This is a genomic window from Klebsiella sp. 7-CIP_Kleb. (assembly GCF_050378655.1).
In the GTDB taxonomy this organism is placed as follows: Bacteria; Pseudomonadota; Gammaproteobacteria; order Enterobacterales; family Enterobacteriaceae; genus Klebsiella; species Klebsiella quasipneumoniae.
In genome coordinates, this window is the sequence record NZ_JBNRLJ010000001.1 from 55,648 (window position 1) to 169,229 (window position 113,582).

General features: G+C 60.2%; 103 protein-coding genes and 1 pseudogene (1 of these 104 running past the window's edge). 57 read left to right on the forward strand and 47 right to left on the reverse strand.

The annotated features are described in order from the left end of the window. Positions 1–404: 404 nt before the first annotated feature. Positions 405–677 carry a hypothetical protein gene (locus tag ACQUTI_RS00280; protein WP_167878809.1) on the forward strand — a complete coding sequence of 91 codons (273 nt, stop codon included), beginning with the start codon at positions 405–407 and terminating at the stop codon, positions 675–677. 417 nt (positions 678–1,094) lie between these two features. Here ACQUTI_RS00280 and paaZ read toward each other — a convergent pair whose 3' ends face one another. After that, on the reverse strand, positions 1,095–3,140 hold the full coding sequence (gene paaZ, locus ACQUTI_RS00285) for a phenylacetic acid degradation bifunctional protein PaaZ (protein WP_062913883.1): 2,046 nt from the start codon (positions 3,138–3,140) through the stop codon (positions 1,095–1,097). A 286-nt stretch (positions 3,141–3,426) separates the two neighbouring features. On the opposite strand from paaZ, the gene paaA reads away from it, so the two are divergent. The 14 genes from paaA (at position 3,427) to ACQUTI_RS00355 (ending at position 15,060) form a co-directional block, all read left to right on the forward strand. Continuing rightward, a complete protein-coding gene (paaA, locus tag ACQUTI_RS00290) occupies positions 3,427–4,356 on the forward strand; it encodes a 1,2-phenylacetyl-CoA epoxidase subunit PaaA (protein ID WP_017898733.1) in 930 nt (309 codons plus the stop codon). A gap of 11 nt (positions 4,357–4,367) precedes the next feature. Continuing rightward, positions 4,368–4,655 (forward strand): 1,2-phenylacetyl-CoA epoxidase subunit PaaB, encoded by a 288-nt coding sequence (gene paaB / locus ACQUTI_RS00295; protein WP_004224492.1) that lies wholly within the window; start codon positions 4,368–4,370, stop codon positions 4,653–4,655. A 7-nt stretch (positions 4,656–4,662) separates the two neighbouring features. Then, a complete protein-coding gene (gene paaC / locus ACQUTI_RS00300; protein ID WP_057214834.1) occupies positions 4,663–5,418 on the forward strand; it encodes a 1,2-phenylacetyl-CoA epoxidase subunit PaaC in 756 nt (251 codons plus the stop codon). 11 nt (positions 5,419–5,429) lie between these two features. Continuing rightward, on the forward strand, positions 5,430–5,927 hold the full coding sequence (gene paaD, locus ACQUTI_RS00305) for a 1,2-phenylacetyl-CoA epoxidase subunit PaaD (protein WP_064177895.1): 498 nt from the start codon (positions 5,430–5,432) through the stop codon (positions 5,925–5,927). Between the two features lie 7 nt (positions 5,928–5,934). After that, positions 5,935–7,005, forward strand: coding sequence for a 1,2-phenylacetyl-CoA epoxidase subunit PaaE (paaE, locus tag ACQUTI_RS00310; protein ID WP_004204038.1), 1,071 nt, complete (start codon positions 5,935–5,937; stop codon positions 7,003–7,005). Then, positions 7,002–7,769 carry a 2,3-dehydroadipyl-CoA hydratase PaaF gene (paaF, locus tag ACQUTI_RS00315; RefSeq protein WP_049092121.1) on the forward strand — a complete coding sequence of 256 codons (768 nt, stop codon included), beginning with the start codon at positions 7,002–7,004 and terminating at the stop codon, positions 7,767–7,769. Before paaE ends, paaF begins: the two co-directional genes overlap by 4 nt. Before the next feature lie 2 nt (positions 7,770–7,771). After that, the gene (gene paaG, locus ACQUTI_RS00320) at positions 7,772–8,560 is read left to right on the forward strand and encodes a 2-(1,2-epoxy-1,2-dihydrophenyl)acetyl-CoA isomerase PaaG (RefSeq protein ID WP_004204040.1); all 789 of its coding nucleotides are present in this window, start codon (positions 7,772–7,774) and stop codon (positions 8,558–8,560) included. Continuing rightward, complete coding sequence (locus ACQUTI_RS00325) at positions 8,561–9,985, forward strand: 3-hydroxyacyl-CoA dehydrogenase (protein WP_074194082.1); 1,425 nt, start codon at positions 8,561–8,563, stop codon at positions 9,983–9,985. Further along, a complete protein-coding gene (gene paaI / locus ACQUTI_RS00330; RefSeq protein ID WP_004204043.1) occupies positions 9,975–10,397 on the forward strand; it encodes a hydroxyphenylacetyl-CoA thioesterase PaaI in 423 nt (140 codons plus the stop codon). Before ACQUTI_RS00325 ends, paaI begins: the two co-directional genes overlap by 11 nt. Then, a complete protein-coding gene (pcaF, locus tag ACQUTI_RS00335) occupies positions 10,397–11,602 on the forward strand; it encodes a 3-oxoadipyl-CoA thiolase (RefSeq protein ID WP_017898728.1) in 1,206 nt (401 codons plus the stop codon). Before paaI ends, pcaF (ACQUTI_RS00335) begins: the two co-directional genes overlap by 1 nt. Positions 11,603–11,628: 26 nt before the next feature. Then, positions 11,629–12,945, forward strand: coding sequence for a phenylacetate--CoA ligase PaaK (gene paaK, locus ACQUTI_RS00340; RefSeq protein WP_023318113.1), 1,317 nt, complete (start codon positions 11,629–11,631; stop codon positions 12,943–12,945). Between the two features lie 129 nt (positions 12,946–13,074). After that, complete coding sequence (gene paaX / locus ACQUTI_RS00345; protein ID WP_025999095.1) at positions 13,075–14,001, forward strand: phenylacetic acid degradation operon negative regulatory protein PaaX; 927 nt, start codon at positions 13,075–13,077, stop codon at positions 13,999–14,001. Positions 14,002–14,010: 9 nt separating this feature from the next. Further along, complete coding sequence (paaY, locus tag ACQUTI_RS00350; protein ID WP_109882664.1) at positions 14,011–14,607, forward strand: phenylacetic acid degradation protein PaaY; 597 nt, start codon at positions 14,011–14,013, stop codon at positions 14,605–14,607. A gap of 9 nt (positions 14,608–14,616) precedes the next feature. Then, entirely contained in the window at positions 14,617–15,060 is a 444-nt protein-coding gene (locus tag ACQUTI_RS00355; protein ID WP_025999094.1) for a GFA family protein, read from the forward strand. 3 nt (positions 15,061–15,063) lie between these two features. On the opposite strand, the gene azoR is transcribed toward ACQUTI_RS00355, so the two are convergent. Continuing rightward, entirely contained in the window at positions 15,064–15,669 is a 606-nt protein-coding gene (gene azoR, locus ACQUTI_RS00360; protein WP_002902889.1) for an FMN-dependent NADH-azoreductase, read from the reverse strand. Between the two features lie 203 nt (positions 15,670–15,872). On the opposite strand from azoR, the gene hrpA reads away from it, so the two are divergent. Together hrpA and ACQUTI_RS00370 are read left to right on the forward strand one after the other, a co-directional pair. Beyond that, on the forward strand, positions 15,873–19,775 hold the full coding sequence (gene hrpA, locus ACQUTI_RS00365) for an ATP-dependent RNA helicase HrpA (protein WP_032455938.1): 3,903 nt from the start codon (positions 15,873–15,875) through the stop codon (positions 19,773–19,775). A 148-nt stretch (positions 19,776–19,923) separates the two neighbouring features. Beyond that, on the forward strand, positions 19,924–20,799 hold the full coding sequence (locus tag ACQUTI_RS00370; protein ID WP_227544980.1) for a hypothetical protein: 876 nt from the start codon (positions 19,924–19,926) through the stop codon (positions 20,797–20,799). A 133-nt stretch (positions 20,800–20,932) separates the two neighbouring features. On the opposite strand, the gene ACQUTI_RS00375 is transcribed toward ACQUTI_RS00370, so the two are convergent. From ACQUTI_RS00375 to ACQUTI_RS00400, 6 genes are all read right to left on the reverse strand, one after another. Further along, complete coding sequence (locus ACQUTI_RS00375; RefSeq protein WP_017898725.1) at positions 20,933–21,592, reverse strand: O-methyltransferase; 660 nt, start codon at positions 21,590–21,592, stop codon at positions 20,933–20,935. Positions 21,593–21,698: 106 nt separating this feature from the next. Continuing rightward, on the reverse strand, positions 21,699–23,069 hold the full coding sequence (locus tag ACQUTI_RS00380) for an efflux transporter outer membrane subunit (protein WP_428923164.1): 1,371 nt from the start codon (positions 23,067–23,069) through the stop codon (positions 21,699–21,701). After that, a complete protein-coding gene (locus ACQUTI_RS00385; protein WP_004204059.1) occupies positions 23,066–24,151 on the reverse strand; it encodes an HlyD family secretion protein in 1,086 nt (361 codons plus the stop codon). Before ACQUTI_RS00385 ends, ACQUTI_RS00380 begins: the two co-directional genes overlap by 4 nt. A 28-nt stretch (positions 24,152–24,179) precedes the next feature. Further along, complete coding sequence (locus ACQUTI_RS00390; RefSeq protein ID WP_017898724.1) at positions 24,180–25,832, reverse strand: MFS transporter; 1,653 nt, start codon at positions 25,830–25,832, stop codon at positions 24,180–24,182. Beyond that, positions 25,832–26,263 (reverse strand): MarR family winged helix-turn-helix transcriptional regulator, encoded by a 432-nt coding sequence (locus ACQUTI_RS00395; protein WP_004204063.1) that lies wholly within the window; start codon positions 26,261–26,263, stop codon positions 25,832–25,834. Before ACQUTI_RS00395 ends, ACQUTI_RS00390 begins: the two co-directional genes overlap by 1 nt. A 135-nt stretch (positions 26,264–26,398) precedes the next feature. Further along, positions 26,399–27,313 (reverse strand): LysR family transcriptional regulator, encoded by a 915-nt coding sequence (locus tag ACQUTI_RS00400; protein WP_017898723.1) that lies wholly within the window; start codon positions 27,311–27,313, stop codon positions 26,399–26,401. A gap of 100 nt (positions 27,314–27,413) precedes the next feature. Here ACQUTI_RS00400 and ACQUTI_RS00405 point away from each other — a divergent pair, with 100 nt between their 5' ends. From ACQUTI_RS00405 to ACQUTI_RS00435, 7 genes are read left to right on the forward strand one after another with little or no spacing between them, the layout of a single operon-like run. Continuing rightward, complete coding sequence (locus ACQUTI_RS00405) at positions 27,414–28,412, forward strand: aldo/keto reductase (RefSeq protein WP_064150154.1); 999 nt, start codon at positions 27,414–27,416, stop codon at positions 28,410–28,412. A gap of 49 nt (positions 28,413–28,461) precedes the next feature. Further along, entirely contained in the window at positions 28,462–29,649 is a 1,188-nt protein-coding gene (locus ACQUTI_RS00410; protein ID WP_017898721.1) for an MFS transporter, read from the forward strand. Further along, on the forward strand, positions 29,646–30,710 hold the full coding sequence (locus ACQUTI_RS00415) for an aldo/keto reductase (protein ID WP_023289473.1): 1,065 nt from the start codon (positions 29,646–29,648) through the stop codon (positions 30,708–30,710). The genes ACQUTI_RS00410 and ACQUTI_RS00415 overlap by 4 nt, the downstream gene beginning before the upstream one ends. Positions 30,711–30,770: 60 nt before the next feature. Continuing rightward, complete coding sequence (locus ACQUTI_RS00420; protein WP_017898719.1) at positions 30,771–32,255, forward strand: FAD-dependent oxidoreductase; 1,485 nt, start codon at positions 30,771–30,773, stop codon at positions 32,253–32,255. A 2-nt stretch (positions 32,256–32,257) separates the two neighbouring features. Next, on the forward strand, positions 32,258–33,463 hold the full coding sequence (locus tag ACQUTI_RS00425) for an acetyl-CoA C-acyltransferase (protein ID WP_186602369.1): 1,206 nt from the start codon (positions 32,258–32,260) through the stop codon (positions 33,461–33,463). Positions 33,464–33,476: 13 nt separating this feature from the next. Then, on the forward strand, positions 33,477–34,262 hold the full coding sequence (locus ACQUTI_RS00430; protein WP_023318124.1) for an AfsA-related hotdog domain-containing protein: 786 nt from the start codon (positions 33,477–33,479) through the stop codon (positions 34,260–34,262). Beyond that, on the forward strand, positions 34,243–34,896 hold the full coding sequence (locus ACQUTI_RS00435; RefSeq protein WP_053810446.1) for an HAD family hydrolase: 654 nt from the start codon (positions 34,243–34,245) through the stop codon (positions 34,894–34,896). Before ACQUTI_RS00430 ends, ACQUTI_RS00435 begins: the two co-directional genes overlap by 20 nt. Before the next feature lie 61 nt (positions 34,897–34,957). Here ACQUTI_RS00435 and ACQUTI_RS00440 read toward each other — a convergent pair whose 3' ends face one another. Further along, on the reverse strand, positions 34,958–36,232 hold the full coding sequence (locus ACQUTI_RS00440; RefSeq protein WP_004204074.1) for a Glu/Leu/Phe/Val family dehydrogenase: 1,275 nt from the start codon (positions 36,230–36,232) through the stop codon (positions 34,958–34,960). Between the two features lie 212 nt (positions 36,233–36,444). After that, a pseudogene (locus ACQUTI_RS00445) lies at positions 36,445–36,591 on the reverse strand (hypothetical protein). A 169-nt stretch (positions 36,592–36,760) separates the two neighbouring features. Here ACQUTI_RS00445 and ACQUTI_RS00450 point away from each other — a divergent pair. From ACQUTI_RS00450 to ACQUTI_RS00475, 6 genes are read left to right on the forward strand one after another with little or no spacing between them, the layout of a single operon-like run. Further along, entirely contained in the window at positions 36,761–37,966 is a 1,206-nt protein-coding gene (locus tag ACQUTI_RS00450; protein ID WP_004204075.1) for a bifunctional succinylornithine transaminase/acetylornithine transaminase, read from the forward strand. Positions 37,967–37,984: 18 nt separating this feature from the next. After that, on the forward strand, positions 37,985–39,007 hold the full coding sequence (gene astA, locus ACQUTI_RS00455; protein WP_017898716.1) for an arginine N-succinyltransferase: 1,023 nt from the start codon (positions 37,985–37,987) through the stop codon (positions 39,005–39,007). Beyond that, on the forward strand, positions 38,998–40,464 hold the full coding sequence (astD, locus tag ACQUTI_RS00460) for a succinylglutamate-semialdehyde dehydrogenase (RefSeq protein WP_004204079.1): 1,467 nt from the start codon (positions 38,998–39,000) through the stop codon (positions 40,462–40,464). Before astA ends, astD begins: the two co-directional genes overlap by 10 nt. 21 nt (positions 40,465–40,485) lie before the next feature. After that, entirely contained in the window at positions 40,486–41,826 is a 1,341-nt protein-coding gene (gene astB / locus ACQUTI_RS00465; protein WP_004204080.1) for an N-succinylarginine dihydrolase, read from the forward strand. A gap of 10 nt (positions 41,827–41,836) precedes the next feature. Continuing rightward, positions 41,837–42,832: a succinylglutamate desuccinylase gene (gene astE / locus ACQUTI_RS00470; protein ID WP_004204082.1), complete on the forward strand. Its 996-nt coding sequence runs from the start codon at positions 41,837–41,839 to the stop codon at positions 42,830–42,832. Between the two features lie 9 nt (positions 42,833–42,841). Then, the gene (locus ACQUTI_RS00475) at positions 42,842–44,272 is read left to right on the forward strand and encodes an amino acid permease (RefSeq protein ID WP_004204083.1); all 1,431 of its coding nucleotides are present in this window, start codon (positions 42,842–42,844) and stop codon (positions 44,270–44,272) included. Between the two features lie 204 nt (positions 44,273–44,476). Here ACQUTI_RS00475 and ACQUTI_RS00480 read toward each other — a convergent pair whose 3' ends face one another. Continuing rightward, positions 44,477–45,802 carry an MFS transporter gene (locus ACQUTI_RS00480; RefSeq protein WP_004204084.1) on the reverse strand — a complete coding sequence of 442 codons (1,326 nt, stop codon included), beginning with the start codon at positions 45,800–45,802 and terminating at the stop codon, positions 44,477–44,479. A gap of 381 nt (positions 45,803–46,183) precedes the next feature. Here ACQUTI_RS00480 and ACQUTI_RS00485 point away from each other — a divergent pair, with 381 nt between their 5' ends. Next, positions 46,184–46,984, forward strand: coding sequence for a YdcF family protein (locus ACQUTI_RS00485; RefSeq protein ID WP_004204086.1), 801 nt, complete (start codon positions 46,184–46,186; stop codon positions 46,982–46,984). A gap of 61 nt (positions 46,985–47,045) precedes the next feature. Here ACQUTI_RS00485 and ACQUTI_RS00490 read toward each other — a convergent pair whose 3' ends face one another. Beyond that, positions 47,046–47,183, reverse strand: coding sequence for a hypothetical protein (locus tag ACQUTI_RS00490; protein ID WP_032425978.1), 138 nt, complete (start codon positions 47,181–47,183; stop codon positions 47,046–47,048). Between ACQUTI_RS00490 and aldA the strand changes: the two genes are divergently transcribed. Further along, the gene (gene aldA, locus ACQUTI_RS00495; RefSeq protein ID WP_048294704.1) at positions 47,182–48,621 is read left to right on the forward strand and encodes an aldehyde dehydrogenase; all 1,440 of its coding nucleotides are present in this window, start codon (positions 47,182–47,184) and stop codon (positions 48,619–48,621) included. The genes ACQUTI_RS00490 and aldA overlap by 2 nt on opposite strands. 48 nt (positions 48,622–48,669) lie before the next feature. Here the strand turns inward: aldA and gap are convergent, their stop codons facing one another. Further along, the gene (gene gap, locus ACQUTI_RS00500) at positions 48,670–49,668 is read right to left on the reverse strand and encodes a type I glyceraldehyde-3-phosphate dehydrogenase (protein WP_004204090.1); all 999 of its coding nucleotides are present in this window, start codon (positions 49,666–49,668) and stop codon (positions 48,670–48,672) included. A gap of 282 nt (positions 49,669–49,950) precedes the next feature. Here gap and ACQUTI_RS00505 point away from each other — a divergent pair, with 282 nt between their 5' ends. Continuing rightward, positions 49,951–50,109, forward strand: coding sequence for a YqaE/Pmp3 family membrane protein (locus ACQUTI_RS00505; RefSeq protein ID WP_002903230.1), 159 nt, complete (start codon positions 49,951–49,953; stop codon positions 50,107–50,109). 39 nt (positions 50,110–50,148) lie between these two features. Here the strand turns inward: ACQUTI_RS00505 and ACQUTI_RS00510 are convergent, their stop codons facing one another. From ACQUTI_RS00510 to ACQUTI_RS00525, 4 genes are all read right to left on the reverse strand, one after another. Next, entirely contained in the window at positions 50,149–50,541 is a 393-nt protein-coding gene (locus ACQUTI_RS00510; RefSeq protein WP_004204091.1) for a DUF1398 domain-containing protein, read from the reverse strand. A gap of 245 nt (positions 50,542–50,786) precedes the next feature. After that, positions 50,787–51,020, reverse strand: a complete 234-nt coding sequence (gene yedF / locus ACQUTI_RS00515) for a sulfurtransferase-like selenium metabolism protein YedF (RefSeq protein ID WP_004204092.1) — start codon at positions 51,018–51,020, stop codon at positions 50,787–50,789. Continuing rightward, positions 51,017–52,228, reverse strand: a complete 1,212-nt coding sequence (yedE, locus tag ACQUTI_RS00520; protein WP_004204094.1) for a selenium metabolism membrane protein YedE/FdhT — start codon at positions 52,226–52,228, stop codon at positions 51,017–51,019. The genes yedF and yedE overlap by 4 nt, the downstream gene beginning before the upstream one ends. Before the next feature lie 103 nt (positions 52,229–52,331). Then, a complete protein-coding gene (locus ACQUTI_RS00525) occupies positions 52,332–52,685 on the reverse strand; it encodes a DUF1304 domain-containing protein (RefSeq protein ID WP_017898710.1) in 354 nt (117 codons plus the stop codon). A gap of 239 nt (positions 52,686–52,924) precedes the next feature. Between ACQUTI_RS00525 and ACQUTI_RS00530 the strand changes: the two genes are divergently transcribed. Next, positions 52,925–53,404 carry a hypothetical protein gene (locus ACQUTI_RS00530; protein WP_075201775.1) on the forward strand — a complete coding sequence of 160 codons (480 nt, stop codon included), beginning with the start codon at positions 52,925–52,927 and terminating at the stop codon, positions 53,402–53,404. Between the two features lie 70 nt (positions 53,405–53,474). On the opposite strand, the gene ydfZ is transcribed toward ACQUTI_RS00530, so the two are convergent. After that, the gene (gene ydfZ, locus ACQUTI_RS00535; RefSeq protein ID WP_004151566.1) at positions 53,475–53,678 is read right to left on the reverse strand and encodes a putative selenium delivery protein YdfZ; all 204 of its coding nucleotides are present in this window, start codon (positions 53,676–53,678) and stop codon (positions 53,475–53,477) included. A 308-nt stretch (positions 53,679–53,986) separates the two neighbouring features. Here ydfZ and ACQUTI_RS00540 point away from each other — a divergent pair, with 308 nt between their 5' ends. After that, on the forward strand, positions 53,987–55,015 hold the full coding sequence (locus tag ACQUTI_RS00540) for a CorA family divalent cation transporter (protein ID WP_032455948.1): 1,029 nt from the start codon (positions 53,987–53,989) through the stop codon (positions 55,013–55,015). A gap of 13 nt (positions 55,016–55,028) precedes the next feature. Here ACQUTI_RS00540 and ACQUTI_RS00545 read toward each other — a convergent pair whose 3' ends face one another. After that, positions 55,029–56,201, reverse strand: coding sequence for a MalY/PatB family protein (locus tag ACQUTI_RS00545; protein ID WP_043522936.1), 1,173 nt, complete (start codon positions 56,199–56,201; stop codon positions 55,029–55,031). Between the two features lie 52 nt (positions 56,202–56,253). Further along, the gene (malX, locus tag ACQUTI_RS00550) at positions 56,254–57,846 is read right to left on the reverse strand and encodes a maltose/glucose-specific PTS transporter subunit IIBC (protein WP_053810439.1); all 1,593 of its coding nucleotides are present in this window, start codon (positions 57,844–57,846) and stop codon (positions 56,254–56,256) included. A gap of 173 nt (positions 57,847–58,019) precedes the next feature. Here malX and ACQUTI_RS00555 point away from each other — a divergent pair, with 173 nt between their 5' ends. Beyond that, entirely contained in the window at positions 58,020–59,048 is a 1,029-nt protein-coding gene (locus ACQUTI_RS00555; RefSeq protein WP_032455951.1) for a Mal regulon transcriptional regulator MalI, read from the forward strand. 39 nt (positions 59,049–59,087) lie between these two features. Here ACQUTI_RS00555 and ACQUTI_RS00560 read toward each other — a convergent pair whose 3' ends face one another. Then, positions 59,088–60,647: a YdgA family protein gene (locus tag ACQUTI_RS00560; RefSeq protein WP_122543392.1), complete on the reverse strand. Its 1,560-nt coding sequence runs from the start codon at positions 60,645–60,647 to the stop codon at positions 59,088–59,090. Between the two features lie 86 nt (positions 60,648–60,733). Then, a complete protein-coding gene (gene manA / locus ACQUTI_RS00565; protein WP_004204108.1) occupies positions 60,734–61,912 on the reverse strand; it encodes a mannose-6-phosphate isomerase in 1,179 nt (392 codons plus the stop codon). Between the two features lie 200 nt (positions 61,913–62,112). Between manA and fumA (ACQUTI_RS00570) the strand changes: the two genes are divergently transcribed. Next, positions 62,113–63,759, forward strand: a complete 1,647-nt coding sequence (fumA, locus tag ACQUTI_RS00570) for a class I fumarate hydratase FumA (protein ID WP_023318141.1) — start codon at positions 62,113–62,115, stop codon at positions 63,757–63,759. Between the two features lie 338 nt (positions 63,760–64,097). After that, positions 64,098–65,498, forward strand: coding sequence for a class II fumarate hydratase (gene fumC, locus ACQUTI_RS00575; RefSeq protein ID WP_122542072.1), 1,401 nt, complete (start codon positions 64,098–64,100; stop codon positions 65,496–65,498). Here the strand turns inward: fumC and tus are convergent. The 4 genes from tus to rstA all read right to left on the reverse strand — a co-directional run bounded on the left by tus (position 65,488) and on the right by rstA (position 69,372). Next, the gene (tus, locus tag ACQUTI_RS00580; protein WP_428923165.1) at positions 65,488–66,420 is read right to left on the reverse strand and encodes a DNA replication terminus site-binding protein; all 933 of its coding nucleotides are present in this window, start codon (positions 66,418–66,420) and stop codon (positions 65,488–65,490) included. The two genes, fumC and tus, sit on opposite strands and share 11 nt — an antisense overlap. Positions 66,421–66,495: 75 nt before the next feature. Continuing rightward, entirely contained in the window at positions 66,496–67,797 is a 1,302-nt protein-coding gene (gene rstB / locus ACQUTI_RS00585; protein ID WP_004887061.1) for a two-component system sensor histidine kinase RstB, read from the reverse strand. A gap of 263 nt (positions 67,798–68,060) precedes the next feature. Further along, positions 68,061–68,423 carry a hypothetical protein gene (locus tag ACQUTI_RS00590; protein ID WP_122542069.1) on the reverse strand — a complete coding sequence of 121 codons (363 nt, stop codon included), beginning with the start codon at positions 68,421–68,423 and terminating at the stop codon, positions 68,061–68,063. Positions 68,424–68,655: 232 nt separating this feature from the next. Further along, a complete protein-coding gene (gene rstA / locus ACQUTI_RS00595) occupies positions 68,656–69,372 on the reverse strand; it encodes a two-component system response regulator RstA (protein ID WP_017898700.1) in 717 nt (238 codons plus the stop codon). Between the two features lie 128 nt (positions 69,373–69,500). Between rstA and ACQUTI_RS00600 the strand changes: the two genes are divergently transcribed. Then, positions 69,501–69,836, forward strand: a complete 336-nt coding sequence (locus ACQUTI_RS00600; protein WP_004887053.1) for a GlpM family protein — start codon at positions 69,501–69,503, stop codon at positions 69,834–69,836. Here ACQUTI_RS00600 and folM read toward each other — a convergent pair. The 3 genes from folM to ydgH form a co-directional block, all read right to left on the reverse strand. After that, the gene (folM, locus tag ACQUTI_RS00605; RefSeq protein WP_043523132.1) at positions 69,833–70,555 is read right to left on the reverse strand and encodes a dihydromonapterin reductase; all 723 of its coding nucleotides are present in this window, start codon (positions 70,553–70,555) and stop codon (positions 69,833–69,835) included. The genes ACQUTI_RS00600 and folM overlap by 4 nt on opposite strands. A 36-nt stretch (positions 70,556–70,591) precedes the next feature. Further along, positions 70,592–71,974, reverse strand: a complete 1,383-nt coding sequence (locus tag ACQUTI_RS00610) for an amino acid permease (RefSeq protein ID WP_428923166.1) — start codon at positions 71,972–71,974, stop codon at positions 70,592–70,594. Between the two features lie 177 nt (positions 71,975–72,151). Beyond that, entirely contained in the window at positions 72,152–73,102 is a 951-nt protein-coding gene (gene ydgH / locus ACQUTI_RS00615) for a DUF1471 family protein YdgH (protein WP_004887044.1), read from the reverse strand. A 521-nt stretch (positions 73,103–73,623) separates the two neighbouring features. Between ydgH and pntA the strand changes: the two genes are divergently transcribed. From pntA to ACQUTI_RS00630, 3 genes are all read left to right on the forward strand, one after another. Continuing rightward, on the forward strand, positions 73,624–75,153 hold the full coding sequence (gene pntA / locus ACQUTI_RS00620; protein ID WP_017898698.1) for a Re/Si-specific NAD(P)(+) transhydrogenase subunit alpha: 1,530 nt from the start codon (positions 73,624–73,626) through the stop codon (positions 75,151–75,153). Between the two features lie 10 nt (positions 75,154–75,163). Then, entirely contained in the window at positions 75,164–76,552 is a 1,389-nt protein-coding gene (pntB, locus tag ACQUTI_RS00625; RefSeq protein ID WP_004887040.1) for a Re/Si-specific NAD(P)(+) transhydrogenase subunit beta, read from the forward strand. 148 nt (positions 76,553–76,700) lie between these two features. Next, positions 76,701–76,889 (forward strand): YdiH family protein, encoded by a 189-nt coding sequence (locus ACQUTI_RS00630; RefSeq protein WP_004887037.1) that lies wholly within the window; start codon positions 76,701–76,703, stop codon positions 76,887–76,889. Between the two features lie 119 nt (positions 76,890–77,008). Here the strand turns inward: ACQUTI_RS00630 and uspE are convergent, their stop codons facing one another. The 3 genes from uspE to ogt form a co-directional block, all read right to left on the reverse strand. Next, positions 77,009–77,959 carry a universal stress protein UspE gene (uspE, locus tag ACQUTI_RS00635; protein WP_004887033.1) on the reverse strand — a complete coding sequence of 317 codons (951 nt, stop codon included), beginning with the start codon at positions 77,957–77,959 and terminating at the stop codon, positions 77,009–77,011. 138 nt (positions 77,960–78,097) lie between these two features. Next, entirely contained in the window at positions 78,098–78,850 is a 753-nt protein-coding gene (fnr, locus tag ACQUTI_RS00640; RefSeq protein WP_004887031.1) for a fumarate/nitrate reduction transcriptional regulator Fnr, read from the reverse strand. A gap of 194 nt (positions 78,851–79,044) precedes the next feature. Further along, positions 79,045–79,560, reverse strand: coding sequence for a methylated-DNA--[protein]-cysteine S-methyltransferase (gene ogt / locus ACQUTI_RS00645; protein ID WP_004887029.1), 516 nt, complete (start codon positions 79,558–79,560; stop codon positions 79,045–79,047). Between the two features lie 267 nt (positions 79,561–79,827). On the opposite strand from ogt, the gene ACQUTI_RS00650 reads away from it, so the two are divergent. Beyond that, entirely contained in the window at positions 79,828–79,986 is a 159-nt protein-coding gene (locus ACQUTI_RS00650) for a hypothetical protein (protein ID WP_032455956.1), read from the forward strand. Between the two features lie 32 nt (positions 79,987–80,018). Here the strand turns inward: ACQUTI_RS00650 and abgT are convergent, their stop codons facing one another. From abgT to ACQUTI_RS00665, 3 genes are all read right to left on the reverse strand, one after another. Then, the gene (abgT, locus tag ACQUTI_RS00655; RefSeq protein WP_023318148.1) at positions 80,019–81,545 is read right to left on the reverse strand and encodes a p-aminobenzoyl-glutamate transporter; all 1,527 of its coding nucleotides are present in this window, start codon (positions 81,543–81,545) and stop codon (positions 80,019–80,021) included. Positions 81,546–81,667: 122 nt separating this feature from the next. Then, a complete protein-coding gene (locus tag ACQUTI_RS00660; RefSeq protein WP_053810437.1) occupies positions 81,668–83,113 on the reverse strand; it encodes a M20 family metallopeptidase in 1,446 nt (481 codons plus the stop codon). Further along, complete coding sequence (locus ACQUTI_RS00665; RefSeq protein ID WP_043523124.1) at positions 83,113–84,423, reverse strand: M20 family metallo-hydrolase; 1,311 nt, start codon at positions 84,421–84,423, stop codon at positions 83,113–83,115. The genes ACQUTI_RS00660 and ACQUTI_RS00665 overlap by 1 nt, the downstream gene beginning before the upstream one ends. 166 nt (positions 84,424–84,589) lie before the next feature. Between ACQUTI_RS00665 and ACQUTI_RS00670 the strand changes: the two genes are divergently transcribed. After that, positions 84,590–85,498 carry a LysR family transcriptional regulator gene (locus tag ACQUTI_RS00670; protein WP_043523122.1) on the forward strand — a complete coding sequence of 303 codons (909 nt, stop codon included), beginning with the start codon at positions 84,590–84,592 and terminating at the stop codon, positions 85,496–85,498. 101 nt (positions 85,499–85,599) lie between these two features. Continuing rightward, the gene (smrA, locus tag ACQUTI_RS00675; protein WP_004887017.1) at positions 85,600–86,163 is read left to right on the forward strand and encodes a DNA endonuclease SmrA; all 564 of its coding nucleotides are present in this window, start codon (positions 85,600–85,602) and stop codon (positions 86,161–86,163) included. On the opposite strand, the gene ACQUTI_RS00680 is transcribed toward smrA, so the two are convergent. Further along, the gene (locus tag ACQUTI_RS00680; RefSeq protein WP_004887014.1) at positions 86,160–86,966 is read right to left on the reverse strand and encodes an IclR family transcriptional regulator domain-containing protein; all 807 of its coding nucleotides are present in this window, start codon (positions 86,964–86,966) and stop codon (positions 86,160–86,162) included. The genes smrA and ACQUTI_RS00680 overlap by 4 nt on opposite strands. Positions 86,967–87,135: 169 nt before the next feature. Here ACQUTI_RS00680 and ACQUTI_RS00685 point away from each other — a divergent pair, with 169 nt between their 5' ends. From ACQUTI_RS00685 to pcaC, 6 genes are read left to right on the forward strand one after another with little or no spacing between them, the layout of a single operon-like run. After that, positions 87,136–87,822: a 3-oxoacid CoA-transferase subunit A gene (locus ACQUTI_RS00685; RefSeq protein ID WP_004887011.1), complete on the forward strand. Its 687-nt coding sequence runs from the start codon at positions 87,136–87,138 to the stop codon at positions 87,820–87,822. 10 nt (positions 87,823–87,832) lie between these two features. After that, entirely contained in the window at positions 87,833–88,489 is a 657-nt protein-coding gene (locus ACQUTI_RS00690) for a 3-oxoacid CoA-transferase subunit B (protein WP_004887008.1), read from the forward strand. 10 nt (positions 88,490–88,499) lie between these two features. Then, on the forward strand, positions 88,500–89,702 hold the full coding sequence (gene pcaF / locus ACQUTI_RS00695) for a 3-oxoadipyl-CoA thiolase (RefSeq protein WP_004887005.1): 1,203 nt from the start codon (positions 88,500–88,502) through the stop codon (positions 89,700–89,702). A gap of 9 nt (positions 89,703–89,711) precedes the next feature. After that, complete coding sequence (locus ACQUTI_RS00700) at positions 89,712–91,064, forward strand: 3-carboxy-cis,cis-muconate cycloisomerase (protein ID WP_131076479.1); 1,353 nt, start codon at positions 89,712–89,714, stop codon at positions 91,062–91,064. Then, the gene (gene pcaD / locus ACQUTI_RS00705; RefSeq protein ID WP_048294806.1) at positions 91,054–91,821 is read left to right on the forward strand and encodes a 3-oxoadipate enol-lactonase; all 768 of its coding nucleotides are present in this window, start codon (positions 91,054–91,056) and stop codon (positions 91,819–91,821) included. Before ACQUTI_RS00700 ends, pcaD begins: the two co-directional genes overlap by 11 nt. Further along, the gene (gene pcaC / locus ACQUTI_RS00710) at positions 91,811–92,200 is read left to right on the forward strand and encodes a 4-carboxymuconolactone decarboxylase (RefSeq protein WP_004886998.1); all 390 of its coding nucleotides are present in this window, start codon (positions 91,811–91,813) and stop codon (positions 92,198–92,200) included. The genes pcaD and pcaC overlap by 11 nt, the downstream gene beginning before the upstream one ends. A gap of 756 nt (positions 92,201–92,956) precedes the next feature. On the opposite strand, the gene ACQUTI_RS00715 is transcribed toward pcaC, so the two are convergent. From ACQUTI_RS00715 to ACQUTI_RS00725, 3 genes are all read right to left on the reverse strand, one after another. Then, complete coding sequence (locus ACQUTI_RS00715; RefSeq protein ID WP_119621024.1) at positions 92,957–94,573, reverse strand: mechanosensitive ion channel family protein; 1,617 nt, start codon at positions 94,571–94,573, stop codon at positions 92,957–92,959. A gap of 164 nt (positions 94,574–94,737) precedes the next feature. Beyond that, a complete protein-coding gene (gene fumA, locus ACQUTI_RS00720; protein WP_428923167.1) occupies positions 94,738–96,390 on the reverse strand; it encodes a class I fumarate hydratase FumA in 1,653 nt (550 codons plus the stop codon). Between the two features lie 54 nt (positions 96,391–96,444). Next, on the reverse strand, positions 96,445–97,956 hold the full coding sequence (locus ACQUTI_RS00725) for an anion permease (RefSeq protein ID WP_049092623.1): 1,512 nt from the start codon (positions 97,954–97,956) through the stop codon (positions 96,445–96,447). Positions 97,957–98,596: 640 nt separating this feature from the next. On the opposite strand from ACQUTI_RS00725, the gene ACQUTI_RS00730 reads away from it, so the two are divergent. Beyond that, positions 98,597–101,374: a flavocytochrome c gene (locus ACQUTI_RS00730; protein WP_032455986.1), complete on the forward strand. Its 2,778-nt coding sequence runs from the start codon at positions 98,597–98,599 to the stop codon at positions 101,372–101,374. Positions 101,375–101,439: 65 nt separating this feature from the next. After that, on the forward strand, positions 101,440–102,390 hold the full coding sequence (locus tag ACQUTI_RS00735; protein ID WP_109938939.1) for an FAD:protein FMN transferase: 951 nt from the start codon (positions 101,440–101,442) through the stop codon (positions 102,388–102,390). Here the strand turns inward: ACQUTI_RS00735 and dcuR are convergent. Together dcuR and ACQUTI_RS00745 are read right to left on the reverse strand one after the other, a co-directional pair. After that, a complete protein-coding gene (dcuR, locus tag ACQUTI_RS00740; RefSeq protein ID WP_017900307.1) occupies positions 102,371–103,090 on the reverse strand; it encodes a two-component system response regulator DcuR in 720 nt (239 codons plus the stop codon). The two genes, ACQUTI_RS00735 and dcuR, sit on opposite strands and share 20 nt — an antisense overlap. After that, on the reverse strand, positions 103,087–104,703 hold the full coding sequence (locus ACQUTI_RS00745; protein ID WP_428923168.1) for a sensor histidine kinase: 1,617 nt from the start codon (positions 104,701–104,703) through the stop codon (positions 103,087–103,089). Before ACQUTI_RS00745 ends, dcuR begins: the two co-directional genes overlap by 4 nt. Positions 104,704–104,855: 152 nt before the next feature. Between ACQUTI_RS00745 and ACQUTI_RS00750 the strand changes: the two genes are divergently transcribed. From ACQUTI_RS00750 to ACQUTI_RS00765, 4 genes are all read left to right on the forward strand, one after another. Continuing rightward, the gene (locus tag ACQUTI_RS00750) at positions 104,856–105,179 is read left to right on the forward strand and encodes a hypothetical protein (RefSeq protein WP_186334902.1); all 324 of its coding nucleotides are present in this window, start codon (positions 104,856–104,858) and stop codon (positions 105,177–105,179) included. 199 nt (positions 105,180–105,378) lie between these two features. After that, a complete protein-coding gene (locus tag ACQUTI_RS00755; protein WP_017900310.1) occupies positions 105,379–106,299 on the forward strand; it encodes an N-acetylmuramic acid 6-phosphate etherase in 921 nt (306 codons plus the stop codon). Between the two features lie 307 nt (positions 106,300–106,606). Next, a complete protein-coding gene (mqo, locus tag ACQUTI_RS00760) occupies positions 106,607–108,217 on the forward strand; it encodes a malate dehydrogenase (quinone) (RefSeq protein WP_231787065.1) in 1,611 nt (536 codons plus the stop codon). A 156-nt stretch (positions 108,218–108,373) separates the two neighbouring features. Beyond that, positions 108,374–109,300, forward strand: a complete 927-nt coding sequence (locus tag ACQUTI_RS00765) for a LysR family transcriptional regulator (RefSeq protein ID WP_004206070.1) — start codon at positions 108,374–108,376, stop codon at positions 109,298–109,300. On the opposite strand, the gene mdcH is transcribed toward ACQUTI_RS00765, so the two are convergent. The 6 genes from mdcH to mdcC form a co-directional block, all read right to left on the reverse strand. Beyond that, the gene (gene mdcH, locus ACQUTI_RS00770; RefSeq protein ID WP_156235028.1) at positions 109,290–110,192 is read right to left on the reverse strand and encodes a malonate decarboxylase subunit epsilon; all 903 of its coding nucleotides are present in this window, start codon (positions 110,190–110,192) and stop codon (positions 109,290–109,292) included. The two genes, ACQUTI_RS00765 and mdcH, sit on opposite strands and share 11 nt — an antisense overlap. Then, entirely contained in the window at positions 110,192–110,809 is a 618-nt protein-coding gene (locus ACQUTI_RS00775; protein ID WP_017900313.1) for a malonate decarboxylase holo-ACP synthase, read from the reverse strand. The genes mdcH and ACQUTI_RS00775 overlap by 1 nt, the downstream gene beginning before the upstream one ends. A 3-nt stretch (positions 110,810–110,812) precedes the next feature. Then, positions 110,813–111,772: an AEC family transporter gene (locus ACQUTI_RS00780; protein ID WP_004206065.1), complete on the reverse strand. Its 960-nt coding sequence runs from the start codon at positions 111,770–111,772 to the stop codon at positions 110,813–110,815. Positions 111,773–111,912: 140 nt separating this feature from the next. Beyond that, positions 111,913–112,713 (reverse strand): biotin-independent malonate decarboxylase subunit gamma, encoded by an 801-nt coding sequence (gene mdcE, locus ACQUTI_RS00785; protein WP_254465517.1) that lies wholly within the window; start codon positions 112,711–112,713, stop codon positions 111,913–111,915. Continuing rightward, positions 112,713–113,546: a biotin-independent malonate decarboxylase subunit beta gene (locus tag ACQUTI_RS00790; protein ID WP_062913915.1), complete on the reverse strand. Its 834-nt coding sequence runs from the start codon at positions 113,544–113,546 to the stop codon at positions 112,713–112,715. Before ACQUTI_RS00790 ends, mdcE begins: the two co-directional genes overlap by 1 nt. Continuing rightward, positions 113,539–113,582: the 3' end of a malonate decarboxylase acyl carrier protein gene (mdcC, locus tag ACQUTI_RS00795; protein ID WP_428923169.1), read on the reverse strand. The gene runs 256 nt beyond the window's last position; only the last 44 of its 300 coding nucleotides appear in the window; its start codon lies beyond the right edge, outside the window; it ends in the stop codon at positions 113,539–113,541. The genes ACQUTI_RS00790 and mdcC overlap by 8 nt, the downstream gene beginning before the upstream one ends.

Sequence of the window (113,582 nt, forward strand, 5' to 3'; positions counted from 1 at the left end):
CGTAGGCCCGCGCAAGCGCAGCGCCGCCGGGCAAGATGTCAGGCACGGTACCCGTGATGTCGCCGGGTGGCGGCTGCGCCTTACCCGGCCTACAGGATCCACTCACAGGCTCACACCCCGTAGGCCCGCGCAAGCGCAGCGCCGCCGGGCAAGATACCAGGCACGGTAGCCGTGATTTCGCCGGGTGGCGGCTGCGCCTTACCCGGCCTACAGGATCCACTCACAGGCTCACACCCCGTAGGCCCGCGCAAGCGCAGCGCCGCCGGGCAAGATACCAGGCGCGGTACCCGTGATGTTGCCGGGTGGCGGCTGCGCCTTACCCGGCCTACCTGTCCGGGTCTGACTGTCCGTAGGCCCGCGCAAGCGCAGCGCCGCCGGGCAAGATATCAGGCACGGAACCCGTGATGTCGCCGGGTGGCGGCTGCGCCTTACCCGGCCTACAGGATCCACTCACAGGCTCACACCCCGTAGGCCCGCGCCAGCGCAGCGCCGCCGGGCAAGATATCAGGCACGGTAGCCGTAATGTCGCCGGGTGGCGGCTAACGCCTTACCCGGCCTACAGTTCCAAATCACTGCTGGCGCTAGCGCTGGGGCCGCTGAAACTGCCGGTGCTGGCGGCCTCAAAATCGCTGAGACGTTCCCGGCAGGCCGGGGCAGCCCGCATGGATGCGGGCTGAGGGCCGTGTTTTGCATGGACGCTACCTCGGCCCGACCCGAAGCCTGCAGGGATAAGTCGAAGGGACCGCGCAGCGGCGATTTTGCTGGCCGGAGCCCGGGGGTACAGGGGGCGGCGGCGACTGGCCGCCCCCTGTGCGCTCCCTGCGCCACGGAAAACAGAATGAAGAAAAATTAACCGGGAGCGCAATGTGCGCTGAAGCCACAGATAACATAAAGAACCACACTTCAGTACTTCCCCTCACCCTGACCCTCTACCGGAGGGAGAAGGAACTGTCCGGTAGCTGTTTTCGTCCCCTGCGCCTTGAGATAAATCACACAGAACAAACGTTTTCCCGGGGCGAAACCGTTGCAAACCGATTGCAGAAGCAATAGCTCAAGGACCGGCCAACAGCGCGCCAGCGGGCTATTTTCCGCCATTACGCCGGGAAATCCCCCTGCTGGCGCGCCACCAGGGTGAGAATGGAATACAGCGCCACCGCCTGCTGGTGCTGGTTGAAAATCTCCACCGCCCATTCCACCACGCCGGTGGCTTTCTCCTCAGCGCTGCGCTGCCGCTTGACCGTTTTCCGCTTACAGGTCAGACGCACCTGGATGGTGTCTCCCGGCTTGACCGGTTCAATAAAGCGCAGGTTTTCCATCCCGTAGTTGGCGATAACTGGCCCGACGCCGGCATCGACGAACAGACCGGCCGCCGCGGAGATCAGGAAATAACCGTGAACCACCCGCTCGCCGAAAATCGACTCGGCGGCGGCGATTTTGTCCATGTGGGCGTAGAAATGGTCGCCGCTCAGGCAGGCGAAGTTAACGATATCCGCTTCGGTCAGTGTCCGGCGCGGGGTCAGCAAACTGTCGCCGGGCTGGATCTCTTCGAAATATTTGCGAAACGGGTGAATGCGATCTTCGCTCACCTGGGCGCCGCGTACCCACTGCTGGCCGATGGTCGCCAGCATCGTTGGGCTGCCCTGGACGGCGGTGCGCTGCATATAGTGTTTCACCGAACGCAGTCCGCCGAGCTCCTCTCCGCCGCCGGCGCGGCCGGGGCCGCCGTGCACCAGCTGCGGCAGCGGCGAACCGTGGCCGGTTGATTCTGCGGAGGATGCTTCGTTCAGGATCTGAATACGGCCATGCGCGCGGGCGGCGCCGAGGATAAACTCCCGCGCCAGTTCGCCGCTGGCGGTAACCAGCGTCCCCGCCAGGCTGCCGCCGCCGGCGCGTGCCAGCGTCAGCGCATGCTGGCGGTCCTGGTAGGGCATCAGGGTCGCCACCGGGCCAAAGGCTTCAATGGCGTGAACCGCCGGGGTTTCATCCGGCTGCGCGCAGTAGAGCAGCGTCGGCGGGAAAAAGGCTCCGGCCGCGCTGAGGTCCGCCTGTCCGCCAAGCAGCGCTTCGCAGCCGGCGGCAATCAGTTTATTGACGCTCTCCTGTACGTCCCGACGCTGCTCGTGATTAACCAGCGCCCCCATCTTAATCCCTTCCTGCGCCGGGTCGCCGACGGTCACTTTATGCAGGCGGGCGATCAGCGCATCGCTAACCGCATTGATCTGCGCCAGCGGGACGATGATGCGGCGGATAGCGGTACATTTTTGTCCGGCTTTCGCCGTCATCTCGCGGACCACTTCCCGGATAAACAGCGCGAACTCCGGTTGCTCCGGCGTGACGTCTTCGCCTAAGACACAGCAGTTGAGCGAATCCGCTTCCATGGTAAAAGGAATCGATTTGGCCACCAGGTTGGGGTGCGACCGCAGCTGCTGGCCGGTGGCGGCAGAGCCGGTAAAGGTCACCACGTCCTGGCTATCGAGGTGGTCGAGCAGATCGCCCGCGCCGCCGCAAATCAGGCTGATGGCGCCCTCCGGAACCAGGCCGCTGTCGACAATCGCTTTCACCATTGCCTGGGTGAGCTGGGCGGTAGCGGTTGCCGGTTTAATGATAGCTGGCATACCGGCCAGCCACGTGGGGGCCAGTTTTTCCAGCATTCCCCAGCAGGGAAAGTTGAAGGCGTTGATATGGACGGCGACGCCTGATTTTGAGGTCAGCACGTGACGGGCGGCAAAACCGCCCTGTTTTGAGAGCGGGATCAGCTCGTCTTCCGGCCACAGGATATCGTCCGGCAGTTCGCGACTGCCCAGCCCGGCATAGGTGAAAAGGGTACCGATACCGCCTTCAATATCCACCCAACTGTCGGCGCGGGTGGCGCCGGTTTGCGCCGAGATGGCGTAGAACTGGTCTTTCTGCTCCAGCAAGTGTTTCGCCACCGCTTTTAACATCGCGCTGCGTTCAATAAAGGTCATGGCTTGCAGCGCCTTACCGCCGCGCTCAATCGCGAAGCGGCGCGCCTGCGCCATATCCAGACCTTCACTGGTCACCTCCCACAGCGCCGTGCCGGTGATGGCGTGATGAATAGTACGGGCGCGGCCCCGGCCGGTCTGCCAGGCGCCGGATAAGTAGCTGGCTAACTGCTGCATCGCAAATCTCCAAATGTGTTACGTGTGATATCTATAAATAGTTCTTTTATGAATCATAAAATGCAAGCCAGTATTTAATAAATTATTAACATTGTGATCGCGATGGCGTTACGCCTTATGCTTAACTTACTGTATTTATTGTGGTTTACAAAAGGTTTTGCGGAGATCATCACAAAAAGAGCAAACAAAATTTGTGGTTTTATTTAACCAATATGTAACCTTCAATAAACAAAGTGATTCACATAAATGTTTTTGTTGTGAATATCGGAATCATAAAGGTGATGACGTGACAGAAGAACAACGCTTTGACCAGCGCATCGCGCAGGAAACGGCCATCGAACCGCAGGACTGGATGCCGGATGCCTACCGTAAGACCTTGATTCGGCAGATAGGCCAGCACGCGCACTCGGAGATCGTCGGCATGCTGCCGGAAGGCAACTGGATCACCCGCGCGCCGACGCTGCGCCGCAAAGCGATCCTGTTGGCTAAGGTACAGGATGAGGCTGGACACGGGCTCTATCTCTATAGCGCCGCGGAAACCCTTGGCTGCGCCCGGGAAGACCTGTATCAGAAGATGCTCGACGGGCAGATGAAATACTCCTCCATTTTTAACTACCCGACGCTGAGCTGGGCGGATATCGGCGTGATCGGCTGGCTGGTGGATGGCGCGGCTATCGTCAACCAGGTGGCGCTGTGCCGGACCTCCTACGGGCCCTATGCCCGGGCGATGGTCAAAATCTGCAAAGAAGAGAGCTTTCACCAGCGCCAGGGATTCGAAGCCTGCATGGCGCTGGCGCAGGGCAATGACGCGCAGCGGCAAATGCTGCAGGACGCCATTAACCGCTTCTGGTGGCCAGCGCTGATGATGTTTGGCCCCAACGACGACAACTCGCCAAACAGCGCCCGCAGCATGGCGTGGAAAATCAAACTGCACTCCAACGACGAGCTGCGTCAACGCTTCGTCGACAACACCGTGCCGCAGGTGGAGATCCTCGGCATGACCGTCCCGGACCCGGATTTGCAGTTTGATGCAGCCAGCGGGCACTACCGCTTCGGCGAAATCGACTGGCAGGAATTTAACGAGGTGATTAGCGGCCGTGGCATTTGCAATCACGAGCGGTTGGCCGCCAAGCGTAAGGCCTGGGAAGAGGGCGAATGGGTGCGCGAAGCCGCGCTGGCCCATGCGCAAAAACAGCAGGCCCGCAGCGCGGCATAAGGAGAGACAACATGAGCAAAGTTTACTGGCCGTTATATGAAGTGTTCGTTCGCAGCAAACAGGGGCTTTCCCATCGTCACGTCGGCAGCCTGCATGCCGCCGACGATCAAATGGCGCTGGAAAACGCCCGCGACGCCTACACCCGCCGCAGCGAAGGCTGCTCAATTTGGGTGGTGAAGGCCAGCGAAATCGTTGCCTCGCAGCCGGAAGAGCGCGGCGAATTCTTCGACCCGGCGGAAAGCAAAGTCTACCGCCATCCGACTTTCTATACCGTGCCGGACGGCATGGAACATATGTGAGGCGGCGATGAATAACCCGAATCCCATCGCCACCTATGCCCTGCGGCTTGGCGACAACGGCCTGGTGCTGGCCCAGCGTTTAGGCGCCTGGTGCGGCCATGCCCCGGAGCTGGAGATCGATCTGGCATTGGCCAACATCGGCCTCGACCTGCTTGGCCAGGCGCGCAACTTTTTAAGCTATGCCGCCGAGCTTAACGGCTGCGGCGACGAAGATACCCTGGCCTTCGGCCGCGATGAGCGCCAGTTCAGCAACCTGCTGCTGGTGGAGCAGCCCAACGGCAATTTTGCCGACACCATCGCCCGCCAGTTCTTTATCGACGTCTGGCACGTCGCCCTGTACAGCCGGCTGGTGAACAGCCGCGATGCGCAGCTGGCGGCAATTGCCGCTAAAGGGCTGAAAGAAGTGCGTTACCACCAGCGCTTCAGCCGTGGCTGGCTGGAGCGTCTTGGCAACGGCACCGAATTATCAAATCGCAAAATGCAGCAGGCGGTCGACAATCTGTGGCGCTTCACCGGCGAACTGTTCCTTGCCGATGACCTGGAGCTCAGCCTGGCCGGGCAGGGCATTGCGGTTGATCCGCGCGAGCTTCAGGCCGAATGGCAAAGCACCGTGCATACCGCGCTGCTTGACTCAGGCTTATCGATCCCGCAGGAAGCGGCCTTCCGCAGCGGCGGCAAACAGGGGCTGCACAGTGAACATCTCGGCCCGCTACTGGCGGAGATGCAATATCTGCAGCGTTCGCATCCCGGCCTGCAGTGGTAAGGGAGGAGAAGATGCAACGTTTAGATGACATCGCTCCCGCCGAGGTGCGTGCTATCTGGGGATTGTTAAGCGCGATCCCGGACCCGGAAGTACCGGTGCTGACCATCACCGATCTCGGCATGGTGCGCAGCGTCGCGCGCCACGGCGACGGCTGGGTGATTGGCTTTACCCCGACTTATTCGGGCTGTCCGGCGACGGAGCATCTGCTGGGGGAGATCCGCGCAGTGATGAGCGAGCATGGTTATCTGCCGGTCCACATCGTCCTGCAGCTGGATCCGCCGTGGACCACCGACTGGATGAGTCAGGATGCCCGCGAGCGCCTGCGCCAGTACGGCATCAGCCCGCCGCAGGGGCACGCCTGCCATGCGGATATGCCCGCCGAGGTGAGTTGTCCACGCTGCGGCAGAACCCATACCTCGCTGCTTAGCGAATTCGGTTCCACGGCCTGCAAAGCGCTCTATCGCTGCGACAGCTGCCGGGAACCTTTTGATTACTTTAAATGTATTTGAGGTTGCCATGACGACGTTCCATTCGCTTAAGGTGGCGAGAGTCGAGCCGGAAACCCGCGATGCGGTGACCATCACTTTTGCGATCCCGCAAGCCCTGCAGGCGGAATACTGTTTTCGCCCGGGCCAGCATCTGACGCTAAAAGCCCGTCTGGGCGGTGAAGAGCTGCGCCGCTGTTACTCCATCTGCCGCAGCCGCACGCCGGGAGAGATCAGCGTCGCGATCAAAGCCATCGACGGCGGGCGCTTCTCGCGCTACGCCCAGCACGATATCCAGCAGGGGATGGAGCTGGAGGTGATGGTGCCGCAGGGGCATTTCGGCTATCAGCCTCAGGCCGAACGGCAGGGCGACTATCTGGCGATTGCCGCCGGCTCCGGGATCACGCCGATGATGGCGATCGTTAGCGCCACCCTGGCCACCGAGCCGTACAGTCGCTTCACGCTGATCTACGGTAACCGCAACAGCCACAGCATGATGTTCCGCCAGGCGCTAGCCGATTTAAAAGACCGCTATCCGCAGCGCCTGCAGGTGATACATCTGTTCAGCCAGGAGTCGATGGACAGCGATCTTTTACAGGGGCGCATTGACGGCGACAAACTGCGCCAGCTCGCTGACCATCTGCTGGATTTCAGCCGTTTCGACGAGGCCTTTATCTGCGGTCCGGCGACGATGATGGACGAGGCGGAAGCAACGTTACGTGAACTTGGCGTAGCGGAGAAATCGATTCATCTCGAACGCTTCAATACGCCGGGCGGCAGCGTTAAGCGCGCCGCCGGGGTGCAGGCGGAGGGACGCACGGTCACCATCCGCCAGGACGGGCGCGATCGGCTGATCGCCCTCAGCGCCGAAGACGACAGCATCCTGGATGCCGCATTGCGTCAGGGGGCAGACCTGCCGTTTGCCTGCAAGGGCGGGGTGTGCGCCACCTGTAAATGCAAAGTGCTGCGCGGCGAAGTGGCGATGGCCGCCAACTATAGCCTCGAAGCGGATGAGCTGGCGGCGGGTTATGTGCTGAGCTGCCAGGCGCTGCCCACCAGCGGCGACGTAGTTGTCGACTTTGACGCGCGGGGGATGGCATGAGCGAGCTGCTGATCCACCGCCATGGCCGGGTGCTGCAGCTGACGCTCAACCGTCCGCAGGCCCGCAATGCACTGAACAATGCCTTATTAACCCAGATTGCCGAGGCGCTGGAGGTCGCGGCCGCTGATAACCGCGTCAGCGTCTGCGTCATCAGCGGTAACCCGCGCTTCTTTGCCGCCGGGGCCGACCTGAATGAGATGGCGGAGAAAGATCTCCCGGCGACCCTGGACGATATCCGCCCGCGGCTGTGGGCGCGTATCGATGCCTTCCCCAAACCGCTGATCGCCTCGGTCAACGGCTACGCCCTCGGCGCCGGCTGCGAGCTGGCCCTGCTGTGCGATCTGATTGTCGCCGGGGACAACGCCCGCTTTGGCCTGCCGGAAATTACCCTCGGCATAATGCCGGGCGCTGGCGGCACCCAGCGGCTGATCCGCAGCGTTGGCAAGGCGCTGGCCAGCCGGATGGTGCTGAGCGGCGAGAGTATTGACGCCCGTCAGGCGCAGCAGGCCGGGCTGGTGAGCGATGTCCATCCGGCGGCGTTAACCGATGAGTATGCCCTGCAACTGGCGACCACCATCGCCCGCCATGCGCCGCTGGCGCTGCGGGCGGCGAAACAGTCGCTGCGCCTGTCGCAGGAAGTGAGCCTGCAGGCCGGTCTCCAGCAGGAGCGCCAGCTGTTCAGCCTGCTGAGCGCCACCGAAGACCGCCGCGAAGGCATCGACGCCTTCTTACAAAAACGTAACCCGGAATTTAAAGGACGCTAATCGTGGAAGCTTTCATTCTCAGCGCAGTGGAACAGGGCGTCATGACCATCACTCTCAATCGCCCGGACCGCCTCAACAGTTTTAACGATCGGATGCATCAGCAGCTGGCGGAATGTCTGAAGCAGGCCGAGCGCGACGACGGCGTACGTTGCCTGCTGATCACCGGCGCCGGCCGCGGCTTTTGCGCCGGCCAGGATCTGAATGACCGCAACGTCGACCCCAGTGGTCCGCCGCCGGATCTCGGCCTGTCGGTGGAACGCTTTTACAACCCGTTAGTGCGCCGTCTGGCGGCGCTGCCGAAACCGGTTATCTGCGCGGTCAACGGCGTAGCCGCTGGCGCAGGCGCCACCCTGGCGCTGGGCTGCGATATCGTGCTGGCCGCGCGTTCGGCCAAGTTTGTGATGGCGTTCAGCAAGCTCGGGCTGGTGCCGGACTGCGGCGGCAGCTGGTTCCTGCCGCGGGTGGCTGGCCGCGCGCGCGCGATGGGGCTGGCGCTGCTGGGCGACAGCCTCAGCGCGGAACAGGCCGCGCAGTGGGGGATTATCTGGCAACTGGTGGACGATGCCGAACTGGCGGATACCAGTCTGCAGCTGGCGCGCCATCTGGCGGCCCAGCCGACGTTTGGTCTTGGGCTGATTAAAAAGGCGCTGCTGGCGGCGGAAACCAACAGTCTCGACGCGCAGCTGGATCTGGAGCGCGATTATCAGCGCCTCGCCGGGCGCAGCGATGATTACCGCGAAGGGGTCAGCGCGTTTCTGGCCAAACGGCCACCACAGTTCAGCGGGAAATAGATGATGACGACATCCTTAGCCAACGTGGCGGTGATCGGCAGCGGCACCATGGGGGCCGGCATCGCCGAAGTGGCTGCTGCCGCAGGACATCCGGTGCGTATTTTTGATATTAACCCTAAGGCTGTAGGCCAGGCGATTGAGGGCATCGCCGGGCGTCTGGCGTCGCGCGTTGCGCGCGGCAAACTGGTCCCTGAGCAAGCTGATGCGCTGCTGGCGCGGCTGCATCCGGCCCACGATTTAGCCGCGCTGGCCGACGCAGATTTAGTGATCGAAGCGGCCTCTGAACGCCTGGAGGTGAAAGCGGCGCTGTTCGCGCAGCTGGCGGCGATCTGCTCGCCGTCAACATTGCTGACCAGCAACACCTCGTCGATTTCGATTACCGCCATCGCCGCCGGGGTCAAAAACCCGGAGCGGGTGGCCGGGCTGCACTTTTTTAATCCGGCGCCGGTGATGAAGCTGGTCGAGGTGGTGAGCGGCCTGGCGACGTCTGCGGAAGTGGTGGAGCAGTTGTGCCAGTGCGTGAGCGGCTGGGGGAAACGGCCGGTTCGCTGCCGCTCGACGCCCGGCTTTATCGTTAACCGCGTGGCGCGTCCGTTCTATGCTGAAGCCTGGCGGGCGCTGGAGGAGCAGGTGGCCGCCCCGGAAGTTATCGATGCCGCTTTGCGTGACGGCGGCGGCTTCCCGATGGGGCCCCTGGCGCTGACGGACCTGATTGGCCAGGACGTCAACTTCGCCGTGACCTGCTCGGTATTTAACGCCTTCTGGCAGGACCGGCGTTACCTGCCATCGCTCCTGCAGCAGGAGCTGGCGCAGGCCGGGCGATTGGGGAAAAAGAGCGGTCACGGCGTCTATCGCTGGCCTGCGGAGACGCAGCCGGAGGTGACGCTGCCGCCGGTCGCCACTGGCGCGCAATCCGTGATGACGGTAAGTGACAGTGTCACCGAGCTGGACGAGCTTTTGTTGCTGGAGACCGAAGGCGAAACCGCCCTGGCGCTGAGCGTTAAGCATCGTCGTCCGGTGGTGGTGTATGACCTGTGCGCCAGCGATACGGTGGTGCTGGCCGCCGCGGCGACCAACGCGCCGGCGGCGACGGACAAAGCGGTGCACTATTTCCAGCAGCAGGGCAAGAAAGTGCTGCGCATCGCCGATTATCCCGGCCTGCTGGTGTGGCGCACGGTGGCGATGCTGGTTAACGAAGCGCTGGACGCACTGCAGAAAGGGGTGGCCAGCGCGCAGGATATCGATACCGCCATGCGTCTTGGCGTCAACTACCCGCAGGGCCCGCTGGCGTGGGGGGAAAGCCTCGGCTGGCGCCGCGTGCTGCGCCTGCTGGAGAACCTGCACCACCATTATGGCGAGGAGCGCTATCGCCCCGGTTCCCTGTTGCGCCAGAAGGCGCTGATGGAGAAGCACCATGAGCAATGATCCGTGGCGCAACGCGCGCGTGATGTACGAAAAAGATACCTGCGCCAGAAAGATGGGGATCGAACTTATCGAAATGGACGATGGTTTTGCGCAGATGACCATGACCGTCTCGCCGGACATGCTTAACGGCCATCAAACCTGTCACGGCGGTCAGCTATTTACCCTTGCCGATACCGCTTTCGCCTACGCCTGTAACAGCCAGGGGCTGGCGGCGGTGGCTTCGGCGGCCAGCATTGATTTCCTTCGCCCGGCGTTTGCCGGGGACCGGCTGGTCGCCACCGCCCGAGTCAAACAGCAGGGCAAGCTGACCGGGGTCTACGACATTGAAATTGTTAATCAACAGCAAAAAATTGTGGCCCTGTTTCGCGGCAAATCGCACCGCATCGGCGGCACAATCACAGGAGAAGTCTAATGCGCGAGGCCTTTATTTGTGACGGGATCCGCACGCCGATTGGCCGCTACGGCGGCGCGCTGGCCAGCGTGCGCGCCGACGACCTGGCGGCGATCCCGCTGCGGGCGCTGCTGAGCCGCAACCCCAGGCTTGACCCGACCGCGATCGATGACGTGATTTACGGCTGCGCGAATCAGGCGGGCGAAGATAACCGCAATGTGGCGCATATGGCGACGCTGTTGGCCGGTTTCCCGCATACCGTACCGGGCACCACGATTAACCGTCTATGTGGGTCTGGTCTGGATGCGATCGGCTTTGCCGCCAGAGCGATCAAAGCCGGCGATGCCGATCTGCTGATTGCCGGCGGCGTGGAGTCGATGTCGCGCGCGCCGTTTGTGATGGGGAAGGCCAGCGCGCCGTATCAGCGTCAGGCGGAGCTGTTTGACACCACCATTGGCTGGCGTTTTGTGAACCCGCTCATGGCGCAACACTTTGGAACTGACAGCATGCCGGAAACGGCCGAGAATGTAGCTGAATTGTTAAATATTAGCCGCGCCGATCAGGATGCTTTCGCCTGGCGCAGCCAGCAGCGCACGGCGCAGGCCCAGCGCGATGGCATTCTGGCGCAGGAGATCGTGCCGGTGCAGATTGTCGGCCGGAAAGGGGCGGTCAGCGATGTGCGCGAGGACGAGCATCCGCGCCCGGAAACCACGCTTGAGCAGCTGGCGCAACTGAAAGCGCCGTTCCGTCAGGGCGGCGTCATTACCGCGGGCAATGCTTCCGGCGTCAACGATGGCGCCGCGGCGCTGATCGTCGCCAGCGAACAGCAGGCCGCTATCCAGGGGCTCACTCCGCGCGCGCGTATCGTGGCGATGGCGACGGCAGGGGTCGAACCGCGGCTGATGGGGCTGGGGCCGGTACCGGCGGTGCGTAAAGTGCTGGAGCGGGCGGGACTCAATATCCACGATATGGATCTGATTGAGCTGAATGAGGCCTTCGCCGCTCAGGCGCTGGGCGTGCTCAGACAGCTTGGCGTGCCGGACGATGCGGCGCATGTGAATCCCAACGGCGGCGCCATCGCGTTAGGCCATCCGCTGGGCATGAGCGGCGCGCGTCTGGCGCTGAGCGCCAGCCTTGAGCTGCAGCGCCGCGGCGGGCGCTATGCGTTGTGTACGATGTGTATTGGCGTGGGTCAGGGCATCGCCATGATCCTCGAGCGAGTGTGAGCTAATTTACCTGCGAGTACCCTACAATGATAACTACTACAAAATTAGATCCGATTGAAACCGCCTCGCGTGATGAGCTGCAGGCCCTGCAAACCCAACGGCTGAAGTGGACCCTGAATCATGCGTATAACAATGTGCCGATGTATCGTCGCAAATTCGACGCCGCCGGCGTGCACCCTGACGACTTTCGCGAACTGAGCGACCTGACCAAATTCCCGTGCACCACCAAACAGGATCTGCGCGACAACTATCCCTTCGATACCTTCGCGGTGCCGATGGAGCAGGTGGTGCGCATTCACGCCTCTTCCGGGACCACCGGCAAACCGACGGTGGTGGGCTACACGCAGAACGATATTGATAACTGGGCCAATATCGTCGCCCGTTCGCTGCGCGCCGCCGGCGGCACGGCGAAAGATAAAATTCACGTCGCCTACGGCTATGGCCTGTTCACCGGCGGCCTTGGCGCGCACTACGGCGCAGAACGCTTAGGCGCGACGGTGATCCCGATGTCCGGCGGACAGACCGAAAAACAGGCGCAGCTGATCCGTGATTTCAAGCCGGATATGATCATGGTGACGCCGTCCTACTGTCTGAATCTGATTGAAGAGCTGGAGCGCCAGATGGGCGGCGATGCCCGCGGCTGTTCATTACGCGTCGGCGTCTTTGGCGCCGAGCCGTGGACCCTGGCGATGCGCGCGGAGATCGAGCGCCGGCTGGGGATCACCGCCCTGGACATATACGGTCTGTCGGAGGTGATGGGCCCGGGGGTGGCGATGGAGTGTCTGGAGACTGTTGACGGCCCGACCATCTGGGAAGACCACTTCTTCCCGGAAATCGTTAACCCGGACGACGGCACGCCGCTGGCCGATGGCGAACACGGCGAACTGCTGTTCACCACGTTGACCAAAGAGGCGCTGCCGGTGATCCGCTATCGTACCCGCGATCTGACGCGCCTGCTGCCGGGCACCGCCCGCACCATGCGCCGTATGGACCGCATCAGCGGACGCAGCGACGATATGCTGATCATCCGCGGGGTTAACGTCTTCCCGTCGCAGCTGGAAGAGGAGATCCTTAAGTTTGAACATCTGGCGCCGCACTACCAGCTGGAGGTCAATCGCCGCGGCCATCTTGATTCGCTGGCGGTGCGCGTGGAGCTGAAAGAGAGCGGGCTGGCGCTGAGTCACGAGCAGCGCTGCCAGATTTGTCACCAGTTGCGCCACCGCATCAAGTCGATGGTCGGGATCTCCACCGATATCACTATCGTCAACTGCGGCAGCATTCCGCGCTCTGAAGGCAAAGCCTGTCGGGTATTTGATCTGCGTAAAGCGGTGGTCAGCGGTTAAACCTCTCCCCGGTGGCGCTGCGCTGACCGGGGCTACGCGGTTAGCCCGGCTGAGGCCTTTACGCCCTCAGCCGGGGAAATTCCTGTGCTATGATTCATAAAGGAAAAATATAACAACAGCATGAATCAGATGAGTAAACTCGACGCCTTTATTCAACAAGCCGTGACGGCGACGCCGATCAGCGGCACGTCATTGATCGCCTCGCTGTATGGCGACGCCTTATTACAACGCGGTGGGGAAGTGTGGCTGGGCAGCGTCGCGGCGCTGCTGGAAGGATTAGGCTTCGGCGAGCGCTTCGTCCGCACCGCGCTGTTTCGCCTCAATAAAGAAGAGTGGCTTGATGTCGTCCGTATCGGCCGCCGCAGCTTCTATCGTCTGAGTGACAAAGGACTGCGCCTGACCCGTCGTGCGGAACATAAAATTTATCGGGCGAACGCCCCGGAATGGGATGGTACCTGGCTGCTGTTGCTTTCAGAAGGCCTGGAAAAAAATGTGCTGGCCGACGTCAAAAAGCAGCTGCTGTGGCAGGGATTTGGCGCGCTGGCGCCGAGCCTGTTAGCCTCGCCGTCGCAAAAGCTGGCGGATGTCCAGTCGCTGCTCCACGAAGCAGGCGTCGCCGAAAACGTCATCTGTTTTGAAGCCCACTCGCCGCTGGCGCTCTCCCGGGCGGCGCTGCGCAGCCGGGTAGAGGAGTGCTGGCATCTCACCGAACAAAACGAGATGTATGAATCGTTCATCTCGCTATTCCGGCCGATACTGCCGCTGCTCCGTGACTGCGACCCCGCGGAGTTAACGCCGGAGCGCAGCTTTCAGATCCAGCTCCTGCTGATTCATTTCTATCGCCGAGTGGTGCTCAAAGATCCGCTGCTGCCGGAAGAGCTGCTGCCGGCGCACTGGGCGGGGCAAACCGCCCGCCAGCTATGTATCAATATTTACCAACGGGTGAGTCCCGGCGCGCTGGCGTTCGTCAGCGAGAAAGGTGAAAGCTCGGTCGGCGAGCTTCCCGCGCCGGGCCCGCTCTATTATCAGCGCTTTGGCGGTTTGCCGGGCGCATAAGGAGGTTGCATGCCGATTTATCAGATTGATGGACTGACCCCTGTGGTGCCGGAGGAGAGTTACGTCCACCCGACCGCGGTGTTGATTGGCGACGTGATCCTCGGCAAAGGGGTCTATGTTGGGCCCAACGCCAGCCTGCGCGGCGATTTTGGCCGCATCGTGGTCAAAGACGGGGCCAATATACAGGACAACTGCGTGATGCACGGCTTCCCAGGCCAGGATACGGTGGTGGAAGAGGAGGGCCATATCGGCCACGGCGCTATTCTGCACGGCTGCGTAATTGGCCGCAATGCGCTGGTGGGGATGAGCGCGGTGATTATCGACGGGGCGACTATCGGCGAAAACAGCTTTGTCGGCGCCTCGGCCTTCGTCAAAGCCAACGCCGAGATGCCCGCCAACCATCTGATTATCGGAAGCCCGGCAAAAGCGATTCGCGTCCTGAGCGAACAGGAGCTGGCGTGGAAAAAGCACGGTACCCGTGAATACCAGGTGCTGGTGGAACGCTGTAAGCAGACGCTGCACCAGGTTGAGCCATTACGGGAAGTGGAAGACGGGCGTAAGCGGCTGGAGTTTGATGAAAACCTGCGGCCAAAATCCTCCACCTGAGGGGTAAATATAATGGCAGAGAAATTATCCGCTCACTGTCACTGCGGTGCGGTGGCCTTTACCGTTGAGCTCAGCGACGGCTTCAACACCGTTCGGCGCTGTAACTGTTCATATTGTCGAATGCGTGGGGCGGTCGCGGTCTCTTCGCCGCGTTCAGGAATCGATGTGGTACGCGGCAGGGATAAGCTCACAGAGTATCGCTTTAATACAGGGGAAGCCGTGCACTTTTTCTGCTCGGTATGCGGGATCTACACCTTTCATCAACGGCGATCAAACCCACAGCAGTATGGGGTGAATGTGGCCTGCATTGACGGCGTTTCACCTTTCGATTTTCCTTGCGTGGAAGTCAACGACGGCGTGAATCATCCAAAAGATGGCGGCGGAGGCGTGGTGGGGTATTTGCGCTACGAGAAAAAGCAAAAATCTCCTCCCGCCGGCAGCGAGAGGAGTTAACTATTAGGCTGCAACCACGCTGTCGATGGCCGCTTTCGCGTCAGACTGCGCTTTGGCCGCGACTTCCGGGCCGTAAGCGATACCTTCGGCGAACACGAAGTTCACGTCGGTGATGCCGATGAAGCCGAGGAAGGTGGACAGGTACGGGGTGACCAGGTCGGTCGGGGTATCTTTATGGATACCGCCGCGGCTGGTCACGACGACTGCGCGTTTACCGGTCACCAGACCTTCCGGCCCTTTTTCGGTGTAGCGGAAGGTCACGCCGGCGCGAGCCACCAGGTCGAAATAGTTTTTCAACTGCGTCGGGATGTTGAAGTTGTACATCGGCGCAGCGATAACAATCACATCGTTGCCTTTCAGTTCAGCGATCAGCTCGTCGGAAAGGGCCAGCGCTTCCTGCTGACGCGGAGTCAGCGGCGCGTCGCTCGGACGCAGGGCGCCAACCAGTTCACCATCCAGAACCGGGATCGGATTAGCGGCCAGGTCACGCACGGTGATCTCGTCGCCCGGGTGTTTTTCCTGCCATTGTTCAACAAAATAGTCGGAAAGCTGACCAGATTGTGAGTACCCTGCCAGAATACTGGATTTCAGAACTAATACTTTGCTCATGGGTGTTTCCTTTTTTAATGTGATTGACGGGTCAGTGCCCTGGTGCTTGATGACACTGTATTCACAATCGCGCCACAGAGATAGCGCAATATATCGAATCCTATGTTCAGATTTTTTGAACAAGGCATGAGTGGCGCAGATGTGGTACTCTAAGGCAATACTTCAAAAGAGATTTTCCCGGCAGAGCTCTGCCCGATAACGCTATGACAGAACAACAAAAAATCACCTTCCCCCAGCTTTATCAACAGCTCGACGGCCTGATGCTGCGCGACAAAACGCGCTTTGCCCGCCGTCTGCACGGCGTGAAGAAGGTTAAAAATCCTGAATCGCAACAGGCCATCCTTCAGGAGATGGCGCAGGAGATAAGCCAGGCAGCCAGTAAAGTCCTGCTGCGCGAAGCGGCGCGTCCGGCCATCACCTATCCGGAAAATCTGCCGGTTAGCCAGAAAAAACAAGAAATTCTCGAGGCGGTACGCGATCACCAGGTGGTGATTGTCGCCGGGGAGACCGGTTCGGGTAAAACCACCCAGCTGCCAAAAATCTGCATGGAGCTGGGCCGCGGGCTGAAAGGGCTAATCGGCCATACCCAGCCGCGCCGTCTGGCCGCGCGAACCGTGGCCAACCGTATCGCCGAGGAGCTGCAAACGGAGCCGGGCGGCTGTATCGGCTATAAGGTCCGCTTTAGCGATCACGTCAGCGACAACACCATGGTCAAGCTGATGACCGACGGTATTCTGCTGGCGGAGATCCAGCAGGATCGCCTGCTGATGCAGTACGACACCATCATTATCGATGAAGCGCACGAGCGCAGCCTGAACATTGACTTCCTGCTCGGCTATCTGAAAGAGCTGCTGCCGCGCCGTCCTGACCTGAAAATCATCATCACCTCGGCGACCATCGACCCGGAACGTTTCTCAAAGCATTTCAATAATGCGCCGATTATCGAAGTCTCCGGGCGGACTTACCCGGTGGAAGTGCGCTATCGGCCGATAGTGGAAGAGGCGGACGATACCGAGCGCGATCAGCTGCAGGCGATCTTTGATGCCGTCGATGAGCTCGGGCGCGAAGGGCCCGGCGATATTCTGATCTTTATGAGCGGCGAGCGGGAGATTCGCGATACCGCCGATGCGCTGAATAAGCTGGATCTGCGCCATACCGAAGTGCTGCCGCTGTACGCTCGCTTGTCCAACAGCGAGCAGAACCGCGTCTTCCAGCCGCACAGTGGACGACGCATCGTGCTGGCGACCAACGTGGCGGAAACCTCGCTGACCGTACCGGGCATTAAGTACGTTATCGATCCCGGTACCGCGCGTATCAGCCGCTACAGCTACCGCACCAAGGTGCAGCGCCTGCCGATCGAGCCAGTTTCCCAGGCGTCCGCCAACCAGCGTAAAGGCCGCTGCGGTCGCGTCTCGGAAGGGATCTGTATTCGTCTTTATTCAGAAGACGATTTCCTGTCGCGACCGGAATTTACCGATCCGGAAATTCTGCGCACCAACCTGGCGTCGGTCATCCTGCAGATGACCGCCCTGGGCTTAGGCGATATCGCCGCCTTCCCGTTCGTTGAAGCGCCGGATAAGCGCAACATTCAGGACGGCGTGCGCCTGCTGGAAGAGCTGGGCGCCATCACCACCGATGAGCAGGCCACCGCCTACAAGCTGACCCCGATGGGCCGTCAGCTTAGCCAGTTGCCGGTAGACCCGCGTCTGGCGCGGATGGTGCTGGAGGCGCAGAAGCACGGCTGCGTGCGAGAAGCGATGATCATCACCTCCGCGCTGTCGATTCAGGATCCGCGCGAGCGGCCGATGGACAAACAGCAGGCCTCTGACGAAAAACACCGCCGCTTTCACGATAAAGAGTCTGACTTCCTTGCCTTTGTGAACCTGTGGAACTATCTCGGCGAACAGCAGAAAGCCCTGTCGTCGAATCAGTTCCGCCGTCAGTGCCGGGTCGATTTTCTGAACTATCTGCGCGTGCGCGAGTGGCAGGATATCTATACCCAGCTGCGCCAGGTGGTGAAGGAGCTTGGCCTGCCGATCAACAGCGAGCCAGCGGAATATCGCGAGATCCATACCGCGCTGCTGACCGGTCTGCTGTCGCACATCGGCATGAAGGATGCCGATAAACAGGAGTTTACCGGGGCGCGCAACGCCCGCTTTTCCATTTTCCCGGGGTCCGGTCTGTTTAAAAAGCCGCCGAAGTGGACGATGGTGGCGGAACTGGTGGAGACCAGCCGGCTGTGGGGCCGCATTGCCGCCCGCATTGAGCCGGAGTGGGTGGAGCCGGTAGCGCAGCACCTGATCAAACGCTCATACAGCGAGCCGCACTGGGAGCGGGCGCAGGGCGCGGTGATGGCGACGGAAAAGGTCACCGTCTACGGCCTGCCGATCGTGGGCGCGCGTAAGGTCAACTACAGCCAGATCGATCCGGCGCTGTGCCGCGAGCTGTTTATCCGCCACGCGCTGGTGGAGGGCGACTGGCAAACGCGCCACGCCTTCTTCCGGGAGAACCTGAAGCTGCGGGCGGAAATCGAAGAGCTGGAGCATAAGTCGCGCCGCCGCGACATTCTGGTGGACGACGAGACCCTGTTCGAATTCTACGACCAGCGCATCAGCCACGACGTCATCTCCGCCCGCCACTTCGACAGCTGGTGGAAGCAGGCCAGCAAAGAGACGCCGGATCTGCTCAACTTTGAGAAGAGCATGCTGATTAAGGAAGGGGCGGAGCAGGTTAGCAAGCTGGACTATCCGAACTTCTGGCATCAGGGCAACCTTAAGCTGCGGCTTAGCTATCAGTTTGAGCCGGGCGCCGACGCCGACGGCGTGACGGTGCATATTCCGCTGCCGCTGCTGAACCAGGTGGAGGAGGCCGGGTTTGAATGGCAGATCCCCGGCCTGCGTCGCGAGCTGATTATCGCGCTGATAAAATCGCTGCCGAAGCCGGTGCGGCGCAATTTTGTCCCGGCTCCCAACTATGCGGAAGCGTTTCTTGGCCGGGCGACGCCGCTTGAGCTGCCGTTGCTCGATTCCCTGGAGCGCGAGCTGCGTAAGATGACCGGCGTGACCATCGACCGCGAAGCCTGGCAGTGGGATCAGGTGCCCGATCACCTGAAAATCACTTTCCGGGTGGTGGATGATAAAAACAAGAAGCTGCAGGAAGGGCGCTCGCTGCAGGCGCTGAAAGAGGCGCTGAAGGGCAAAGTTCAGGAGACGCTGTCGGCGGTTGCTGATGATGGCATCGAGCAGAGCGGGCTGCATATCTGGAGCTTTGGCACCCTGGCGGAAAGCTATGAACAGAAGCGCGGCAACTATAAGGTGAAAGCCTGGCCGGCGCTGGTGGACGAGCGCGACAGCGTGGCCATCAAGCTGTTTGATAATCCACAGGAACAGCAGCAGGCCATGTGGCGCGGTCTGCGTCGCCTGCTGCTGCTTAACATTCCGTCGCCCATTAAGTATCTGCACGAGAAACTGCCGAACAAAGCCAAGCTCGGGCTCTATTTCAACCCGTACGGCAAAGTGCTGGATCTGATTGACGACTGCATCTCCTGCGGCGTGGATAAGCTTATCGACGAGGCGGGCGGTCCGGTATGGACGGAAGAGGGCTTCAACCAGCTGCACGATAAAGTTCGCGCCGAGCTCAACGAGACGGTGGTGGAGATCGCCAAACAGGTCGAGCAGATCCTCACTGCGGTGTTCAATATCAACAAACGGCTGAAAGGCCGGGTGGATATGACCATGGCGCTGGGGCTGTCGGACATCAAAGCGCAGATGGCGGGGCTGGTTTACCGCGGCTTTGTCACCGGCAACGGCTTCCGTCGTCTTGGCGATACGCTGCGCTACCTACAGGCGATTGAAAAGCGCCTGGAGAAGATGGCTATCGATCCGCACCGCGACCGCGCGCAGATGCTGAAAATTGAGAGCGTGCAGCAGGCGTGGCAGCAGTGGCTGAATAAGCTACCGCCGAACCGCCGTGAGGACGACGATGTCCGGGAGATCCGCTGGATGATCGAGGAGCTGCGGGTGAGCTTCTTCGCCCAGCAGCTGGGGACCCCGTACCCCATCTCGGACAAACGTGTCCTGCAGGCGATGGAGCAGGTGACGCCGTAATCCCACCCTTTTCCCTGCCCGGCGGCGCAGTGCTTGCCGGGCAGGGGAAACCCGGGGGCGGTCGCGAAGCCGTACCCGGTTATCTCCCCGCCCTGATGCTTCCCCGCCGAATGAAAAATGAACGGAATCTGAAAATCGACCTGCCGGCTTGGGTCATCGGCTGTCTTCGCGTATTTTTAGCCTTGTTTCGCAGGAAAACCAGAACACGGAGTCTATTTTTACCCTTCTTGATATGGACAAATTCCTCATGCTGGCGCTGGCTATCCTTGTGATGGCCGCGTGTAAACCCTTCGTTGACGCTTCCTCCTGCGATGAAACACAGGGGGCGATCAACGATGCGAACTTTTTTATTTTGACCTCCCTTCCGCCGCTGAACGGCGAAGTGCAGAGCGTGCAAATCGTCGGCAGCCAGAATAACGAATATGGCGCCCTTCGTTTCGCGCGTTGCCGCCAGCTGGCAAGCTATGAGCGGGCAAAAACCCTTAACACCGCACATGGCGCAACGATCGTCAGAGATAATGTTCGCTGGCGAAATGATAAAGGATGGATGCGGGAATATATCCGGCAGACCCGGAGCGCGACGGGAAATATCAGCAAGATGGTGATGCGCGAACAGTTTTATACCGATTCTCTCGGGCGGATTGTGCGCGCCGAAAACGTGTCCGCGACGCAGCAACCGCCCAAAGTCCTGCATACGACCACCTATCAGTATGACGACCGGAACCGCCTGGTCCGTAAAACGGTCAACGGCGGTATGATGGTCATGCTTGCTGTCGATTACCGCTATACGGATGGGCGCCTTAGCCGAATGGCTGACTCGGACTCCACCTCGACGCTGCGTAGGGATGAAAAAGGGCGCTGGATATCCCGGGAAACGACCTCAACGTATAGTGGAGCACGCCAGGCCCGTTGTTTAGGGTGGGATCCCGAGGGGAACTGTACCGCGGAGTATGCCGAGCAGCCTGCTGCAGGGGCAATGAAAGATCAGTCTCTGCACTACCAGTATACCTATTATCCTCGATGATCCTCCGCGGCAGAAAGCCCCGCGGGCCCGGCAGCATAGGTTCATGCAGGCTGGTGCTGCCGGGCAGGAGAGCGGGGTTTCTCCCTCTCTCTGGGGGAGAGGGCCGGGGTGAGGGCATCAGGCCGCCCGGATCTCAGCCATTCACCAGCGCCAGCGTAAAGCCATCCCATCCCTTAATGCCCACCGTCTGCAGCGCGGTGGCGGTGAGCCGCGGGTTATCGCCGATCATCTCGATAAACCGACGCACGCCCTGCACACGCGCGTCATCGCTTTGCCCATTAATCACCTCGCCATCGCGCACCACGTTATCGCCCACGATCAGCGTCCCGGGGCGGGAATAGTGCAGCGCCCACTCCAGATAGTGAGGATTATTAGGTTTATCGGCATCAATAAAGATCAGGTCGAATGGCGGCGTGTTCGCCAAATTTTCCAGCGTGTTCAGCGCGGGTCCTTCAATAAGCTCAATGCGCTCGTTTAGCCCGGCGAGGCGGATATTCTGGCGCGCCACCCCCGCATGCGTCGGGTCGGCCTCGAGGGTAATCAGCTTTCCGTCGGCGGGCAGCGCACGCGCCATCCAGATGGCGCTATAGGCGCCGAGCGTGCCAATTTCAAGGATCCGCCGCGCCTGGGTCATGCGCACCAACAGCGCCAGAAATTGCCCCTGATTGGCCGCAACATCATGTTCAGGTAGCCCGGCGCGTTTGTTGTTTTCCAGAACCTGTCTCAGCACGTCATCATCAGGAATAAGCGAAGAAATCATGTAATTATCGACAGCAGACCACTGTTGTTGCATAGATTAACTCCCTGGTGGTAGTAGTGGCCGGGTGGCGCAACGCTATCCCGGCCTGAATACTGGCTTCCGCGCTCTGGACGGTGGCGGACCGACGCGAGCAGGCTTTTCACGCGTTCATCCAGCCGCCTCCCAGCGCCCGGTACAGATCGATCTGCGCCAGCAGCAGGTTATTCTTCACCTGGACCACGCTAAGCTGGGTGGAGAACAGCGTTCGCTGGGCATCAAGCACATCCAGATACGAAGAGTAGCCGTTACGGTAGCGATTCTGCGCAATGCGCAATGTTTCCTCCGCTACCGCCACCTGTCCCTGCAGCTCGGTCAACTGTTCGCCGTAGCGGCTAATGGCGTCAAGGCTGTCATTGACCTCTTTGAACGCGCCGCGCACCGTTTTCTCATAGCTGTACAGCGCCTGGTTGCGCTGGGCCATGGAGACATCCACCTGGGCGTTTAACGCCTGGCGGTTAAGCAGCGGCGCCAGGATGCTACCGCCAATGCTCCACAGTCGCAGCGGATCGTCGAGCAGATCCGGCAGCGTCCGGTCCTGCAGGCTGCCGGTGGCGGTCAGGTTGATAGACGGCAGCAGCTGCGCCTGCGACGAGGCCAGGGTGGCATCGGCGGCTACCAGCTGACGCTGGGCCTGTACGATATCCGGGCGGCGGTTGAGTAGGGTGGACGACAACTGCGAGGGCAGACGCAGCGGGGTGAGCCCGGCGAATTCGCCACGTTTGACCGCGCCGGGGTTATCCCCCAGCAGCACGCTGAGGGCGTTTTCCTGCTGCGCAATCTGGTGCTGCAGCGGCGGGATCTGCGCCCGCGTTGAGCGCAGCTCCGAATCCGCCTGCATCAGCTCAAGGCGCGAGGTATACCCGGTTTCAAACTGACGTTTGGCCAGCCGCCAGGCGTCTTCCCGTGATTGGACCGTCTGCTGCGTGACCCGCAGCTGCTCATCCAGCGACAGCAGCGTCACGTAGCCCACGGCCACCGAGGCGGCGACGCTCAAATTGGCCGCGGCGGCAGCGGCTTTCTGCGCCTCGAGGCTGGCCCAGGCGGCGCTGGCCGCGCTGCGGTTCGCGCCCCAGATATCGACATCATAGCTGGCGGTCAGGCCGCCTTTGTACAGCGTGCTGTGGATCGGCAGGCCGGTGGCGGCGGACTGCGCGCGGGCGCGGGTGCCGGTCAGGCTGGCATCCAGCGAGGGAAAAAGGCTGCTGTCGGCGGCATACGCCCGCGCCTGATACTCATTGACCCGCTCGCGGGCGATCAGCACATCGCTGTTATAGCGCAGCGCCCGGTCGACATACTGATTCAGCGCACTGTCATGAAAATTGCGCCACCATACGCCTTCCACCGGGCTGGCAGGGCCAACGTCGGCCCGCCAGGCGGCAGGGATGGTCAGGGTCGGCTGCGCGCGCTGGACATCGGCGGACTGACAGCCGACCAGCGCCAGGACGATGACAAGGGTGACCGGGCGGATCATGGCTGCTTCTCCGCGCGGGTATCAATGGTCACCTGCACCGACATGCCGGGGCGCAGGCGCTCGCTGTTGCGCTGCCCCTCGTTAACCGTGATGCGCACCGGGATGCGCTGGGCGATCTTGACGAAGTTGCCGGTAGCGTTGTCCGGCGAAATAGCGCTGAACTCCACCCCGGTCGCCGGGGAGATACTCTGCACCTTGCCGTGGAAGGTCTCGCCGTTGAGCGCGTCAACGGTGAAGGTAACCGGCTGGCCGATACGCACATCGGCCAGCTGGGTCTCTTTCAGGTTGGCGATCACCCAGTGCTGCGGCGGGACCAGCGAAGTCAGATGGGTTCCGGCGCTGACGTAAGCGCCAAGACGCACCGAAATCTGCCCCAGCTGGCCGCCGGTGGGGGCGATGATCTGCGTATTCTGCAGGTCAATCTGCGCCAGTTCGAGGGCGGCTTTGGCGCTGGCCACGTCGGCCTCCAGCGAATCGCGATTGACGATGGTCGATTCGAGATCCTGGCGCGACATCTCCAGCGCCGCTTTCGCCTGTTCAATATCCGCTGCCCCCTGGGCGGCGCTGGCGCGGGCGGAATCACGCTCGCGGATCGACAGCGAGCCATCGGCGGTCAGTTCCTGCACCCTTTTTAAATCGGCCTGGATTTTCAGATTCTGCGCGCGGGCGTTTTGCAGCGCGGCTTCGTTTTTGGCGATCGTCGCCTCGGCGCTTTTGCGCTGCTGCAGGTTGTTGCGCAGCGCCGCCTCCTTCATCGCCAGGGTGGCCTGGGCCTGGTGCACCCGCTGTTTATAGATGCGATCGTCTATCTGGAACAGTACCTCGCCCGGCTGAACGATGGCGAAATCCTTGACGTTGACGGCAGTGATGTAGCCGTTGACCTGTGGGCTGATAAAGGTGGTCTGCCCGCGCACGTAGGCGTTGTCGGTAAACTGGCTATGCCGGGTGAACGGCGGTAGCTGCCAGGCATAGAGGATCACCAGTACGCCGACGAGGCCTATCGCCGCGGCGGTAAAAATGGAGACCACGCGAATGTTGTTTCGGGTATTGGCCTGTTGTTTGGCCGCATCCTGCTGACTCATAACGACTCCAGAGATGAAATGATGATAATTATTTGCTGCCAGTGGCGCGTTTTAAAGCGATACGGGCGGTCAGTCGTAAGCGAATTAAGCGCCAGAAAACCCACACTAACGTCCCGGCGGAGATCGCCGCCGTCAGCAGATAGGTATCATTCCAGGCGAGAATATTGGCCTGCAGCGTCGCGGCGTTTTGCAGGAGCGTCGTGGCCTGGACGTTAAGCAGCGTGCTGTCGCCGATCTGGCTCTGGTACATCTGGCTGTACTGCTGCAGGCGCTCGACGATCAGCGGGTTGAGGGTGGTGATCTGATCCGCCAGCTGACTGGAGTGAAATTTCTCCCGCCAGGTCTGGAAAGTACCGAGGATCGCCGATCCCAGCAGGCCGCCGATGTTCTGGCTCATGCCGAACAGCACCGAGAAGCTGACCAGGTTGCGCGGATCGGCGAATACCCCGCCAATACCGGCGAGCATCGCCGGCGCCAGAAAAAAGGCGCTGCCGAAGCCAAGCAAAAACTGGCTGAACATCAGTTGTTCCGGGCGGGTGAGGGCGTTGGACTGACTGTCGAGCAGCGAGGCCACCATGATCAGGGCCAGGGCGGTGGCGGTCGGCCAGTAGAGCTTCTGCGGGTTAAGCGTCAGGCAGCTGGCAATGATCCCGCACAGAATGCCGGCGAAAATTGACCACGCAAGGTTGGTCATCTGTTCGTTTTGCAGGCCAACGTACTGCAGCCAGCCGATCACCCCGGTATTCTGCTCCGCCAGCACGATGCGGATCAGCAGCATAATCAGACCGAGGCGCAGGATACTGCCGCTGGAGAGCCATTTGGTATTGAGCAGGGGATTGCTGCGGTTATGCTCGAAGGCGATGGCAGCGACGATCAGCACCACCGCCGCCGCCAGCGACCAGCCGATCCACGGCGCTTCGAACCACCACTCGAGCCGCCCCAGCGACAGCACCGCGCACACCAGCGCCATGCCGGGGGCCAGCAGGAAGAAGGTGATAAAATCCTTCTTCTCGAACACCTTTTTACGATCGCTCGGCGGCAGCTTCAGCGCGATGACGCAGGCCAGCGACACCAGCGCCAGCCCCAGTTCAAAGAAGTAGAGCCCGCGCCATTCGTCGGTCTGCAGCAGCTCGGTGGAAAAGAGGCGCGCCAGCGGAATGGCCAGCGACGAGCCAGTGATACCGATGGTCAGCCCTTTAAGGCGGTGGCGTGCGGGCCAGGCTTGCACCTGATAGTAGATCCCCAGCGAGCTGAGCGCCGCGGCCACCATGCCGTGGGCGGCGCGGACCATCATCGCCGAGCTGAGATCGTTGACGAACAGGTGGAAGAAGGTGACCAGCACATAGAGCACCAGAAAGCCTTCGGTAAAGGCGCGCAGCCCGAACTGTTGACGAAATTTCACCAGCAGCAGGTTGATGGAGACGTTGGTCATGACATACACCGCCGGCAGCCAGGCGATCTCCGTCGACCAGGCGGCGAAGGTGCCCTGCAGCAGCTGCAGATTGGCGGTGACTACCGCGTTGCCCAGCGCGCCGGTGAGGCACACCAGCAGCCCGACCACCCCGTAGGCCAGGCGCTTCGCCGGGCTGTGCAGCGGCGTCGATGGCGAGCCGAGCAGGGCCGGTTTTTCATGCGGCGCCCAGTCATGGGGGGCGTAAGGGTTACTCTGACGACGGGGCATTATTTCTTCTCCACTTCGCGCAACAGCTTTTCCAGCACCCGCTGAGTTTGTTCCCGCTCCTGTGGAGTAATCGCCGTCAGGATCTCTTCACGCAGATCGTCCGCCACCGTTTTGACCTGCTCGAAGAGGGCCTGCCCCTGGTCGGTGACCACCAGCAGCCGCTTGCGTTTATCGCGGTCGGTGGTGACGCGCTCCACCAGGCCGAGGGTCACCAGGCGGTTGATCAGCGGCACAATGGTCGCGCTCTCCACTCCCAGCTCCTGCGCCAGTTCGCTTTGCGACAGCGGCTGGTGATGGCGGGCGATAGCGGCGACCGCTACCCAGCTGGCCTGGCTGAGGCCGAGGTTTTTCAGCCGACGATTAACCGCCAGCCGCCAGTGATGGGCGGTCAGATATAAAAGATGGGAGAAGTTTAGCTGTCGATGGTCCATAGGTCGTCTGCCAAAATCGTTAGAGCTCTAACGAGTTTATGCCTGACGACCGACGAAATTCAAGGGAAAGGATAAATAAGGGTTAACGGTGTGTGCGTTTATTGTAGCGAACAGGAGGATACCCCCTCAGGCCATTTACTCATGGAGGATGCTCTTATTCTGCGCCATCACCCAGGTGATAAAAGCGCGCAGGGGCGCGGGAATATGTTTGCGACTCGGATAGTAGACGCAGAAATGATCCGCCGGGTAGCGGTAGCTGGGCAATAAGCGGATCAGGCTGCCGGCGTTCAGTTGCGCGGAGACCAGCGACTGATAGACAAAGGCGATCCCCAGTCCGCTCTCCGCCGCCTGGATCATCGCCGTATCGGAATCGACGACCAGATCGCCTTTGACTGCGACTTCGCCTGGCTCGCCGTCGGGGCTGATAAACTCCCACCGATACTTTTCGCCGCTGGGAAAACATCGGTTGATACAGCGAAAATTGATCAGCGACTGCGGGGTGTCGGGCGCTCCGGCCTGGCGGAGATAGTCCGGGCTGGCTACCGGGATCAGCGACAGTTTCTCGCCAAAGGGGATGGCAATCATATCTTTGGGCACATCCCGGGAATAACGAATGCCAGCGTCAAAACCGGACTCGATAATATTCACTTTCCGATCGGTGGTAAACAGCTCCAGCGTCACGTCAGGATAGGCGGTTTTAAAAGCAATAAAATAGCGCTGAAAGAAAAGGTCGAGAACAATGCGCGGTAAATTGACTTTCACCACCCCTTCCGGGGTCAGACGGTGATAATTCAGACTGTCGACTACCCGGCGATAATCATTAACCACCGGCGTCATATTATTAAGAAATTCCTCACCCACGGCGGTTAAAGACAAACTGCGCGTCGAGCGATTGAGCAGGCGCACGCCTAATTTTTCTTCCAGATGATTAATAGCGCTGGTGAGGGCCGGCGGTGAAAGATTTAATGCTCTGGCAGCTTGTCGAAAACTACCATGTTTCACTATGAGTATTAATATTTCAATTTGTTGCAAATCAGGCAACGTTTTCATTGTTAATTTCCAGCTAACACCGCGTTCGGAATAGATTAATTGTTATCAATGTAAAAGGGAAGTATATATTTAATAACATTCAGCACGTAAGGAAAATAAGGTGAAAACACGTTATCTCGGAAAAGAGAAGTTCCAGGTTTCCGCATTGGGTCTCGGGTGTATGGGAATGAGTTTTGCCTATGGCGGCGCTGAGGAGTCGCAGGCGATAAATACCATCCATGCCGCAGTGGACATGGGCGTGACCTTCCTCGATTCCGCCGAAGTGTATGGGCCATTTGACAATGAAGTCCTTGTCGGGAAAGCGATTAAAGGCATCCGCGATAAGGTGCAGATTGCCACCAAATTTGGCTTTCGTATTCTGCCGACCGGCCAGGGGCTGGAGCGGATGGCCGGCGTCGACAGCCGTCCGGAACATATTCGTGAGGCGGTGGAAGGGTCGCTGAAGCGGCTGAATATCGAGACCATCGATCTGCTCTATCAGCACCGCGTCGATCCCGCGGTGCCGGTGGAAGAGGTGGTGGGCACCATGGCCGACCTGGTTAAAGAGGGTAAAATTCGCCACATCGGGCTGTCGGAAGTGTCAGCCCAGACGCTGCGCCGGGCCTGCAAGGTGCATCCGATTACCGCGGTGCAGACGGAATACTCGCTGTGGACCCGTGAGCCGGAAGACGGCATCCTCAAGGCCTGCCGCGAGCTGGGGGTGGGCTTTGTCCCTTACAGCCCGCTGGGGCGCGGCTTCCTGACGGGCAAAATCACCGACCCCAGCCTCTTCGCTGCCGATGATTTTCGTCGCAATCTGCCGCGCTTCCAGGCCGAAACCATGCGCAAAAACCAGCAGTTGCTCGACCGTCTGCAGCAGGTCGCCGGCCGCTACGATGCCACCCTGGCGCAGATGGCTCTCGCCTGGGTGATGAGCAAAGGCGAAGATATCGTGCCGATCCCCGGGGCACGAAAAATCAATCACCTGCGCGATAATGCCGCTGCGGCCGATATTATGCTCTCGCCTGAAGATATTCTCACCATCGATCATATTTTCGCTGCCGAAAACGTCGCCGGCTTACGCTATAACCAGGGCGACTTTAATTTAATCGATAAATAATCTCCTGAATACGTTCCTCCCGCCGTTCTGGCGGGAGATAAGGTAACTTATGACTATTGCTGTTTCCCGTCCGGCGGGATTGCCTGCGGCGGTGTATGCGCTTTCCGTGGGTTCATTTGGTATTGGCACCACCGAATTTGTGATTATGGGTTTATTACTCGATGTGGCCCATGATTTTCATATATCCATTACTCTTGCCGCCTGGTCTATTACCGCTTATGCCTGTGGGGTGGTGATTGGCGCGCCGCTGCTTACGCCGCTATTAAGCCGTTATCGCAAAAAACCGGCGCTGTTATTTTTGATGATCTTATTTTCCATTGGAAATTTAGGCTGCGCGATCGCCGGTAATATGACCATGCTAATTATTGCCAGGGTAATAACCGCTTTCGCTCACGCTTCGTTTTTCGGAATAAGCTCAGTCTATGCCGCGGAGCTGGCGCCGGTAGATAAACGAGCTTCGGCGGTCTCCGCCGTGTTTCTCGGCGCCACCCTGGCCAATATTCTGGGCGTGCCGCTCGGCGCCTGGGTGGGGCAGTACCTTGGCTGGCGCTATACCTTCTATATGGTCACGCTGATCGGCGTTCTCTCCGCCCTGGCAGTCATTGCCCTGGTGCCTGGCCGTCAGGCGCAACCGTCGGCCCAGAGCCGGATCCGTGATGAGCTAAAGGTGCTCCGCCATCCCGCGGTGCTGCGCAGCCTGCTGATCACTGCCCTCGGGTTCTCCGGCGTCTTCGCCGCCTTCACCTACATCGCGCCGATGCTGAAAACCGTCACCGGGATGAGCGAACACCTTATTCCGCCGGTGCTGATGCTGTTCGGCGTTGGGATGGTCGCCGGGAATCATCTTGGCGGCCGACTGACCGACGGCGGCGTCCGCCGGGCGCTGCTGCTGACTCTCGCTTTGCTGAGCGTCGTCCTGTGCCTTTTCCCGTTGGCTATTCAGACGCTGCCTGGTGCCTGCGCGGCGGTGTTTTTGCTGGGGGCGGCGATGTTCTCCACCATTCCGCCGCTGCAGATGCAGGCGCTGGACAGCAGTGAGAGCGGTAAAAGCATGGTCTCCTCGTGCAATATCGCCGCCTTTAACCTCGGCAATGCCGGCGGCGCCTGGTTTGGCGGGCTGCTGCTCGCCTCTGGCGTCTCTCTATCTCACATTCCTCTGGCCGGTGCTTGCCTGACCGCCAGCGGATTGGTTATCGCTAGTGTGACGTTGTCACCTTTAAAAGGAAGTCAAGCATGAAGTATCGGTATTTAGGTTCCACCGGGCTGTCGGTTTCGGAGCTCTGTTTCGGCGCCATGACGTTTGGTGAGAAAGGGGCCTTTCTCGGCGCGCCGGGGCGCAACTGGTCGGAATTCGGCGTGGTGCCTGAGCAGACGGCCTACGATCTGGTGTACAAAGCGCTGGACGCCGGGATTAACTTTTTTGATACCGCGGACTGTTATAAGAACGGCCAGGGCGAAGAGCTGCTCGGCAACGCGCTGAAGGGAAAACGCCAGCAGGTGATTATCGGCACGAAAGGGCGCTGGCAAACCGACCCCAACCCGAATGCGCTGGGGGCGTCGCGCTACCATATCATCAATGCCGTCGAGGCCAGCCTGCAGCGGCTGAAGACCGATTATATCGATATCTATCACCTTCACGGGTTCGATCCGCGCACCGCACTGGAGGATACCCTGCGCACGCTGGATACCCTGATCCGCGCCGGGAAAATTCGCTATATCGGGGTCTCCAACTACGCGGCCTGGCAGCTGGCGAAGGCGCTGGGGATCTCGGAGCGCCTTGGGCTGGAGAAATTCTGCGTCTATCAGGGCTATTACAATATCGCCGCGCGTGAACTGGAGCATGAGATTATCCCGCTCAGCGTCGATCAGAACGTCGGCATCACCGTCTGGAGCCCGCTGGCCGGGGGCTTTCTCACCGGCAAATACCCGCGCAATCAGGCGTTTCCCGAAGGTAGTCGCCTGGCGAACGCCACGCCGTTCGAATCCGCGCCGATCGCCAACCGCGAGCAGGCCTGGCAGACCCTGGAGGTGATGCAGGAGATTGCCCGCCAGCGCAACGCCAGCGTCGCGCAGGTGGCGCTCAACTGGCTGCGTACCCGTCCGGGGATCGCTTCGCTGGTGATCGGCGCGACCAAACTGGCCCAACTGGAAGATAACCTGGCGGCGCTGAACTGGACGCTGAGCGACGAGGAGACGGCGATCCTCAACAGCGTGAGCGAGAAAGAGAAACCATACCCCTACTGGCATATCTGCAATGTCGCCGGCGATCGTCGTCTGGCCGATGATATCTATCCCTAATCACCCTGCACCCAGGCAACACGCGTATGCCCCACATGGGGCATACAGAGAGGCTCGATCGTGAAAAAAGTACTCATTGTTGGCGCCGGCCCGGTAGGGTTAATCATTGGCTGCTATCTGAATAAGTATGGAATTGATTTTGATATCATTGATAAAAATACCCACAGCACCACCTGGTCCAAAGCGCTGAGCGTCAGTCCGGCGACCATTAAAGCCTTCCACGGCTTAGGCCTTGCCGGGGAACTGATCGCCCAGGGAAAACAGGTGCAGTCAGTCTACGCTTACTATAAAAACCGCAAATTTCTGCATATTGATAACCGCCGACTCGCCACCTGCTATCCCTTCCATGTCAGTATCCCGCAGCCGCGGACGGAGAAGATCCTCGAAACGGCATTAGCCGCCGCCGGGCGGCAGGTGAGACGCGGGCACCAGCTGGTCTCCTGGCGCCGGGAGGGGGAGCGCTATCACGTCTCCCTGCTCGACGATGCCCGTCGGGCCTGTTCCGCCGCTTATGACTATATTATCGGCGCCGACGGCGCGGCCAGCACCGTCCGGGAGCTGGCCGGGATCGGCTTTAGCGGTCATGACTATCCGCTGCATTTTGTGATGGCGGATGTGCAGTTCGACCCCGCGGCGGCGCTCCCGGGGACCTCCTACCATATTGATGAGCAAGGCTTTCTAATTTTCCTGCCCATGCCGGACAATCAGGTCAGGATTGTGATTAAAAAAGCCGGGCGCTTGCCGTCGCCGCGTCCGGTGCCTGACCTGCAGGAGATTAACGCCGCGCTGGCGCGCTACTGCCCTCAGGTGCCGCCGGCGCAGAGGCTCACCTGGTCCTCCAGCGCCAATTTCTATAACCGCATCGCCGATGACAATCTGCAGCACCATATTATGCTGGCGGGAGATGCCTTCCACCTGTTCAGTCCCATTGGCGGGCAGGGGATGAACACCGGCGTCCAGGATGCGGTGAACCTCGCCTGGAAGCTGGCTTTCTGTCTGCACGGCGTGGCCACTGACCGACTGCCGGCGTCCTATCGCACCCAGCGCTTCGCCGCGGTGAGCGGTGTGCTGCGCTCCACCGACCATGATACTGGCCTGATCGCCGGTCTGGTGCCGAGAAATCATATCGATGGGGTCTACTTTCCGGAGTTTTGCAACCGTCACTACTATCGTCACCAGCTGCCGCTGCAGTACGCCGGTTTCACCGCGACGCAGGCGCAGGAGACGGACGGCCTGGCAGGGCACCATGTTCCCTGGTACGTTTTTGCCTCCCCGCAGGCGACGTTTCGCAACAGCTATGACGCCTTCGCCAGCGGTAAGGTGGTGATCTTTTCCGCCCGCGCCGCCTGTCCTCCTTTGTCCCGCCTGAAGCAGGCCGGCTGGTTTATGTTCTGCTCCCTCGAACCGGCGGACAAGGCGTTTCTTGAGGCGCTACAGATCGGTCCCGATGACTACGCGGTGGTTAATCCCGATGGCTATGTGGGCTTTACCGGCAGCGAAGCCGGGACGCGGCAGTATCTTTCCTCGCTCTACGTAATGGAATAATCATGAACAAAGTCTATATCGTCGCGGCCTGCCGTACGCCGGTGGGGCGCTTTCTTGGCGCCCTGAAAACGGTCTCCGCGGTGGAGCTGGCAGCGCTCACCGTCAGGCACAACCTGCAGCAGGCCGGCATTGACCCGGCGTGGATCGATGAGGTGATCTGCGGCTGCGTCCTCGCCGCCGGGCAGGGAATGGGACCGGCGCGTCAGGTTGCGCTGCGGGCAGGGATCCCGGTGCAAACGCCGGCTTACACCCTGAATATGATCTGCGGTAGCGGCATGAAAAGCATGACCGAAGGGGCGATCCATATCCAGAGCGGTTATGCCGACCTGGTGGTCGCCGGCGGAATGGAAAATATGAGTCAGGCGCCGTTTTTGCTGCAGGGAGAGATAAGGGGCGGGATGAAATTCGGCGCATTCAGCAGTGAGGATGTGATCCAGCACGACGGGTTAACCGATCCGCTGCTGCAGATCCCGATGGGGGAAACGGCGGAGGCCATCGCCGCGCAGGAGCAGATCTCGCGCGCGGCGCAGGACCGGTATGCGCTGGAGAGCCATCAAAAAGCCTCCGTCGCCAGCCGTGCCGGCTATTTTGCCGATGAGATTGTGCCGGTGACGGTCAGCGCGAAGCGGGGCGTCAGCACGGTCCGCGAGGATGAGCCGATCCGCCATGATCTTAGCGCCGGGCAGCTGGCGGCGCTGAAACCGGCTTTTCGCGCTGACGGCAGCGTCACGGCGGGCAACGCCTCCGGGCTGAACGATGGCGCCGCGTCGGTGATCCTCGCTTCGGCGCGCGCCGTTGCCCGCTATGGCCTGCAGCCGCTGGCGGAGATCGTCTCCTTTGGCGAAGGCGGCGTCGATCCGTCCTTGATGGGGCTCGGCCCACTGCCGGCGATAGCGTGCGCCCTGCGCCGCGGTGGTTTTCAGCTCAGCGATATGGCCCGGCTGAAGATTAACGAAGCCTTTGCCGCGCAGGTATTGGGGGTGGTCAGGGGACTGGCCAGAGAGCATCAGATGACGGAGGAGGAGATTGCTTCCCGCCTGAACGTCCACGGCGGCGCGATCGCCCTCGGTCACCCGCTGGGCAGTTCCGGGACGCGGATCGTGGTCAGTCTGGTGCACGCGCTGCGCCGGGAGAATCAACCGACCGGCCTGGCGTCGCTGTGCATCGGCGGCGGGATGGGGATTGCGTTACTGGTGAAAACGATCTGAGGAGACAAGCGCCATGGAAAAATTAATTGTGGTGGGTGAGAAATTTACCGATTTTGCCCGGCGGCATGAGAATGTGCTGACGGTTAATGAGTTTGAGCGGTTTGTCTGGAGCGGCGAGCTGGCCGGCGTCGATAAAATCATTATCGGTCAGGGGGTACAGCTCGACGACATCTCCCGCACCATCTGCATTATTCGTCAGCACTATCCGGACAAAATCCGCCAGATCGTCAATCTGCAGGATCTCTATTATCAAAACAACCGCGATCATCAGCGGCTGGTACATAAACGTAAAAAAGCGAATATCCTCATCACCTCGCCGGAACAACGCGATGAGGATAGCTATTGCGCGCGCCTGATCCTGCAGGATGCCTCGGAGTTACTCTGCGACCACCAGACCGGGCAACATATTCAGGGGATGGTGCTGATCGAGGCGGCGCGGCAGACCATCATCGCCACCTCGGAAAAATTCCTGCTGGCGGAGGCCGGCGTGGCAATGGCGGAGAAGTACTTTACCCTGAGCTCGCTGCAGGTGGCCTTTTCCTGCTTTGTTTTTCCGCTGCCGGTGACCATCGTCCTCAATGTGGTGTCACGCAAAAGTTCAGCCCATGGCCGCTTCACCTGCGAATGCTCGGTGGGGTTTGACCAGACCGGCACCCGCAAAGCGGAAGTTGGCTTTAGCTTCAGCGTCTATGACCTTAACTACATCACTCGCAAAGAGTGCGAGCAGGCGGCGCAGTGCCATCAACATTATCTGGTCAGTATTGAGCAGGGGGACGGGGATGAGCATCGCCTTTTTTGATGTGGATGAAACGCTGATTACCGGCAAAAGTATGTTCCTGTTTCTGCACCGCTATGCCGAGGAATATCCGCTGCAGTGCGGTTTGACGGCCGCGGCGATTGTCCGCCAGCTTCAGGCGCTTAGCGAAGCGGGTCAACCGCGGGAAGCGATCAACCGCTACTATTACTCGCTGTTTCGCCACGAGTCGCGTCCCCGGGTGCGGGCGGTCGCCGAGCGTCTGTATCGCGAAGGCGGATATGGTTTTCACCACGAGGTGGTGGCGCGCCTCAGGCAGCATCAGGCGCGGGGGGATGACGTGGTGTTTGTCTCCGGGTCGATGACCGACATTCTCTGGCCTGCGATGGCGGCGCTGGGGGTGGAACATGCCCTGTGCTCGGAGCCGGTGGTGGTGGATGACCGCTATACCGGCGAGCTCTGGCGGACCGCCATCGGCGAACACAAGGCGGCGCATGCTCAGTGCTATGCGCAGGAACAGGGCCGGCCGCTGGCGGCGTGCTACGCCTTTGGCGATCATATCTCGGATCTGCCGCTGCTCACCGTGGTTGGTCACCCCTGCGCGGTGAATCCCTGTCCGGGTCTGCTGGCGGAGGCGCAGCGTCGGGGATGGCCGGTGCTGTGGTCCACCGTCGGCTGACGGCGCGACGGCAAAAAAAAGGGTGGCGCAATGCCACCCCTGGTGCACTTTCTGACGGGGATCAGCCCGGGTAGATGCCGCGGTCTTTACGCGCCATCAGGATGCGCTCGCAGGCTACGATATAGGCGGCGGTACGCAGCGTACATTCTTTCTCGGCCGCTTTATCGCAGACGTGAATGATGGCGTCGGTCATGATGCGGTCCATCTTGGCGTTGATCTCCTCTTCGCTCCAGAAGAAGCTGGCCATGTCCTGCACCCACTCAAAGTAGCTGACGGTCACCCCGCCGGCGTTACAGATAACGTCCGGCACCACGATCACCCCGCGCTCGGCCAGCACATCGTCCGCTTCCGGATAGGTTGGGCCGTTGGCCCCTTCCAGCACCAGTTTGCAGGTCAGCTTCTCAGCGCGCTCGCGGGTGATTTGCCCTTCCAGCGCCGCCGGGATCAGGATGTCCATTGGGGTGGTCCAGAAAGCCTCTTTATCAATCTCCTGGGCGCCCGGGAAACCCGCGATCTGCTTTTTCTCCGCCTGCCAGGCGGTGAGGGCGGCCATATCAATTCCGCCTTCGTTGTACAGGGTGGCGGTGTGATCCTGAATAACCACGATACGGGCGCCGACGCCGGCGAACAGGCGCGCCGCTTCGCTACCGACGTTACCAAAGCCCTGCAGCGCCACTTTAGCGCCTTCAATTTCGATGCCGGCGCGACGGGCCACTTCCCGGCCGGTGACGAACACGCCGCGTCCGGTGGCTTTTTCACGACCGAGGGAGCCGCCGAGGTGGATCGGTTTGCCGGTGACCACGCCGGTGATGGTGGTGCCATGGTTCATGGAGTAGGTGTCCATCATCCACGCCATCACTTTGCCGTTGGTGCCAACGTCCGGCGCCGGAATATCTTTCTGCGGCCCGATGATAATGCCGATTTCGCTGGTGTAGCGGCGAGTCAGGCGTTCCAGTTCACCTTCCGACAGCGAGAAGGGGTCGACGCGGATGCCGCCTTTGGCTCCGCCGTAAGGAATATTGACCGCGGCGCACTTAATGGTCATCCAGGCAGAAAGTGCCATGACTTCGTTAAGATCGACATCCGGATGGTAGCGAACACCACCTTTACCCGGTCCACGCGAAAGATTGTGCTGAACGCGATAGCCCTCGAAGTGGCGAATGGTGCCGTCGTCCATCTGCACAGGGATGTCGACGATCAGCGCACGCTTCGGATGGCGCAGGGTTTCCACCCAGTAGGCAAGATCGCCGAGATAAGGCGCGACACGGTCGATCTGGCGCAGGTAGGTGGTCCATGGAGATGTACTACTTTCAGATGCGTAAGATAACTTTTCCATAAGAGTCCTGTTTCTCAGTGTTATTTATGTCGTGTAAAACCGTGGAATAGCTACAGCAGTAAACTCTGTGCAATGAATGGTATCACCAATTTTATAAAGCGGTATTTGACGGCAATTCCGATTTTTAAATTTTTGTTAGATTTTTTATTTTTTAAGTGAATAACTACGCACAAGAACCACCCGCAAGCTGTGCATTTTAATTCACTTTTTATTCACTTAAGTGAATAGGAAAATATTTTTTCTATGTTTTTCATTATCTTGATGATCTTCAAAAAGTGAATAAATTGCGTTTCCCTGTATTGACAATCTTATTGTTCACAGGCCAGCATTAGCCCACACAACAACATGGCATTAACCATGAATTAACAATTACCCGCACAAAGAATAGGGCTTAACTTTTCTGTGGTGAATATTTTTACCATCGCAGCGGGCGCGCTCGTGCCCAAAATAAGCCGAGGGTCAGGGTTAATGTCGATTGTCCAACGCGACGGGAGGGTTTTCCGTCGCCTTACGTTCCGGAGATAAATTATGTCAGGCAGCATGACTCGCGAAGATTTTGACGCTTACCTGGTTCCCTGTTTTGCCCCCGCGCCGTTTATTCCGGTGAGGGCGGCGGGCTCCCGCGTCTGGGACCAGCAGGGGAAAGAGTATATTGATATGGCGGGCGGCATCGCAGTGAACGCCCTGGGCCATGCTCACCCGGCGCTGGCGGAGGCCCTGCAGGGGCAACTGGCGAAACTGTGGCATATCGGCAATGGCTATACCAACGAACCGGTGCTGCAGCTGGCGAAAACCCTCGTGCAGTCCACCTTTGCCGACAAGGTGTTCTTCTGCAACTCCGGCGCCGAAGCGAACGAGGCGGCCCTTAAGCTGGCGCGGAAATATGCCCACGATAAGTTCGGCGGTGAAAAAAGCGAAATCATCGCCTTCAACCACGCCTTCCATGGCCGGACGCTGTTCACCGTCTCCGTCGGCGGCCAGCCGAAATATTCCAGCGATTATGCGCCGCTGCCGCAGGGCATTACCCATCTGCCCTATAACGATATCGAGGCGGTGACTGCGGCGATCTCCTCGCGCACCTGCGCGGTGATTGTCGAGCCGATTATCGGCGAAGGCGGGGTGATCCCGGCGGACCCGGCGTTCCTCCAGGCGCTGCGCGCCCTTTGCGATCGCCATCATGCCACCCTGATATTTGATGAGGTACAGACCGGCGCCGGGCGTACCGGCCATCTCTACGCCTACCAGCATTACAACGTCGTCCCGGACATCCTCACCAGCGCCAAAGGGCTGGGGGGCGGCTTCCCGATCGGCGCGATGCTGGCGAAAGAGGCCTGGGCGCAGGTCTTCCAGCCAGGCACCCATGGCACCACCTTCGGCGGTAACCCGCTGGCGGCGACCGTCGCCAACGCCGTGCTGGCCCATCTGGATGCGCCGCTGCTGGCGGGCGTCGGCGAGCGCCATGCGCTGATCGTCGACCAGCTGAATGCCCTCTCTGCCCGTTACGATGCGTTTAGCGCCGTGCGCGGCGCCGGTCTGCTGATCGGCGCCGAGCTGGCGGGACCGCTGCGCGGGAAGGCCAAAACCCTGACCAACCTGGCGGCGGAAGAGGGTGTGATCGCCCTGATTGCCGGTCCGGACGTGCTGCGCTTCGCGCCGGCGCTCAATATCCCGCTGGCAGATATTGCGGAAGCCTTCGTGCGCCTCGATCGCGCCGTTGCCCGCTTAACCCGCTAACCGGGAGGACGGCCTGTGATGCTATTTCGTCCCGTACGGGAAAACGATCTTGACGACATCGTCCGCCTTGCCGCGCGGGCGGGGGTCGGCATGACCTCCTTACCCCATGATGCCGGGCGCCTGGCCGCCCGGATCCGCCGCAGCATTGACACTTTTGCCGGCGCGCTGCCGCGCGGCCAGCAAGGCTTTCTGTTTGTGCTGGAAGACACCGCGCTGTCGCGGGTGGTGGGGGTCAGCGCCATTGAGGTGGCGGTAGGCCTGGACGAGCCGTTTTACAATTTTCGCATTCAGAAAACGGTCCGCGCCTCGAAAGCGCTGGGGGTCTACAAGCCCCAGGAGCTGCTCAATCTGAGCTATGACCACACCGGCCACAGCGAGCTGTGTACGCTGTTTCTCGACCCCGAGTATCAGCGCAACCGCAACGGTCTGCTGCTCTCCAAAGCGCGGTTTTTGTTTATCGCCGCCTTCCGCGAGTGGTTTTCGCCGCACCTGTTTGCCGAACTGCGCGGCTGCAGCGATGAGCAAGGGCAGTCGCCGTTCTGGGATGCGCTAGGCCATCACTTCTTCGAGATCCCGTTCGCCGATGCCGACCGGCTGACCGGCACCGGCATGAAAACCTTTATTGCCGAGCTGATGCCGGCGTACCCGATCTATATCTCGCTGCTGCCGGAGAATGCCCGTCAGGTTATCGGCCAGGTGCACCCCAACACCGCCCCCGCGCGGGCGATCCTCGAGAAAGAGGGGTTCAGCTGGCGCGGCTCGGTGGATATTTTCGATGCCGGTCCGGTGCTGGAGGCGGAGACCGATCAGATCCGCGCCGTGCGCGACTGCCAGTGCCTGCCGGCTCAGCAGTTGGCGGGCACGCTGTCGGTGCCGACGCTCGTCGCCAACGGTCAGTTCGACAATTTTCGGGCGCTGCTGGTGGCCCACGAAGAGCAGGTCTCACTGGACGCCGCCGCGCTGGATGCGCTGCAGGTCACTGAAACCGACCGCGTTTATACGGTAACCCTGAACCCAGAGGAAAACAGATCATGGCGGTAAAAGCACAGTTCATAGCCGGGCAGTGGCAGCCGGGCAGCGGCGCAACGATGAGTAAACTGGCCCCGGAGGATCAGTCTCTGCTGTGGCAGGCGGCCAGCGCGGGGGGCGACGACGTCCAGGCGGCCTGCGCCGCGGCGCGCGCCGCGTTTTATCCCTGGTCGCACCGCCCGCTGGCCGAGCGTATTGACGTCGTACAGCGTTTCGCCGCGCTGCTGGAGACGCATAAAGAGGCGCTGGCGACCCTGATTTCCCGGGAGACCAGCAAGCCGCTGTGGGAGACCCGCACCGAAGTGCAGGCGATGATCGGCAAAGCCGCCATCTCCATCGAGGCCTATCACCAGCGGACGGGCTTTCATGAGTCGACGCTGCCGGACGGTAAAGCGCTGCTGCGCCACAAGCCGCACGGCGTGATGGCGGTCTTCGGCCCTTACAACTTCCCGGGCCACCTGCCCAACGGGCATATCATTCCGGCGCTGATCGCCGGGAATACTATCGTATTTAAACCCAGCGAGCTGACGCCGGCCACTGCGGAACTGACGGTCCAGCTGTGGCAGCAGGCGGGCGTCCCCGACGGGGTGATTAACCTGCTGCAGGGCGGGAAAGCCACCGGCCAGGCGCTGCTGGAAAACCGCGATATCGACGGCGTGCTGTTCACCGGCAGCGCAGCGGCGGGTTTCCACTTCCATCGCTACTTCGGCGGCCAGCCGGAGAAGATGCTGGCCCTCGAAATGGGCGGCAACAACGCGCTGATCGTGGCTGATGTGGCCGATGTCGATGCGGCGCTGCATGTGATTATCCAGTCGGCGTTTATCTCCGCCGGACAGCGCTGCACCTGCGCGCGCCGGCTGATTGTTCAGCGCGGCGAGCAGGGGGATGCGCTGCTGCGGCGGCTGGTGGAGGCCAGCGCGCAGATCCGCGCCGGGAAATGGGATGACCAGCCGGCGCCGTTTATGGGTGGCGTGATTTCCCTTGAGGCGGCGCAGAACATGCTGGCGGCGCAGCAGAAACTGGAGGGACTTGGCGGCAAGGTGCTGCTGCGCCTGCGCCAGCCCGACCCGCACTCCACGGTGCTGACCCCGGGGATCGTCGACGTCACCGGTATCGAGGTGCCGGATGAAGAGTACTTTGGCCCGCTGCTGACGGTTATCCGTTACGACGACTTCCCGGAGGCGATTCGCCACGCCAACCAGACCCGCTATGGCCTGGCCGTGGGGCTGATCTCCAGCGATGCGGCACAGTTTGACCAGCTGGCGGACGAGGCGCGCGCCGGGATCGTCAACTGGAACAAGCCGCTGACCGGCGCTTCCAGTAAAGCGCCGTTTGGCGGGGTGGGCGCCTCCGGCAACCACCGCGCGGCAGCGTGGTACGCCGCCGATTACTGTGCCTGGCCGATGGCCTCTCTGGTCAGCGACACGCTGACGCTTCCGGCGAACGTATCGCCGGGCCTGCCATTCTGATAACGGATCCTGTGAGGACATATGTCTGGTTTTGAAGCTAACTTTGATGGCCTGGTCGGCCCGACGCACCACTATGCCGGACTCTCCGTCGGCAATGAAGCCTCGCAAAATAACCGCGATGGTCTCTCTAACCCTAAAAAGGCGGCGCTGCAGGGGCTGTATAAAATGAAAGCCCTTGCCGATCGCGGATTCGTGCAGGGGATTCTGCCGCCGCAGCCGCGGCCGAACCTGCGTCTGCTGCGCGACCTGGGATTCGAGGGCAGCGATGAGCAGGTCATCCGCCAGGCGGCCCAGGCGGCGCCGCAGCTGCTCTCCGCCTTCAGCTCCGCCTCGTCGATGTGGACTGCTAACGCGGCGACCGTTTCGCCGTCGGCGGATAGCGCCGATGGCAAAGTTCATTTCACCGTCGCCAACCTGAACAATAAGCTGCACCGCATGCAGGAGGCGCCCACCACCTCGGCGATCCTGCGCGCCACCTTCGCCGATCCGCGCTACTTCGCCCACCACGCGGCGCTGCCGCAGCATGGCGACCTCGGCGACGAAGGCGCGGCCAACCATAACCGCTTCTGTCGGGAGTATGACCGGCAGGGGGTGCAGCTGTTTGTCTACGGTCGACGCGCCAGCGGCGGGATCGCCCCGGTGAAGTATCCGGCGCGGCAGACCCTGGAGGCCAGCGAAGCAGTGGCTCGCCTGCATCAGCTGGATCCGCGCTACACGGTGTTTGCCCAGCAGGCGCCGCAGGCTATCGATCGCGGCGTGTTTCATAACGACGTTATCGCGGTCAGCAATCGCCATGTGCTGTTCCACCATCAGCAGGCGTTTGTCGATCAGTCGACAGTATTGGCGACGCTGCGGGCAAAAAGCGACAGTCTCGATATTCCGTTTACCAGCGTGGAAGTGCCGGACGAGCGGGTGTCGCTCGATGACGCGGTGGCCTCCTATCTGTTCAACAGCCAGCTGCTGAGCAAACCCGACGGCAAGATGCTGATTGTGGTGCCAGAGGAGTGCCGCCAGCGGGAAAACGTCTGGCGTTACCTGAGCGATCTCGCGGCCGACAGCGCGTCGCCGATCGATGAAGTGGCGGTATTTGACCTGCGGGAAAGCATGCGCAACGGCGGCGGCCCGGCCTGCCTGCGGCTGCGGGTGGTGCTCAACGAGTCTGAACGTAAGGCGGTCAACGCCCACAGCCTGATGAACGACGAACGTTACCAGCAGCTGACGGCGTGGGTGGAAAAACATTACCGTGACCGGCTGCACGCCCGCGATCTGGCAGACCCGCAGCTGCTGCGCGAGGTTTATCAGGCGCTGGATGAGCTGACGCAGATCCTGCGTCTGGGCGCTGTCTATGATTTTCAGCGTTAAGGAGCGGCAGATGGAGCATCTGGTTAACGATTTACTGCACTGCCGCCTGCAGGCGTGGACCTTTCCGGCGGACATCGAGGCCCGCTGGCTGGGCGAGGGCATCCTGCAGCTGCTGCCGGCCACGCCGTGGCGTCAGGCGACGATCCTCTCCGCTGGCGTCCATGGCAATGAGACCGCGCCGACCGAGCTGCTGCTGCAGCTGACTCACGATCTGAGCCAGGGGCGGCAGCCGCTCACCCAGGCGCTGCTGATCGTTTTTGGTAACCTGCCGGCGATCCGCGCCGCGCGTCGCTATCTGCACAACGACCTCAATCGCCTGTTCGGCGGCCGCCATCTGGCGGTCACCCCGGGCAATGAGTCGCGGCGGGCTTTTGCTCTCGAGCAGGCGGTGCAGGCCTTCTATCGCGCCGCCGATGCGGCGGGGCCGGTCAGCCGTAGTCATCTCGATATGCATACCGCCATTCGCGGGTCGCTGTATCGCCAGTTTGCGCTGCTCCCGGCCCACGAGGAGGATTTTTCGCCCGGCTTCTATCAGCTGCTGCAGGCCAGCGGGATGGACGCCATCGTGCGCCATACCGAAGCGGGCGGGACCTTCACCCACTTCACCTGCGAAAAGTTCGCCGCGCAAAGCGCCACCCTTGAGCTGGGAAAAGTGATGCCGTTCGGCGCCAACGATCTTAGCCTGTTCGCCGCCGCCGACGCGGCGATCCGGGCCTGGATTTCTGACGCGCCGCTGCCGGCGCGCGATAAAGCGCCGGTGGATTACTTCCTGGTCGAGGAGAGCATCATCAAGCGCGAAGGGGAATTTACGCTCAATCTGGCGGCCAACGTCGAGAACTTCACCGCGCTCCCGGCAGGGTATGAGATCGCCCGCCAGGCAGAGAAACGGTGGGTGGTGCAGGCCCGTGCCCCCTATATCCTCTTTCCCAATGCCGGGGTCGCTACCGGCCAGCGCGCCGGGCTGCTGCTCCGCGCCGCGGCGCTTCACCTCCCGCAACCAGCCTGAGGAAACACCATGACTGAACATCAACATCAGGCGCCATCTGCCGCCGGAGGTGAAGGCGCGTCACAGCTTAAGCGCGGGCTTGGCGCCCGCCATATCCAGATGATTGCCCTCGGCGGCGCCATCGGCACCGGGCTGTTTATGGGGGCGGGGCGCAACATCGCCGTCGCCGGCACCTCGATCCTGGTTATCTATGTGCTGGTCGGGTTCTTTACCTATATGGTGATGCGGGCGATGGGGGAGCTGCTGCTCACTCGCCATGACTACCGCTCGTTTGCCGACTTTGTCGGCGAGTATCTCGGACCGCAGGCCAGCTTTTATCTCGGCTGGACCTACTGGCTGAGCTGGGTGGTGACCTGTATCGCCGACGTGGTGGTGTGCGGGAGCTATATGCAGTACTGGTTCCCCGAGCTGTCGGCGTGGATGCCGGCCCTCAGCATGCTGGCTATCCTGTTCCTGCTCAACCTGCTGTCGGTGAAGATGTTTGGCGAGGCGGAGTTCTGGTTCGCCCTGATCAAGGTGATCACCATTATCGCCCTGATCGTCACCGGCGGCTGGATGATTGCCACCGGCTGGACCTCTCCGGACGGCGTGACGGCTTCCCTGAGCCATCTCACCGACCCGACGGCCTTTATGCCTCACGGTATCACCGGCTTTTTCGCCGGCTTCCAGATAGCGATCTTCTCCTTTACCGGTATCGAACTGCTGGGGACGATGACGGCGGAGACCCGCGATCCGCAGCGCATTTTGCCCAAGGCGATCAATGCGCTGCCGCTGCGGATTATCATCTTCTATCTGCTGTCGATGGTGGTGATCATCGCTGTCGCCTCCTGGCCGGGGGTGTCGGCGGAGACCAGCCCCTTCGTAACGCTGTTTGCCAAAGCCGGGCTGCCCGCGGCGGCGGCGGTGATTAACTTCGTGGCGCTGACCTCGGCGATGTCCTCGGCCAACAGCGGGGTCTTCTCCAGCACCCGCATGCTGTACGGCCTGTCGGTGGAGAAGCATGCGCACTGGCAGTTCCGCATTCTGTCGCGCAGCACCCGCATTCCGGTGCGCAGCCTGCTGTTCTCCTGCTTCTGCATGCTGATCGGTACGCTGCTGCTGTTCCTGGTGCCGAATGTGATGACCCTGTTCACCATCGTCTCGACCCTGGCGGCGATTATGGTGGTGTTCAGCTGGGGGATGATCCTCGCGGCCTATCTGGTTTATCGCCGTCAGCGTCCGGATCTGCATGCCGGGTCGATCTTTAAGATGCCCTTTGGCGTGGTGATGAGCTGGGTGAGCCTGCTGTTCTTCGCCTTCGCCATCTTCATCATGATCTTTGACCCGGACACGCTGCTGGCGCTGCTGGCTTCTCCGCTGTGGTTTATCGCGCTGTGGGCCTTCTGGAAGCTGAAGCAGCGGCGCGAAGGGCAGCTTCAGCTGGACAATCAGAGCGCCTGACACCCGCCGGCCCTGGCGGCCGGCTAAGGGGTGTGGCCAGGGCGTCTTAGCCGTTGTTCCCGTTCGTCTGCCCGGTGGCGGCTGGCGCCTTACCGGGCCCGGAAGGTGCGGTTTCCCCCGCGGCGTGATCCCCCTGTAGGCCCGCGCAAGCGCAGCGCCGCCGGGCAGGATGGTCGGCGCCGAGATAGCCCGGACCGGCTGCGGTCAGGCGCTTTCCGCCCGGGAGCGCGCCGCGCCAGGGACGGATTTCATCCGGCTGGCGCAGAATATCGCCAGCAGCGAAATCGCCACCGTCACGCCCAGGTAGACGGCCACCGGTCGCCAGTCACCATCGTATTTCGCCAGCAGACCGGTGGCGATAAGCGGCGCGGTGCCCCCGGCCAGCGCGGCGCCCAGCTGGTAGCCGAGGGTGATCCCGGTATAGCGCACATTGGCGCTGAAAATCTCTGAGCACAGGGTGCCCAGCACCGCGGTCACCGGCGCCCACAGGATGCCGAAGGCAACGATCGTCGCCAGCATAATGCCCCAGCTGGTGCCGGTGTCGAGCAGCAGAAACCACGGGACGATAAACAGCCCCAGCAGCACCACGCTCAGGGTGTACATTTTTTGCCGACCCACCTTGTCGGACAGTAGCCCCATCAGCGGGATCATCACGGTGGCCACCAGCGCGCCCAGGGTGACGGATTCCAGCGCCTGCGACTTCTGATAGCTCAGGGTGGTGGTGGCGTAGCTGACCACAAAGGTGGAGAAGATATAGAAGGGGGCGGTCTCCACCACTTTCAGACCCGCGGCGATCAGCACTTCCCGCCAGTGGTGTTTGAGCGTCTCGCGCAGCGGAGCCTTCGCCACCTGGCCAGACTGTTTCACCTGCTTAAAGGCGGGCGTTTCGTCGATGTCTTTGCGGATCCACAGGCCGAGGAAAACGAGGACGGAGCTGAGCAGGAACGGAATTCGCCAGCCCCAGGCGAGAAACTGCGCCTCATCGAACAGGGTCATCAGCGAGACGATGAAGGTTGCCATCAGCATGCCGATGGTCACGCCGGCCTGGGGAATACTGCCGAAAAAGCCTTTCCGCTTTTCCGGGGCGTATTCGTAGGCCAGCAGCAGCGCGCCGCCCCATTCGCCGCCGATACCCATGCCCTGAATAATGCGCAGGGTAATCAGCAGGGCCGGCGCCCACAGGCCCACCATCTCGTAGGTGGGCAGCAGGCCAATGGCCACCGTGGCGCTGCCCATCAGCGACAGGGTGAGCACCAGCGTCTTCTTGCGACCGATGCGATCGCCGATATGGGCGAAAATGACTCCGCCGATGGGGCGGATAAAAAAGGTGAGCGAAAAGGAGAGCCAGGAGAGGATCAGACCAATGACCGGGTCGACCATCGGAAAGAAGATTTTGTTAAACACCAGCGCGGCGGCGGTGCCATAGAGAAAATAATCGAACCATTCGATGGCGCTGCCGGTCAGGCTCGCGATCAGTACCTTCTTGTTTTTCTGCAGAATGGATGCAGTGTTGCTTGCTGGATTGCTCATTACGAAACGTTCTCCCGCCACGGTAAAAGGTCAGGTGTCACTCTGTGCGTGCAGGGTGCAACCTGATGTGAAAAAGGTTGTGTAATTGTTAAGCAACTTAGAGTTGATGGTTACAATTGGCAAGTTATCCCTCGGCAATGCGGGCAAGAAAACGCGCTTTTATCTGGTGTAACCGCGAGGTAAATTTTTATTTTCCACCTGTTTTTGCTGTTTTTTGTTATTTTCATGGTCAGTTATTCAGGTGCAACCTGCGTGTTTTTAGATGTTTCTTGTTATTTCAAAATAGTTACAAATCAGCGTCGCTTTGCGCCCCGGCAGGCGGCGTTTATGATGGCCAGACTATTCTCTCTGCGCGGCTGAGAGGTGATTAAGGAGATCAGAATGGCAGAACACTTTCCCCCGCTGTCGGCGACGACGCTGGCGGCGGCAAACCTGACCGGCGGCTGGCTGGCGCAAAACGATCTGGCGACGCTGACCGCGCCGCCGGCGGTGGATGTGGTGGTGCTGGCTGGCAACGCCGTGATCCCTACCATCGACGCCGCCTGCCGACTGGCGGTGGAGCAGGAGGTTCCGCTGCTGATCAGCGGCGGCGTAGGGCACTCTACCGGTTTTCTGTATGAGGCGGTGCGCGAAGATCCGCGCTACCGTTCGCTCGCGGTGGAGGGGCGTCCGGAAGCGCATATTCTGGCTGATATTGCGCATGACTTCTGGCACATTCCTCGCCCGCGGCTGGTGGTGGAGGATCGGTCGACCAACTGCGGCGAAAACGCGCGCTTTACTCGCACAATGCTGGAGAGTCGGGGGATCCCCCATCGTCGCGGGATCGTCATTCAGGACCCCACCATGCAGCGGCGGACGATGGCCACCTTCGCCCGCGTCTGGCAGGGGGCGACGACGCCGCCGCAGTGGCTGAGCTTTCCCGGCTGCACGCCGGTGCTGCAACAGACCGACGGCCAGCTGGGGTTCGTGGGCGGCGGGGCGGGGCTGTGGCCGGTGACCCGCTACCTGGCGCTGCTGCTCGGCGAACTGCCGCGTCTGCAGGATTCCCCTGAAGGGTACGGTCCACGGGGGAAAGACTTTATCAGCCACGTGACTTTCCCGCCGGAGATCCTCGACGCCTGGCGACAGCTGCGGGAGGATGACCGGCTCGCCGGGGCGCTGCAGGCCCGCATCCTCGGCTGATAAATGCCCGTTTGCGGCAGATTTATCGCAAACGGGCAATTTGTGTTATTGAAATGTAACCTCAACCGGGTATTTTTGGCCCGGTTTTATGAATCAGCTCACAAAACTGCGCCAATGTGCTGCGAAGCCACGGCTTATCCGCCCGATATTTAACAAAAAAATCACTTGTTAAATACAAATGCACCACAGGAGCAGCCATGACAGCACCCGTTCAACACCAGATGTATATTGATGGCCAGTTCGTTTCCGGTCGCGGCGACGGCTGGATCGACGTGCTTAACCCGGCGACCGAAGCGCTGCTGTCGCGGATCCCGGACGGGACCGCGGAAGAGGCGCGGCTGGCGATTGACGCGGCGGAGCGAGCCCAGCCGGCCTGGGAGGCGCTGCCGGCCATTGAGCGCGCGGGCTGGCTGCGCAAAATTGCCGCCGGCATCCGTCAGCGTGCCGATGACATCGCCGGGCTGATCGTCGCTGAAGGCGGCAAGATCCAGCAGCTGGCGGCGGTGGAGGTGGCGTTCACCGCCGACTATCTCGACTACATGGCCGAATGGGCGCGGCGTTATGAAGGGGAGATCGTGCAGAGCGACCGTCCCGGGGAAAATATCCTTGTCTTCAAACGCGCGCTGGGGGTGACCACCGGGATCCTGCCGTGGAACTTCCCGTTTTTTCTTATCGCCCGCAAGCTGGCGCCGGCGCTGATCACCGGAAATACCATCGTCATTAAGCCCAGCGAATTCACGCCCAATAACGCCATCGCTTTCGCCGAGATCGTTCACCAGGTTGGGCTGCCGAAAGGGGTCTTTAACCTGGTGCTCGGCCGTGGGGAAACCGTCGGCCAGGAGCTGGCCGGCAATCCGAAGGTGGCGATGGTCAGCATGACCGGCAGCGTGGCGGCGGGGGAGAAAATCATGGCCGCCGCGGCGAAAAATATCACCAAAGTGTGCCTTGAGCTTGGCGGCAAAGCGCCGGCCATCGTCATGGACGATGCGGATGTGGAGCTGGCGGTGAAGGCGGTGGTGGACTCGCGGGTGATCAACACCGGGCAGGTGTGCAACTGCGTCGAGCGGGTCTATGTTCAGCAGGGGATTTACGACCGCTTCGTCAACCGCCTCGGCGAGGCGATGAAGGCCGTGCAGTTTGGCGACCCGGCGGCGCGGGATGACATCGCGATGGGGCCGCTGATCAACGCTGCCGCGCGGGATCAGGTGGCGCGCAAAGTGGCGAAGGCGGTGGCGCAGGGGGCGCGGGTAGCGCTGGGCGGTCAGCCGCTGGAGGGGAAAGGCTATTTTTATCCGCCGACCCTGCTGCTGGATGTGCGTCAGGAGATGGATATTATCCATGAGGAAACCTTCGGTCCGGTGCTGCCGGTGGTGGCGTTTTCAACTCTCGATGAAGCGCTGGCGATGGCCAATGACAGCGATTATGGCCTCACCTCCTCAATCTACACCCGCGATCTCAACGTGGCGATGAAGGCGATTAAGGGGCTGAAGTTCGGCGAAACCTATATCAACCGCGAGAACTTTGAGGCGATGCAGGGATTCCACGCCGGCTGGCGTAAATCAGGGATCGGCGGCGCAGATGGCCGCCATGGCCTGAATGAGTACCTGCAGACCCAGGTGGTCTATCTGCAGGCCTGAGACGCTCAATGCAGAATCGGCGGGCAGCGCAGGCTGTCCGCCGTTCACTTAGCGGGCAAATTTCTCCAGCACGCGGATCAGCTGGGTGACAAAACCGTATTCGTTGTCGTACCAGGCGACGGTTTTCACCAGCTGTACGCCGCCGGCCTCCACAATCTCCAGCTGGGTGGCATCGTAGATTGAACCGAAATGGCTGCCGATGATATCGGAAGAGACAATCTCTTCTTCGGTATAGCCAAAGGATTCATTGCCATCGGCAGCCTGCTTCATCGCTTGATTGACCTCATCCGCAGTTACCTTTTTCTCCAGCACCGACACCAGCTCTGTCACTGAGCCGGTTTTGGTCGGTACGCGCTGGGCATGGCCTTTCAGCTTGCCGCTCAGGGCGGGGATCACCAGGCCGATAGCTTTGGCCGCGCCGGTAGTGTGCGGGATGACGTTTTCCGCCGCCGCCCTGGAGGCGCGCAGATCTTTACCGCGCGGCCCGTCCACCAGCGACTGGGTGCCGGTATAGGCGTGGATGGTGGTCATGGTGCCTACGGTGATGCCGAAGGCGTCCTGCAGCACTTTGGCCATTGGCGCCAGGCAGTTGGTGGTGCAGGAGGCGACGGAGATGATGGTGTCATCCGCCGTCAGGGTGTCATCGTTGACGTTATAGACGATGGTTTTCATCTCGCCGGCGGGGGCCGAAATCAGTACCTTGCGTGCGCCGGCCTGAAGATGGGCCTGCGATTTCTCTGCCGAGGTGTAGAACCCGGTACACTCCACAATCACTTCCGCGCCCGCCGCCTGCCACGGAATATGCTGCGCCTCTTTTTCGGCATACACGGTGATGGTCTTGCCGTTGACGATCAGCGCATCTTCCGTGAAGTCGACGCTCCACGGGAAGGGGCCGTAGTTTGAATCATGCTTTAACAGGTAGGCCAGCACTTTTGGCGAGGTGAGGTCGTTGATGGCCACCACCTCGAGGCTGCTGTCGACTTCTAATAAACGGCGTAACACCAGACGTCCGATACGACCAAATCCATTAATCCCAAGTTTACTCATGGACATTCTCCGGTTGGTAAAACGACTCGATGTGATAAAACTCCTCCAGGCTTAGTCCTGACTGGCAGCCAGGTCAACTGACAATCTGTGCGGTTCGCTGTCAGGCTCGCAGCATGAGGCAAAAAAGTGGATGTTTTGGCGGACTTTTTTATCCGTGACGGCAGAAAATAATTTTTGTTACCGGAGATGAGGGCGCTGCCTGCTGGCGAAGCGGTGAAAAGCGTCTATGCTTAACTATTGAATAGCTTAGTAAAATGTTGACATTAGATGAAGGGAGAACTTATGGGATTCTGGAGAATCGTTTTTACTATCATTCTGCCGCCGCTGGGGGTTCTGCTGGGGAAAGGTTTCGGCTGGGCGTTTATTCTCAACATTATTTTGACCCTACTGGGCTATATTCCAGGCCTGATCCACGCCTTTTGGGTCCAGACACGCGATTAAGGGCTGGCCCCGCAAACCAGACTTCCCCCCGGGACCCGCTCAGGGGGGAATCAGGCTCTCTTTATACAGCAGCCGGTTATCCTTCGACCAGTAGTGGCGAGTCTCCTCGTCCAGGTCGACGCTCCACTTAAACACCCCGGCGCTGGCGAGATCCTTACAGTATTGTTCAAAGTTGATGGCGCCGGCAAAATGGCGGATGACCGCAGCCGAGGTCAGCTGCTGGTTGGGGGCGCTGCGCACGCGCAGCAGGCTGCGGGCGCTTTTTATCGTGATCACCTTGTCGTTTGCCATCACGAAATTCATATTGCCGGTGGAGACAAAGTAGATGTAACACGAGACCTGGTGCCGACGTAGTTCATTGGCGAAGGTGGCAAAATCGGCATCTGCACGCACTTGCTCAAAAAAATAACCCAGCCTGGCCAGCAGTTCCATTTCTATCCTTATTGTATTGCTGTGTGCGGCTTTGGCCGGTAGCGGCAGAAACCATTCACGAAGTTACTTATTCGTATTTTAATAATATAGCCGCGTTATATTAATGGTTATTTGATAACTGGAACACCGTTTCAAGTGTTACAATCTATTGCAATCGTTTGCCTGCACGGCCCATCTGATGGTGAGGACATGGCGAGACGGGGAAATCCATGCCGGCGATGAAGGTCGCCGGCGGGAAAACGGGATTACTTCTGGATCAGATAGCGAATGGTCGGGCCATCCTGCTGAATATCCAGCACCGTATAGCCATGGTTCCTGGCATCGAGCGGAATGTTATTGATCGACTGCGGACAGTCGCTGATCACTTCGAGGATCTCGCCTTTTTGCAGGGAGGGCATCGCCTCCAGGGTGGCGACCGCCGGATAGGGGCAGGGCTCGCCGACCATGTCCAGGCGATAATCAGGGATGATGTTTTTCATGCACTCTCCTTCACGGTCCGGACCGCTGCCGACTGGCGGCGGAAAAAATGTCTCTCCCAGGCGATCACCAGCAGCAGGGCGATCAGCAGCAGCAGATAGGTCGCCAGCAGTCCGCCGAAGGGACCAAAAGCGTTCAGCAGGTTGACCTTTTGCCAGTGGGTGGCGAGCGGGGCGGCGATATCGTCCCAGCACCAGGCGAGCAGCGTGGAGCCGATGACGTTGCCCAGCCCCACCCACCAGTAGTGAACCTGACCTTCCACCGCCCGGTACATCCAGCCGGTTTCACAGCCGCCGGCCAGCACGATGCCAAAGCCGAACAGTAGCCCGCCGATCGCCGCGTTGGGACCGGCCCACATGATTTTCGGCGCCATCCCCAGTTGCACATAGCTGAAGATGCCGATGGCGCTCGCCGCCATGCCGAAGATTATCGCCTTCGCCATCACCGTCCGGCCGGTGATCCACATATCGCGAAAGGCGGAGGTAAAGCAGATCTGCGCCCGCTCGATAAGCAGACCGAAGCCGATGCCGAACAGCATCGCCAGGCCGAGCGCAGGGTGGTCTGCGGCGGTGAGCAGGCCCCAGCCGATCATGGCGAAAAAGACCACCATGCCCAGGCGGAAACGGCGGCGTGCCTGCAGCGGTTTTTGGGTTAACGGCGAAGCGGCGGATACCTTTTGCATTTTTACCGGGATGCGAAATAGAGGCAGCAGGGTGAAGCGAGCGCCAAACCAGGAGCCGATGGCGGTGGCGATGGCAAACAGCCAGGCGTGCAGGGAGAACTGCGGAATGCCGGTGAAAAACGCCGCCAGGTTGCAGCCCATCGCCAGTCGCGCGCCGAACCCGGCGATGATGCCCCCGGCCACGGCCTGCACTATGCGGATCCGGCTGCGTGGCAAGCGCAGTTTGACGTTATTGGCCCACAATGCCGCGGCCAGGCAGCCGCCGAACATGCCGATGATCATCCTGCCGTCGATGCGGGTCAGCGGCGTCCCGTCGAGATGGATCAGCTGATAATAGCCCCACTGTTCGCTGTGGACCCCCAGCAGCTGCAGCAGCTGGCCACCCCAGCGGGTAAATTCGCCGGTCACCGCCCAGAAGGTGCCGGTGATGCCAAAATAGTAGGTTGAGAGAATGCCCGCGGCGATGACCGCCGGGACGGGAGACCAGAACCGGATAAGCCAGGCCTGTTTGAAGGATTGCCATGTCATAAAAATGCCTCTGAACTCAGAAGGTATTAACGGTCGATGACCGACCGAAGGGGGCACATAGTATCCGCCTTAGCGCCTGCTTTCTCTGTTTTGGATCAAGACCCTACGCCTGCGCCAGCACCGCAAGCAGCGCCAGCAGCGCGGGCAGCGCCTGAATATAGAGAATTTTGCGGCTGGCGGTCAGCGCGCCGAATATCCCGGCGGCCAGCACGCAGGCGAGGAAAAAGATCACCACCTGCACGCCCGATGCCCCCAGCCACAGCCCCCATGCCAGGCCGGCGGCCAGGAAACCGTTATACAACCCCTGGTTGGCCGCCAGCACCCGGCTTTCCCGGGCGAAATCGGCGCTGAGGTTAAAGGCCCGGCGCCCGGCGGGCGCTTCCCAGAAAAACATCTCCAGCACCAGGATGGCGAGATGAATAATAGCGACCAGCGCAACGAGGAGAGTGGCTAACACAGCAGTCCTTAATCAATAAGATGAATGTGTCAGCAGTATAGCCGCTGGCGCTCACCAGGCGAGAGGGCGACTGCTATAGTGCTTATAGCATCATGTTTGCCTGCCGCGAAAAGCGTCGGTGTATCTGATTGCCCTTTGGTTTAGCTTCGCGGTGATAGTATGCCGGGTTCTTTTTTTACAGGTGTGGCGTAGATTACTGAATGTTAAATAAATTATGGATTTTGTTATCCGGGCTATTGTTGGTTGCCATGCCGTCGGCGCAGGCCGGGGAATTCAATCTTTATTCGATGAATACCGGCTCCTATGTTTATCACATGACCGGTAACCACGGACAATATAACGAGCATTTCAACAACAACTTTTTCTCGGTGGAGCGCAAGTTTTCAGCGGATTCAAAATACAGCGCGCTGGTCGGCACCATGAAAAACAGCTTCGACGATCGCTGTCTGACCCTCGGCGTGCGCCGCGACTGGCTGAAAAACGACACCGGCTGGCTGCTGAAAGGGGTGTATGCCTATACCGGGGAATTTTTCTTTGACGCTTTCAGCCACTGCGGCGACTCAGGCACCTACCGTACCGCTAAAAAAATCACCGGCGTCGGTTTTTCGCCCTATATTTATCATGGTCTGCAATACAACTTTACCGATTACTTCGGCGTCGAGGGCGGGATTATTATACCGGCGATCTTCGTGATGAGTATTCAGTGGAGCTTTCGCTAAACTCCTGTATCAGCCTGAAAAAGAAGAGGCCACGCTGGGTGGCCTGCTCATGGTGCCTTGACGGCAGGGATTAATGGAAACCGAGACGGATCAGATCTAACGGGCAGAAGCGTCCCTCGCAGCCGTCGATTTCCACGCAGTCCGCCCGACGCAGCTGCTCGGCGGTTTTCCCCTCGCCATGGATCGCTTTAATCACGCCCGTCGTACCGTTACCAGCGATCATGACCATACTGCCGGTAGCAATAGCGTTACGATTACGGTCATAGGTTTTCATGGTCTCCTCCTCAATAAACCAGTGTAAGCAATGATTAAGCGGCCAAATTAATACCGCTTCCCGCCTAAAAAAGTTTTGAGGAATATCAAAATTATTTTAATAGTGACAATAAAAGCACAGCGAGAAGGCCAGATCGTCGCGCGATGCGCTTGGTCAGCACGCCGGGTATGACTCAGGCATGCTGCCCGAAATATGTCCGTCAGATGACGGTTTTGCGGCAGGATTATTAACCTTGCCAGTCCGCGAAAAATAGCGAAATATGGCGCTAACTGGGCATCAACGGTGCCAGTGCCTGTCCTGAGGGAGCCATGAGTCAAGACGTCACCGCGAAGATGTTAAAGCCCGATTTTGATATGGAAGTGTCCGGCCTGGTGTATGGCTATCTGTTTCATGAAGATCACCCCCCACAGCCTATTGCCTCTGCTGAGGTATGCGCCAGCTATCAGGCGCTGGCTGACGATAAGGCCTTTATCTGGCTGCATCTTAATCTCAATCACGCCACCGCCGAAAAATGGCTAATCAGTCACTTTCCCGTGGCGGACTTTTTCTTTGAGGAGATCCGCAGCGGTTCGCATACCACCCGTATTGAACGGCAAGGGGAAAATCTGTTCGCCGTGCTTAACGACGTGCTGTTTCGTCCGCAAGACACCAGCGCGGAAACCGCCACGCTGTGGCTCTACTGTAGCCCGAAGCTGGTGGTGACAGCGCGTTTCAAACCATTGCGGTTTATCGAATGGATGCTGCCGCGTCTGCATACGCTTAAGGTGCATACCTCCGCTGAACTGCTGGCCTTTTTGCTGGAGGAGCAGGAGGAGGTGCTGGAGCAGGTGGTGCGCCAGGCCAGCCGCCACGTCGACCTGATTGAAGAGCGGCTCCTGAGCAATCACGTGCAGCGTAATCGGGCCGATCTGGCGCGGCTGCGGCGGATGCTGCTGCGTTTTCAACGGCTGCTGGCGCCGGAACCGGCGGCCATGTTCCGGCTGCTTAACCGGCCGCCAGCGTGGATGGATCGCGCGGTGGTGCAGGCATTTCGTCAGTTCACCGAAGAGTTTAGCGTGGTGCTTAATGACCTGTCCGGCCTGATCGAGCGCATCAGCCTGCTGCAGGAGGAGATCGGCGCCCGCCAGCTGGAGCAGAGCAACCGCACCCTCTACACCCTGACGGTGATCACGGTCCTCGCGCTACCGATTAACATTGTGGCCGGTTTCTTCGGCATGAACGTCGGCGGGATCCCGCTGGCGAGCAATCACCACGGGTTTATCCTGCTGGTGGTGATTGTCGGCATCTTTACCCTCGGCGCCGGCTACCTGGCGTTCCGCCGGCGTGACGATCTGTAGTCAGTGCCGCGCGTCAACTGAGGCTGCGCAGGGCGGCTATCAGCCCTGCGACACCGCGCTCCAGCTTCTCGCGTGGACAGCCGACGTTGAGGCGCAGAAAACCATTGCCTTCGGGACCATAGGTATATCCCGGCATAATCGCCACCTTCTGCCCGGCGATCAGCGCCTGCTGCAGTGCGCGGTCGTCAATGTTGAGGGGGCGCAGGTCGATCCACGCCAGGTAGGTGGCCTCCGGCGGCTGCCAGCGTAGCGCAGGAAAGGCGCGATTGAGCGTATCAGCCACAAAGCGCAGGTTCTCCTGCAGGTAGTCGCGCAGGGCGTCGAGCCAGGGCGCCCCATCGCGGTAGGCGGCGATATGAGCCAGCAGCGCCGGCACCGAGGGCGACGAGAGTCCATCGCGCGCTTTCAGCGCCTGCAGATAGCTGTCGCGGCAGTTTGCCTCGGGGATAAAGCCATAGGCCCCGGTAAAGGCCGGAATATTGAAGCTCTTTGATCCGGAGGTGAACAGCGCCCACGGCCCCTGAGCCACCTCGCTCCACGGGATATGACGGTGGTCGCCCCAGGTCATGTCCATATGAATTTCGTCGCTAATCACCCTGACGCCATGCTTTTGGCACAGCGCCGCCATGGTCTGGAGCTCCTCGCGGCGCCAGACTTTGCCCGTTGGGTTGTGCGGGCTGCAGAGCAGCAGCAGGGTATTCTTCGGCTCCGCCAGCGCCGCTTCCAGGCGCGCCATATCGCAGTGCCATTGATTGTTCGTCAGGGTCAGTGGCACCGGGGCGATCTGTCGGCGGTTAGCGGTGATAGTGTTATAGAACGCATCGTAGGCGGGAGTATGGACGACGACGCCGTCGCCTTCTTGCGACCACTGGCGGATGGTTTCCGCCACCATATAAATAACCGACGGTCCGTAAACCACCGTTTGCGGATCGATGACGCTGTGAAAGCGGCTGGCGTACCAGTGGGCAATCGCCCCGAGAAACGCCTCGTTCTGCCAGCGGCTGTAGCCGAACACGCCGTGGGCCAGCCGCCGGCTGACGGCGTCGAGGATGCAGGGCGCGGTGGCGAAATCCATATCGGAGATGGTGAACGGCAGCAGGTCGGGGACGCCAAAGCGGTCTGCGACATAGTCCCACTGCGTGCACCAGGTGCCGTGGCGGTCGATGGGTATGGAAAAATCAAACATCGGAACTTCCTTAGCAAGGGTCCCCTTCCGTGCCGGAAGGGGACCGGTGGGATCAGGCCTGAACGGTATTCATCAGCGTGGCCATTTCATCTTTTACCGACTGCACCTGCGGGCCAATTACCACCTGCAGATTATGTTGGTTGAGCTGAACCACCCCGATGGCGCGGTGGGCTTTCAGCGCGGCAGCGTCCACTTTGCTCATATCGTGTACCGACAGACGCAGACGGGTAATGCAGTTATCCAGCGAGACAATGTTGTCGGCGCCGCCGAGGGCCGCCAGAATCGCCGGCACGTTATACCCGGATTTACCAATGGTGCCAGCGACCGCTTTCTCCACGCTGGCGGCGGTGTCGATATCGCGGCCCGGCGTTTTCAGATTGAAGCGGGTGATGGCGAAGCGGAAGATGGCATAGTAGGCCGCAAACCAGATTGCCGCCACCACCGGCACCAGATACCACTTGGTCGCCAGACCATGCAGGATGCCAAACACCACGAAGTCGATAATATTGCCGTCGGTGTTGCCGATGGTGACGCCGAGCACCGCCATGATGGTAAAGCCGAGACCGGTCAGCAGGGCGTGGATGACATACAGGACCGGCGCCACGAACAGGAACAGGAACTCCAGCGGCTCGGTGGTGCCGCCCACCACGCAGGCGATCACCCCGGAGATCAGCAGGCCTTTAATTTTATGCCGGTTTTCCGGACGGGCGCAGTGGTACATCGCCAGCGCGGCGCCCGGCAGACCGCCGAGGAAGGCTGGCATCTTACCCTGCGACAGGAAGCGGGTGGCGCTTTCGGCGAAGCCGTGGGTGGTCGGGCAGCTCAGCTGCGCCTGGAAGATGGTCAGCGCGCCGCTGACGCTGTGGCCGCAGACGTCGAGGGTGCCGCCGGCTTCCGTGAAGCGGATCAGCGCCACCAGGATGTGGTGCAGGCCAAACGGCAGCAGCAGTCGCTCGCCGGTGCCGAAGATCATCGGCCCAAAATCGCCGGCGCTATTGATCATCTTCCCGAGGGCGTTGATCCCCATGGCGAAGACCGGCCACACCAGCGGGATCGCCAGCCCGACCAGACCCAGCACCACAGTGGTGACGATCGGCACGAAGCGGGTGCCGCCGAAGAAGGCCAGGGCGTCCGGCAGGCGAATGTTGTGAAAGCGCTCATGCAGCAGCCAGACGATAATCCCGGCGATAACCGCCCCGAGGATCCCGGTATCGATCGATGGAATACCGATGATGTTCTGGATATTGTTGGCCTTAAGGATCGAGGCGTCGGTGGTGGGCAGAATGCCTTTCGCCGTCAGCCAGAAGTTGACCGCCAGGTTCATGACCGCGTAGCCGACAAAACCGGCGAAGGCGGCGACGCCTTTGTTCTCCCGCGCCAGCCCCAACGGGATGGCGATACAGAACATCACCGGCAGGAAGCTGAAGGCAAAGGAGCCGACTTTGCTCATCCAGATAAAGATGGCCTGCAGCAGCGGCATATCCAGCCACGGCAGCAGGGTCAAAACATCGTGACTGCTTAACGAGCTGCCGATCCCCAGCATGATCCCGCAAAACGAGAGCAACGCCACGGGCAGCATAAAGGTTTTTCCCAGCTGCTGGAAAAATTCCCACAAGGTGATTTTTGGTGCGGTTTTCGCCGTCATAGCACGGTTCCTGATTCTCAAGTGGTCGGGAAGAACTAACGCCACGGCAAGATAAAACGTTTTACCATTTTTTAGTGCGATAAAAATCACATATTCAAGCGATAATAAGGTTTATAAAGATCGCATAATGATAAAACGTTTTATCGACAGGCAAGGGAGTCAGCCAGCAGGTTATGGCAATCGCAAAAAAGATCACCATCAATGATGTAGCGCTGGCCGCCGGCGTCTCCGTGAGCACCGTTTCGCTGGTGCTGAGCGGCAAAGGGCGCATCTCCAGCGCCACCGGCGAGCGGGTTAATCAGGCCATCGAGCAGCTGGGATTTGTGCGCAACCGTCAGGCCGCCTCGCTGCGCGGCGGACAGAGCGGGGTGATTGGCCTTATCGTCAGCGATCTCTCTAAACCGTTCTATGCCGAGTTAACCGCCGGCCTCACCGATGCCCTGGAGAGGCAGGGGAAAATGGTGTTTCTCACCCAGGGGGGACGCAGCGGCGAGAAGATGGCACAGCGGTTTGATACGCTGGCGGCGCAGGGGGTGGACGGGGTGATCATCGCCGGGGCCATCGACCGCGGCAGCGAGCTGCGCGAGCGGGCGGCGGAGGCGAGGGTGCCGCTGGTGTTCGCTTCCCGCGCCAGCTACCTCGACGATGTCGACCTGATCCGCCCGGACAACATGCAGGCGGCGCAGCTGGTGACCGAGCATCTGATCCGCCGCGGCCATCAGCGGATCGCCTGGCTTGGCGGCCAGAGCTCGTCGCTGACCCGCGCCGAGCGGGTCGGCGGCTATTGCGCCACCTTGCTGAAATACGGTCTGCCGTTTCACAGCGAATGGGTGCTGGAGTGCGAGTCGAGCCAGAAGCAGGCGGCGGAGGCGATGACCGCGCTGCTGGGGCAAAATCCGACCATCACCGCGGTGGTGTGCTACAACAACGTGGTGGCGACCGGCGCGTGGTTCGGTCTGCTGCGGGCTGGAAGGCAGAGCGGGGAAGATGGCGTCGACAGCTACTTCGAGCAGCGGGTGGCGCTGGCGGCGTTCGCCGATGTGCCCGAGGCCGCGCTTGACGACCTGCCGCTCACCTGGGTCACTACCCCGGCGCGCGAGATGGGCAAAACGCTGGCGGAGTCGATGCTGCGGCGGCTGGAGGAGGGCGCGGGCGAGACGCGAAACCAGATCATGCCCCCGCGGCTGGTGACGAGAAAATGACGGAGACGGCGCGCGGTGGCCGTCTCCTGAGCCGATACGTTACGGCTGCGGGGCGGCGTCGTCCTGCTGAGGCGCGGCGTCATCCTGCTGCGGCTGGCCGTCCTGCGGCGCGCCGTCCGGTAGCGAAGGCGCTTCCAGACCAAACATCGCGGCAAAATCCTCCAGCGGCATTTTCTGGCCGTTCAGCGTCACCTGGCCGTTCGCGTACTGCAGGCTGCTGCTGATGGCGTTATCTTCCATGGTGGTGATGCGGAACATCTGGCCCATCGCCGCCAGGCCTTTGACCTGCTGATCGGCGAGTTTGGCGGCGTCGGCTGGCTGGTAGCCTTCCAGACCGGCGATCTTAGTCATAAACTCCGTCGCCATATCCACCGGGATCACCACTTTGCCGTCAAGGGACTGCACCACGCGATCCAGGCTGTCCGCCAGCGTCTGCGGCGGAGCGGTCACCTGGGCCGGATCTTTCAGCAGAACCGAGAGGTTGAGGGTGCTTTCGCCTTTGGCATTGCGCCAGCTCAGCGGGGAGATGGTCACCGACGGATTGCCCTTAAGCAGGATCGGCAGCGCATTAAACAGGGTTTCGGTAAGCGCCTGCTGGTACAGCTCCGGGTTCTGCGCCAGCTCTGGCTTCGCCAGCAGCGCCTGAGACTGCGCGCTGTACTGCTGGCTGAACTGGTGCCACGCCTGACCGTCGACGTTATCCACTTTCAGCGTCAGTTTGCCGCTGCCCATATCCTGACCCTGCAGCTTAAGGCTGTTGACGGTGTAGTTCACCTGGCTGTTCACGCCTTTGCCGTCCTTGGTCAACGTCGAGCCGCCGTCCAGCGCCATGCCGTCAACCAGCGCCAGCTCTTTGCCTTCGACGCTGATGGCCAGCTTATCGAGGGTCATTTTTTGCTGGCCGATACGCTCGTTGAAGCTGGCCAGCTCGGTGGCGCCGTCGGTGGTCAGGTTGACGAAGCGCAGTTGCACCTTCTGGTTATATTCGTTGAGGGCATCGATCTGACCGCTGCCGGCCTGGCCCTTCAGGCTGATGTTTTTGCCGTCGCGGTCGGCGTCGAGCTGGAACTGGCCGCCGCTGAAGGTGACTTTCTCATCCCCTTTGGCGTAGTCGAGGGCATTGAGAACGATCGCCGACTGGCTGTCGCCGCTGTAGGCGATGCGCGTATCAACGGTGAAGGGGGTAGTGCCTTTGGCTATCTCGAACAATGCCTGGCTGGCGTGGTTTTTCACCAGCGTGGTGTGGACCGAAGCCATCGCCGGAGCCAGATTAAAGGTTTTTAACGAGGCCAGCGGGAAGGGGCCGTGATCGACCACCTCGTCAAGCACCACGCTCTGTCCGGCGGCCAGCCAGCCGTTAGCCTGACCGGCGATGGGCTTCACCACCAGCTGCAGATGGCTGCTGAACAGCCCGCGCTGGTAGTCCTGATAGCTCAGCTCCAGACCTGACTCCGGCGCGCTGCTGCGTAGCTGTGCGTTAGCCTGCTGCACCATATCGGCAATTCGGCCTTCCAGCTGTTTACCGGTGTACCAGGCGCCGCCTGTCCATACCACGCCCAGCGCCACGATGATTCCTGCTGCGACCAGCGATTTTTTCATAGCATTTGTCCATAAATGAAGCCAGGCGGAGAGACCGCCTGGCTGAGTTGTCATAATCAGTAAGCGAGACCTGAAAGGTCAGTCGTTTACTGGAGCTTATTGAACACGCGCGCCACGCGGCCATGGCCGCTGACCTGCACCGGCGATTCATTGGCGGCCACAAAGGCCGATTCGCCCGGCTTGAGGGTCAGGCTCTGGTCGCCTTTGCGCAGCACGGCTTCGCCGTCGACGCAGAAAACGATCGCCGCGCTCGCCTGGGCCAGATCGCTGGCCTCGGTGGAGAGATCGTGCAGCGAGAAGGCAAAATCTTCCACCGGGATCGGGAAGTCCAGTTCCGCGCCGTGGCGCTGCGGCTGGGTCAGCAGCTCACCCGCCGGTTTAGCCTCGAACTTAACGTTGGCCACCAGCTCAGGGATATCAATGTACTTCGGCGTCAGGCCGGCGCGGAGCACGTTATCCGAGTTGGCCATCACCTCCAGCGCTACCCCTTGCAGATAAGCGTGCGGCGTTTCGGCAAACAGGAACATCGCTTCGCCAGGATTCAACTTCACCACGTTCAGCAGCAGTGGGGAGAAGAGGCCGCTATCGTCGGGATAGAATTCCGCGATCAGGCGGATGGTTTGCCACGGTTCGCCCTGCTCACGGTCCAGCACCTCGCGCAGCGCCTGCAGCGCCTGGGCTTTTTCCTCGCCCTGCATATTCAGCAGGCTGGCAAACAGCTGGCTCAGGCGAGTCGCGTCCGGCTGCTGCAGGAAGGCGCCGATCGCCGGGTGTGCGTTGGCCACCGGCTGCAGCAGGCTGACAATTTCGCTGAACTCGCGAAACGCGTTCATCGCCAGGAACGGGGTCAGGGCGAAAACCAGCTCCGGCTTGTGGTTCGGATCTTTGTAGTTACGTTCGGCGGCGGAGAGGGGGATGCCGGCGGCGTTCTCGCGGGCGAAACCCTCTTCGGAGGCCTGCTTGTTAGGATGGACCTGAATGGAGAGAGGCTGCGCGGCGCACAGCACTTTAAACAGGAACGGCAGCTCACCGAAGCGTTGCGCCACTTTTTCGCCGAGCAGGGCGGCTTTATCCGCGTCAATCACCTCGCGCAGCGAACGCGGCTGGCCATCGGCCGTCAGGACCTGCGAGCTGCTCTTCGGATGCGCCCCCATCCACAGCTCTGCCATCGGCTGGTTGTCCGGGTTGGCGATGCCATACAGTTCAGTTAAGGCGGTGTGGCTTCCCCAGGCATAGTTCTGTACGGCGTTGATCAGCTTTTGCATTCTCATTCCCTGTATCAATCAAAGTAAAATTATCGCCCTATTAAACCAGCAAACGCTGGAGAAGCAACTGCTGAAAGAAAAAGTCGTCCCTGTCTCAGTTTTTGTTAAAAAATTGTGTAAGATTGATCGACTCGCTTTTCTACAGGCACATGGAGTCCCTGCCTGAAACATAATCAGCCAAAGCAGTAAGTGAGAGTACAATGTCGAATAAACCGTTTGTTTACCAGGATCCTTTTCCCCTCAAAAAGGATGACACCGAGTATTATCTCCTCAGCAGTGATTACGTCTCCGTCGCCGAATTTGCCGGCCAGGAAGTGCTAAAAGTTGACCCTCAGGCGCTGACCCTTCTGGCGCAACATGCCTTCCACGACGCCTCCTTTATGCTTCGCCCGGCGCATCAGCAGCAGGTGGCGGATATCCTGAACGACCCGGAAGCCAGCGAAAACGACAAATACGTCGCCCTGCAGTTCCTGCGCAACTCCGATATCGCCGCCAAAGGCATTCTGCCCACCTGTCAGGACACCGGCACCGCGATCATCATGGGTAAAAAAGGTCAGCGCGTCTGGACCGGCGGAGGCGATGAGGCCGCCCTGGCGCAGGGGGTGTACAACACCTATATCCAGGACAACCTGCGCTATTCGCAGAACGCCCCGCTGGATATGTATAAAGAGGTTAACACCGGCACCAACCTGCCGGCGCAGATTGACCTCTATGCTACCGATGGCGATGAGTATAAATTCCTCTGCATCGCCAAGGGCGGCGGCTCGGCTAACAAAACCTATCTGTACCAGGAAACCAAAGCGCTGATCACCCCGGCGAAGCTGAAAAACTATCTGGTCGAGAAGATGCGCACCCTGGGGACCGCCGCTTGTCCGCCGTACCATATCGCCTTTGTCATCGGCGGGACTTCGGCGGAAGCGACGCTGAAAACCGTCAAGCTGGCCTCCACCAAATACTACGATGGCCTGCCGACCGAAGGTAACGAACATGGGCAGGCTTTCCGCGACGTGCAACTGGAGCAAGAACTGCTGCTGGAAGCGCAGAACCTCGGCCTCGGCGCGCAGTTCGGCGGCAAATATTTCGCCCACGATATCCGCGTGATCCGTCTGCCGCGTCACGGCGCTTCCTGCCCGGTAGGGATGGGCGTCTCCTGTTCCGCCGACCGCAACATCAAAGCCAAAATCAACCGCGACGGCATCTGGATTGAGAAGCTGGAGAGCAATCCGGGGAAATATATCCCTGAGCATCTGCGCCAGGCTGGGGAAGGCGAAGCGGTGAAAGTGAATCTTAACCAGCCGATGAGCGAGATCCTGGCGCTGCTGTCGCAGTACCCGGTGTCCACGCGTCTGTCGCTGAGCGGCACTATTATCGTGGCCCGCGATATCGCCCACGCCAAGCTGAAAGAGCTTATTGATAATGGCGAAGCCCTGCCGCAGTACGTCAAAGATCACCCGATCTACTACGCCGGCCCGGCCAAGACGCCGGACGGTTACGCCTCCGGCTCCCTCGGCCCGACTACCGCAGGGCGCATGGACTCATACGTCGATCTGCTGCAGTCGCACGGCGCGAGCAAGATCATGCTGGCGAAAGGCAACCGCAGCCAGCAGGTCACCGACGCCTGCCACAAGCACGGCGGCTTCTACCTCGGCAGCATCGGCGGCCCGGCGGCGGTACTGGCTCAGCAGAGCATCCGCAGCCTTGAGTGCGTGGCGTATCCGGAACTGGGGATGGAGGCTATCTGGAAAATCGACGTGGAAGACTTCCCGGCGTTTATTCTCGTCGATGATAAAGGCAACGACTTCTTCCAGCAGATCCAGACGTCGCAGTGCGCCCGCTGCGTGAAGTAAACCTGGCCGCCCTTCGGGGCGGCTATGGCCGATGACAAACCGGTTTTCGTTATTGTGATCGCCTTTCTGCCGGGTGGCGGCTTCCGCCTTACCCGGCCTACGAAAAACAGCAATATTAAACAGTTAGGCAATTCTCTGTAGGCCCGTACAAGCGCAGCGCCGCCGGGCAATCCCGACGATTACATTTTGTCAGCGGTCTGGGCCGCCCTTCGGGGCGGTTTTTTTATGCCGCTCCGCGGCACGAACCACCAAAACAACTTTTCAATCTGGCCAATACTTACTCTTTTAAGCAGGTGAGCTTTGTCGCTATGACGCACTTTTCATCCAAGGAGAAAGTAATGACAACGCATCGCAGTGAAAAAGACTCGATGGGCGCCATCGACGTCCCGGCCGATAAACTCTGGGGCGCCCAGACCCAGCGTTCTCTGGAGCATTTCCGCATCTCGACCGAAAAAATGCCCGGGGAACTGATATATGCCCTCGCGCTGACCAAGCGGGCGGCGGCGAAGGTCAATCAGGATCTTGGCCTGCTGACGCCGGAGAAAGCCGGGGCGATCGTCGCCGCCGCTGACGAAGTGCTGGCCGGAAAACACCCCCAGGAGTTCCCGCTGGCTATCTGGCAGACCGGTTCCGGCACCCAGAGCAATATGAATATGAACGAGGTGCTGGCCAACCGCGCCAGTGAACTGCTCGGCGGTGAGCGGGGGATGGCGCGAAAAATCCACCCCAATGACGATGTCAATAAAAGCCAAAGCTCGAATGATGTGTTCCCCACCGCCATGCACGTCGCGGCGCTGATTGCCCTGCGGGAAAAATTGCTCCCGCCGCTGCAGGCGCTGCGGGCCACGCTCAACGAAAAAGCGGTGGCCTTCAGGGATATCGTTAAGATCGGTCGCACCCATCTGCAGGACGCCACGCCGCTCACCTTAGGCCAGGAAATCTCCGGCTGGGTGGCGATGCTGGACCACAACCTGAAGCATCTTGACGCCAGCCAGCCGCATCTCGCCGAGCTGGCGCTGGGCGGGACGGCGGTGGGGACCGGGCTGAATACCCATCCGGAATATGCCGTGCGGGTGGCGGCCGAACTGGCCTCGCTCAGCGGACAGCCGTTTGTCACCGCGCCGAACAAATTCGAAGCGCTGGCCACCGTCGATGCCCTGGTCCATGCCCACGGCGCGCTGAAAGGTCTGGCGGCCTCGCTGATGAAAATCGCTAACGATGTCCGCTGGCTGGCCTCCGGGCCGCGCTGCGGGATAGGGGAAATCGCCATCCCGGAAAACGAGCCCGGGTCATCGATTATGCCCGGCAAGGTCAACCCGACGCAGTGCGAAGCCCTGACCATGGTCTGCTGCCAGGTGATGGGTAACGACGTGGCAGTGAATATCGGCGGCGCCTCGGGTAACTTCGAGCTCAACGTCTATCGGCCGATGGTCATTCACAACTTCCTGCAGTCGGTGCGTCTGCTGGCGGACGGCATGGCGAGCTTTAACGAGCACTGTGCGGTGGGGATTGAGCCGAATCGCGAGCGGATCAACCAGCTGCTCAGCGAGTCGCTGATGCTGGTGACCGCGCTGAATACCCATATCGGCTATGATAAAGCGGCGGAGATCGCCAAAAAAGCGCACCATGAGGGGCTGACCCTGAAGGCCTCGGCGCTGGCGCTGGGCTACCTGACGGAAGCCGAATTCGACAGCTGGGTGCGCCCGGAGCTGATGGTCGGCAGCCTGGCTACTCGCTAGCCAGCCAGAGGTGCAGGCGAGGGATCAGTAATCTCAGCGACTGCGCCTCCGGTTTGTAGCGGTATTGCACGTTGTCGGCATCGTAGTTGAGCAATTCGCCAATATCCGGCACGCTGACCCCCTGGCTGCCGGATATCAGGGCGATCAGCGGGCTGGGGCAGGCGTACTGCACCTGTTTCTGCTCGCTGGCATACCAGACGCGGGCAATCGGCTGTACTTTCACCGGCCGTTTAATTTTCAGCCGCGCCCGCTGCGGCAGGGCGGCGATATCCTGATACTCCCTCTCCAGTTTGCTCTGCCATTGCTCGCGGGTCCAGGGCGGCACCGCCCGCGGCGATTGCAGGCTTTTCTCCAGCATCATCAACACCTGGTCGCTGGTCAGGTTTTTGATCACGTGCTTATTGGCCCAACCGAAGCGGATAGTGCTCGGGTCGAGAAGGGGCGTTAGCGTGCGATAGGCGCTGAGGGTAATTAATCCAGGCAGATGGCGATGCACCCACTCAAAGCGGGCGGTGGGGGGCAGGCCAGAGTCGACGGTGACGATTTTCTCGAAGGTGGCCTTAAGGGCGTTGATCTGCTGAATGCGCGCCAGCAGCGCCTGCTGTTCCGCGGCGGTGACCTGCAGGCAGATAGCACCCGGCAGGCGGACGGCGGCTTTGCTGCTGCGGGTTTCCGATTGCTGCTGGATAAACAGATGGCCATAGTGTCGCAGGGCGAGATCCAGCGCCGCCTCGCCGGTGTGCTGGACGACAGTAATGTTCGCCAGCGGGTCATGCTCGGCATCTTTACTGATTGCCGGCAGCTCAAACACCCGGCCCGCCAGCAGTCGACAGGTCGTTAACGCCTGGCGCAGCGCCTGCAGCTCCAGCTCGATCTGGCGAAAGGTATCATTCAGACGTTCAACGAGGTCGTAGCTGGCCATCGCATTCACCTTAGTTACAACATACTATTCGATTTTTACAGCATACCCAGCCCGCGGCCGCTGTGCAACTTTTATTCAGGCAGAGGTAAAATCGGGCAACTGATGATAGACCGGCCAGCTAAAGCAGAAACGGGCGCCGCCGAGAGGACTGGCCTCGCAGCGAACCTCGCCTCCCATCGCCTGGGCGATACTGTGGACGATGGCCAGGCCGAGGCCGCAACCTCCGGTCGCACGATCGCGGCTGGGGTCTAGACGAACAAAAGGTTCGAACACCCGCTCGCGCTCCTCGGGGGCAATGCCCGGGCCGTCATCGTCGACCTGCAACGACGCGCGGGCACCCTGCAGGGTCAGGCTGACCGCCACCCGCTGACTGCTGTAGCGCAGGGCGTTATTCACCAGATTATCCAGCACCCGCTCCATCAACCGCATATCCAGCGCGCCATAGTTGCCGCGGGTCAGCGTCGCCAGGCAGACCTCGCGCTGCGGGTTGACCATCTGGATATCCTCGACGTGGTCGCTGATCCAGGCGGGAAAATCGGGGGTGGTCAGGCTGAGCTCCGTCTGCGGACGGTCGAGACGGGCGTAGGTCAGGAGCTCTTCAATGAGCGCTTCCAGCTGGCCGATATCACGGTTCAGCGCCTGTGATTCCGCCTCGGTGAGGTTTTCGCTCATCTCCAGACGGTAGCGCAGGCGCACCAGAGGCGTCCTGAGCTCATGGGCGATGCCGTCAATCAGCTGCTTTTTGCTGGCAATGAGGGCGTTAATGTTGTCGGCCATCTGGTTAAAGGCCACCCCGAGCCGCTCAAAGCTGGACATGCTGTCAAAATGAATACGCTCGCTGAGGTGGCCTTCGCCAAAGCGCTGGGCGGCGGTCTCAATGCGCAGCATGTCCTGCCAGTGCGGACGCATCCAGATAAACACCGGGAAGGCCAGCGAGATAGCGATAAACGCCATCAGCGCCACGTCCAGCAGGCGCATTTCATGCAGAAAATAGAGATAGGGTACCGGACCCACGGATAACACATAGTGGCTGCGGGGGATGCGCTGGATAAAGGTGTACTGGTCGTCGAGCGCGACAATATCCCCAGCGCGCAGGTGCTGCATCGAGCTTTCCGACAATTTAAATTTGCTCATCGGCTCGATGTGCAGGTCGAACGACAGATTAAGGTCCAGCTCTTTAAGCGTCTTGCTCCAGTCGCGAGGCGGGATTTCCCGCAGCTCGCTGCGCATCAAATACAGTGAGCTTTTCATCAGATCGTCAAGCGACTGCCTTCCGGCGCGTTCAGCGGTAAATTTATAGACCAGGCCCACCAGCATGGTCATCACCAGAAAGCAGACGAAGAGCAGAAGATAGAACTGCACGAACAGCTTTTTCATTACATTACCGCATATTCAAAAAGAGAAACCTGCCGGCGCCCCGGACCATCTGCAGGGCAGGGCGAAAACGTCACGGATTTACCGGGGCGAGCCGAAGCCCGCGCGGGCATAACCGATACGCTATCAAAGCAGGGTTTATGCCCCCTGACAATAGCCAGCCGGGGGGAGCGACGTCGTTAAAAATGTGACAGTGTCACTCATTGCGGGCTTACGTCTGCATGAGGCCGGGATTGTGGCCAGCGTATTCTGCGCGCCGCTGGGCGCTACTCGCGATAGTAGGGTATATCCACCGGATAGAGGGTGGCCAGGCTCAGCAGCCGACAGCGCACCAGCTGTTCTGCTTCGGCATACCAGTAAGCAAATTCGCCAGTGGTCTGGTGGTAAATCATCTGATCAAGATTAGCAAACGGGATCACCAGCAGCGGCCCCTGGCGTATGTATCCGCCGCCGGTTTCGAAATGGTGATCTCCCCAGGATTGCTGGGTATGTTGATAGCGGTGAAGAAGCACCTTAATCTGCCCGCGCTGTGGACAGAGGAGCCGGATATCGGCGTTGTCGAGAGAAAAAGCCCAGCCAGAGAGTGACGTGAAGAGAGTAAGAGCCAAAAGTACAACGTATTTCATCATGCAAAAGTCCTGTGTTTTCAGACTTTATGCCACTCTGATAACGCTAAGTCCTTGAGCACAATCATATTGAGGGGTTATGTGATGGGCTTCTGTACGGCGAAACATATTGATTTACTCAATATGACAAATGGGTGGCGGTCAGCCAGCGCGAAGGTGGCGGAAAAATGTGATGCGCTTGCCGCCGGGGAACAGGCGGTGAAACGGGCCCCTTTCAGGGCCGCAGACGGACCGCTCAGTTATCCCAGGCGTGGGGGGCGAAGAGGTAGCCTTTGTTGCGTACCGTCTTAATCCGGTAGGGTTCGGTGGCGTTATCGAGCAGTTTTTTGCGCAGGCGCGAGATAGCGACGTCAACGCTGCGATCCATCCCGTCGTAGGTGACGCCGCGTAAATTTTTCAGCAAGGCGTCGCGGTCCATAATCTGCCCGGCGTGGGTGGCCAGCTCCCACAGCAGGTCGAAATCGGCGGTGGACAGGGCGACGCTTTCTCCGCCGAGCAGCACCTGGCGGTTGACCGGGTCAATGGTCAGTGAGCCAAAGGAGATGGTCTTGTGCGGGGTCAGCGTCGAAGGCGCGCCTGTACCCGCCGGGGCGATATGCTGGCGCAAATGCAGACGCAGTCGCGCCAGCAGCACCGCCGGCGGTGTGGTCTTCAGGATATAATCGCTGGCGCCCATTTCCAGGGAGAGGATATGGTTCATATCGCTGTCGAGCGAGGTCAGCAGAACAATCGGCCCTTGCCATTGCCCACGCAAATCGCGACAGAGGGTCATTCCGTCCTTGCCGGGCAGCATAATGTCCAGCAGCACGAGGTCCGGTTTCTCCCGCGCGATCACTTCCTCTGCGCGGTCGCCGCGAGGCTCGACCACCACCTCCATATCATGCTTGCCGAGATAGGCGGCGATCAGCGCTCCTACCTCAGGATCATCCTCAACAAAAACGATTTTATTCATGTCTATTGCACATCAGTAAAAGAAGTAACATACACTGCGGCTATTTTACCCGCCATTCCTGTTTTATAAACAGCGCTAATTCCGCTATGCTGCGCTAACTTGTTGATTCATTGTTAAGGCATAAGGACATGGGGCTGTTAATCAAAGGGCTGCTGGGCGCGCTGGTGGTGGTGCTGATTGGCGTGCTGGCGAAAACCAAAAACTACGCCATCGCCGGGCTTATTCCGCTGTTTCCCACCTTTGCGCTCATCGCCCACTATATTGTTGCCAGCGAGCGTGGTATTGAAGCCCTGCGCGCCACTATCGTGTTCGGCATGTGGTCGATCGTTCCCTATTTTATCTATCTGCTGTCGCTGTGGTACTTCACCGGCATCATGCGCCTGCCGTTAGCGCTGGCAGGCGCAGTGGGGTGCTGGGGGCTGTGCGCCTGGCTGTTGATTGTTGGCTGGAGCCGCTTCCACTAACGCAGAGGGCGACCGCCGTCGACGGCGTATGACCGGCCGGTCACGTAGCGGCTGGTAAACAGATAGTCGATAAGGTCGCTGATCTCTTTCTCGCCCGGGGCGATTTTCATCAGCGATTTATCCAGCGCCTGCTGACGATAGGCCTCGTCGTCACCTTCATTGAACATGATCAGCGACGGGGCTATAGCGTTGACTTTGATCTCCGGCGCCAGCTTGCGGGCGAAGGAGCGGGTCATGTTGTCCAGCGCGGCCTTGCTGGCGGCGTAGGCGATATGTTTATCGCTCCCGCGCTCCACCACGTAATCGGTGATATGGATAATGTCGCTGGCGGCATGGCCGTGGCCGCGCAGGAGTTCTTCCAGCGCGTGGTTGAGCAGATAGGGGGCATGGACGTGGATCTGCATCATGCGGTTGATCACCGTGCTGAGCGGTACTCCCGGCTTCTCCGCCATCCAGTCGCTGGCGTTGTGGATGATGGCCCGCAGGCCGCTGGTATGCGATTTAACCGCTTCGGCAAAGGTCAGAATGCCGTCATCGCTGCTGAAGTCGGCCTGCAGACAGAGAGCGCCTGCCTGGCGCAGGTCATCGATCGCCGGATAGGGCGTGCGATAGCTGACGATGACCGGCTGATGTTGCTGCAGAAAATGGTGCGCCAGCGCGAGGCCGATGCGGCGGCCTCCTCCTGTGATCAGAACCGGGCGGGGCTGTATTTCAGCCATGGGTATCTCCTTTGATTTAGGCGGCAGGGCGACCGCTTACCCCACCAGCATCCACGTTGCCGGCACAGCGGCAACCAGCAATAAACCAATTAGCGCCAATTCGCGGCGTTTGAGCGAACGATCGTGCTGGTGCGTACGCCGCGCGTACAAAAAGACCAGAAGACCCGGAGCGTAAAGTACCACTGACAACAGCAAATGCACAGGTCCCGACGCGTATAATAACCATAAGCCATAAATGCAGGCGCCGATACCCACCGCTTGATGCAGCGGACGGGTGGCGATTTTCAGCAAAAAGGCGCCGACCAGCAGATAGGGCACGAGGATCATCTCTGACGCAATAGTCAGCAGGGTGCCGTAGTCCGAACCGGTCAGCCAGATCAAAACCAGCGACGCCTGAACGCTGATATTGGTCAGCCACAGCGAGGCGGAGGGGGCGTTGTTGCGGTTCTGACGGGCGAACAGGCGCGGGAAGGCTTTGTGGGTGGCCGCGAGGTAAGGCACTTCGGCGGCCATGATGGTCCAGCTGAGATAGGCGCCGCACACCGACACGATAAGCCCGGCGGCAATCACAATTTCACCCCACGAGCCCATCAGTCTGACCATCAGTCCCGCCATCGACGGGTTGCGCATTTCGGCCAGTTCGCTACGCGGCACCACACCCAGCGACAGCAGGGTGACCAGCAGATACACCGCGAGGGCCGAAATCACCGCGAGCAGCGTCGCGCGCCCAACGTCGCGCTTGTGACGCGCGCGGGCGGAGACCACCACCGCGCCTTCGACGCCGATGAACACCCACAGAGTGATCAGCATCGTGTTTTTAACCTGCTCCCACACCGGTACGCCCAGCGCCACGCCGCTGAAATCGAGGCGGAACGTATCCAGCTGAAAGGCCAGGGCGGCGAGGGCGACAAACGCCCCCAGCGGCAACAGCTTGGCGAGGGTCGCGACCAGGTTAATCCCCGCCGCCGTCTGCACCCCACGCAGGACCAGAAAGTGGACTACCCACAGCAGAACTGAAGCGCCGACGATCGACTGCCAGGTGTTGCCATCGCCAAACAGGCGCAGCTCAGGGGTATCGGTGAAGAAACTGAGCGCCGAAAAGACGATCACCAGATAAGAGACATTGGCGATCACCGCGCACAGCCAGTAGCCCCACGCGGAACAGAAGCCGATCAGCTCGCCGAACCCTTCACGGGCGTAGGTGAAGATCCCGCCGTCGAGGTCGGGGCGAATACGGGTCAACAGCAGCATCGCGAAGGCGAGGAACAGGATCCCGACGCCGGTGATCGCCCAGCCGATGAGCAGAGCGGAAGGGCTGGCCACGGCCGCCATATTTTGCGGCAAACTGAATACGCCAGCGCCGAGCATTGAGCTAAGGACCAGGGCGGTCAGGGCGCTCAGGCCCAGTTTCTTTTCCATTGCATTCCCGAGGTGAAAATGGCTGTTCCAGAATATTTATTTTGCGAAATCGCATAAAAATGGAGGATTGCGCTAAGGCGCGGGATTTTACGGAGTGTCCGGGGGCCATGCAATGGCGGGGGATGAAAAAAAATGAAAAGGCGGCGATGCGCCGCCTTTTTAGCCAGTCAGCAGCGATTATTTGTACAAATCGGCGCTGATGGTGATGTTGCCGCCGCGTTCCTGCCACTGGCGGGTAATGTGGTAGTACTTCGCCCCTTTCTTCGCCGCGCGTTTCGCCGTCTGATAAGAGATTTCCGTCATGTTGCCATAGTTGCCGGTGAACTTGATGTTATCGAACGGCACCATTTGCGCCGCGGTCACTTTGTTCACTTCTTCAACTTTGGTGCCGTCCGGCAGCGTGACAGTGTAACGTCCGCCTTTCGACGACTGGGTCTCGAAGAAACGACCTACACCGGTGCCGGAGCCAACCGCCGCGGTGGTGGCGACGCCCGGGATTTCGACGTTTTTCGCCGCTTCGCCGCCTTTGGCCAGCGCCGCGCGGCCGGCTTCAGAATCAGCCGGGATAGCGTCCGGGCTCTGCAGAACGCGTTTCTCCGCATCTTTTTTGTAGATATAGGCGGTAATGCGCTGGTTGCCGCCCTGGTTGGCGTCCACCTGGCGGACGATGAAGAACGCATAGGCGCCTTTCGCTTTCGCCGCTTTGGTGATGGCGTCGTTCACTTCCGGCTGACTGCGATAGAAGCCCTGGACGGTGACGGTGTCGTAAGGCATCAGCTCAACGGCCTGATCTTTCGGCAGCTCCATCACGCCATTGATGATGCGATTTTTCGGCGCATCCGCTTTCGGCGCGTCGTCTTTATAGAGGTCAGCCGTGACGCGCCAGTTGCCGCCATTGCCGTAATCCGACGTGTCGACAACATAGAATGAGGCCGCGCCGTCTTTGTCAGCTTTGCGCGATACCGCTTGCACCGCGTCGCCAATGGCATTAAACCGGCCTGTGACGACAACGCGATCGTAGGGCTTCAGCGCAGCCGCCTGCTCCGGGGTCAACTCGGTCGCTGCGTGGGCAGACAACGTGGCGGTTGTCAGGAGAGCAGACGCCAGGAGGGTGTTTTTAAGCTTCATAAAAATAATCCTTTGCCTTGCGCAAACCATATACTGGTGTTGTTGTTGACTGAAAACGTTTGATTATTGCATTTAATCGCCGTGACTGTCTGCGTCATTTTTTGCTTGCCGCCCGAATCGTATACGACGGAAAGATAACATTTTTCGATATGTTGAAAAAACAGCCGCTTGACCAGCAAAAACGATAATCGATACCACTTTTATTAGTTAATGTAATGTTAATACAATGATCTCAATGGCGATAAATGGCGTTTTATACTACTGGATAAGCGAATTATCAGGCCTGAAAGGCAAATTCAGGTAAATATTGCTGCCCGGAACCATCTGTGCTGACAATAAGCAATAAAATCAAAATTTCTGTTTTATCGCTGTAGATCACAATCGCTATTTTCAGTAGGTTATAAAAAGTTTGTTACTGTTTCATTTTGCAGACAGCGAAAGACGGCGAGGACGATTTTGCCGTCCTGTCGTTGTTGGTCAGAAAAGTAAACCATCATCAAAAACCGATGGAAGGGAAAACTATGCGTATTGGTGTACCACAAGAAAGGCTAGCCCAGGAGACCCGGGTCGCCGCCACGCCGAAGACCGTTGAGCAGTTGCTCAAACTCGGCTTTAGCGTCGCGGTAGAAAGCGGCGCCGGGAAGCTGGCCAGCTTTGACGATGAGGCCTTCGCCCAGGCGGGGGCTGAGATCGTGACCGGCGACGAGGTGTGGCAGTCTGATGTCATCCTCAAGGTCAATGCCCCGAATGACGATGAAATTGCCCTGTTGAATCCAGGAACCACGCTGATTAGTTTTATCTGGCCGGCGCAAAATCCGCAGCTGATGGAAAAACTGGCGGCCCGCAATATCAACGTGATGGCGATGGATTCGGTGCCGCGTATCTCCCGCGCCCAGTCGCTGGATGCGCTCAGCTCAATGGCCAATATCGCCGGGTACCGCGCTATCGTTGAAGCGGCCCATGAATTCGGCCGTTTCTTTACCGGGCAGATTACCGCGGCAGGCAAAGTTCCGCCCGCCAAGGTGATGGTTATCGGTGCCGGGGTGGCCGGTCTGGCGGCGATTGGCGCCGCCAACAGCCTGGGGGCGATTGTTCGCGCCTTCGATACCCGTCCGGAAGTGAAGGAGCAGGTGCAGAGTATGGGCGCCGAATTCCTCGAACTGGATTTTAAAGAGGAAGCGGGCAGCGGCGACGGCTATGCCAAGGTGATGTCCGAGGCCTTTATTCAGGCCGAAATGGCGCTGTTCGCCGCCCAGGCGAAAGAGGTCGATATTATCGTCACCACGGCGTTAATTCCGGGCAAGCCGGCGCCGAAGCTGATCACCCGGGAAATGGTTGACGCCATGAAGTCGGGCAGCGTGGTGGTCGATCTCGCCTCGCAAAACGGCGGCAACTGCGAGTACACCGTGCCGGGCGAAGTGGTGACCACCGCCAACGGCGTGAAAATTATCGGTTATACCGACCTGCCAGGCCGTCTGCCGACCCAGTCCTCCCAGCTCTACGGCACCAACCTGGTGAACCTGCTGAAGCTGCTGTGCAAAGAGAAAGACGGCAATATCGTCATCGATTTCGATGACGTGGTGGTGCGCGGCGTGACCGTGGTGCGTGAAGGCGAAATCACCTGGCCGGCGCCGCCGATTCAGGTCTCCGCTCAGCCGCAGGCCGCGGCGAAAAAAGTGGAAGCGCCGAAAGAAGAGGTGAAACCGGCGTCGCCGTGGCGCAAATATGCGCTGATAGCGCTGGCGATTATCCTCTTCGGCTGGCTGGCCAACGTGGCGCCTAAAGAGTTCCTCGGCCATTTCACTGTCTTCGCGCTGGCCTGCGTGGTGGGTTACTACGTGGTATGGAATGTCTCCCATGCGCTGCATACGCCGCTGATGTCGGTGACGAACGCCATTTCGGGCATTATCGTGGTTGGCGCGTTGCTGCAGATAGGCCACGGCGGCTGGGTCAGCTTCCTGAGCTTTATCGCGGTACTGATCGCCAGCATTAATATTTTCGGTGGTTTTACCGTGACTCAGCGCATGCTGAAAATGTTTCGCAAAGGATAAGGGGTAGCACATGTCTGGTGGATTAGTTACAGCTGCATACATTGTTGCTGCAATCCTGTTTATTTTCAGCCTGGCGGGTCTGTCGAAACACGAAACCTCGCAGCAGGGCAACTATTTCGGCATCGCCGGGATGGCCATCGCCCTGATCGCCACTATTCTGGGTCCGGACGCCGGCAACGTCGGCTGGATTATCCTCGCGATGGTCATCGGTGGGGCAATCGGTATTCGTCTGGCGAAGAAGGTCGAAATGACCGAGATGCCGGAGCTGGTGGCCATCCTGCACAGCTTCGTGGGCCTGGCGGCGGTGCTGGTAGGGTTTAACAGCTACCTGCAGCATGAAACCGGCATGGAGCAGATTCTGGTCAATATCCATTTGACCGAAGTGTTCCTCGGCATCTTCATCGGCGCGGTGACCTTCACCGGTTCGGTAGTGGCGTTTGGTAAACTGCGCGGCAAGATCTCCTCCAAACCGCTGATGCTGCCTAATCGCCATAAGCTTAACCTGGCGGCGCTGGTGGTTTCCTTCATCCTGATGGTGATTTTTGTGCGCTCCGATAGCACCGGCACCCAGGTCCTGTGCCTGCTGGTGATGACCGCGATCGCGCTGGCCTTCGGCTGGCACCTGGTGGCCTCCATCGGCGGCGCGGACATGCCGGTGGTGGTCTCGATGCTCAACTCCTACTCGGGCTGGGCGGCGGCGGCGGCGGGCTTTATGCTGAGCAATGACCTGCTGATCGTCACCGGCGCGCTGGTGGGCTCTTCCGGCGCCATCCTCTCTTACATTATGTGTAAGGCGATGAACCGCTCCTTTATCAGCGTGATCGCCGGCGGCTTCGGCACCGATGGTTCCTCCAGCGGCGGCGATGAAGAAGTGGGCGAGCACCGCGAAATTAGCGCCGAAGAGACGGCGGAGATGCTGAAAAATTCGCACTCGGTCATCATCACCCCGGGCTATGGTATGGCGGTGGCCCAGGCGCAGTATCCGGTGGCAGAAATTACCGAGAAGCTGCGGGCGCGCGGCATTAAGGTGCGCTTTGGCATTCACCCGGTCGCCGGCCGTCTACCGGGACATATGAACGTCCTGCTGGCGGAGGCTAAAGTGCCTTACGACATCGTGCTGGAGATGGATGAGATCAACGATGATTTCAGCGATACCGACACCGTGCTGGTCATCGGCGCTAACGATACCGTCAACCCGGCGGCGCAGGACGATCCGAAGAGCCCGATCGCCGGCATGCCGGTGCTTGAGGTGTGGAAAGCGCAGAACGTGGTGGTCTTTAAGCGTTCGATGAACACCGGTTACGCCGGCGTACAGAACCCGCTGTTCTTTAAAGAGAACACCCATATGCTGTTCGGTGATGCCAAAGCCAGCGTCGATGCGATCCTGAAAGCGCTGTAATGTAACATTATTGTTTTACAACGTTTGTTTATAAGCCGTCTCCTGTGAGACGGCTTTTTTATATGCACTGGGATACCAGGGATTGTTCATAAAATAAGCGGTAAAAGGTGATATAATGTTCCGGTTATTACATCAGACAGAGGATATTATGGATACCGAGTTAACCCCAACGCAGATGGCCATCGAATTCTTACGCCGCGACACCACCGTCATGACTCCAGCGCAGTATCTGAAAAAACTTAAACTGCTGGAACTGGAGTTTGCTGACCTGATGGCGCTCTCCTCGCTGGAGCTGAAAGAAGAGATCGATCTGGCCTGGCGTCTGGGTATCCACTGAGTCGTTCAGGGTCGCCATGCCATGACGGGGCCGCAAGCGGCCCTTTTTTGTGCCTGAGGGAAAGCGGGCAAAAAAATCCCCCGCGAGGCGGGGGATGATGAACGTTCCGGGAGGGAAGATTAATCGTCGTCGTCGTCGTCCAGTTCCACCGGCGTCTGATAGGCCTCTGGTTTAAGCACCAGCAGATCGCAGCGCAGGTGGTCGACAACCTGCTCCGCGGTATTGCCAAGGAACGCCGCGGAGAGGCCGGTTCGACCGACCGTACCCAGCACCACGATCCCCGCCTGCAGATGCTCGGCGAGATCCGGGATCACCTCCTCAGGCAACCCTTTTTCCACGTGGGTGAATTTCTCGTCAATGCCAAACTTCTGCCGCAGGGCTTTCATCGCCAGCAGATGCTGGCCGCGGATGGCGTCGTTGTAGACGCTGGGATCGAAATCCGGCAGCTCAATCGCGATATTGATCGGGGTGACCGGATAGGCGCCGATAAGGTGCACTTCAGTGTGGTTGACTTCTTCCGCCAGCGACAGGGTCTCGCGCACCAGCTTCTCGTTGAGGGTGTTGTGATAATTTTCTTCACTGGCCAGATTGACGGCGACCAGCGCTTTACCGCCTTCTGGCCATGGCTGGTCTTTCACCATCCAGACCGGGCAAGGGCACTTACGCAGCAGATGCCAGTCGGTCGGGGTGAAAATCACCGCTTCCAGCTTGTCGTGCTGGTGGGCCATCTTCAGCAGCAGGTCGTGTTTCTCACTGATCACTTCCTGAATAATGGCTTCGAAGGGGCGGTTGTGCCACACCACCTTCACGTCAATCGGCACACCGGATTCAAGATAGAATTTCGCCTGCTCGCGGATCCAGGCCGTTCGTTGGGCAATGACGCCCTGACGCATCGCCGTCCGTTCATCCGGCGACAGCAGGGTGGTCATTTCATAAGAAAAATCATAGATCGGCAAAAAGGCTTTGATGCGTCCACCAATCCGTTGGTGCAGGTACACCGCTCGCCTTAGCGCCGGCTGGTCGTCCTGGTTAGGATCGATTACTACCAGCATGCTCTGATACTTCGCCATACAGGGTCTCCTTACAACTGCAGCTACCGTCAGTTATTAAAAAGATAACCTATATGGATGAATTGAAACAGGGGAGGAGCCTGGTCAGATCAACAAATCTGAAAAAATTGCCGATCCTGACCAGGTGTTGCTCGGAGATTAAGCGACGTTACGCGCCTGACCGGCCAGCTGGGCCAGCAGGTCGCCGTTTTCAATGGTGATGTATTTGCCTTTCACCGCCAGCATGCCGCTCTTCTGGAAACGCCCCAGCAGACGGCTGATGGTTTCGACGGTGAGGCCGAGATAGTTGCCAATGTCGCCGCGGGTCATAGTCAGACGGAACTCACGGGGAGAGAAACCGCGCTGCGCGAAACGGCGGGACAGGTTATAGATAAACGCGGCCAGGCGCTCTTCGGCGTTCTTTTTGGAAAGCAGCAGGATCATATCCTGGTCGCCTTTGATCTCACCGCTCATCAGACGCATCATCTGCTGACGCAGATTCGGCATTTTTCCGGAAAGATCGTCGAGGGTTTCAAAGGGGATCTCGCATACCATCGACGTTTCCAGCGCCTGGGCGAAGCTCGGGTGCAGGCCGGTGCCGATGGCGTCAAAGCCCACCAGATCGCCCGCCAGGTGGAAGCCGGTAATCTGCTCATCGCCTTGCTCGGTGATGGTGTAGCTTTTGATGGTCCCGGAGCGAATGGCATACAACGATTTCAGCTCATCACCGGCTTTGAACAAGGTTTGACCTTTCTGGATGGGCTTTTTCCGCTCGATAATATTATCCAGCTGATCAAGCTCGTGCTCGTTCAGAGTAAAGGGGATGCAGAGCTGGCTGATACTGCAATCCTGACAATGGATAGCACAACCGCCAGACTGAATGCGTCGAATAATTCGCTTCTCAGGGATCATATGTCTGCTCAGGCCTTAATTGATATTGGTCAATTTTAACATCTTTTTGATGAGCAGGTAAGTCTTCAGGCTCTGAAACACGTAATATCAGCAGGGGAAATCAAAACAGGCTGATATCTGCTTGATTAAAAATAGATTATTCAGCCACATTTGATTGTAAAATTACCTGAAAATTCCAGAAAAGGCATTTTCAGTCAAAGCAACAGATAGCCCTCGTGGCGCAGAAGCCACTCTTTACGCTGCACGCCGCCGGCATAGCCGGTCATCGTACCGTTACGTCCGATGACCCGATGGCAAGGCACCACAATACTCACCGGGTTGGCGCCATTGGCGGCCCCCACCGCGCGTGCCGCGCCGGGACGACCGAGCGCTTCGGCCAGCTGACCGTAGTGCATCACCTGGCCGCAGGGGATATCGCGCAACGCCTGCCAGACCTGGCGCTGGAAAGGGGTGCCGGCGGTGGCGGTAGGCAGGGTCTCGATAACGGCCAGGTCGCCGGCAAAATAGTCGTTCAGCTTACTGCTGAGACCGCCCGGATTGCGGCAGTCAACGCGCTGATAGCCTTCCCGGCGATAGTGTACGTCGAGCAGGGTTTCCATCCGATCGCGGTGCTCGTCCCACTCGACGGCGCGTAAATTAAACTGTTCGTCGCAGAGTACCCACAGCGCCCCCAACGGGGTATCCATTTTATCCTGCAGCAAGGTCAACATCGTTTCGGTCATCCACCATCGTACACGAGGGCAACACGATACCACGCGCCGGCGGCGGTCAACTATACTCCCAAAAGATAAACCCGTATCCCCGGCCGGCTTCCTGCGGCCTGTACGTTGATTTATTTTTGGATCGATCCTGGCGGGTTATCGGGCATGGTTTTTGCTACTTTTAAGCTGACGACGCCGGTCCTCCGCGCCGCTTTGCGCGCCCGGGAAGGTGCCACCGCGTCGTCGCGGCGCGGTTAATAACTCAGAGGTGGGGCTATGCAATATATACTGACTGGCGTAATCGTATTGATCTTCAGCGGCCTGGTTATCCACGGCCTCACGCTGTTGCTCGAACGCGGGTATCGCGCGCTTTTCGGCATCTTCGCCGGAGCCGCAGATGTCCCCCGTAAGGTCAAAATGAAGGTGCCGCGTTAAGAGTAAGCAGCCGTCCCTGGCGCTTCAGCGGCTTAAGGGAGCCGCGGATAAATGCCAGGGCCGATGGGCAGTCCTGCCAGATACCAGCCCACCAGCAACAGCAGCCAGACGGCGAGAAAAATCAGCGGGTAAGGGAGCACCAGCGAGTAGTAAGTCCCGAGGCGGGCGTCGGGTCGGTAGCGCTGTAAAAAACCGAGAAACAGCGGTACAAACGGTGAAACCGGCGCCAGCGGCAGCACCGATGAATCGGCGATGCGAAACAGGATCTGCGCAAACGCCGGGTGGAAGCCCAGCAGCATAAACATCGGCACGAAGATCGGCGCCAGAATCGACCAGATGGCCGAGCCGCTGGCGATAAACATGCACAGAAAAGCCGACAGCAGCGCCAGACCGACAAACGCCGGGACGCCGTTCATGCCGGCGCTCTCCAGCAGGTCCGTCAGGCCAACGGCCATAAACTTGCCCATATTGCTCCAGTTGAACATCGCCACGAACTGCGCCAGCGGGAAGACCATCACGATAAATCCGGCCATCTCTTTCATCGGCTCAATCATCAACTGCGGCAGATCGGCCTGACGGCGAATTTTGCCAGTGGCGATACCGTAAGCCAGCGACACGACAAAGAAGAAAAAGATGATCAGCGGCACGATGCCTTTGATAAACGGCGAGGGCATCACCGTGTGCTGAACCGGATCGCGAAGAATGCCGTTTTCAGGAACCACCATCAGGGCGATGACCGCCACGAACGCCAGCGTTGCTACCCCGGCGATGCGCAGGCCGAAACGCTCCTCGGTGGTCAAGGTTTGCAGCTTTTCGTCGCGGCTGCCTTGCCACTGTCCCAGCCTCGGCTCCACCAGCTTGTCAGTGATTAAACCGCCGACGAGGGTCAGGAGGATCACCGAGGTCGCCATAAAGTACCAGTTGTCGATCACGCTGACGTGCAGAGAGGCATCGATGGATTTGGCCGCCTCGGTGCTGATCCCGGAGAGCAGCACGTCGGTGGTGACGATCAGTAAATTGGCGGTAAAGCCGCAGCCCACGCCGGCTATCGCCGCCAGCAGGCCGGCGACCGGATGCCGACCGACAGCGAGAAACATCAGCGCCCCCAGCGGCGGCATGATCACCAGCGCGGCGTCGGAAGAGATATGGCTGAAAAAGGCGATGAATAGCACCATATAGCTGGCATAACGGGCGCTAACGTGGGAGGCCATCTTGACCATCAGCGCGGGCAACAGGCCCACCCGCTCGGCAAAGCCGGCGCCCAACACCAGGGCGAGGATCGCCCCCAGCGGCGCGAAACCGCTGAAGTTTTTAATCACGTTCGGTAAAAACCAGTGCAGCCCTTCCACGCTGAGCAGGTTTTTGACCACCACCCGCGACCCGTCCGCAGGGTTTTGCACCCCGACGTTGAAGGCGGAGAGTATCGCCGTGGCGGCGATCAGCGCCACGATAAGATAGATAAACAGCAAAAACGGGTGCGGGACCTTATTACCGATCTTCTCTACCCAGCCATAGCGCTTTCCGGCGGGGGAAGGCGACGGTATGGATGACATACTCATGGGCGTTCCTCTGTTGTCGTTGTTGTGTTGGGCAGGCCTGCTCCCGTACTGCCGGCGGTTATTATGGTCGGTGCGTGCCGCTATGCCGGTCAGCGTCTGTCAGGAGCGGTCTGGTCTTATGGTTATCGTAAAACCGACGGTCTCACCTCCGCCGGAATCGGGCAGCGGTAAGGATGTTCGGCCAGCGCCTGCCTGAGCTCTCGCTGGCTGGCCTCCAGCAGCGCGCGGTCGCTGAATAAACGGATCGCCGTCGCCGCGAGGACTTTCCCCGCCAGCAGCATCCCTTTATGGGCGATGGAGGTGCGTCCCTGGCTCACCAGCTGCCAGCTGTGCAGCGGGGTACCCACCGCGAAGCAGGGGCTGAAGCATTGGGCCACCGGCGCTTTCCAGCTGACGTCCCCGACGTCGGTGGAGCCGGCGAGAATCGTATCCGTGGCCGCCCACGGCGCCACCTCATCAATCAGCAGCGTATCGCGGTGGCGACGAGCGAAGGTTTTCCCCGCCTCGCCGCCGGTGCCGGCGATATTGTTCAGGCTGTTGTTGATATCGTTGGCGCTGAGCGTGGCGCGGATCGCCGCGGCAAAGGCGCGATCGTCGTCGCTCCATGCCGGCGTGCCGTAATGCGCTACCGCCTGATACATCGCCGCTTCGAGCGTGCGGTTGGGCAGATAGCTGGAACAGGCTTTTTCAAAGCGGCAGCTGACGTGGGTCTCGGTCATCAGCGCGGCCCCCTGGGCAATCTTCTCAATGCGGGCGAAGATCTGTTCTACATCTGCCATCTCCGGGGCGCGGATGAGATACAGCACTTCCGCCTGGGCCTGGACGACGTTGGGCGAGACGCCGCCGGTATCGGTAATGGCGTAATGAACCCGCGCCTTCTCGATAATATGTTCATTCAGGAAGTTGCTGCCGGTGGTCATCAGGGTGACTGCGTCCAGGGCGCTTCGCCCCAGGTGCGGCGAATTGGCGGCGTGGGCGGCGGTGCCGGTAAAGCGCCACGCCGCCTGAATGTTGGCGAGGGTGCGGGTGCTGAACATCCCGGCCCAGGCCTCCGGATGCCAGGTGAGGGCCGCATCGACGTCATCAAACAGCCCTTCGCGCACCATGAACGTTTTGCCCGAGCCGCCTTCTTCCCCCGGGCAACCGTAGAAGCGCAGGGTGCCCGCGCCGCCGTGCTGCTGCAGCCATTTTTTGGCGGCAACCGCCGCGGCGAAAGCCGCTGTCCCGAGCAGATTGTGCCCGCAGCCGTGACCGTTGCCCCCCGGCGTTGACGATGTCGGCTCCGCGCAATGGGCCTGTTGGCTGAGACCCGCCAGGGCGTCAAACTCGCCCAGCAGGGCAATAACCGGTTGGCCCTCGCCGACGCTGGCGATAAAAGCATTGGGGATCCCGCCAGCATCACGGGTCAGCTGGAAACCTTCCGCTTCCAGGGCGTCCGCCAGCCGCCGGGCGGACCAGAATTCCTCAAAGCGCGTCTCCGGGTGGTCCCAGATATCATCGGCGATGGCGCAATAGGTCTCGCGGCTTGCCTCAATCACCTCTTCAACAAACTGAAAAATCGGGTCCATCACACCCCCCGCTGCCAGGGAAAGTTAAGCGCGACGCGCGCCAGGGTGTCGACCGCGACCGTCATTACGCTCTCGTCGAAGTCAAACTTCTCGTTGTGATGACCGGCGCTCAGTTCGGTGCCGAATATCATGTATGACGCAAGGCCGCCGCGCGCCTGGACCCGGGCCATCATCAGGGTGGCGTCTTCCGATCCCGCCGGGGCGGCGATGCGATCCACCGCCTGCTGCACGCCGGGCACCCGCGCGGCCTGTTCGCGCAGGTACGCCACCCACGCCGGCGACGGGGCGCTGGCGGTGGCGGCCCCCACCATGCGTAACTCGTACCCGGCTTGATACATCGCCGCGGCCCCAGCGATGACGTGCTGCGCCCGGTCAAAAACATACTGGTTGATGGCTTCGCTTTCGCCGCGGGTTTCCACTTTTAACAGGGCCGAAGAGGGCACCACGTTGCGTCCGGTGCCGGCCTGCATCACCCCGACGTTGACCCGCGAAGCGCCGGCGCTGTGCGGTGGGATGGCGTGCAGGGCAAGGGCGGCCTGGGCGGCGGCGAGCAGCGCGTTGCGCCCATCTTCAGGCTTGCCGCCGGCATGAGCGGCCACGCCGCTGAACTGCACATCGAATTTGGTGGTGGCCATAAAGTTGTCGCCACCGCACACCACGGTGCCGACCGGGACGCCGGTACCGATATGGATGGCGGTAAAATAGTCCACCTCGTCCACCACGCCGGCGGCCACCATCGCGCGGGCGCCGCGGGTACCCTCTTCAGCAGGCTGGAAAATCAGTTTAATGACGCCATTGAGCTGGGCGACATACTGCTTGAGCACATGCGCCAGCCCCAGCCCGATGGCAGTATGCCCATCGTGGCCGCAGGCGTGCATCATGCCGGCGTTGCAGGAGGCGAAATGGTCGCGATGGGGGCGATGGCTGTCATCGTGCTGCTCATTGAGGTCGAGGGCGTCCATGTCGACGCGAAAGGCCAGTGTTGGGCCGGGACGTCCGGTGTCGAGCGTCGCCACCACGCCGGCGAACCCGCCTTCAAACGCCGGCAACCAGCGTTCCGGCGCCCCTTGCTCGCGGGCGCGCTCGAAAGCCTGGGCCAGGGTCTCCTCATCCGGCAGCCCCATCCGGCTGTCGGCATCGATGACGTCGCGCCCCAGCGCCAGCTGGTAGCCGAGCCCGTCGAGGATCTCCGCCACCTTACTGGCGGTGCGAAACTCCAGCCAGCCGGATTCAGCGTGCAGGTGAAAATCGCGGCGCCATTGGGTCATGGCTGGCGCCAGCTGGCGCAGGTATTCATCAAGTTGCGGCATAGCTTATCCTGTCATAAGTAAAAAATGTGATGGCGTTCACGATGTGATAGCTTTTATTTATCACTGACACGCTACAGGCCTTAACGCTCTTAACCTGCCACAGCCTGATGGATTACAGTAGATGTCATTTTCTTGCGTCTGATAAACAACGGTTATCACCAAAAGCATGGCCTTTCAGATCAAATTTCATCAAATTCGCGCCTTCGTCGAGGTGGCCCGGGAAGGGAGTATTCGCGGCGCCAGCCGCTCGCTGGCGATCTCGCAGCCGGCCCTGACCAAAGCGATTAAAGAGCTCGAGGAGGGGCTTTCCGCTCAGTTGTTCGTCCGCCGCCGCCAGGGGGTGGCGCTGACTGACAATGGCGAAAGTTTTTATCAACATGCGAGCCTGATCCTTGAGGAGCTGCGGGCGGCGCAGGATGAACTGCTGCAGCGTCAGGGAGAGCAGGCCGGGCAGATCAATATTGGCCTTGGCGCCAGCGTCGCCCGGTCGCTGATGCCGTCGGTGATCTGCCGCTTTCATCAGCAGCATCCTCAGGTGAAGGTGCGGATCATGGAGGGCCAGCTGCTGGCGATGATCAATGAGCTGCGCCAGGGAGAGCTGGATTTCACCATCAATACCTACTATCCCGGGCCGTACGACCATGAGTTCAGCTTTGAAAAACTGTTTGAGAAACCGTTCGCGGTGTTCGCTCGCGTGGGGCATCCGGCGGCGCAGGCCACCTCGCTGGTGGAGCTGATGGATCACCACTGGACCATGCCGACGCCGCGCGGCAGCTACTTTAAACAGCTGCAGGACAGGTTTAATCAGGCCGGGCTGGCGCCAAAGGTGAATATTGTGTGCGAGACCTTCTCGTCGTGCATCAGCCTGGTGGTGAAAAGCGATTTTCTCAGTATCCTGCCGGTGGAGCTCGGCAACGATCCGCTGATGGCGGACAAGCTGATGATGATCCCCGTCCGCGAAGCGTTGCCGACGGCGGCCTATTTTCTGATCCAGCGGCGCGACACCCGACAGACGCCGCTAACGGCGTCATTAATCACCCTGTTTCGCCGCCAGAGTCGACAATGGTTTCCTTAACCGCCCGTCGCGCTCGCTTTGCCAGCAGACGGGGCTAAACGCATTGAGGGGGGAGCGCGAGGCGGCTATAGTAGCTGGCGACAGCCGCTGGAGGAGAGCCCATGAACCTTGATGACAAATCCCTGTTTCTTGACGCCATGGAAGATGTCCAGCCCCTGAAACGTAACAATGACGTGCACTGGCATCCCGGGCGCAACAGTCGCGCCCCGCAGCGCGTCGACACCCTGCAACTGGATAATTTTCTCACTACCGGCTATCTCGATATCGTACCGCTCGCCACGCCGCTGGAGTTTAAGCGCGAAGGGCTGCAGAGCGGCGTGCTGGATAAGCTGCGGCGGGGGAAATACGGCCAGCAGGCGAGCCTCTCCCTGCTGCGCCAGCCGGTGGAGCAGTGCCGGCAGATGCTCTTCGCCTTTATGGTGCAGGCGCAGAAAGAGGGGTTACGCAATGTGCTGATCGTTCACGGCAAAGGCCGCGACGATCAGTCCCACGCCAATATCATCCGCAGCTATCTGGCGCGCTGGCTGGAAGAGTTGCCGGAGGTGCAGGCCTTCTGCGCCGCGCTTCCGCACCACGGCGGCAGCGGCGCCTGCTATGTCGCGCTGCGTAAATCGGCCGAAGCGAAGCAGGAGACCTGGGAGCAGCACGCCAAGCGCAGCCGTTAGCGCATCAGCAGCGTCAGCTCGCGGGCGGCTTTTTGCAGCTCCGGCAGCACGCGGTCGATCATTTCGCGGGCCGACATCTGGCCCGCATGCACCCCGACGTTCAGCGCCGCCTGCACCTGACCCTGGGCGTTAAACAGCGGTACCGCGAGGGAGCGCAGGCCCATCTCCAGCTCCTGATCGTTGAGGGCATACCCCTGTTGATGCACCCGTTTCAGCTCGGCGCGCAGCTTCGCCACCGAGTCCACCGTCTGCGGGGTATAGCGGATCATGGTTACCCTGGCCAGCATATCGTTGAGCTTCTCCTCTGGCTGATGGCTGAGCAGCACCCGGCCCATCGAGGTCGCCCACGCCGGAAGGCGGCTGCCGATATCGAGGTCGATGGTCATGATCCGCGAGCTGGAGGCGCGGGCGATATACAGAATATCGTCGCCATCGAGGGTGGCGATGGAGCAGGACTCGTTGAGCATTTCGCTCAGATGCCGCAGCACCGGCTGCGCCGAACGCGCCAGCGGCGTCGAGGCCAGCCAGGCGTGACCGAGGGCCAGGATCCGCGGCCGTAGCTGAAAGTTTTTACCGTCTTCGGCATAGACGAACCCCAGCTTGCTCAGGGTATACAGGCAGCGGCGCACCGCGGCGCGCGGAATACCGGTCTTCTGACTGATCTGTGAGATAGACAGCAGGGGCCGCTGCGGCGTGAATGCCTGAATGACCTCCAGGCCGCGCGCCAGCGAGGCCATAAAGTTAGGATCGCCCTTAAACGGATCGCCGTCGCCGGTCAGTAAATCGTCTGGATGCTTATCCATTTCTGTTCCCCATATTTGCCATCGATCACATTCTTTCGCTAAAGATAACCGATGTTCGATTATCGCACCATATTTCGATTATCGCCCTTGACCGACATCGTTAAGCGGGTCACATTTTGTGCGAACAACGAATAAAAGTGCGATTACCGCACACCAATGGAGCGACCTGATGATTGATAAAAGCGTATCGACGCTGAGCGAGGCCATCGCCGGGATCCACGACGGGGCGACTATTATGATCGGCGGCTTTGGTCCTGCCGGCCAGCCGACCTTTCTGATTGACGCCCTGATTGACCAGGGCGCCCGCGACCTGACCATCATTAACAACAACGCCGGCAACGGAGAAGTGGGGCTCGCGGCGCTGCTGAAGGCTGGCCGGGTGCGCAAAATGATCTGCTCCTTCCCGCGCCAGGTCGATTCACAGATTTTTGATGACCTCTATCGCCGCGGCAAAGTGGAGCTGGAGCTGGTGCCGCAGGGCAACCTCGCGGCGCGGATCCAGGCCGCCGGCGCCGGGCTGGGCGCGGTCTTTACCCCCACCGGCTACGGCACGCCGCTGGCGGAAGGGAAGGAGACACGGGAAATCGACGGCCGCCACTATGTGCTGGAGTATCCGATCAAAGCCGATTTCGCGCTGATTAAAGCTCACCAGGGCGACCGTTGGGGCAACCTGGTGTATCGCAAGGCGGCACGCAACTTTGGCCCGATTATGGCGACGGCGGCGAAAACCACCATCGTTGAAGTCTCGCAGCTGGTGTCGCTGGGCGACCTCGACCCTGAACACATTATCACCCCCGGCATTTTCGTCCAGCGCCTCTTCTCGCTGGAAAACCTGACTGCCGCACAACGCGCCTGAGGAGCCCGAGATGCAAAAACTGACCCGTGACGAAATGGCCCAGCGCGTGGCCCGCGATATTCCCGAAGGCGCTTACGTTAACCTCGGCATTGGCCTGCCGACCCGGATTGCCAATTACCTGCCTGCCGACAAAGAGGTGTTCCTGCATAGCGAGAACGGTCTGCTGGGCATGGGGCCGAAACCGCTGCCTGGCGAAGAAGATCCGGAGCTGATCAATGCCGGAAAAGAGTACGTCACCCTCCTGCAGGGCGGCTGCTATTTCCACCATGGCGACTCCTTTGCCATGATGCGCGGCGGCCATCTCGATATCTGCGTGTTGGGGGCCTATCAGGTCTCTGCCAGCGGCGATCTCGCCAACTGGAGCACCGGCGCGCCGGACGCTATCCCGGCGGTCGGCGGGGCGATGGATCTGGCCATCGGCGCTCGACAGGTGTTTGTGATGATGGACCATCTGACCCGCGACGGCGAGTGCAAGCTGGTGGAACAGTGCAGCTATCCGCTGACCGGGGTCGGCTGCGTTAGCCGGATCTATACCGACCTGGCGGTGATCGACATTACCGACCGCGGCCCGGTGGTGCGGGAAATCTTTAACGGTCTCTCTTTTGAAGAGCTGCAGCGCATCACTCCGGTGACGCTGACCTTTGAACAACTGGCGGAAAGCGCGTAAGGAACCTATGATGAATCAGGCATTTATCTGTGATGCGGTGCGTACACCCTTTGGCCGTTTTGGTGGTACTCTGGCGACGATGCGCGCCGACGACCTCGCGGCGCTGCCGCTGAAAGCGCTGCTGGAGCGTAACCCGGGGCTGGATCCCTCGCGCATTGACGATGTGATTCTGGGCTGCGCCAACCAGGCCGGGGAAGACAACCGCAACGTGGCGCGCATGGCGCTGCTGCTGGCCGGGCTGCCGGAGAGCGTGCCCGGTAGCACCATCAACCGCCTGTGCGGCTCCAGCCTCGACGCGATCGGCGTCGCGGCGCGGGCGATTAAAAGCGGTGAAACGCAGCTGATGATCGCCGGCGGGGTGGAGAGCATGTCCCGGGCGCCGTTTGTTATGGGTAAAGCGGAGAGCGCCTTTAGCCGCAACATGCAGATGGAAGATACCACCATCGGCTGGCGCTTTATTAACCCGCAGATGAAAGCCTTGTACGGTGTCCATTCCATGCCGGAGACGGCGGAAAACGTCGCCGATGAGTTTGCCATTTCCCGCGCCGATCAGGACGCGTTCGCCTTGCGCAGTCAACTGCGCGCCGCCGCGGCCCAGGAGGCGGGACGTTTCGCCGATGAGCTGATCGCCGTCCAGGTGCCGCAGCGCAAAGGCGAGCCGCTGCGGTTTAGCCGCGATGAACACCCGCGCAGCACCTCGCTGGAGGCGCTGGCTAAACTGCGCGGCGTGGTGCGCGCCGACGGCAGCGTCACCGCCGGGAATGCCTCCGGCGTTAACGATGGTGCCTGCGCGCTGCTGCTGGCCAGCGAAACCGCGCTGGCGGCCAACGATCTTCAACCGCTGGCCCGGGTGGTCGGCGTGGCGACGGCGGGGGTGGCGCCGCGCATTATGGGCTTTGGCCCGGCGCCGGCGGTGCGGAAGGTGCTGGCGCAGACCGGCCTGACGTTAGCCCAGATGGATGTCATCGAGCTGAATGAAGCCTTCGCCGCCCAGGCGCTGGCGGTGACCCGCGATTTGGGCTTACCGGACGATGCCGCCCATGTGAACCCCAACGGCGGGGCGATCGCCCTGGGGCATCCGCTCGGCGCCTCCGGCGGCCGCCTGGCGATGACCGCGGCTTACCAGCTGAAACGGACCGGCGGCCGCTACGCGCTGTGCACCATGTGCATCGGCGTCGGGCAGGGGATCGCCCTGATTATTGAACGTGTTTAAGGAGCCAGAATGAGTTTGTTGACCCCGATGTTGCGCAGCAGTCCGCTGACCGACTGGTTCAGCGACGCGCAGCGGGTGCAGGGCATGCTGGATTTTGAAGCGGCGCTGGCCCAGGCGCAGGCCGCCTGCGGCATGGTGCCGACGGCGGCGGTCGGGCCGATTGTCGCCGCCTGCCGCCACGATGCGATCGATTTTACCGCCCTCGGCGAGGCGGCGGTGGGGGCGGGTAACCTGGCGATCCCGCTGGTGAAACAGCTGACGGCCCAGGTAAAAGCGCGGGATCCGGACGCCGCGCGCTACGTTCACTGGGGCGCCACCAGTCAGGACGCCATCGACACAGGTCTGGTGCTCCAGCTGCGCGGGGCGCTGGAGGCCGCTGAGACCCTGCTTGAGCAGCTGTTGGCGGCCCTGGCTCTCCAGGCGGATCGTTATCGCGATACCGTGATGCCGGGCCGGACCTGGATGCAGCACGCGCTGCCGGTGACCTTTGGCCTGAAGCTGGCGGGTACCCTCGACGCGCTCCTGCGCTGGCAGCAGCGGCTGCGCGAGATGCGTCCGCGTCTGCTGGTGCTGCAGTTCGGCGGCGCCGCGGGGACCCTGGACGCGCTAAAAGAGAAAGGGCCGGCGGTTGGCCAGGCGCTGGCGCAGAATCTTGGTCTGACGCTGCCGGATACCCCGTGGCACAGCCAGCGCGATCGGCTGCTGGAGGCGGGCGCCTGGTTCGCCGGCGTCTGCGGCACCCTGGGGAAATTCGCTAACGACTTCTCCCTGCTGATGCAGACCGAAGTGGCTGAGGTGGGCGAGCCGGTAGCGGAAGGGCGCGGCGGCTCGTCGACGATGCCGCATAAGCGCAATCCGGTGGCCTGCGCGGCGATCCTGACCGCCGCCCAGCGCACGCCGGGGCTGATGGCGACCCTCTACGCCTGCCAGATTCAGCAGCACGAGCGGGCGCTGGGCGGCTGGCAGGCGGAGTGGGAGACCCTGCCGGAGCTGATTACCCTGGTGGGCGGGGCGCTGGCGCAAAGCGAGGCGCTGGTGCGCGACATGCAGGTCTTTCCGCAGAAGATGCGCGCCGATCTCGATATCACCCACGGGCTGATCATGGCTGAGGCGGTGACCCTGGCGCTGGCGGAATTCATCGGCAAAGCCGAGGCGCATCATCATATTGAGGCGCTGTGCCGTCAGGCGCTGGACCGCCTCTGTCCGCTGGTCGATCTGCTCGCGGCGGATCCGCAGGTCAGCCAGTATCTCTCCCGCGAACGTTTAACCACGCTGCTGGAACCGGCAACGGCGACCGGCAGCGCCGAATGCTTTGTGCGCCAGGTGCTGGCGCGTTATCAGGAGCAACATGATGAATCTTGATTATCAACTCGACGGACCGGAAGGTGCGCCGGTTATCGTTCTCTCCAACTCGCTGGGCACCACCCGGGCGATGTGGCAGCCGCAGATTGAGGCGCTAACCGCCCATTTCCGGGTGCTGCGCTACGACACCCACGGCCACGGTAAAACGACGAAAAATGGCAAAGTGACCCTCGCCCAGCTGGGGGAAGATGTAATTGCGCTGCTCGATCATCTGAATATCGACCGGGCCTGGTTCTGCGGGATTTCGATGGGCGGTCTGACCGGTCTGTGGCTGGGCCGCTTTGCGCCAGAGCGTTTTTATGGTCTGGCCGTCGCCAACACCGCGGCGCGCATCGGCGATCAGGCCAGCTGGCTGTCGCGGGCGCGGGCGGTACGCCAGGAAGGAATGGCGGTGGTGGCCGCCGGGGCGGCGGACCGCTGGTTCACCCACGCGTTTCGCCAGAAGGCGCCGGAGGTGGTGGAGGCCCTGTGTCACCAGCTGACCCATACCGATGCCGAAGGCTATGCCGCCTGCTGTGAGGCGCTGGCCGCCGCCGACCTGCGGGGCGAAGCGGGGAAGATCCCGCTGCCGACGTTAATCATCGCCGGGGAAAGTGACCCTGTCACCACGGTCGCTGACGCCAATTTTCTGCAGCAGCAGATCCCCGCTTCCCAGGTGGTGGTTCTGCCGGCATCGCATCTGTCAAACATTGAGGCGGCGAAGAGCTTTACTTCAGCGCTGCTGAGCTTTTTCCAGGGAGAACGCCATGGAGGATAAACAGCGCTACCAGGACGGAATGGCGGTGCGGCGCAAAGTGTTGGGCGACGCCCACGTCGACCGTACCCTGCAGCATCTGACGCCGTTGAATGACGAGTTTCAGGACTTTATCACCCGCTACGCCTGGGGTGAGACCTGGACGCGTCCGGGGCTCGACCACCACACCCGCAGCATGATCACCATTGCCATGCTGATCGCTCTCAATCGCGAGGCGGAGCTGAAGATGCATCTACGCGCGTCGTTTAACAACGGGGTGACCCGCGATGAGCTGAAAGAGCTGATCATGCACTCTGCGCTGTATTGCGGACTGCCGGCGGCCAATGCCACGATGCATCTGGCGCAGCAGGTGTTTGACGACATCGACGCCGGGCGGGGTTAAGTCGTCGTCCGAGTCGGATTGCCCGGCAGTTGTTGTAGGCCGGGTAAGGCGTAGCCGCCACCCGGCATAATGGCGGGTACGGCGCCGATAGATTGCGCAGCGGCGCAGCGCTTGCCGGGCCTGCGAGGTGTAAGCTTGCGAGAGGATCCTGTAGGCCGGGTAAGGCGTAGCCGCTACCCGGCGAAATAACGGCACAACCGGAAATGTCCCTGTTCGCACTATGTTTGGCAGGGCCACAACGTTTGGCAGGGCTACAACGTCTATGTTAATTTCGGGCAGATTGCGCTCCCGGTTGATCTTCTGCGTTATGTCTCTTATGGCGCAGGGAGCGCACAGGGGGCGGCCAGTCGCCGCCGCCCCCTGTACCCCCGGGCTCCGGCCAGCAAAATCGCCGCTGCGCGGTACCTTCGACTTTTCCCTGCAGGCTTCGGGTCGGGCCGAGGCAGCGTCCCTGCAAAACACGGCCCTCAGCCCGCATCCATGCGGGCTGCCCCGGCCTTCCGGGAACGTCTCAGCGATTTTGAGGCCGCCAGCATCGGCAGTTTCAGCAACAATGGTGAATAAATTAACGGCAGGTCGTACGTACATAGGCCGGGTAAGGCGTAGCCGCCACCCGGCATAATGGCGGGTACGGCGCCGATAGATTGCGCAGCGGCGCAGCGCTTGCCGGGCCTGCGAGGTGTAAGCCTGTGAGAGGATCCTGTAGGCCGGGTAAGGCGTAGCCGCCACCCGGCGACATTGCCGATACGTTAACCCTTATTTCTCAGGCTCCTGCGGCGCGACAGCCGGGGCGGCGTACCAGGCTTCCTGCGGCACCACCACCGCGGCTCGGGGCTGCATCACATAGTTCGGCGACATAATCTGCACCCCGAATTCGTTAAACACATCAATAATGCTGCTGTGTAACGCGTTACGGCCATCTGGCAGCTTCGTCGCGGGTAATAAGCGCACCTGCAGCTCATACGAGGTGTACCAGTCGAGCAACCCCAGCTTACGCACCACCGGCGCAATTTGCTGATCGACCCCGGGGGTGCGTCTCGCCGCCAGCTCCAGAAGCGCATGAACCTGGCGCCAGGGCGTATCGTAGCCGATGGTGACGCTGGTAGTGAGATTGAACCCGCCGTCGCTGCTCTCGGCGCTGAGATTGACAATCTTGCCGCTCACCACCACCGCGTTCGGTACCGTCACGATGTAATTCTCACGGGTGAGGATCTTGGTCGCCAGCACGCCAATCTCGCTGACCTGTCCCTCATTGTCAGCGAGGCGGATCCAGTCGCCTTTCCGCAGCGCCCGGGAGTAGATTAGCACCAGGCCGCTCATCGCATGGGTCATCACCCCGGTCGAGCCGAGGGTCAGCATCAGGCCGAAGAACACGCTGATGCCCTTGAAGGCAAGGGAGTTGGCGCCGGGAAGAAACGGGTAGGCGGCGGAGAGGGCGAACAGCCAGATGACCACCGAGATAAGCCGACGGGTAGCGCTCACAGTCTCCGGATGAATGCCGGGAACCTGAATGCGGCCGGCGGCGACCTGGTTGAGAACCACTTTCACCAGGCGAATGATGAGCCAGGTAATGAGAAAAATAAGCACCACGATCATCAGCCCCGGCAGGGAAGCGACAATCGACAGCGAGATATCGCGGATCACCCCCAGCGACCAGTCACCCAGCGATTCACTCCATACGCGCGTCCAGGGAAACAGACTGAAGGCCCAGCTCAGCCAGATGTAACAGGCCAGGACACCGACGAGGATCGCCAGCGCGGCATACAATCGGACCTCGATATTGCCGAGAAAGCGCCGCCAGTGCTGAGGAATAGCGCTGCGCTTTTCGAGGATCCGCAGTTGGAAAAAGCGCCGTACCCGCCGCCAGGCGCGGAAAGCGCCGTAGTAAAACAGCGCCAGCAGCAGCGCCCCGGCGAGGGCCTTACCGGCGGAGATCAACAGATAGCGTTGATTGAACTGTTCCTGCAGGCCGGTGCGCTGGGCTTCCATCCGCGCCAGCACCTGCTGGGCCGCCTGGTCGAGGGTTAAATCATCACCTTCGTCGAGATCCGCCTGGCTCAACAGCAGCACCGGTTTGCCGTTCATCAGGAACAGCCGTCCCGGCTGACCATAGCGAATAACCGGCACGATCCGCAGCGGCTGGCGAATATCCTCCTCGGTAAATGCGCGCAGGGCGCTGCGGGTGCGCAGCACGCGCTCTTCTGGCGTCGTCTGGCCAAAGGTCGCCTGCAACATCACTACCGGCTGGTGGAAAATATATACCGTGCGCGCCTTTTCGCGAGCGGTTGGCTGCTGCCGAGGCTCTGCGGCCAGCGCCGGCTGTAACGCCAGCAGCGCCAGTACCCAGAGGATAACCACGCTTATCCTGTTCATAGAAGCACCTGAGAAAGAGAATTATTGTTATTTTTCAGCAAGCAAGGTAGGACTTGTAGTTGAGCATAGCCTGGCAGGAAGTGAATTCAAGCTGGCGCGGCGCGGGCATAAAAAAAGCCGTCACCTGAACGGCGACGGCCTGCTGTTAGCGCCAGAAGGGGGTGTTAGCCGTGCTGTTTACAGCCAGCGCACTGCTTGTTCTGGATCTGCTGGAAGAAATCGTTGCCTTTATCGTCGACGAGAATAAACGCCGGGAAATCTTCCACTTCGATTTTCCAGATAGCCTCCATCCCCAGTTCCGGGTAGGCCACGCACTCGAGGCTCTTGATGCTCTGTTGCGCCAGCACCGCCGCCGGGCCGCCGATGCTGCCGAGGTAGAAGCCGCCGTGTTGGTGGCAGGCGTCGGTGACCTGCTGGCTGCGGTTGCCTTTCGCCAGCATCACCATGCTCGCGCCGTGGGACTGCAGCAGATCGACGTAAGAGTCCATGCGGCCAGCGGTGGTCGGGCCGAGGGAGCCGGAGGCGTAACCGGCAGGCGTTTTGGCCGGGCCGGCGTAGTAGATCGGATGATCTTTCACGTACTGCGGCAGTTCCTCGCCGTTGTCGAGCAGCTCTTTCAGCTTAGCGTGCGCGATATCGCGGGCGACGATAATGGTGCCGTTGAGGCTCAGGCGGGTGGAAACCGGATGGGCAGATAGTTGCGCCAGGATCTCGCTCATCGGCTGATTCAGGTTGATGCTGACCACCTTGCCTTCGCCCTGCTGACGCAGATGTTCAGGGATATATTTTCCTGGATTGCTCTCCAGCTTCTCAATCCAGATGCCGTCGCGGTTGATTTTGGCTTTGATGTTGCGGTCGGCGGAGCAGGAGACGCCCATGCCGATCGGACAGGAGGCGCCGTGGCGCGGCAGGCGGATCACCCGGATATCGTGGGCGAAGTATTTGCCGCCAAACTGCGCGCCGAGGCCGAGGTTTTGCGCTTCCTGCAGCAGTTCCTGTTCAAGCTGCACATCGCGGAACGCCTGACCGTGCTCGTTGCCTTCGGTCGGCAGGCCATCGTAGTAGCGGGTAGAGGCCAGCTTGACGGTCTTCAGCGTTGCTTCCGCCGAAGTCCCGCCGATGACAAAGGCGATGTGGTACGGCGGGCAGGCGGCGGTACCGAGGGTGCGCATCTTCTTGACCAGATAGTTTTTCAGCTTCGCCGGGGTGATCAGCGCTTTGGTTTCCTGATAGAGATAGGTTTTATTGGCGGAACCGCCGCCTTTCGCCATGCACAGGAATTTATATTCGTCGCCGTCGACGCTGTAGAGATCGATCTGCGCCGGCAGGTTGGTGCCAGTGTTGACCTCTTTATACATATCCAGCGGGGCGTTCTGTGAGTAGCGCAGGTTATCTTCGGTATAGGTGTTGTACACGCCCTGCGCCAGGGCGGCTTCGTCGCCGCCGCCGGTCCAGACGCGCTGGCCTTTTTTACCCATGATGATGGCGGTGCCGGTGTCCTGACAGGTGGGCAGGACGCCTTTGGCGGCGATTTCCGAGTTGCGCAGGAACTGCAGGGCGACATACTTATCGTTATCGCTGGCCTCCGGGTCGAGCAGAATCGAGGCCACCTGCTGCTGATGGGAGACGCGCAGCATAAAGGCGGCATCGTGGAAGGCCTGTTGCGCCAGCAGGGTCAGCGCCTGCGGTTCCACTTTCAGCACTTCCTGGCCGTCAAACTCGGCGACGGAGACGTGCTCTTTGCTGAGCAGATAGTATTCGGTATCGTCGTGCGCCAGCGGGAATGGATCCTGATAAACAAACGGTTTAGTCGACATAATCACTTACTCCATAAAGATAAAAACCGCCGGGGTGCTCCCGGCGGTTATGAATCAGAACATCATGGACATCCACGGATAGCCAATCAGCAGCAGGGCGGCCAGGAAGATGGCGCCAAAGATGGTGCCGAGGCGCCAGTAATCTTTGGTCGGCAGATAGCCGCTGCCGTAGTAGATCGGGCTCGGGCCGGTACCGTACGGGGTGATGATCCCCATCACGCCCAGCGAGGTCACCATCAGCAGAACGAACACTTCCATATTCATTCCCGGAATGGTGGCGGCGATGGTCAGCATGGCCGGCAGCAGCGCGGTCGTGTGCGCGGTGGTGCTGGCAAACAGATAGTGCAGCAGGTAGAACGCCAGCAGCAGGACGATGGTCGCCATCCCCGGGGAGATACCGCTCATCAGCGCGCCGCCCTCTTTACCCAGCCAGGCGATAAAGCCGGTGGAGGAGAGGCCGTCGGCCAGCGCCACCAGGGTGGCGAACCAGACAAAGGTGTTCCACGCCGCTTTATTGTTGGTGATATCGCTCCAGGAGAGCACGCCGGTCCACAGCATCAGCACGATAACCAGCAGGGCGGCCAGGGCCGGTTCAATCCAGTCGGCGGCGAAGATCCACATCATCAGCGCGAAGCAGACGAACACCAGCAGCAGGATCTCATTGCGCGACAGTTTGCCCAGTTTTTCCAGTTCACGAGCGGCCCACAGCGGCACTTCGTTATTGACTTTCACTTCCGGCGGGTAGAACCAGTAGGCCAGCAGCGGCATGGTCAGGATCAGCAGTACGCCAAGCGGCAGGAAGGCGATGAACCAGGTGCCCCAGGAGATGTTGATACCGACGATGCTTTTTACCAGCGCCAGCGCCAGCAGGTTCGGCGCCAGTGCCGACAGGAACATCGAGCTGGTGATACAGGCGGCGGTGATCGCTACCCACATCAGATAGGAACCGATTTTACGCGCGCTCGGATCGTTCGGTTTTGAACCGTACAGCGGCGGCAGGTTGGCGATAATTGGGTAAATGGTGCCCCCGCTGCGCGCTGTATTCGACGGCGTAAACGGCGCCAGCAGCAGATCCGCGAAGGTGATGGCGTAGCCCAGCGTCAGGCTGCGACGGCCGAGATATTTCACCAGAATCAGCGCCAGGCGGCGGCCGAACTGGGTTTTATCGTAGCCGGCGGCGAACATAAAGGCGCCGAAGATAAGCCACACGGTGGAGTTGCCGAAGCCGCTCACCGCCCACTTAAAGGAGGCGCCAGCCATTTTGAAGCCGGGTGCGGCCATCTGTTCCGGGCTGAACAGCAGCCATTGACTGCACAGGGCGATGACCACCACGCCGGTGATGCCGATAACGGCGCCAGGCAGTGGTTCAAAAATCAACCCGACGATCACCCCGACGAAGATAGCGAAGTAGTGCCAGGCGTACGGCGGCAGGCCGTCCGGGACCGGGACGAAGAGTAATAGCACAGCAACGATAATCGGCAGCGCCATCATCAGGAGACGTTTTTTATTCGCAGTCGTTGGATTGACTGCACCGGCAGGCGGTATGGTTGTCTTTTTCTCTTTCATAATGAGTATCTGCAAGTTGTTGAAAATAACGTTTCCGCCAGCGATGCGCTCAGTGATTTCTTTAATTACAAAAATTACTTTAGTTTTTATTTTGCGTTTCTGAGTATCGTCTTGGCGATTATTTAACGCGGTTTGATGGGCGTTAAATTAAATTTGTTGGTTATTTATATATTGCGCTTTCAATGGTCGTTGCAATTGATCGAGATCAAGAAAAGCAGGTGATTTCACTATTTTTTTATTTTCGATATAACCCTATCTGATGAGGTGTTATTTTGGCGAAAATATCGATAAATGTTAAAATAAAAATGTACAATTAATGCTGTTTTTACTCGACACATGCCTATGTCTATGAAATAAAAACAAATAATCTTGATGGCTGGTCGCTTTGAATGTTAACGAAAGTATCTAAAATGTTATCCTTCATTTGTATTATGTAAATGCTATTTATTATTTTAATAATACAATAGGGGTAGCGATGTTATTGCTGGGGTTAAATAGTTTTATAACTAACGTAATTGATTTAGTAACTAAAAAAATCGCTATATTATTAGCATGACAACAGGAATTAAAAAACCACAACCATTAATGATTCCGTCACCCATTCTGAATTTTTAATATTTCAAAATCTGGAGCGTAACTTATGACCAGTAACGAACGTATTTTGCAGCCATTTACTTTACCAAATGGTACGGAGCTGAAAAACCGTTTGCTGATGGCGCCGATGACCACCTGCACCGGTTATTTCGACGGGACTGTCACCAGCGAGCTGGTGGAGTACTACCGCGCCCGCGCCGGCAGTATCGGCACCATTATTGTTGAGTGCTGCTTTATTGATGACTACGGTCTGGCCTTCCCGGGCGCTATCGGTATCGATAACGATGAAAAAATCGCCGGCCTGGCGAAAATCGCTGAAGCAATTAAAGCGGAAGGTTCGAAAGCGATTCTGCAGATCTATCACGGCGGCCGCATGGTCGACCCGCAGCTGATTGGCGGACGTCAGCCCGTGGCGCCGAGCGCCATCGCCGCCCCGCGTGAGGGCGCCGCGATGCCGCGGGCGCTGAGCGGAGAAGAAGTGGAGGGGATGATCGCCAAGTTTGGCGAGGGCGTCCGCCGCGCTATCCTTGCCGGCTTCGATGGGGTCGAAATTCACGGCGCCAACACCTACCTTATTCAGCAGTTCTATTCGCCAAACTCCAACCAGCGCGACGACGAATGGGGCGGTAGCCGCGACAATCGCGCCCGCTTCCCGCTGGCGGTTCTCGACATCACCCATAAAATGGCCCGCCAGTACGCTGACGATGCCTTTATCATCGGCTACCGCTTCTCGCCAGAAGAGATGGAGGTCCCGGGGATCCGCTTCGATGACACCATGTATCTGCTGGAAAAACTGGCCGCTCGCGGCGTCGATTATCTGCACTTCTCGGTGGGCGCGACCCTGCGTCCCTCTATCGTCGATACCAGCGACCCGACGCCGCTGATCGAGAAATACTGCGCCATGCGCTCTGACACTCTGGCTCAGGTGCCGGTGATGGGCGTCGGCGGGGTGGTTAACGTTGCCGATGCCGAGCTGGGCCTCGATCACGGCTATGACCTGATCGCTGTGGGCCGCGCCTGCATCGCCTATCCTGACTGGGCGGCTCGTATCGCCGCGGGTGAAGAGCTGGAGCTATTTATCGACAGCACCCAGCGCGAAGCGCTGCACATTCCGGAACCGCTGTGGCGCTTCTCGCTGGTGGAAGCGATGATCCGCGACATGAGCATGGGCGACGCTAAATTTAAGCCGGGGATGTTTGTTGAAACCGTTCAGGATGACGCCAATGAACTGGTGATCAACGTCAGCCTCGAAAATGACCATATCGCCGATATCGAACTGGCGGCGAGCCCGGTGCAGACCGTGGAGTTCACCACCAGCTTCGAAGAGATCCGCGAACGTATTCTCACCGCCAATACCCCGCACGTCGACGCCATTTCCGGGGCCACCAGCCAGAGCGAGGCGGTGAAAAAAGCGGTCGCCAAAGCGATGCTGAAATCGAGCAAAGCGCTGGCGGCGGAAGAGGGCGGCAATGACGCCGCGCCGAAAAGCTATGATGTGGTGGTCGTCGGCAGCGGCGGCGCCGGCCTGGCGGCCGCCATTCAGGCTCACGACGAAGGCGCCAGCGTGCTGATCGTCGAGAAAATGCCGACCATTGGCGGGAACACCATCAAGGCTTCCGCCGGGATGAACGCCGCGGAGACCCGCTTCCAGCGCGTGAAAGGCATTCAGGACAGCAAAGAGCTGTTCTATCAGGAAACCCTGAGGGGCGGGCACAATAAAAACAATCCGCAGCTGCTGCGCCGCTTTGTGGAGAATGCCCCGCAAGCCATTGAATGGCTGGCGGACCGCGGCATTATGCTCAACGATATCACCACCACCGGCGGGATGAGCATTGACCGCACCCACCGTCCGCGCGACGGATCAGCGGTCGGCGGCTATCTGATTAGCGGCCTGGTGCGCAACATCACCAAACGCGGCATCGACGTCCTGCTGGATACCTCGGTGGAAGAGATCCTGATGAGCGGCGATGAAGTCAGCGGTGTGCGTCTGATCAACGACGAAAACGAGATCGTAGAGATCCAGACTAAAAGCATTGTGGTGGCCACCGGCGGCTTCAGCGCCAACAGCGCGATGGTGGTGAAGTATCGTCCTGACCTCGAAGGCTTCGTCACCACCAACCACAAAGGGGCCACCGGGAGCGGTATCGCGCTGCTGGAGCGCATTGGCGCCGGTACCGTGGATATGGGCGAAATTCAAATCCACCCGACCGTTGAACAGCAGACCTCCTATCTGATTTCCGAGTCGATTCGTGGCGGCGGGGCGATCCTCGTCAACCAGCAGGGTAACCGCTTCTTCAACGAAATGGAGACCCGCGATAAAGTCTCCGCGGCGATTATCGCCCTACCGGAACACTATGCGTACATCGTCTTTGACGAACATGTGCGGGCGAAAAACAAAGCCGCCGATGAGTACATCGCCAAAGGCTTCGTCACCAGCGCCAGCTCGCCGCGTGAACTGGCGGATAAACTGGGGATGGATTACCATGCCTTCCTCGCCACCCTTGAGTGCTACAACGGGGCGGTGGAAAAACAGCATGATGAACAGTTTGGCCGTACCACCGCGCTGCGCGCGCCGATTAACGAAGGTCCGTTCCATGCCATCCGTATCGCCCCGGGGGTGCACCACACCATGGGCGGCGTGACCATTAACACCGATGGCGAAGTGCTGGACGTTGCCCGGCAGCCGATCCGCGGCGCCTACGCCGCCGGTGAGGTGGTTGGCGGGATCCACGGCGGCAACCGTATCGGTGGTAACGCGGTGGCGGATATCATCATCTTCGGCACCCTCGCGGGTCGCCAGGCGGCGAAACGCGCCAGAGGATAAGACGTAATTGCTGATGCCGGGCTGGCGCTCTCGCCGCCCGGCTTATCCCTTCTAAGGAGAGCCCGATGTCTGATAACCGCGTCTATAGCTACTCCGCCGTTCTGATGGGTTCTCCCATCCAGCTCAAACTCTGCTCCCATAATGAGGCGCTGGCCTCCCGCGTATTTCAGTTAATCAAACGCTACGAAGATCTGCTTACCGTTAACCGCGCCGAGTCGCAGGTAATGGATATCAACCACGCCGCCGGACGTCACCCGGTGACGGTCAGCCGCCCGGTCTTTCAGCTCATTCAGTGCGCCAAAGCCGCCAGCATGGTGCGCGACAGCGCCTTTAACCTCGCGATTGGGCCGCTGGTGAAGCTGTGGCGAATTGGCTTTCAGGGACACAGCGTGCCTGACGCCGGCGAAATCAGGGCCCGGCTGGCGCTGACCCGCCCGCAAGAGGTGATCCTGGATGAGGCAACCTGCAGCGTGTTTCTTCAGCAGCCGGGGATGGAGCTGGATCTTGGGGCGATCGCCAAAGGCTATATCGCTGACCGGGTGCGTGATTATCTCCGTCAGCAGCAGGTGGAAAAGGCGCTGATCAACCTCGGCGGCAACGTGCATACCCTTGGCGAATGGGCCATTGGCCTGAAAAAACCGTTTGCCGATGCGCAGGCGCTGATCGGCTCTCTGACGGTTAACGGGCAGTCGGTGGTCACCTCGGGCACCTACGAACGTTATTTCGAGCAGGATGGCAGGCGCTGGCACCATATTCTCGACCCGCGCAGCGGTTACCCGCTGGATAACGAACTCGACAGCGTCACGGTGATTTCCACTGATTCTTTAGACGGCGATATCTGGACCACGCTGCTGTTCGGTCTCGGCGTCGAGAAAGGCTGTGCAGCGCTGCGTCAACGGCAGGATATCGACGCGATTTTCGTCACCAAAAATCGCGACATTATACTTTCATCGCCGCAGCGATTGCGCTTTGCGGCGCTGGATAGCGGCTACCGCGTTATTGACTGTACTGCTTAAGCAAACTGTACTGTTCGGCCACCAGCCGGTAGCGATAGACCGGCCGCCCGGTGGCGCCGTAGTGGATAGTGGTATAGAGAATATTGATCTGCGCCAGCCAGATCAGATACTTACGGCAGGAAACGCGGGAGATATTCACCGCCGCCGCCAGCTCATCGGTAGAGAATTCAACGTCCGGGTGGGCGTCAATCCACTGGCACAGCGTGCGCAGGGTTTGCGCGGTCAGCCCCTTGGGCAGCTTGCGCGCGTCGCTGGCCTCCGGCGTGCCGCCGTGCAGCAGGCGGTCAACGTCGGCCTGCTCGTAATAGGGTTGGCCGGTTATCAGCTTGCGCTTCTCCCGCCAGGTAGTGAGCGCCTCTTCAAAACGGGGAAACTGGAAGGGTTTGATCAGGTAATCGACTACCCCGTAATGCATGGCGGTCTGCACCGTGGCGGCATCCGCCGCTGAGGTGATCATGATGACGTCGATGGCGCGCCCCGATTGACGGATAGTCGGCAGCAGATCGAGCCCGCTGTCCTGCTGCATATAGACATCCAGCAGCACCAGATCGATCTCCTGCTGCGGATCGTTAATCATCTCCTGGGCTTGACTGAGCGTCGAAGCGCTCCCGCTGCAACGAAAGCCGGGAACCCTTGCCACGTACAGGCGATTCAGTTCGGCCACCATGGCATCATCGTCAACAATCAACACATTTATCACGCACGTTTCCTTTTACTATCCCAGGGGAGATGAACAAAAAATTGAGTAAATACGCAGGGTTCCGACTCGACGGCGAGGGTGCCGCCCAGCTCGCGTAATTGCTGGTTGGCGAGAAACAGCCCGACGCCGCGATTCTCGCCTTTGGTGGAGAACCCTTTGTTAAAGATAGCGTCGATGTTGTTTTCCGGGATCCCCGGCCCGTCGTCGCTCACTTCACCGCTTAGCCAGCCGTCCTGATAGTGCAGCAGCAGGCCGATCTCGCCCTCCGCCTGACCGTTCATGGCATCCAGCGCGTTCTCAATAAGGTTGCCCAGCACCGTCACCAGCACGGTGACCTGCTTCTCATTCGGGCAATCCGGCACCAGGCTCTCTTCCGCCAGCTTAAGGGTAAAGCCGCACTCGGTGGCGCGCTGCATTTTACTTATCAGAAAGCCGGCGACCACCGGGGATTTTATGCGGTGCTGAATATCGCCGATGTCCGCCTGGTAGCGATGGGCGGTCTGCAACACGTACTCCTCGAGTTTGCCATAGCTTTTCATATTCAGCAGGCCGAGGATCACGTGCAGTTTATTCATAAATTCATGGGAGGTGGTGCGCAGGGCATCGACATAGCTCATCATACCGTCCAGCCGCTGCAGCAGCTGGCTGACTTCGGTCTTATCGCGGAAGGTACAGATGGCGCCGACCACGGCCTCCTGGCTGCGGATAGGCACCGTGTTGCTGATTAGCAACAGGCCATTGCATCCCAGCTCGCGGTCGTACATCGGCTCGCCGCTGTGCAAAACCGTCTGCAGGTCAGCGAGCAGCGGGGTATGAGCGAGCGTCTTGTCCGGCCCGGAAAAGAGGATCTCGCGCGCCGCCGGGTTGATCAGGTTAACCTCACCATGGGCATCGACGGCCACCACCCCCTCCTTGAGGGCGTGAAGCATGGCCTGACGCTGCTGAAACTGAGTGGAGATTTCTTGCGGCTCCAGTCCCAGCAGGACGCGCTTCAGGCCGCGCACCAGGCTCCAGGTGCCGAGGGCGCAGACCAGCGCGCTGAACAGGATGGTCAGCAGCACGTCCCAGCGGCTGTTGGCGATCTGCTCGTCCACTTTACTCAGCGAAATGCCGACCACCACCACGCCAATCTGCTGATGCTGATCGTTGAACACCGGGGTAAACACCCGCAGCGCCGGGGCCAGCACGCCGTGGTTAATGGCCACGTTCTCTTTTCCCTGCAGCGTCGGCTGGATATCGTGGCCGATGAAGGGTTTGCCAATAATTGAGCTATCCGGATGCGAATAGCGAATACCCTGCATATCGGTGACGATAGCGTACAGCAGGTCGTTGCGCCGGGTGATGGTCTGCGCCAGCGGCTGAATAATTTGCTGCTGCGGCGGCGCCTCCAGTCCGCGCTTCACCTGCGGCATATCGGCCATGGTGCGCGCCACCGCCAGCGCGGTCTCTTTCAGACCATCGCGAGTGGCATTGCTGATCTGCATATACCACAGGGCATAGACCAGCAGCAGCACGGCGCCGATCACGCTGCCAATCATCAAGGAGACGGCGGTGCTCAGCTTTAGCGGTAAGGGGCGTTGACGAACGCGAGGCGGGTGCTCTGATGCCTTCATGACGATCCCGGATAGAGTCAGTAAACGATTATTATCGCTGATAGCGTGGCATTCATAAAGCCGTGTAATCAAAGCAAAAGGCCGCTTTTGCTACGGTAGCCTCGTCCCGTCCACGATAAACTGTCGCTTTTCGCCACAGGCTTAAGGCAGACATGATGGAACTGGCATCTCTGGTCCGGGATATTCTCCGGCAACAGCACGTTGAACGACTGGCACAGCATCGTGAACAGGACCATGAAGCGGAAGCAGAGTGGGAGATCGCGCGCTGGCGACATCGCAGCGGGGTGGTGATCGAGCACCGCTACGAACTCGAACTTCCGCAACAGGATGCCGCCTCCTGCCCGGAGTGCTGGATCGAGTGGCAGGTTATCGATAGCGCCGGCCTGGTGGTGCAGCCAATGCGCAAACAATTTTATAACCTCTGTCAACAATCCTTCTGGCTGGCCATGCAGGCGGACGGCGAAGATGAGAGCTGAGACAGGATTGTTCAGATAATCGGCAATTGCCCGTGAATGGGCGATCGGGACGGTAAACTGTGACCCCGACGGCGGTAAAGCGCGGAAGATTCCCCTTATAGTGGCGACAGAGGTTAAATAGTCCTGATGAATATAAGGATATGCATCAGGCCGCTGATTTCGCCGAGATGCGCTTTTTCTGTCGTAAATGGAGGTTGTTATGAGCAGTTCGCTAACCGCGTCAATGCAGGCACGTCGTCACCCGGATACCACCCACATCGATCGCCTCGCCACCGCCGACATGCTGGCGATGCTGCATCAGGATGATAAGCAGATATCGGAGGCGGTTGGCGCCTGTTTGCCGGATATCGCCCGGTTGATTGATATTGCCACCGCGACAATGAGCCGGGGAGGGCGTCTGGTTATTATCGGCGCCGGGGAATCAGGCCGCACGGCTGTCCAGGCGGTCAGCGACTACTCTCCGGAAGGCAAACACGCGCTGGTGGGGCTGATTGCAGGTGGGCAGACGCCGGCGATGGCCGAGCGGGAGACCGCGGCGAATAATTACGATCTAGGCGCCTTCGAGCTGCAGTCGCTGGACTTTTCCAGCCACGATATGCTGCTGGCGCTTACCGTTAGCGGCAAGACCCCATGGGTCTGGGGGGCGATGCGCCACGCCTGGTCGCTGGGGGCTCCGATCGCGGTGGTGACTCAGCAGGCGGCCAGCGAGGCGGCGCAGCTGGCGGATATAATTATTGCTCCGCAAACCGGGCCGGAAGCGGTGGCGGGCTTGACCAATCCGAAGGCCCGGCTGGCCCAGCGGCAGATCCTTAACATGGTGTCGACGGGCCTCGCTATCCGTGACGGCCGGGTGTACAGCAACCTGCGAGTGGATCTGCAGGCTGACAGTCCACACTGGGCGGAGCGGCAGGTGGCGATTGTCATGGCGGCCACCGACTGCACGCGCAGCGAAGCGAAAGCCGCGCTGACCAGCTGCCACCACCAGTGCCGCACCGCCATCCTGATGCTGCTCAGCGGGCTGGACGCCTGGCACGCGCGGGAGCTGCTGACCAAACATCACGATCATCTGCGTCTCGCCCTGCGCGAAGCCCAGCGCAGCGCTGTCACTCCCGCCCATTAAGCCTTTAGCCAGGCGCGCACAAACGGTATGCGCGCCTGCACTTTATTAACTAAAGAAATTCCTCTCTTCTATTTATTCCGGTAATTGCGCTGAATTTTCAGTGAGATTTTACGCCGACGCTTATTTTTTAGTGCCGCTCTGATTTTTTAAGTTAAATAATTATTTGATTAAAAATGCGAGAGTGTAAATGATATTTTAAAATAAAGTAAAAGTGCGTTAATATGCTGCCTCTTATTACCGTGTGCTACGTGATAATTCTATTATGCCTGCAATGAAAAAAACGATTATTTCCTTTACCGCATTAGCGATGTTCGTCAGCGCGGCGACGCATGCTGAAGCGGATACCTCTAAAAAAACCGACTTCCTGCTGATTGGCGGCGGGATCATGAGCGCCTCGCTTGGCACCTGGCTGCAGGCGCTGCAGCCGGACTGGAACCTGACGATGGTGGAGAAACTGGACGGCGTGGCCCTGGAATCCTCCAACGGCTGGAATAATGCCGGTACCGGTCACTCGGCGAATATGGAGCTGAACTATACGCCGGAGCGGGCGGACGGATCGATTGACGTCAGCAAAGCGCTGGATATTAACGAACAGTTCATGATTTCCCGTCAGTTCTGGTCGGCACAGGTGAAGCGCGGTATTTTGCACGACCCGCACTCCTTTATTAATTCCACGCCGCATATGAGTTTCGTCTGGGGCGATAATGTCGACTATCTGCAGAAGCGTTATAACGCGCTGCAGCAGACCACCTTATTCCAGGGGATGAAATTCTCCACCGACCACGCGCAAATTAAACAGTGGGCGCCGCTGGTGATGGAAGGCCGCGATCCGCAGCAGAAAGTGGCTGCCACCTGGACGCCGGTGGGTACCGACGTTAACTATGGCGAAATCACCCGGCAGCTGATCGGCAGCCTGAAGAAAAACAGCCATTTCACCCTGCAAACCTCCTCTGAGGTCACCGATTTCAAACGCAATGCCGATAACTCCTGGCACGTGACCATTAAGAACGTGCAGAGCGGCGAGGCGCAGACCATCGATGCGAAATACGTCTTTATTGGCGCCGGCGGCGGTGCGCTGAAGCTGCTGCAAAAAACCGGTATTCCGGAAGCGGACAACTATGCTGGCTTCCCGGTGGGTGGTTCGTTCCTGATGACCGAGAACCCGGCGGTCACCGCGCAGCACCTCGAGAAAGTGTATGGCCAGGCTTCGGTCGGCGCACCACCGATGTCGGTACCGCACCTTGACGCCCGCTACCTCGATGGCAAGCGCGTGGTGCTGTTTGGGCCTTTCGCCACCTTCTCGACCAAGTTCCTGAAGAACGGTTCCTTCTTCGACCTGTTGAGCACCACTACCACTGACAACGTGCTGCCGATGACCCACGTCGGTCTCGACAACTTCGATCTGGTGAAATATCTCGTCAGCCAGGTGATGCTCAGCGATGATGACCGCTTCGCCGCGCTGAAAGAGTACTACCCTGACGCGCGTAAAGAGGACTGGAAGCTGATCCAGGCCGGCCAGCGCGTGCAGATCATTAAGAAAGACGCAGAGAAGGGCGGCGTGTTGAAACTGGGCACCGAAGTGGTGGTCGATCAGCAGAAAACCATTTCCGCGCTGCTTGGCGCGTCGCCGGGGGCTTCCACCGCTGCGCCGATCACCCTCAATGTGCTCAAGCAGATGTTCCCGACGCAGTTTAACTCGCCGGAGTGGCAGACCCGTATCCACCAGATCGTGCCGAGCTACGGCCAGAAGCTAAACGGCAACGTGGCGCTGACCCAGCAGGTTTGGGATGATACCGCCGCGACCCTGCAGCTGACGAAACCGCCGGTGATCCAGATGCCAGCGGCTGCGCCCACCGCGACCGCGAAGCCGGTTGAGCCTCAGCGCGACGCCTCGCCGCAGCATGATATGGCGCTGTAAAAGCAAACTTGAAAGTGAACAAAAGGGAAGACCACGGTCTTCCCTTTTTTGCGTCCATTCCCCGCCTGCGCCGCGCTCTGCCTGCAACTTTGCCGTCATAAACGATATACTGATTTGAATTGAAAAAGAAAAGCAAATCAGGAGTGTGGAAGGGCTATGCAAGACGATATCAACCAGGAGATCACCTTCCGCAAGTTGTCGGTCTTTATGATGTTTATGGCGAAAGGCAATATCGCCAGAACCGCCGAAGCGATGAAGCTCAGCAGCGTCAGCGTCCACCGCGCGCTGCATACGCTGGAAGAGGGGGTGGGCTGCCCGCTGTTTGTTCACAAAGGGCGCAATTTGCTGCCGCTGCAGGCAGCATGGACACTGCTGGAATATTGTCAGGATGTGATGAGTCTGATGAGCCGGGGGCTTGAGGCGACGCGCAAAGTCGCCGGCGTCGGCCAGGGGCGGCTGCGCATCGGCACTCTTTATTCCCTGACCCTGGAAACCGTCCCGCGCATTATCATGGGCATGAAGCTGCGGCGCCCTGAGCTGGAGCTGGATCTGACCATGGGCTCTAACCAGATGCTGCTGGATATGCTGGAAGACGACGCTCTCGACGCTATCCTGATCGCCACCAATGAAGGGGAGTTCAACAATACCGCTTTCGACGTGGTGCCGCTGTTTGAGGACGATATTTTTCTCGCCGCCCCGGCGACGGAGCAGCTGGATGCCTCACAACTCGCCGACCTGCGCGATTACGCCGATCGCAAGTTTGTGTCGCTGGCGGAGGGGTTCGCCACCTATGCCGGATTTCGGGAAGCATTCCATATCGCTGGTTTCGAGCCGGAGATCGTCACCCGGGTGAATGACATCTTTTCGATGATTAGCCTGGTGCAGGCGGGCGTCGGGTTTGCGCTGCTGCCGGGGCGAATGAAGAAAGTCTATGAAAAAGATGTACAGCTGTTAAAGCTGGCGGAACCGTACCAGATGCGCCAGCTGATCTCGATTGTCTATTCACACCATCGCGAGCGCGATGCCGACCTGCTGGCGCTGGCGGCGGAAGGAAGGATGTACGCCCGGAGCCTTATTCGTTAAGCCGCTGCGCCAGATGGCGGGCAACGTCCACGCCGCTGTGTTCCAGCGAAAGGGTCTCCCCGCGCCAGCCCGCCTGGCGGGTCAGGCAGGTGAGCACGCCGCCGGGCGGCATCTCGATTGCCAGTCTCGCGTCGCGTTCATCGGCGGCGATCATCGCCTCCTGCCAGTGGACGGTGCGCGCCATGTTCATCGCCAGATCGTCGGCGATCCGCTGCGGATCCCACAGCACGCGCGCTGTCGAGCCGCTTAAATAGGCGCACTGCGGGCGCGTTAAGGTCAGGTTGGCAAAGGCTTTTGCCAGCGCTGCGGCGGGTTTATCCAGCAGCGCACAGTGCGATGGCACGCTGACCGCCAGCCGCTGCGCCTTGCTGGCGCCCGCCTGCAGCGCCAGCTGTGCCACTTCGGCCATGGCTTCATCGCGTCCGGCGATCACAATCTGCGTTTCGGCGTTGAGGTTGGCGAGATAGACCTCGTGGCCCTGCATCAGCGCCTCAAGCCGCGGGCGGGTCAGGCCCATAATCGCCGTCAGCCCGTAACCTTCAGGATAGGCCTGTTCCATGAGATCGCCGCGCAGGGCTACCAGCCGCAGCGCGCTGGCGAAATCGAGCGCGCCGGCAATGACCGCTGCGGGAAAGGCGCCGATGGAGAGGCCGCTGACCATCTGCGGATTAACGCCCTGGCGCTGTAGCTCGCGCGCCCAGGCTACCCCGACGATCAGCAGACAGAGCTGGACCGCACGGGTGTGTTTTAGCGCATCAGCGCTATCGAGAGTCTCGACTTCATCCCCCAGCACGGCGCGCGCCTGGCTGAGGATCGCTTCGCGGTCGGGGATAGCCGCCAGCATGTTGGGACGCTGGGCGCCCTGTCCGGGAAAAGTAAACAAAATCTTCATCATTCCTCCCTGCGCCACGGCGCAGTAGTTAAGCGCGCACCGTGTGACGTTTTCAGCAGCGCCCGCCCATCGCGTAGCCACTCATTGAGGGCGAAGGCGCCGTACGGCGTTTCGACCTGGGTATCGGCGCGGCACGGGAGCTTGGCCACCCGGGACTGCCATTCCAGCAGCGCCTCGCGGGCCAGCGGCTGCGGCGCGCGGATCAGCAGATCCAAATCGCTTGCTGCATGGAGTACCGGGATTTCGGTCGCCAGCGCGTAGCCAGTGCTGCCGGTGACGCCCCAGCGCCAGGGCCAGTCGTCCAGCGTCAGGGCGATAGCCGCCTGCACCGGCGGCTGCGAAACAAAAGGAGAGCCCAGCAGGCGCTCGCGCTCCACCAGCATCTCCGGGGTGACGCTGCGCACGATATTCTGCGCCTGTACCCAGCCGGCGGCGCGCTGCTCGCGCTTCATGCCCCGCACCCCAACCGGGATGCGGGCCTGGCCGTCAACGTCGCGCCTCACCACCACCGGCAGCGCGGCTCGCCACTGCTGAACCACCCACGGCTCTGCAATATCTTCCAGGGCGCTGGCGTGGTTTAACCAAACTAAATCGTGGGGACGCGGCGTTGATGACATGGTTTACAGTCCTGAAGTCAAAGAGATAAACAGCGGTAACGACAGGATACACAGAACCGAGCTTAACAACAGCACGGCTTCAGCATCCGGGGACTGCACGCCGAAGCGGTTGCCGAACACCACGCCGAAGAAGCCGGCGGCCAGGGCAATCATCAGGATCGCGGTAATCGCGATGGAGCCATGCAGACCCAGCAGCATCACCAGACCCCAGGCGATAAACGGCTGTACCAGCAGTTTTACGAGGGTGGAGGTGGCGATCAGCGCATTGATCTGCAGTTTACGCGCCGAGAGGATCACCCCGGTGAGGAACAGCGCTGCTGCGGTAGCGGCCAGGCCCAGCGGTTTGATGGAGGCCAGCAGCAGGTCCGGCATGTTAATGCCGATAGCGGAAAGCACCACTCCGAGCAGCGGGCCCCAGACGATCGGCTTTTTCACCGAACGCCACATCAGCACCGGCAGCATCGCCAGCGTAGAACCGCTGTTTTCCCCCGCGGCGCGGGCTTTTTCACGTTCCAGAATCAGCAGGCAGAAGGGGGTCATCAGGACCGAACCGCAGGCGATAGAGACCGCCACCGACAGCGAGGTCGATGCGCCTTCGCCGAGCACGCTGCCAAGGATCGGCAGGCCCAGCGCGGCGTAGTTCGGCAGCGCGACGGTGAGGGTCAGCACCGCGGCATCCTGCGGGGTGCGTTTGAACACGCTGGTGGCGAGGAAGTAGATCCCGGCGTAGGTGATCCACATCGCGCCGGTCAGCACCAGCACCAGCGGCGACTGGGCGACGATACCGGCCCACGGCGTTTGTACCGTCGCGCTAAACAGCGTGGCGGGTAAGGCAAAATCCATTACAAAAATATTAAGCAGCGAGACGTTTTTGTTATCTACCATACCGGCCTTACCGGCCCAGAAGCCCAGCAGCATAATGACGAAAATCGGGGCAAGAGCATGAATAATCACATAAGTCATAAATCACCTGTAAATAAAATAGAGTACTGGCGCGATTGTTATTTTTTCTAAAAGCCGTCCCTGCCCGGCGCGGTTATTACGCGCTCCGGGGGACGGCTTCCGGCAGGTTTTCTTCTACTACTTACGTACGAACGAACGTCTTACCAGCTGGCGCGCATAAGGTCGCGGACCTGCTGCGAACTGCGGCGGTTTTCCGCACCCAGGCGGCACTTCAGCGAGGGATCCTGGCGCGCGTCAGCGATGGCGTCGCGCAAGGTGTGGCTGACCAGCGCCAGATCGTGGTCGTCAGGCGCGTCCGGATTGCTGATGTCAAGCAGGGCGGAGAGCAGGCCGAGCGTGGCGTAGTTGTTGACGTCATAGGCCATCGGCGGGATGGTCGCCGCCAGTTTCTCCAGCGCCTCCACGCTGCGCAGCGTAATGCGCGCTGCCGATGCTTTCCCCATCGCGTGGACCAGTACGCCGCTGTCGTTAAAGGCGATCAGGCGATTGGCCTGGTAGCCGTGGGCCAGAAACGCCCCGGACATCGCTTTGCCGACGATCAGGCCAATCACCGGGTGGCCGGCCAGACGGGCTTTGGCGTAGGCGCCTGCCGCCCCGGCCAGGGCCTGGTGGATGCCAAAGGCTTCTTCGCGGCGGCCATAGGCCTGGCTCGGGACATCAATTACCGCGACGATCGGCCGTTTGACAGGCTGATCGGCGTCGGCGGCGATGGTTTCGTTGACTACTTTCGCCAGCGTCCAGCCTTCCAGCAGGCCGACTTCGCCGCCGGCGGCGCGTGGGTAGTGGTTGTTGGCGTCAGGTACCACGGCGATAAAGCGGACGCTTTCGCCATCAATCTGGCCATCTGCGACCTGCACCGAAGGGCACAGACCACTCATCAGCGGCGCGTCGGGCGCCAAGTTATTCAGCCACAGCGCGGCGCGGTTTGGGAACTGGCTCATTATTTCTCCTCCCGGGCAAAAAGCTGTTTAATCTGCGCGGTATCCGCCTGCTGGCGGGTGTCGAACTGGCTCAAGCGACGCAGATAATCGTCATAGTTGTCGCTGCGGTGCTGCGCCGGTACGCCTTTGGCGATCGCCTCGTTCATTGCGGTTTTGACCGCGTTGACGCCATCGTTAACCAGCGCGTCGACCAGGCCGCTGGCGGCGCGAATTTCGCCGCCGGTCATGCTCCAGATAAACGGCCGGTTGCGTGAGTCGTACTCTTCAATGCCGGCTTCCTGCTCGATAACCTGTGGGCCGTTGAGGCCGAGACGGGCTTCACGGGTGACGATAAGGTAGCTGCACAGCGCCGCGGCGATGGACATACCGCCGAAGCAGCCGACGGTACCGGTAATAATGCCGACTACCGGGGTGTAGCGGCGCAGGTCGACAATTGCGGCGTGAATATCGGCGATGGCGGCCAGACCGAGGTTGGCCTCCTGTAGCCGGACGCCGCCGGTTTCGAGGCACAGCACCGCCTGGGTCGGGATACCGTTGCGGTTATCCTCCGCCGCCAGCTCCAGCGCGGCGGCCATTTTGGCGCCGGAGACTTCGCCCATACTGCCGCCCTGGAAGGTGCCTTCGATGGCAATCACCACCGCCGGCTGGCCGTTGATCGTGCCTTTGGCGACCACCATACCGTCGTCGGACTGCGGGACGATGCCCTGCGCGCCGAGCCATGGCGACATAATGCCGTCAAACGGATCCAGCAGTTCGCGGTAACTGCCGTCGTCCAGCAGGGCGTGTGCGCGTTCGCGAGCGCGCAGTTCGATAAAGCTGCGATCGTTACGCATGAGCGGCCTCCTCAAAGACTTGTTCAATACGAATAC

What these genes read in the sequence shown, in the direction of transcription:
- ACQUTI_RS00280 (WP_167878809.1), top strand. Translation starts at nt 405, where the DNA reads ATGTCGCCGGGTGGCGGCTGCGCCTTACCCGGCCTACAGGATCCACTC.
- paaZ (WP_062913883.1), bottom strand. Translation starts at nt 3,140, where the DNA reads ATGCAGCAGTTAGCCAGCTACTTATCCGGCGCCTGGCAGACCGGCCGG.
- paaB (WP_004224492.1), top strand. Translation starts at nt 4,368, where the DNA reads ATGAGCAAAGTTTACTGGCCGTTATATGAAGTGTTCGTTCGCAGCAAA.
- paaC (WP_057214834.1), top strand. Translation starts at nt 4,663, where the DNA reads ATGAATAACCCGAATCCCATCGCCACCTATGCCCTGCGGCTTGGCGAC.
- paaD (WP_064177895.1), top strand. Translation starts at nt 5,430, where the DNA reads ATGCAACGTTTAGATGACATCGCTCCCGCCGAGGTGCGTGCTATCTGG.
- paaE (WP_004204038.1), top strand. Translation starts at nt 5,935, where the DNA reads ATGACGACGTTCCATTCGCTTAAGGTGGCGAGAGTCGAGCCGGAAACC.
- paaF (WP_049092121.1), top strand. Translation starts at nt 7,002, where the DNA reads ATGAGCGAGCTGCTGATCCACCGCCATGGCCGGGTGCTGCAGCTGACG.
- ACQUTI_RS00325 (WP_074194082.1), top strand. Translation starts at nt 8,561, where the DNA reads ATGATGACGACATCCTTAGCCAACGTGGCGGTGATCGGCAGCGGCACC.
- paaI (WP_004204043.1), top strand. Translation starts at nt 9,975, where the DNA reads ATGAGCAATGATCCGTGGCGCAACGCGCGCGTGATGTACGAAAAAGAT.
- pcaF (WP_017898728.1), top strand. Translation starts at nt 10,397, where the DNA reads ATGCGCGAGGCCTTTATTTGTGACGGGATCCGCACGCCGATTGGCCGC.
- paaK (WP_023318113.1), top strand. Translation starts at nt 11,629, where the DNA reads ATGATAACTACTACAAAATTAGATCCGATTGAAACCGCCTCGCGTGAT.
- paaX (WP_025999095.1), top strand. Translation starts at nt 13,075, where the DNA reads ATGAGTAAACTCGACGCCTTTATTCAACAAGCCGTGACGGCGACGCCG.
- paaY (WP_109882664.1), top strand. Translation starts at nt 14,011, where the DNA reads ATGCCGATTTATCAGATTGATGGACTGACCCCTGTGGTGCCGGAGGAG.
- azoR (WP_002902889.1), bottom strand. Translation starts at nt 15,669, where the DNA reads ATGAGCAAAGTATTAGTTCTGAAATCCAGTATTCTGGCAGGGTACTCA.
- hrpA (WP_032455938.1), top strand. Translation starts at nt 15,873, where the DNA reads ATGACAGAACAACAAAAAATCACCTTCCCCCAGCTTTATCAACAGCTC.
- ACQUTI_RS00375 (WP_017898725.1), bottom strand. Translation starts at nt 21,592, where the DNA reads ATGCAACAACAGTGGTCTGCTGTCGATAATTACATGATTTCTTCGCTT.
- ACQUTI_RS00380 (WP_428923164.1), bottom strand. Translation starts at nt 23,069, where the DNA reads ATGATCCGCCCGGTCACCCTTGTCATCGTCCTGGCGCTGGTCGGCTGT.
- ACQUTI_RS00385 (WP_004204059.1), bottom strand. Translation starts at nt 24,151, where the DNA reads ATGAGTCAGCAGGATGCGGCCAAACAACAGGCCAATACCCGAAACAAC.
- ACQUTI_RS00390 (WP_017898724.1), bottom strand. Translation starts at nt 25,832, where the DNA reads ATGCCCCGTCGTCAGAGTAACCCTTACGCCCCCCATGACTGGGCGCCG.
- ACQUTI_RS00395 (WP_004204063.1), bottom strand. Translation starts at nt 26,263, where the DNA reads ATGGACCATCGACAGCTAAACTTCTCCCATCTTTTATATCTGACCGCC.
- ACQUTI_RS00400 (WP_017898723.1), bottom strand. Translation starts at nt 27,313, where the DNA reads ATGAAAACGTTGCCTGATTTGCAACAAATTGAAATATTAATACTCATA.
- ACQUTI_RS00410 (WP_017898721.1), top strand. Translation starts at nt 28,462, where the DNA reads ATGACTATTGCTGTTTCCCGTCCGGCGGGATTGCCTGCGGCGGTGTAT.
- ACQUTI_RS00415 (WP_023289473.1), top strand. Translation starts at nt 29,646, where the DNA reads ATGAAGTATCGGTATTTAGGTTCCACCGGGCTGTCGGTTTCGGAGCTC.
- ACQUTI_RS00425 (WP_186602369.1), top strand. Translation starts at nt 32,258, where the DNA reads ATGAACAAAGTCTATATCGTCGCGGCCTGCCGTACGCCGGTGGGGCGC.
- ACQUTI_RS00430 (WP_023318124.1), top strand. Translation starts at nt 33,477, where the DNA reads ATGGAAAAATTAATTGTGGTGGGTGAGAAATTTACCGATTTTGCCCGG.
- ACQUTI_RS00435 (WP_053810446.1), top strand. Translation starts at nt 34,243, where the DNA reads ATGAGCATCGCCTTTTTTGATGTGGATGAAACGCTGATTACCGGCAAA.
- ACQUTI_RS00440 (WP_004204074.1), bottom strand. Translation starts at nt 36,232, where the DNA reads ATGGAAAAGTTATCTTACGCATCTGAAAGTAGTACATCTCCATGGACC.
- ACQUTI_RS00450 (WP_004204075.1), top strand. Translation starts at nt 36,761, where the DNA reads ATGTCAGGCAGCATGACTCGCGAAGATTTTGACGCTTACCTGGTTCCC.
- astA (WP_017898716.1), top strand. Translation starts at nt 37,985, where the DNA reads ATGCTATTTCGTCCCGTACGGGAAAACGATCTTGACGACATCGTCCGC.
- astD (WP_004204079.1), top strand. Translation starts at nt 38,998, where the DNA reads ATGGCGGTAAAAGCACAGTTCATAGCCGGGCAGTGGCAGCCGGGCAGC.
- astB (WP_004204080.1), top strand. Translation starts at nt 40,486, where the DNA reads ATGTCTGGTTTTGAAGCTAACTTTGATGGCCTGGTCGGCCCGACGCAC.
- astE (WP_004204082.1), top strand. Translation starts at nt 41,837, where the DNA reads ATGGAGCATCTGGTTAACGATTTACTGCACTGCCGCCTGCAGGCGTGG.
- ACQUTI_RS00475 (WP_004204083.1), top strand. Translation starts at nt 42,842, where the DNA reads ATGACTGAACATCAACATCAGGCGCCATCTGCCGCCGGAGGTGAAGGC.
- ACQUTI_RS00480 (WP_004204084.1), bottom strand. Translation starts at nt 45,802, where the DNA reads ATGAGCAATCCAGCAAGCAACACTGCATCCATTCTGCAGAAAAACAAG.
- ACQUTI_RS00485 (WP_004204086.1), top strand. Translation starts at nt 46,184, where the DNA reads ATGGCAGAACACTTTCCCCCGCTGTCGGCGACGACGCTGGCGGCGGCA.
- aldA (WP_048294704.1), top strand. Translation starts at nt 47,182, where the DNA reads ATGACAGCACCCGTTCAACACCAGATGTATATTGATGGCCAGTTCGTT.
- ACQUTI_RS00490 (WP_032425978.1), bottom strand. Translation starts at nt 47,183, where the DNA reads ATGGCTGCTCCTGTGGTGCATTTGTATTTAACAAGTGATTTTTTTGTT.
- gap (WP_004204090.1), bottom strand. Translation starts at nt 49,668, where the DNA reads ATGAGTAAACTTGGGATTAATGGATTTGGTCGTATCGGACGTCTGGTG.
- ACQUTI_RS00505 (WP_002903230.1), top strand. Translation starts at nt 49,951, where the DNA reads ATGGGATTCTGGAGAATCGTTTTTACTATCATTCTGCCGCCGCTGGGG.
- ACQUTI_RS00510 (WP_004204091.1), bottom strand. Translation starts at nt 50,541, where the DNA reads ATGGAACTGCTGGCCAGGCTGGGTTATTTTTTTGAGCAAGTGCGTGCA.
- yedF (WP_004204092.1), bottom strand. Translation starts at nt 51,020, where the DNA reads ATGAAAAACATCATCCCTGATTATCGCCTGGACATGGTCGGCGAGCCC.
- yedE (WP_004204094.1), bottom strand. Translation starts at nt 52,228, where the DNA reads ATGACATGGCAATCCTTCAAACAGGCCTGGCTTATCCGGTTCTGGTCT.
- ydfZ (WP_004151566.1), bottom strand. Translation starts at nt 53,678, where the DNA reads ATGAAAACCTATGACCGTAATCGTAACGCTATTGCTACCGGCAGTATG.
- ACQUTI_RS00540 (WP_032455948.1), top strand. Translation starts at nt 53,987, where the DNA reads ATGAGTCAAGACGTCACCGCGAAGATGTTAAAGCCCGATTTTGATATG.
- ACQUTI_RS00545 (WP_043522936.1), bottom strand. Translation starts at nt 56,201, where the DNA reads ATGTTTGATTTTTCCATACCCATCGACCGCCACGGCACCTGGTGCACG.
- malX (WP_053810439.1), bottom strand. Translation starts at nt 57,846, where the DNA reads ATGACGGCGAAAACCGCACCAAAAATCACCTTGTGGGAATTTTTCCAG.
- ACQUTI_RS00555 (WP_032455951.1), top strand. Translation starts at nt 58,020, where the DNA reads ATGGCAATCGCAAAAAAGATCACCATCAATGATGTAGCGCTGGCCGCC.
- ACQUTI_RS00560 (WP_122543392.1), bottom strand. Translation starts at nt 60,647, where the DNA reads ATGAAAAAATCGCTGGTCGCAGCAGGAATCATCGTGGCGCTGGGCGTG.
- manA (WP_004204108.1), bottom strand. Translation starts at nt 61,912, where the DNA reads ATGCAAAAGCTGATCAACGCCGTACAGAACTATGCCTGGGGAAGCCAC.
- fumA (WP_023318141.1), top strand. Translation starts at nt 62,113, where the DNA reads ATGTCGAATAAACCGTTTGTTTACCAGGATCCTTTTCCCCTCAAAAAG.
- fumC (WP_122542072.1), top strand. Translation starts at nt 64,098, where the DNA reads ATGACAACGCATCGCAGTGAAAAAGACTCGATGGGCGCCATCGACGTC.
- tus (WP_428923165.1), bottom strand. Translation starts at nt 66,420, where the DNA reads ATGGCCAGCTACGACCTCGTTGAACGTCTGAATGATACCTTTCGCCAG.
- rstB (WP_004887061.1), bottom strand. Translation starts at nt 67,797, where the DNA reads ATGAAAAAGCTGTTCGTGCAGTTCTATCTTCTGCTCTTCGTCTGCTTT.
- ACQUTI_RS00590 (WP_122542069.1), bottom strand. Translation starts at nt 68,423, where the DNA reads ATGATGAAATACGTTGTACTTTTGGCTCTTACTCTCTTCACGTCACTC.
- rstA (WP_017898700.1), bottom strand. Translation starts at nt 69,372, where the DNA reads ATGAATAAAATCGTTTTTGTTGAGGATGATCCTGAGGTAGGAGCGCTG.
- ACQUTI_RS00600 (WP_004887053.1), top strand. Translation starts at nt 69,501, where the DNA reads ATGGGGCTGTTAATCAAAGGGCTGCTGGGCGCGCTGGTGGTGGTGCTG.
- folM (WP_043523132.1), bottom strand. Translation starts at nt 70,555, where the DNA reads ATGGCTGAAATACAGCCCCGCCCGGTTCTGATCACAGGAGGAGGCCGC.
- ACQUTI_RS00610 (WP_428923166.1), bottom strand. Translation starts at nt 71,974, where the DNA reads ATGGAAAAGAAACTGGGCCTGAGCGCCCTGACCGCCCTGGTCCTTAGC.
- ydgH (WP_004887044.1), bottom strand. Translation starts at nt 73,102, where the DNA reads ATGAAGCTTAAAAACACCCTCCTGGCGTCTGCTCTCCTGACAACCGCC.
- pntA (WP_017898698.1), top strand. Translation starts at nt 73,624, where the DNA reads ATGCGTATTGGTGTACCACAAGAAAGGCTAGCCCAGGAGACCCGGGTC.
- pntB (WP_004887040.1), top strand. Translation starts at nt 75,164, where the DNA reads ATGTCTGGTGGATTAGTTACAGCTGCATACATTGTTGCTGCAATCCTG.
- ACQUTI_RS00630 (WP_004887037.1), top strand. Translation starts at nt 76,701, where the DNA reads ATGGATACCGAGTTAACCCCAACGCAGATGGCCATCGAATTCTTACGC.
- uspE (WP_004887033.1), bottom strand. Translation starts at nt 77,959, where the DNA reads ATGGCGAAGTATCAGAGCATGCTGGTAGTAATCGATCCTAACCAGGAC.
- fnr (WP_004887031.1), bottom strand. Translation starts at nt 78,850, where the DNA reads ATGATCCCTGAGAAGCGAATTATTCGACGCATTCAGTCTGGCGGTTGT.
- ogt (WP_004887029.1), bottom strand. Translation starts at nt 79,560, where the DNA reads ATGTTGACCTTGCTGCAGGATAAAATGGATACCCCGTTGGGGGCGCTG.
- ACQUTI_RS00650 (WP_032455956.1), top strand. Translation starts at nt 79,828, where the DNA reads ATGCAATATATACTGACTGGCGTAATCGTATTGATCTTCAGCGGCCTG.
- abgT (WP_023318148.1), bottom strand. Translation starts at nt 81,545, where the DNA reads ATGAGTATGTCATCCATACCGTCGCCTTCCCCCGCCGGAAAGCGCTAT.
- ACQUTI_RS00660 (WP_053810437.1), bottom strand. Translation starts at nt 83,113, where the DNA reads ATGGACCCGATTTTTCAGTTTGTTGAAGAGGTGATTGAGGCAAGCCGC.
- ACQUTI_RS00665 (WP_043523124.1), bottom strand. Translation starts at nt 84,423, where the DNA reads ATGCCGCAACTTGATGAATACCTGCGCCAGCTGGCGCCAGCCATGACC.
- ACQUTI_RS00670 (WP_043523122.1), top strand. Translation starts at nt 84,590, where the DNA reads ATGGCCTTTCAGATCAAATTTCATCAAATTCGCGCCTTCGTCGAGGTG.
- smrA (WP_004887017.1), top strand. Translation starts at nt 85,600, where the DNA reads ATGAACCTTGATGACAAATCCCTGTTTCTTGACGCCATGGAAGATGTC.
- ACQUTI_RS00680 (WP_004887014.1), bottom strand. Translation starts at nt 86,966, where the DNA reads ATGGATAAGCATCCAGACGATTTACTGACCGGCGACGGCGATCCGTTT.
- ACQUTI_RS00685 (WP_004887011.1), top strand. Translation starts at nt 87,136, where the DNA reads ATGATTGATAAAAGCGTATCGACGCTGAGCGAGGCCATCGCCGGGATC.
- ACQUTI_RS00690 (WP_004887008.1), top strand. Translation starts at nt 87,833, where the DNA reads ATGCAAAAACTGACCCGTGACGAAATGGCCCAGCGCGTGGCCCGCGAT.
- pcaF (WP_004887005.1), top strand. Translation starts at nt 88,500, where the DNA reads ATGAATCAGGCATTTATCTGTGATGCGGTGCGTACACCCTTTGGCCGT.
- ACQUTI_RS00700 (WP_131076479.1), top strand. Translation starts at nt 89,712, where the DNA reads ATGAGTTTGTTGACCCCGATGTTGCGCAGCAGTCCGCTGACCGACTGG.
- pcaD (WP_048294806.1), top strand. Translation starts at nt 91,054, where the DNA reads ATGAATCTTGATTATCAACTCGACGGACCGGAAGGTGCGCCGGTTATC.
- pcaC (WP_004886998.1), top strand. Translation starts at nt 91,811, where the DNA reads ATGGAGGATAAACAGCGCTACCAGGACGGAATGGCGGTGCGGCGCAAA.
- ACQUTI_RS00715 (WP_119621024.1), bottom strand. Translation starts at nt 94,573, where the DNA reads ATGAACAGGATAAGCGTGGTTATCCTCTGGGTACTGGCGCTGCTGGCG.
- fumA (WP_428923167.1), bottom strand. Translation starts at nt 96,390, where the DNA reads ATGTCGACTAAACCGTTTGTTTATCAGGATCCATTCCCGCTGGCGCAC.
- ACQUTI_RS00725 (WP_049092623.1), bottom strand. Translation starts at nt 97,956, where the DNA reads ATGAAAGAGAAAAAGACAACCATACCGCCTGCCGGTGCAGTCAATCCA.
- ACQUTI_RS00730 (WP_032455986.1), top strand. Translation starts at nt 98,597, where the DNA reads ATGACCAGTAACGAACGTATTTTGCAGCCATTTACTTTACCAAATGGT.
- ACQUTI_RS00735 (WP_109938939.1), top strand. Translation starts at nt 101,440, where the DNA reads ATGTCTGATAACCGCGTCTATAGCTACTCCGCCGTTCTGATGGGTTCT.
- ACQUTI_RS00745 (WP_428923168.1), bottom strand. Translation starts at nt 104,703, where the DNA reads ATGAAGGCATCAGAGCACCCGCCTCGCGTTCGTCAACGCCCCTTACCG.
- ACQUTI_RS00750 (WP_186334902.1), top strand. Translation starts at nt 104,856, where the DNA reads ATGATGGAACTGGCATCTCTGGTCCGGGATATTCTCCGGCAACAGCAC.
- ACQUTI_RS00755 (WP_017900310.1), top strand. Translation starts at nt 105,379, where the DNA reads ATGAGCAGTTCGCTAACCGCGTCAATGCAGGCACGTCGTCACCCGGAT.
- mqo (WP_231787065.1), top strand. Translation starts at nt 106,607, where the DNA reads ATGTTCGTCAGCGCGGCGACGCATGCTGAAGCGGATACCTCTAAAAAA.
- ACQUTI_RS00765 (WP_004206070.1), top strand. Translation starts at nt 108,374, where the DNA reads ATGCAAGACGATATCAACCAGGAGATCACCTTCCGCAAGTTGTCGGTC.
- mdcH (WP_156235028.1), bottom strand. Translation starts at nt 110,192, where the DNA reads ATGAAGATTTTGTTTACTTTTCCCGGACAGGGCGCCCAGCGTCCCAAC.
- ACQUTI_RS00775 (WP_017900313.1), bottom strand. Translation starts at nt 110,809, where the DNA reads ATGTCATCAACGCCGCGTCCCCACGATTTAGTTTGGTTAAACCACGCC.
- ACQUTI_RS00780 (WP_004206065.1), bottom strand. Translation starts at nt 111,772, where the DNA reads ATGACTTATGTGATTATTCATGCTCTTGCCCCGATTTTCGTCATTATG.
- mdcE (WP_254465517.1), bottom strand. Translation starts at nt 112,713, where the DNA reads ATGAGCCAGTTCCCAAACCGCGCCGCGCTGTGGCTGAATAACTTGGCG.
- ACQUTI_RS00790 (WP_062913915.1), bottom strand. Translation starts at nt 113,546, where the DNA reads ATGCGTAACGATCGCAGCTTTATCGAACTGCGCGCTCGCGAACGCGCA.